At 35.0% G+C, this 81,987-nt stretch carries 77 protein-coding genes, 2 tRNA genes and 1 other annotated feature (2 of these 80 cut by a window edge); of the genes, 42 read left to right on the top strand and 37 right to left on the bottom strand.

The genetic code is table 11. The features are described from left to right. From serS to rsmG, 12 genes are all read right to left on the bottom strand, one after another. A protein-coding gene (gene serS, locus BP17_RS12760) for a serine--tRNA ligase (RefSeq protein ID WP_035054920.1) crosses the window boundary here: on the bottom strand, nucleotides 1–223 show its start. It extends 1,061 nt beyond the left edge of the window; 223 of the gene's 1,284 nt are visible here — the first part of the coding sequence; it begins with the start codon at nucleotides 221–223; its stop codon lies off the left edge, out of view. Nucleotides 224–289: 66 nt separating this feature from the next. Beyond that, nucleotides 290–527: a binding site (T-box leader), on the bottom strand. A 144-nt stretch (nucleotides 528–671) separates the two neighbouring features. Then, entirely contained in the window at nucleotides 672–1,994 is a 1,323-nt protein-coding gene (locus BP17_RS12750; protein WP_035054916.1) for a serine hydrolase, read from the bottom strand. Nucleotides 1,995–2,171: 177 nt separating this feature from the next. Then, a complete protein-coding gene (locus tag BP17_RS12745) occupies nucleotides 2,172–3,320 on the bottom strand; it encodes a sensor histidine kinase (RefSeq protein WP_035054914.1) in 1,149 nt (382 codons plus the stop codon). A 36-nt stretch (nucleotides 3,321–3,356) separates the two neighbouring features. Next, on the bottom strand, nucleotides 3,357–4,046 hold the full coding sequence (locus BP17_RS12740; protein WP_035054912.1) for a response regulator transcription factor: 690 nt from the start codon (nucleotides 4,044–4,046) through the stop codon (nucleotides 3,357–3,359). A 128-nt stretch (nucleotides 4,047–4,174) separates the two neighbouring features. Then, the gene (gene guaB / locus BP17_RS12735) at nucleotides 4,175–5,656 is read right to left on the bottom strand and encodes an IMP dehydrogenase (RefSeq protein WP_035054910.1); all 1,482 of its coding nucleotides are present in this window, start codon (nucleotides 5,654–5,656) and stop codon (nucleotides 4,175–4,177) included. Between the two features lie 230 nt (nucleotides 5,657–5,886). After that, nucleotides 5,887–6,573: a DUF1129 domain-containing protein gene (locus tag BP17_RS12730; protein WP_035054908.1), complete on the bottom strand. Its 687-nt coding sequence runs from the start codon at nucleotides 6,571–6,573 to the stop codon at nucleotides 5,887–5,889. A gap of 53 nt (nucleotides 6,574–6,626) precedes the next feature. After that, on the bottom strand, nucleotides 6,627–7,727 hold the full coding sequence (gene ychF, locus BP17_RS12725) for a redox-regulated ATPase YchF (RefSeq protein WP_035054906.1): 1,101 nt from the start codon (nucleotides 7,725–7,727) through the stop codon (nucleotides 6,627–6,629). Nucleotides 7,728–7,760: 33 nt separating this feature from the next. Continuing rightward, nucleotides 7,761–7,961, bottom strand: coding sequence for a DUF951 domain-containing protein (locus tag BP17_RS12720; protein WP_035054904.1), 201 nt, complete (start codon nucleotides 7,959–7,961; stop codon nucleotides 7,761–7,763). A 21-nt stretch (nucleotides 7,962–7,982) separates the two neighbouring features. Next, entirely contained in the window at nucleotides 7,983–8,873 is an 891-nt protein-coding gene (locus BP17_RS12715; protein ID WP_035054902.1) for a ParB/RepB/Spo0J family partition protein, read from the bottom strand. Continuing rightward, on the bottom strand, nucleotides 8,866–9,627 hold the full coding sequence (locus BP17_RS12710) for a ParA family protein (protein WP_035054900.1): 762 nt from the start codon (nucleotides 9,625–9,627) through the stop codon (nucleotides 8,866–8,868). The genes BP17_RS12715 and BP17_RS12710 overlap by 8 nt, the downstream gene beginning before the upstream one ends. 150 nt (nucleotides 9,628–9,777) lie before the next feature. Next, on the bottom strand, nucleotides 9,778–10,647 hold the full coding sequence (gene noc / locus BP17_RS12705) for a nucleoid occlusion protein (protein ID WP_035054898.1): 870 nt from the start codon (nucleotides 10,645–10,647) through the stop codon (nucleotides 9,778–9,780). 110 nt (nucleotides 10,648–10,757) lie between these two features. Further along, the gene (gene rsmG, locus BP17_RS12700; protein ID WP_035054897.1) at nucleotides 10,758–11,474 is read right to left on the bottom strand and encodes a 16S rRNA (guanine(527)-N(7))-methyltransferase RsmG; all 717 of its coding nucleotides are present in this window, start codon (nucleotides 11,472–11,474) and stop codon (nucleotides 10,758–10,760) included. Nucleotides 11,475–11,990: 516 nt separating this feature from the next. Between rsmG and BP17_RS12695 the strand changes: the two genes are divergently transcribed. Beyond that, nucleotides 11,991–13,007, top strand: a complete 1,017-nt coding sequence (locus BP17_RS12695; RefSeq protein WP_035054896.1) for a PTS transporter subunit IIC — start codon at nucleotides 11,991–11,993, stop codon at nucleotides 13,005–13,007. Between the two features lie 94 nt (nucleotides 13,008–13,101). On the opposite strand, the gene BP17_RS12690 is transcribed toward BP17_RS12695, so the two are convergent. Beyond that, nucleotides 13,102–13,174, bottom strand: a tRNA-Val gene (locus tag BP17_RS12690). Between the two features lie 160 nt (nucleotides 13,175–13,334). Here BP17_RS12690 and BP17_RS12685 point away from each other — a divergent pair. Then, nucleotides 13,335–14,870: a ClC family H(+)/Cl(-) exchange transporter gene (locus BP17_RS12685; protein ID WP_035054895.1), complete on the top strand. Its 1,536-nt coding sequence runs from the start codon at nucleotides 13,335–13,337 to the stop codon at nucleotides 14,868–14,870. 69 nt (nucleotides 14,871–14,939) lie between these two features. Here the strand turns inward: BP17_RS12685 and mnmG are convergent, their stop codons facing one another. From mnmG to BP17_RS13165, 5 genes are all read right to left on the bottom strand, one after another. Then, nucleotides 14,940–16,835, bottom strand: coding sequence for a tRNA uridine-5-carboxymethylaminomethyl(34) synthesis enzyme MnmG (gene mnmG, locus BP17_RS12680; RefSeq protein ID WP_035054894.1), 1,896 nt, complete (start codon nucleotides 16,833–16,835; stop codon nucleotides 14,940–14,942). Between the two features lie 333 nt (nucleotides 16,836–17,168). Continuing rightward, nucleotides 17,169–18,557: a tRNA uridine-5-carboxymethylaminomethyl(34) synthesis GTPase MnmE gene (gene mnmE, locus BP17_RS12675; protein ID WP_035054893.1), complete on the bottom strand. Its 1,389-nt coding sequence runs from the start codon at nucleotides 18,555–18,557 to the stop codon at nucleotides 17,169–17,171. Between the two features lie 233 nt (nucleotides 18,558–18,790). Beyond that, nucleotides 18,791–19,561, bottom strand: a complete 771-nt coding sequence (locus BP17_RS12670) for a DUF3891 family protein (RefSeq protein ID WP_035054892.1) — start codon at nucleotides 19,559–19,561, stop codon at nucleotides 18,791–18,793. Between the two features lie 76 nt (nucleotides 19,562–19,637). Further along, on the bottom strand, nucleotides 19,638–20,078 hold the full coding sequence (locus tag BP17_RS12665; RefSeq protein WP_035054891.1) for an ASCH domain-containing protein: 441 nt from the start codon (nucleotides 20,076–20,078) through the stop codon (nucleotides 19,638–19,640). Between the two features lie 15 nt (nucleotides 20,079–20,093). Continuing rightward, on the bottom strand, nucleotides 20,094–20,693 hold the full coding sequence (locus BP17_RS13165; RefSeq protein WP_051910539.1) for a TraX family protein: 600 nt from the start codon (nucleotides 20,691–20,693) through the stop codon (nucleotides 20,094–20,096). 408 nt (nucleotides 20,694–21,101) lie between these two features. Between BP17_RS13165 and BP17_RS12655 the strand changes: the two genes are divergently transcribed. Then, nucleotides 21,102–21,893 (top strand): 3D domain-containing protein, encoded by a 792-nt coding sequence (locus BP17_RS12655; RefSeq protein ID WP_035055516.1) that lies wholly within the window; start codon nucleotides 21,102–21,104, stop codon nucleotides 21,891–21,893. Between the two features lie 96 nt (nucleotides 21,894–21,989). Here the strand turns inward: BP17_RS12655 and ade are convergent, their stop codons facing one another. Next, nucleotides 21,990–23,750, bottom strand: coding sequence for an adenine deaminase (gene ade, locus BP17_RS12650; RefSeq protein ID WP_035054889.1), 1,761 nt, complete (start codon nucleotides 23,748–23,750; stop codon nucleotides 21,990–21,992). A gap of 150 nt (nucleotides 23,751–23,900) precedes the next feature. Between ade and treR the strand changes: the two genes are divergently transcribed. Next, on the top strand, nucleotides 23,901–24,617 hold the full coding sequence (treR, locus tag BP17_RS12645; RefSeq protein WP_035054887.1) for a trehalose operon repressor: 717 nt from the start codon (nucleotides 23,901–23,903) through the stop codon (nucleotides 24,615–24,617). A 287-nt stretch (nucleotides 24,618–24,904) separates the two neighbouring features. Here treR and BP17_RS12640 read toward each other — a convergent pair whose 3' ends face one another. The 11 genes from BP17_RS12640 to rpmH all read right to left on the bottom strand — a co-directional run bounded on the left by BP17_RS12640 (nucleotide 24,905) and on the right by rpmH (nucleotide 36,013). Next, on the bottom strand, nucleotides 24,905–25,405 hold the full coding sequence (locus BP17_RS12640; protein WP_232219627.1) for a GyrI-like domain-containing protein: 501 nt from the start codon (nucleotides 25,403–25,405) through the stop codon (nucleotides 24,905–24,907). Nucleotides 25,406–25,408: 3 nt separating this feature from the next. Further along, a complete protein-coding gene (gene treC / locus BP17_RS12635) occupies nucleotides 25,409–27,082 on the bottom strand; it encodes an alpha,alpha-phosphotrehalase (RefSeq protein WP_035054883.1) in 1,674 nt (557 codons plus the stop codon). Nucleotides 27,083–27,103: 21 nt separating this feature from the next. Beyond that, the gene (gene treP / locus BP17_RS12630; protein WP_035054881.1) at nucleotides 27,104–28,612 is read right to left on the bottom strand and encodes a PTS system trehalose-specific EIIBC component; all 1,509 of its coding nucleotides are present in this window, start codon (nucleotides 28,610–28,612) and stop codon (nucleotides 27,104–27,106) included. Nucleotides 28,613–28,819: 207 nt separating this feature from the next. Then, on the bottom strand, nucleotides 28,820–30,769 hold the full coding sequence (locus tag BP17_RS12625; RefSeq protein ID WP_035054878.1) for an FtsX-like permease family protein: 1,950 nt from the start codon (nucleotides 30,767–30,769) through the stop codon (nucleotides 28,820–28,822). Beyond that, complete coding sequence (locus BP17_RS12620) at nucleotides 30,762–31,529, bottom strand: ABC transporter ATP-binding protein (RefSeq protein WP_035054876.1); 768 nt, start codon at nucleotides 31,527–31,529, stop codon at nucleotides 30,762–30,764. The genes BP17_RS12625 and BP17_RS12620 overlap by 8 nt, the downstream gene beginning before the upstream one ends. A gap of 120 nt (nucleotides 31,530–31,649) precedes the next feature. After that, nucleotides 31,650–32,699 (bottom strand): sensor histidine kinase, encoded by a 1,050-nt coding sequence (locus tag BP17_RS12615; protein ID WP_232219626.1) that lies wholly within the window; start codon nucleotides 32,697–32,699, stop codon nucleotides 31,650–31,652. After that, nucleotides 32,662–33,354 carry a response regulator transcription factor gene (locus BP17_RS12610; RefSeq protein ID WP_198022537.1) on the bottom strand — a complete coding sequence of 231 codons (693 nt, stop codon included), beginning with the start codon at nucleotides 33,352–33,354 and terminating at the stop codon, nucleotides 32,662–32,664. The genes BP17_RS12615 and BP17_RS12610 overlap by 38 nt, the downstream gene beginning before the upstream one ends. Nucleotides 33,355–33,695: 341 nt before the next feature. Continuing rightward, on the bottom strand, nucleotides 33,696–34,484 hold the full coding sequence (jag, locus tag BP17_RS12605; RefSeq protein ID WP_035054872.1) for an RNA-binding cell elongation regulator Jag/EloR: 789 nt from the start codon (nucleotides 34,482–34,484) through the stop codon (nucleotides 33,696–33,698). Between the two features lie 44 nt (nucleotides 34,485–34,528). After that, nucleotides 34,529–35,356: a YidC/Oxa1 family membrane protein insertase gene (locus BP17_RS12600; RefSeq protein WP_035054871.1), complete on the bottom strand. Its 828-nt coding sequence runs from the start codon at nucleotides 35,354–35,356 to the stop codon at nucleotides 34,529–34,531. A 28-nt stretch (nucleotides 35,357–35,384) separates the two neighbouring features. Beyond that, complete coding sequence (gene rnpA / locus BP17_RS12595) at nucleotides 35,385–35,723, bottom strand: ribonuclease P protein component (RefSeq protein ID WP_035054870.1); 339 nt, start codon at nucleotides 35,721–35,723, stop codon at nucleotides 35,385–35,387. Between the two features lie 155 nt (nucleotides 35,724–35,878). Further along, complete coding sequence (rpmH, locus tag BP17_RS12590; RefSeq protein WP_034547059.1) at nucleotides 35,879–36,013, bottom strand: 50S ribosomal protein L34; 135 nt, start codon at nucleotides 36,011–36,013, stop codon at nucleotides 35,879–35,881. Nucleotides 36,014–36,637: 624 nt separating this feature from the next. Here rpmH and dnaA point away from each other — a divergent pair. The 15 genes from dnaA to BP17_RS12515 all read left to right on the top strand — a co-directional run bounded on the left by dnaA (nucleotide 36,638) and on the right by BP17_RS12515 (nucleotide 54,391). Beyond that, a complete protein-coding gene (dnaA, locus tag BP17_RS12585; RefSeq protein ID WP_035054869.1) occupies nucleotides 36,638–37,975 on the top strand; it encodes a chromosomal replication initiator protein DnaA in 1,338 nt (445 codons plus the stop codon). A gap of 182 nt (nucleotides 37,976–38,157) precedes the next feature. Then, a complete protein-coding gene (gene dnaN / locus BP17_RS12580) occupies nucleotides 38,158–39,300 on the top strand; it encodes a DNA polymerase III subunit beta (RefSeq protein ID WP_035054868.1) in 1,143 nt (380 codons plus the stop codon). Between the two features lie 264 nt (nucleotides 39,301–39,564). Beyond that, nucleotides 39,565–39,816 (top strand): S4 domain-containing protein YaaA, encoded by a 252-nt coding sequence (yaaA, locus tag BP17_RS12575; RefSeq protein WP_035054867.1) that lies wholly within the window; start codon nucleotides 39,565–39,567, stop codon nucleotides 39,814–39,816. Further along, on the top strand, nucleotides 39,816–40,937 hold the full coding sequence (gene recF / locus BP17_RS12570; protein WP_035054866.1) for a DNA replication/repair protein RecF: 1,122 nt from the start codon (nucleotides 39,816–39,818) through the stop codon (nucleotides 40,935–40,937). Before yaaA ends, recF begins: the two co-directional genes overlap by 1 nt. Before the next feature lie 2 nt (nucleotides 40,938–40,939). Next, nucleotides 40,940–42,877 carry a DNA topoisomerase (ATP-hydrolyzing) subunit B gene (gene gyrB / locus BP17_RS12565; protein WP_035055514.1) on the top strand — a complete coding sequence of 646 codons (1,938 nt, stop codon included), beginning with the start codon at nucleotides 40,940–40,942 and terminating at the stop codon, nucleotides 42,875–42,877. A 23-nt stretch (nucleotides 42,878–42,900) separates the two neighbouring features. Beyond that, nucleotides 42,901–45,471, top strand: coding sequence for a DNA gyrase subunit A (gene gyrA, locus BP17_RS12560; protein WP_035054864.1), 2,571 nt, complete (start codon nucleotides 42,901–42,903; stop codon nucleotides 45,469–45,471). 216 nt (nucleotides 45,472–45,687) lie between these two features. Continuing rightward, entirely contained in the window at nucleotides 45,688–45,987 is a 300-nt protein-coding gene (rpsF, locus tag BP17_RS12555; protein WP_035054862.1) for a 30S ribosomal protein S6, read from the top strand. A gap of 49 nt (nucleotides 45,988–46,036) precedes the next feature. Further along, nucleotides 46,037–46,555, top strand: a complete 519-nt coding sequence (gene ssb, locus BP17_RS12550) for a single-stranded DNA-binding protein (protein ID WP_035054860.1) — start codon at nucleotides 46,037–46,039, stop codon at nucleotides 46,553–46,555. 30 nt (nucleotides 46,556–46,585) lie between these two features. Beyond that, on the top strand, nucleotides 46,586–46,825 hold the full coding sequence (rpsR, locus tag BP17_RS12545) for a 30S ribosomal protein S18 (protein ID WP_007724031.1): 240 nt from the start codon (nucleotides 46,586–46,588) through the stop codon (nucleotides 46,823–46,825). A gap of 427 nt (nucleotides 46,826–47,252) precedes the next feature. Further along, nucleotides 47,253–49,253: a DHH family phosphoesterase gene (locus BP17_RS12540; RefSeq protein WP_035054858.1), complete on the top strand. Its 2,001-nt coding sequence runs from the start codon at nucleotides 47,253–47,255 to the stop codon at nucleotides 49,251–49,253. 4 nt (nucleotides 49,254–49,257) lie between these two features. Further along, complete coding sequence (gene rplI, locus BP17_RS12535; RefSeq protein WP_035054856.1) at nucleotides 49,258–49,713, top strand: 50S ribosomal protein L9; 456 nt, start codon at nucleotides 49,258–49,260, stop codon at nucleotides 49,711–49,713. A gap of 192 nt (nucleotides 49,714–49,905) precedes the next feature. After that, entirely contained in the window at nucleotides 49,906–51,291 is a 1,386-nt protein-coding gene (dnaB, locus tag BP17_RS12530; RefSeq protein WP_035054854.1) for a replicative DNA helicase, read from the top strand. A gap of 244 nt (nucleotides 51,292–51,535) precedes the next feature. After that, a complete protein-coding gene (locus BP17_RS12525; protein ID WP_035054852.1) occupies nucleotides 51,536–52,828 on the top strand; it encodes an adenylosuccinate synthase in 1,293 nt (430 codons plus the stop codon). A 142-nt stretch (nucleotides 52,829–52,970) separates the two neighbouring features. Further along, nucleotides 52,971–53,043: transfer RNA gene (locus BP17_RS12520), tRNA-Lys, on the top strand. Nucleotides 53,044–53,578: 535 nt separating this feature from the next. Beyond that, entirely contained in the window at nucleotides 53,579–54,391 is an 813-nt protein-coding gene (locus BP17_RS12515; RefSeq protein WP_198022568.1) for a ZIP family metal transporter, read from the top strand. Between the two features lie 74 nt (nucleotides 54,392–54,465). Here the strand turns inward: BP17_RS12515 and BP17_RS12510 are convergent, their stop codons facing one another. Further along, nucleotides 54,466–54,678, bottom strand: a complete 213-nt coding sequence (locus BP17_RS12510; protein ID WP_035054848.1) for a DUF378 domain-containing protein — start codon at nucleotides 54,676–54,678, stop codon at nucleotides 54,466–54,468. A gap of 210 nt (nucleotides 54,679–54,888) precedes the next feature. Between BP17_RS12510 and BP17_RS12505 the strand changes: the two genes are divergently transcribed. Beyond that, complete coding sequence (locus BP17_RS12505) at nucleotides 54,889–56,349, top strand: alpha-amylase (protein ID WP_035054846.1); 1,461 nt, start codon at nucleotides 54,889–54,891, stop codon at nucleotides 56,347–56,349. A 282-nt stretch (nucleotides 56,350–56,631) separates the two neighbouring features. Here the strand turns inward: BP17_RS12505 and BP17_RS12500 are convergent, their stop codons facing one another. Both BP17_RS12500 and BP17_RS12495 read right to left on the bottom strand, forming a co-directional pair. Next, nucleotides 56,632–57,021: a YtxH domain-containing protein gene (locus BP17_RS12500; RefSeq protein ID WP_035054844.1), complete on the bottom strand. Its 390-nt coding sequence runs from the start codon at nucleotides 57,019–57,021 to the stop codon at nucleotides 56,632–56,634. Nucleotides 57,022–57,053: 32 nt separating this feature from the next. Further along, the gene (locus BP17_RS12495; protein ID WP_035054842.1) at nucleotides 57,054–57,509 is read right to left on the bottom strand and encodes a DUF948 domain-containing protein; all 456 of its coding nucleotides are present in this window, start codon (nucleotides 57,507–57,509) and stop codon (nucleotides 57,054–57,056) included. Between the two features lie 342 nt (nucleotides 57,510–57,851). Here BP17_RS12495 and BP17_RS12490 point away from each other — a divergent pair, with 342 nt between their 5' ends. From BP17_RS12490 to rlmH, 10 genes are all read left to right on the top strand, one after another. Next, on the top strand, nucleotides 57,852–58,370 hold the full coding sequence (locus tag BP17_RS12490) for a PTS sugar transporter subunit IIA (protein ID WP_035054840.1): 519 nt from the start codon (nucleotides 57,852–57,854) through the stop codon (nucleotides 58,368–58,370). A 452-nt stretch (nucleotides 58,371–58,822) separates the two neighbouring features. After that, nucleotides 58,823–59,530 carry a response regulator YycF gene (gene yycF / locus BP17_RS12485; RefSeq protein WP_198022536.1) on the top strand — a complete coding sequence of 236 codons (708 nt, stop codon included), beginning with the start codon at nucleotides 58,823–58,825 and terminating at the stop codon, nucleotides 59,528–59,530. A gap of 6 nt (nucleotides 59,531–59,536) precedes the next feature. Continuing rightward, on the top strand, nucleotides 59,537–61,381 hold the full coding sequence (gene walK, locus BP17_RS12480) for a cell wall metabolism sensor histidine kinase WalK (protein WP_035054836.1): 1,845 nt from the start codon (nucleotides 59,537–59,539) through the stop codon (nucleotides 61,379–61,381). Then, the gene (locus BP17_RS12475; RefSeq protein WP_035054835.1) at nucleotides 61,378–62,682 is read left to right on the top strand and encodes a YycH family regulatory protein; all 1,305 of its coding nucleotides are present in this window, start codon (nucleotides 61,378–61,380) and stop codon (nucleotides 62,680–62,682) included. Before walK ends, BP17_RS12475 begins: the two co-directional genes overlap by 4 nt. 1 nt (nucleotide 62,683) lies before the next feature. Next, a complete protein-coding gene (locus BP17_RS12470) occupies nucleotides 62,684–63,541 on the top strand; it encodes a two-component system regulatory protein YycI (protein ID WP_035054834.1) in 858 nt (285 codons plus the stop codon). Between the two features lie 177 nt (nucleotides 63,542–63,718). Continuing rightward, nucleotides 63,719–64,528, top strand: a complete 810-nt coding sequence (locus tag BP17_RS12465; protein WP_408605798.1) for an MBL fold metallo-hydrolase — start codon at nucleotides 63,719–63,721, stop codon at nucleotides 64,526–64,528. Nucleotides 64,529–64,721: 193 nt separating this feature from the next. Then, the gene (locus BP17_RS13460) at nucleotides 64,722–64,859 is read left to right on the top strand and encodes a hypothetical protein (RefSeq protein WP_156956044.1); all 138 of its coding nucleotides are present in this window, start codon (nucleotides 64,722–64,724) and stop codon (nucleotides 64,857–64,859) included. A gap of 32 nt (nucleotides 64,860–64,891) precedes the next feature. Next, a complete protein-coding gene (locus BP17_RS12460; RefSeq protein ID WP_269544553.1) occupies nucleotides 64,892–66,043 on the top strand; it encodes a S1C family serine protease in 1,152 nt (383 codons plus the stop codon). Between the two features lie 185 nt (nucleotides 66,044–66,228). Next, nucleotides 66,229–66,411 (top strand): CxxH/CxxC protein, encoded by a 183-nt coding sequence (locus BP17_RS12455; RefSeq protein WP_035055510.1) that lies wholly within the window; start codon nucleotides 66,229–66,231, stop codon nucleotides 66,409–66,411. Between the two features lie 67 nt (nucleotides 66,412–66,478). After that, nucleotides 66,479–66,958 carry a 23S rRNA (pseudouridine(1915)-N(3))-methyltransferase RlmH gene (gene rlmH, locus BP17_RS12450; protein ID WP_035054832.1) on the top strand — a complete coding sequence of 160 codons (480 nt, stop codon included), beginning with the start codon at nucleotides 66,479–66,481 and terminating at the stop codon, nucleotides 66,956–66,958. 161 nt (nucleotides 66,959–67,119) lie between these two features. Here the strand turns inward: rlmH and gloA are convergent, their stop codons facing one another. Then, nucleotides 67,120–67,500: a lactoylglutathione lyase gene (gloA, locus tag BP17_RS12445; RefSeq protein ID WP_035054831.1), complete on the bottom strand. Its 381-nt coding sequence runs from the start codon at nucleotides 67,498–67,500 to the stop codon at nucleotides 67,120–67,122. Nucleotides 67,501–67,753: 253 nt separating this feature from the next. On the opposite strand from gloA, the gene yghU reads away from it, so the two are divergent. The 4 genes from yghU (at nucleotide 67,754) to BP17_RS12425 (ending at nucleotide 71,331) form a co-directional block, all read left to right on the top strand. Continuing rightward, on the top strand, nucleotides 67,754–68,542 hold the full coding sequence (gene yghU / locus BP17_RS12440; RefSeq protein WP_035054830.1) for a glutathione-dependent disulfide-bond oxidoreductase: 789 nt from the start codon (nucleotides 67,754–67,756) through the stop codon (nucleotides 68,540–68,542). 186 nt (nucleotides 68,543–68,728) lie between these two features. Beyond that, complete coding sequence (locus BP17_RS12435) at nucleotides 68,729–69,448, top strand: DNA alkylation repair protein (RefSeq protein WP_035054829.1); 720 nt, start codon at nucleotides 68,729–68,731, stop codon at nucleotides 69,446–69,448. A 459-nt stretch (nucleotides 69,449–69,907) separates the two neighbouring features. Continuing rightward, entirely contained in the window at nucleotides 69,908–70,300 is a 393-nt protein-coding gene (arr, locus tag BP17_RS13860; protein WP_232219656.1) for an NAD(+)--rifampin ADP-ribosyltransferase, read from the top strand. Nucleotides 70,301–70,419: 119 nt separating this feature from the next. Then, nucleotides 70,420–71,331, top strand: a complete 912-nt coding sequence (locus BP17_RS12425; RefSeq protein WP_035054825.1) for an EamA family transporter — start codon at nucleotides 70,420–70,422, stop codon at nucleotides 71,329–71,331. A 277-nt stretch (nucleotides 71,332–71,608) separates the two neighbouring features. Here BP17_RS12425 and fabV read toward each other — a convergent pair whose 3' ends face one another. Next, nucleotides 71,609–72,802 carry an enoyl-ACP reductase FabV gene (gene fabV, locus BP17_RS12420; RefSeq protein ID WP_035055507.1) on the bottom strand — a complete coding sequence of 398 codons (1,194 nt, stop codon included), beginning with the start codon at nucleotides 72,800–72,802 and terminating at the stop codon, nucleotides 71,609–71,611. A gap of 277 nt (nucleotides 72,803–73,079) precedes the next feature. Between fabV and gloB the strand changes: the two genes are divergently transcribed. From gloB to BP17_RS12405, 3 genes are read left to right on the top strand one after another with little or no spacing between them, the layout of a single operon-like run. Beyond that, a complete protein-coding gene (gene gloB, locus BP17_RS12415) occupies nucleotides 73,080–73,781 on the top strand; it encodes a hydroxyacylglutathione hydrolase (protein WP_035054823.1) in 702 nt (233 codons plus the stop codon). Nucleotides 73,782–73,841: 60 nt separating this feature from the next. Continuing rightward, on the top strand, nucleotides 73,842–74,549 hold the full coding sequence (locus BP17_RS12410; protein WP_035054821.1) for a DNA alkylation repair protein: 708 nt from the start codon (nucleotides 73,842–73,844) through the stop codon (nucleotides 74,547–74,549). A 30-nt stretch (nucleotides 74,550–74,579) separates the two neighbouring features. Continuing rightward, nucleotides 74,580–75,443, top strand: a complete 864-nt coding sequence (locus tag BP17_RS12405; protein ID WP_035054819.1) for an alpha/beta fold hydrolase — start codon at nucleotides 74,580–74,582, stop codon at nucleotides 75,441–75,443. 78 nt (nucleotides 75,444–75,521) lie between these two features. On the opposite strand, the gene BP17_RS12400 is transcribed toward BP17_RS12405, so the two are convergent. Next, nucleotides 75,522–76,121 (bottom strand): acetate uptake transporter, encoded by a 600-nt coding sequence (locus BP17_RS12400; protein WP_035054817.1) that lies wholly within the window; start codon nucleotides 76,119–76,121, stop codon nucleotides 75,522–75,524. 203 nt (nucleotides 76,122–76,324) lie between these two features. Here BP17_RS12400 and BP17_RS12395 point away from each other — a divergent pair, with 203 nt between their 5' ends. Then, on the top strand, nucleotides 76,325–76,897 hold the full coding sequence (locus tag BP17_RS12395) for an NUDIX hydrolase (protein WP_035054815.1): 573 nt from the start codon (nucleotides 76,325–76,327) through the stop codon (nucleotides 76,895–76,897). A 70-nt stretch (nucleotides 76,898–76,967) separates the two neighbouring features. Here the strand turns inward: BP17_RS12395 and uraA are convergent, their stop codons facing one another. Next, on the bottom strand, nucleotides 76,968–78,242 hold the full coding sequence (uraA, locus tag BP17_RS12390) for a uracil permease (protein ID WP_035054813.1): 1,275 nt from the start codon (nucleotides 78,240–78,242) through the stop codon (nucleotides 76,968–76,970). Between the two features lie 386 nt (nucleotides 78,243–78,628). Here uraA and BP17_RS12385 point away from each other — a divergent pair, with 386 nt between their 5' ends. The 4 genes from BP17_RS12385 to BP17_RS12370 form a co-directional block, all read left to right on the top strand. Beyond that, nucleotides 78,629–79,873 (top strand): MFS transporter, encoded by a 1,245-nt coding sequence (locus BP17_RS12385; RefSeq protein ID WP_232219625.1) that lies wholly within the window; start codon nucleotides 78,629–78,631, stop codon nucleotides 79,871–79,873. A 116-nt stretch (nucleotides 79,874–79,989) separates the two neighbouring features. Then, on the top strand, nucleotides 79,990–80,514 hold the full coding sequence (locus BP17_RS12380) for a YehS family protein (protein WP_035054811.1): 525 nt from the start codon (nucleotides 79,990–79,992) through the stop codon (nucleotides 80,512–80,514). 85 nt (nucleotides 80,515–80,599) lie between these two features. After that, nucleotides 80,600–81,694, top strand: coding sequence for a winged helix DNA-binding domain-containing protein (locus tag BP17_RS12375; RefSeq protein WP_035054808.1), 1,095 nt, complete (start codon nucleotides 80,600–80,602; stop codon nucleotides 81,692–81,694). A 217-nt stretch (nucleotides 81,695–81,911) separates the two neighbouring features. Next, nucleotides 81,912–81,987, top strand: the beginning of a protein-coding gene (locus BP17_RS12370; RefSeq protein ID WP_035054806.1) for a DUF1846 domain-containing protein. The gene runs 1,433 nt beyond the window's last position; the window shows 76 of its 1,509 coding nt (coding positions 1–76); it begins with the start codon at nucleotides 81,912–81,914; its stop codon lies off the right edge, out of view.

The following is an 81,987-nucleotide window of genomic DNA, read 5'->3' as shown; positions in this document are numbered from 1 at the left end:
CTTTTATCTTTTCATCTGCATTTTCTTTACTGCGCTTTAATGTTGCTATAGCGCCAGATACTTCGTTACGGTAACTTTTCAATTCTTCAGTTCTTACTATTAAAGAACGTCTTTCTCCATCAAATGTAATAAAATCTTCTAACAACTCACTTTTAACCCCACGTATTTCTAACTGTTTTGCAGTAGCATCAAAATCTGTTCTTAAACGCTTGATATCTATCATTTCAATCTTCCTTTCTTATGGTTATTCCTAATAAATTGTACAAAAAAAGCCATTCCGACCCCTTGTTTATGGGACGAAATGGCCTCAACGTTCGCGGTACCACCCAAATTTAGAAGATTGCCTATGAATCTCCTACACTTTACAATCAGATAACGGTCTGGATCCGAAACAATTTTATCAATAAAATTGAGTTCATTGTTTACTTCATGCGATGGATTCAAAAGATTAAACCATCAGTTTTCACCAACCACTGACTCTCTTTATGTATTCAATACAATTTACTGTTTCGCATTACTAACGTTTTTGTTCATTCAATTGTTTATATTTTACCTAATCTGTTTCCTTAAGTCAACAAAAAAAGGCTAGGGAGATTTCCCAGCCTTTTCCATAAATAGTAGTTAATGAACTAGCGTAAACTTTCTTCTATATCGTAGTTTTATTTGCTTATTTAGAACAAGTCACTTATAAAGGCCTTCACCCAGCGACCTGCTAGCACAAACACATTAGCTTTTTCAATGGTTGAAGCTGCAACAACGCTAATTTCTTCACCTTTATCTCCATTTACATAACCTAATTCGTCACCTTCACTGATAACTTGAGCTGTTCCTACGTCGGCTCCTTTTTCAATAGGAGCCGTTAAATGATCAGATTCATTTAATAAATCTTCTTGCAATTGAACCGTTACTGAAATATTTTCCATATCTGTATTTTTAGGAACTAAAAGCGAAACGTCCGATTTCACAGCTAATTCAATAGCATCTTTTTTACCCTCGTCTACAACTACGGGATCTATATTTTCAATTAGTTGGTTTTCTTCAAATGCAGGAACCATGTCCCAATTTTCAAATGCCCAATCCATCATTTTATCTGTCTCAACAAATCGTTTACCTAAATCTTGTTGCCCGTTAGTTGCATTCATTACAATTGTAATAATGCGCATGTCATCTTCTTTGGCTGTACCCGTCATTGAAGCTCCAGCAAAATCAGTTGTTCCTGTTTTTAGTCCATCAACATTTTCTCGTTCATAAATCAATCCTGGTAACATCCAATTAAAGTTTTGCATTTTAATTTGATCATCAGTACCTTCTCTAAAGGTTTTTTCACTAATACTAGATGTTTCTAATACTTCAGGGAAATCAGTGATCAACCGTTGAGCTACAATCGCCATTTCTCTAGCCGTCATTGCGTTTTCACTAGTTTCTGTGCTACCTGGGTAAATGTTGCCTTGTAGATCGGCATTAGATAAGCCTGTGGTGTTGTACAATTCATAGTTAGTGACGCCCCATGATTCAACTTTTTCATGCATCATGTCGACAAAACTTTTTTCATCTCCTGCGATGTGTTCAGCAAGTGCAATAGTAGCACCATTTGCTGAATAAATAGCCATTGCTTGGTAAAGTTCTTCTACTGAATAAGTTTCGTCTACTCGCAAAGGAACGTTTGACAATTCGTAATTTTGGCTGATGTTATGAGCGTACTCACTGATTTCCACTTGATCATCCCAAGCTAAATCGCCATTTTTAATAGTCTCTAATAATAGATATTCCGTAACCATCTTAGTCATTGATGCAATGCCTAACTTCTCGTCACCATTTTGATTCAATAAGACTTTCCCCGTCGTTGGTTCAATAATAAAAGCAGCGGCTCCTTCTATTTCAGGTTGCTCAATTGTTGCTGCTGATACAGTTGTGCTAGTAGCACCTAATGGAGAAAAAGTTCCTAATAATAGCGTTGTGACAAAAAGTGTACTAATTTTTTTGAATTTATTCATGTTTTTATTGTCTCCTCAGTTCGTTTGATTTTCAGTTTTATTATTTAATAAATTATTTCGCAGTAAAATACTGCACACTTTTTCTATGTTAGCGAACTACAGCAAAAAAAACAACCTTCTTTTAGTTAAATTTAATATAAGACGGTTGTTTTATATCAATTTCGTTTGAAAGCACCTTTATTGTTCTTTTTCAGCTAACTGCTTCAATGGTAGATGCATCACAAAACGAGTTAGATGAGCATCCGAAGAAGCATAGATATATCCGCCATGTAAGGCTACGATGCTTTGGGCAATTGCTAATCCCAAACCTGTACCTCCTGTTTCTTGCGACCGAGATTCCTCTACGCGATAGAAACGATCAAATAATTGATTCAATGATTCTTGTGGAATTGGTAGTCCATCATTATTAACTGAAATAATAACTTCTTTTCCAGCTTTTTGAACTTCGATAACTATTTTTTTACCATTTTTTCCATACTTCAAAGCATTTGAAATTAGATTATTGAATACACGAACCAATTTTTCAGTATCAGCTTCCATTTGAACAGCTTCATAAGAAGTGACCACTTCAATCTCCATGTGTCTTTTTCCAGCTTCCAATTCAAAGTCTGCTGCTAGCTGCTCTAGTAATTGCACCATGTCAAACTCAGATAAATTCAAAGGTGTAGTCGTTTGACGGACTTTTGTGTATTCAAATAAATCTTCTACAAGAACCTTCATCTGTTTCGCTTTTGTGTAGGCCGTATGAGTGTATTTCAATAATTCTTCTTCATTCTGGTAACGTCTTTCTTCAATCAATCCTAAGTAACCGATAATAGAAGTCAACGGTGTTCGTATGTCGTGGCTTACATTTGTAATCAACTCGTCTTTAGATTGTTCGATTCGACGTTCTTCCTCCATTGCTCGCACTGTACTATCTACTAAAACATGAATGCTTTCTACTACTTTTTCCATATCTCCACCAAAGTCTGTTGTGATTCGGTGTTCATAATGACCTTCTGCGATATAATGCAACTCACTAATAATGTGATTTAATTGCATCAACTTATACCGTCTTTTTAAGCGCCAATGAATGGTCGCAATTGCCACAATGGTTAAAACAATAATAAAAAATGGCGTGAGTGAAATAATCTGATTGCCTCGAATGCTAATAATAGCATCGCCAAAGAACCAAAACCCTCGGATGATTCCCGGAAAATCAACAAGCATACGATTGAGAATAACAAAAGCAGCATAGTACAAAATCAAAATTAATCCAATAGTAATAAACCCTTCAACGATCAATTTACTTTTTTCTTTTCTTGTCAGTTTCAAATAACTAGTCAACTCCTACTCTTCAATCTTCAATGGACTTAGAAGATTTTACCGTTCCCCGATTTTATATCCCACTCCCCAAACGGTTTGAATTACTTTTTCCCCGCCAGTCGCTTCTTCAATTTTATCTCTTAAGTGGCTGACATGAACCATCACAGTTTTAGCGGATACAAGACTTTCCTGTTGCCATACACGTTCAAATATTTCATCTGCACTAAAAACACGATTTGGGTTACTAGCTAATAAGTATAAAATACCAAATTCTAAGGCTGTCAGTTGGATAAATTCTCCATTGATCGTTCGAACTTCATGCGATTCTTTTTCAATCAATAATGGACCAACCTCTAATTTATTTAATTCTTGCGAGTTAGTCGCATAACTACTTCTACGCAATAAAGATTTGATTCGAGCCATTACTTCTAAAGGGTTAAACGGTTTAGCTACGTAATCATCCGCTCCTGTTACTAGACCTTTAATTTTATCAATATCTGTCGTTTTAGCACTGAGCATCAGAATTGGCAATTGCAGCTCTTTACGTACTTCTTTGACAACTTGATTACCATCCATGTTGGGCATCATGACATCTAATACCATTAGATCGATATTTTTGATCGTTTTAATTTTTGTTAAAGCTTCTTTCCCATTGTAAGCTTTTTCTACTTCATATCCTTCATTCTGGATATAGATACTCAACAGTTCTACAATTTCTTTATCGTCATCGACTACTAAAATTTTCATATGATTTCCCTCATTTTAGACGTATTTTTCCGATTTTACTTATCATAGCAGAAAATACTAAAGAATTTGTTAAAAATAAGCTCAATACTGTTCGATATGAACGGTATTGAGCTTGTTTTTTATGCTATTTATTGAACAGAGTAATTTGGTGCTTCATTTGTAATTTGTACATCATGTGGATGGGATTCGCGTAAACCTGCTCCACTCATTTGAACAAATTGTGTATCTTCACGCAGTTGTTCTAGATTTCCTGCTCCAACATATCCCATACCTGAGCGTAATCCTCCAAGCATTTGGAAGACGATATCTGTAACTGCTCCTTTATAGGCGACACGTCCTTCGATACCTTCTGGAACTAATTTGTTTGCTTCATTCACGGTACCTTGGAAGTAACGGTCGCTTGAACCTTGCTCCATTGCAGCTAAGCTACCCATTCCACGGTATGTTTTAAAACGACGACCTTGGAAAAGTTCAAATTCTCCTGGAGACTCATCTGTTCCGGCTAACATGCTGCCTAACATAACCGCATGTCCTCCAGCTGCTAATGCTTTTACAATATCTCCTGAATATTTAATTCCGCCATCAGCAATGATTGCACGGCCATATTCACGAGCTACCTCTGCTGCATCATAAATAGCAGTTATTTGTGGTACCCCAACTCCAGCTACTACACGTGTTGTACAAATTGATCCAGGACCAATCCCTACTTTTACTACATCAACTCCAACTTCATATAAAGCACGAGTCCCTTCGCCTGTTGCTACATTTCCAGCGATTAGCGTAATGTTTGGGAATTTTTCACGAATTTCTTTAATTTTACGAATCACACCCGCACTATGACCATGAGCAGTATCTACTACGATTGCATCAACCTCTGAATCAATCAAAGCTTGTGTTCTTTCAAAAGTGTCATTCGTTATACCAACTGCTGCTGCAACCAATAAACGTCCATGAGAATCTTTTGCAGCGTTAGGAAATTCAAGTATCTTTTCAATATCTTTAATTGTTATCAAGCCACTTAAACGACCATTTTTATCAACAATTGGTAATTTTTCAATTTTATGTTGTTGTAAAATATGTTCTGCTTCTTTCAAAGAAGTTCCTGTTGGACCAGTAACTAACTGTTCTTTTGTCATCACTTCATCGATTGGAATAGAATAATCTGCTACAAAACGTAAGTCACGATTCGTTAAGATTCCTACTAATATACGTTCTTCCATAGTGTTTACGATTGGCACACCACTGATACGGTAACGGTTCATCAAATGTTCTGCTTCTGAAACTGAATGGGTGGGAGTTAAAAAGAAAGGATCCAGAATAACGCCGCTCTCAGAACGTTTTACCTGTCTAACTTCATCTGCTTGTTGTTGGATACTCATATTTTTATGAATAACTCCTAGACCACCCTGACGAGCCATTGCAATAGCCATCCTTGAGTCTGTTACAGTATCCATGCTAGCACTCATGATTGGAATATTTAGTTTTATATTATTAGCTAGTTGAATACTTAAATCCACTTCATTTGGTAGGACATGGCTTTCAGCAGGTACTAACAATACATCATCAAATGTAAACCCTTTTTTCGCAAATTTCGTTTCCCAATTAGACATTACAACCATCCGCTCCTTTTTTCGCTTTGTTCAATAATTTTATCTACAAAAATAACAGAGATAACTAGGTTAGTCAAGAGCAGATGTTTAAATTAATCCTTAAAGGTCTTTTTCTACCCATTCGCTCGTAGTTAAACGCTCTATAATGAAAAAAAAATGAGAAAAATCCCAAACAACTAAACGAATTCAGTTGATTGGAATTTTTTATTTGCTTAGTTATTTTCTGGAATCTAGAATAGTCCACCGCGAATATTTAATTTTCTTTTTGCAAAGTATTTTGCAACAAAAGCTAAAATACCTATTACTACATTACCAATAGTGTTTATTGGTATATTAATAGTAGCTGGAATAATCATCATTGAACCGGTCATTACAAACATTAACGTCAACATACCCAAAGTTGAAACAAGGATATAGCGAAGCATTCCACCTTTTTTAGGTTGTTTTCTATCCGGCATATTTTTAGCAATCAAAAGAATGACTACTCCTCCTATAACGAAGTTCAATAAAGTAGTTATCAATCCTAGTGAAGAAGATCCTTCCACATTACTGAATAAGCTCGAAAGACCGGTTATTAGAGAGAACAATCCACCTAACATCAAACCACCATCTAAAGCAATTTTCCAGTTCTCAGAGGTGCCCGTTTGAGACTGCTCAGGTTTAGCAACTAACTGGTTAGCACATTCAGTGACTGTACCATATAATTGACGAGCTGTTTCGCCGGATTTTTGACGTTCGACTAAATTGTGGAGCATATCATTAAATATTTCCTCTTTTTTTGCTTCAGGCATATTTTTTTCAGCTAAAGCTTTATTCAAACTCATCATGTATTGTTCATTTCGTTTAGTTAATTTTTGAAGCAAAGCACTATTTTCTTCTTTTTTCGCTTGAGTTGTATTTACTTGTGTTTCTTCCACGGATCAACTGCCCCTTTCTAGGCCTTGCTAGACTTTTTTTAGTCAACTGTTATTTATACATTAAATCTAAACAATAGTACGTCTCCATCATTAACAACGTACTCTTTTCCTTCAGAACGCATACGACCAGCTTCTTTTGCGGCTTGTTCACTTCCATATTTATCAAAGTCTTCATAAGCGATTGTTTCTGCTCGAATGAATCCTCGTTCAAAATCACTATGGATAACTCCAGCCGCTTGAGGAGCCTTCATCCCTTTTTTAAAAGTCCATGCGCGAACTTCTTGAACACCCGCAGTAAAGTACGTCCCTAATCCTAAAAGGTTATACGCTGATCGGATCAATTGATCTAAACCAGATTCTTGAATACCTAACTCTTCTAAAAATAATTCTTTTTCTTCATCTTCAAGTTCGGCGATTTCTTCTTCGATCCTTGCACAAATCACATTTACTTCTGCATTTTCTTCAGCTGCAAATTTTCGTACTTGATTAACAAGATCATCGTTTTCAGTATCCGCTACTTGATCTTCAGAAACATTTGCTACATACAAAACTGGTTTTGCCGTTAATAAAAATAAGCTTCTAACGATTTTTTCTTCATCTTCATTGAATTTGATTGAACGAGCTGATTTTCCCTCTTCTAAAACCGGTTTGATCATATCCAATACGGCTAATTCAGCAACAGCATCTTTATCTTTTGTACGTGCAACTTTTGCAACGCGAGCATAGCGTTTTTCAACTGATTCTAAGTCAGCTAGTACCAATTCTAAATTAATTGTTTCAATATCTGAGATCGGATCGACTTTACCTTCAACATGAATAATATTATCATCTTCAAAACAACGAACAACATGACAAATAGCATCCACTTGACGAATATTAGCTAAAAACTTATTTCCAAGCCCTTCACCTTTACTTGCCCCTTTTACAATTCCAGCAATATCGGTAAATTCAAATGTAGTTGGAAGAGTTCTCTTTGGTACAACTAATTCTTCTAGACGCTTTAAGCGATGATCAGGTACTTCGACAACTCCTACGTTGGGGTCAATTGTTGCAAAAGGATAATTAGCAGCTTCTGCTCCTGCTTTTGTAATTGCGTTAAATAAAGTTGATTTACCTACGTTTGGTAAACCTACGATTCCTGCTGTTAATGCCATAGTTAAATTCACTCTTTCTTGTTTAATAGTTTTTTATTCGTTCTTTTCGGCTGGTTCTAAAACTTTTTTCATTTTCTTTTCAAAATCTCTTCTTGGCATCATAACCATATGGCCGCATTGCGTACATTTGATTCGTATATCCATACCCATTCTAATGATTTGCCAACGGTTTGCCCCACAAGGATGAGGTTTTTTCATTTCAACAATGTCATTTAAATCGTATTTTTTTTCCATCACTAATCTCCCTATCGGCGCTTATTCATCATCAAATTGAATATTTAGAATATCTAAAATGCGTGTTAAGTCATCTGTAGAAAGGTATTCAATTTCAATTTTTCCTTTTTGATTTTTTTCGTTGATAGACACACTTGTACCGAATTTATCCATTAGTCGTTCTTCACTCTCACGAATATAATAAGGTTTTTTTTCATTTTTGTTTGGTTGTTCTGCTACTTCTTTAGGTTGGTTCATTTTATTCACTAATTGCTCTAATTGACGAACGGTCAAATGATCTCGAACTACCCGTTTAGCTAATTTTGTGATTTGTTTTTTTTCTTTTAATCCCAACAGTGTTCTTGCTTGACCCATTGAAATATCTTCATTTTGTAGCATTTCCTTAACAGCATCCGGCAATCCTAATAATCGCAAATAATTAGCGATATATGGTCGACTTTTACCTAAACGTGTTGCTACTTCCTCTTGCGTTAATTTCAGTTTTTTCATCATCATTTCATACGCTTCTGCTTCTTCAAGTGATGTTAGGTCTTCTCTTTGTAAATTTTCTAACACAGCGACTTCCATCATCTTTTCTTCGTCAAATTCGCGGATAATGGCAGGTATTGTTTCTTTTCCGGCTAATTTAGAAGCTCTAAATCGGCGTTCCCCAGCTATGATCTCATATCCTTTGATTTTTGACTCACGAAGAATGATCGGTTGAAATACACCAGATAATTTGATTGATTCTGCTAATTCATTTAGGGCTGCTTCATCAAATGTTTTTCTTGGTTGGTAAGGATTAGGTCGGATATCCGTCAACAAAATTTGTTGGACTTGTTCATTATCTGCATTGATATTTGACAGCTCAGCATAGTCTCCAAAAAGAGCATCGATTCCTCTTCCTAACCCTTTACTATTTTTATTAACCATTTGCTAGCACTTCCTTTGCTAATTCAAGATAGACTTCTGCTCCTCTAGAACGCGCATCGTAATCAATAATTGACAGTCCATGACTTGGGGCTTCAGATAAACGAATATTCCGTGGAATAATCGTTTTATAAACTCTTTCGCGGAAGTATTTTTTCACTTCATCAACTACTTCATAGCCTAGATTTGTACGTGCATCTAACATCGTCAACAAAACACCCTCAATTTTCAAATCAGGATTAAAATGTTTTTGGACTAGTCGAACTGTATTCAGCAATTGACTCAATCCCTCTAGAGCATAATATTCACATTGAACAGGGATCAAAATAGAGTCGCTTGCAGTAAAAGCATTTATCGTCAAATGACCTAAAGATGGGGGACAGTCGATTAAAATATAATCATAGTCATCTTTTACTTTTTCTAGCGCTTGTTTCAATCTAGATTCTCTAGCCATTTGTGAAGTTAACTCAATTTCTGCACCTGCCAATTGAATCGTAGCGGGTACGACCCACAGGTTTTCTCTTGAAGAAGGCAAAACGACCTCTTTAACAAGCGTTTCGTTTACTAAAATATCGTAAATATCTTTTTCAACATCTGACTTTTTTACGCCTAAACCACTTGTAGCATTTCCTTGTGCATCAATATCAACTAATAAGATCTTCTTTCCAAAATATGCTAGGCAAGCACCTAAGTTGACGGTAGTCGTTGTTTTACCAACTCCGCCTTTTTGGTTTGCGACTGATATAATTCGTGCCATCCTTTTTCCTCCATCTGTGTTTAATACTCGCTAGTAACTTTCTAACACTGATTTAACTGCATCGTACAAAAATAGGAGAAAAATTATATTACGCGTATTTTTCTCCTACGCATTTGTTTAAAATGAATTTCTTCATTTATCGCTCTTTATTCACTTATCTTTTTTGATCTCAATCGTAATTCGATAGACCTCTTCTAAATTTTCCTCATTTGCTTCTATAAGCATCCCAGTTTCTTTAATTAAATCAACCGATTTATGGATCGTATTTACTGCTAAGCGAAAATCTTTAGAAACGCTTTTAATTCGATTCTTTGGTTGATCCAAATTTTCACCTTTTTGAGATTGCTTTAGCTTAACTAACCGCTCTGTTTCTTTAACAGTTAGTTTCTTTTCAAGAATCACCGTTAATAATTCAGTTTGTTCTTCAGAAGATAACGCCAACAGACTGCGGCCATGTCTTTCTGTAACTTTCTTATTCAACAATGCCTGCTTTATAGGTTCTGCTAATTTTAATAACCTTAATTTATTTGCAACAAAAGATTGGCTCTTTCCAATGCGTTGCGCTAATGCTTCTTGCGTCAAATTATTTAATACCATTAACCTTTTGTAGGCTTCAGCTTCTTCAATAGCCGTTAATTCTTCCCTTTGCAAATTTTCAATTAACGCTACAGAAGCCGTTTCGTTATCTGACATCTCTTGAACGATGGCTGGTACTTCTTGCCATTCCAAAAGCTGCATAGCACGAAAGCGACGTTCCCCCGCAATAATTTCATATTTATCTTCTTCATATTTTCTAAGAATAATAGGTTGGATCAACCCGTGAGTATTTATTGTACGGGCTAACTCATCCAATTTTTCTTCATTGAATACTTTTCTCGGCTGAAAATGATTGGGGACAATCTGTTGGACAGCAATTTGTTGGACCTGTTTTGGGCTTATCAATTCCTTTAACAGAAAATTCTCTTCATCTTCGATTTTCTTTTTAGATTTTCCTGAACCAAATAAATCAGACAACGCCATTCTTTTTCTCTCCCTCAGTACCTTAAGTTCTCTGGTTCTATTATATCAAAAAACAGTCTCATTAAGTAGTTGAATCGAAATCGAAATAGTTTGATAAGTCGCAGTTCCTACTATAGCGGATTCTTATTTGGCGTTCCTGGTTTTCTCGGGAATTTCTTTGGTGTTTCTTTCTTTTTATCAATCAAAACAATGTGTCGTTCTCCAGCTTCATGAGGAAGTTCAAAAACAAACTCTTCACGGAATTTTCCACCTAGCATAGCAATCGCTTGTTGTCCTTCAGCCATTTCTTCTTTTGTATGACTGGCTTTCAAAGCAATAAAAAGACCCTCTTTTTTAACTAATGGCAAACATAATTCTGCTAAAACACTCATACGAGCAACAGCTCTAGCCGTTACAAAATCAAATGATTCACGAAATTTTTTATTTTGACCAAATGTTTCAGCGCGATCATGATAGAAATGAACACCTTTTAATTCTAACGTTTGTGCTAATAATGTTAGAAATTGAATTCTTTTATTTAATGAATCTACTATTGTTACTTCCAATTGCGGAAAAATAATTTTTAGGGGGATGCTTGGAAACCCGGCACCTGCACCTACATCACATAGGCTTTGGACCCCTTTGTTAAAATCCACGTATAAACCAGCTGTAATAGAATCATAAAAATGTTTTAAGTATACTTCTTCTTTCTGGGTGATTGCTGTTAAATTAATTTTTTCATTCCATTCTTGTAACAGTTTAAGGTATTGATCAAATTGTTCCATTTGCTTTTCAGTTACCTTTATTCCCTTGCCTTCAAGGGCCTTTTTAAACTCTTCTGGATTCATAAACTCAACTCCTTTTTACTAACGTGAAACACTTTTTGTTTCACAAATCCGTCTTTTTCAACTGTATAACAAATTGACTGGAAGTGCAATGCTTTAAAGCTTTTTTTCCATTTTATAAATGGATTAAATTTTTATAATATTTAACGTTAAATGAGATTTAGATAAAATAGATTAAAAATAAATGATAAAATTCATTGACATTGCTTTGTGAGCTTGTTAGAATATTGAAAATAGTCAGAAAACAGTTAATGAAAAGGAGATGTTCAACATGAAAACTACAGTCGAATCGTTTAGCTCACATTCTCATTTGAATGTATCTTTAATCATTATTAATTTATTAATTTAGCCCAGGATTCGAACTATTCATTTAGTTGAGTCCTAGTTTGCGTACCTAGGGCTCAATCATCGGCATGATGAGGCAAGCCTTTATACAAAGGCTTGCCTCTTTTTGTTTGAGAATTTGAAGGTGTACATGGATTGATGGTTGATATATAAAAATACGGAGGAGATAAAAAAATGAAAACATACCTAACAGATAGAATGTTCAAAGCATCATCAGGAATCGCAAATGCTATTTTTGTAACGATTGGGATTGGCTTATTATTAGAAACAATTGGCAATCTGACTGGTCTTACTATCTTAGTTATTATCGGAACGACTGTTAAAATGCTAATGGCTCCTGCTATTGGGGCCGGTATTGCTATTATGTTAGGTGGAAATACGTTGACGATTTTTAGTGCTATGGCTGCTGGAACAATTGGTGCTGGAGCTATTCAAACTACGGCAGATGGCGTGATCACGATTGCTACCGGTGAACCGATTGGTTGCCTGATTGCAGCTACGATTGCTATTTTTGTTGGTAAGCGTATTTCAGGGAAAACACCCTTAGATATGATGGCTATCCCCATTGCAGCAATCTTAGTTGGTGGCATAGCAGGCTATTACTTAAATCTTGTTATTGCTCCATTCTTAAGTGTAGTCAGTGCTCTTATTTCTGCCTCAGTTGCTGATTCACCGGTTATTGGTGCAGTTGTTATCTCAGTCGTGGGAGGGCTTGTATTGATGTCTCCAGCCTCATCAGCAGCGATTGCGATTGCACTGAATCTGGATCCTGTTTCAAGTGGTGCTATGTTAGTTGGAACAACTAGTATGTATATCGCGTTTTCATTTGTCTCTATTCGTCAAAATAATCTTGGTGGTTTCTTAGCACAATTTGTTTGTACTCCAAAAGTTCAATTACCAAATATTATTAAAAATCCTCGCATTTTAATTGGGCCTACTATTGCTGCAGCAGTAGCTGCCCCCATTTCAACTGTGGCACTTGGTTTTACAGCTCCAAGCGCTATAGCCGGAATAGGCTTTTGTTCATTAATTGCCCCACTAAATATTTTTGTATCTCAAGGTATTGGATCTTTTGTTGTTTACATCATTACTGCTTGCCTAGTCCCTATTGCCGTTACATTAATAGTGAACAAACTATTAGAAAAAGCTAGCTGGTTGCGTAAAGGAGATATGGCTTTAGTAGTAGAATAATCTGATGGTTACTATTAGCCCTTAAATCATTTGAATTCTTATGCAAACGAAAAAGAGACATAGATCCTTAACGGATTTATGTCTCTTTTTTTGATGGTCTCTACTGGGCTCGAACCAGCGACCCCTACCTTGTCGAGGTAGTGCTCTCCCAACTGAGCTAAGAAACCTATTTATATCAGTGCAACTGCTATTTAGTATAATCTACTTCTGCTATTAAAGTAAAGTGTTTTCTGTTGTTTTAAAAATTGTCCTGTATCCGTACCGTTAAAAAGAGTAGTATAGAAGATAGACGCTGAAAATATGTTTTAAAAAAAGGAAGATTACAGTATGAACAAATTATTAACTAAACTTAATGATCGACAAATCCGGTACATCACTAAAGGAGTATTAGTAGGGGCGTTAGCTGGGGTAATTGTCAGCTTATTTCGTTTAGGTGTAGAAATTATTCTAGAAAATATTGTTCACCTGTACAAATTCTTCCACTCAGAACCATTGTGGTTGATTCCATGGGTATTTGTGTCTATTGGTGTTGCTATTATTATTGGGTTATTTATCAAAAGCGAACCGAATATTAAAGGAAGTGGTATTCCTCAAGTAGAAGGTCAAGTTCAAGGGGTTATTTATACTTCTTGGTGGTCTATTCTATGGAAAAAATTCATTAGTGGATTGTTAGCTATTGGATTTGGACTTTTCCTTGGCCGAGAAGGTCCTTCTATTCAATTAGGAGCTTCAATCGGAGCAGGTGTCAGCAAACTAACAAAAGGCGATGAAATAGAAGAAAATGTTTTATTATCTAGTGGAGCAGGTGCAGGTTTAGCAGCTGCTTTTAATGCGCCTATAGCAGGGTTATTGTTTGTTTTAGAAGAAGTCCACCACAATTTCTCTCCTTTAGTTGCTATCACGACATTTGCTTCTGCTATTACTGCCAATTTCGTTTCTTTGACCATTTTTGGTTTGACTCCGGTATTGGATATCGGAGCCGTGACGTCTCTTCCCATTCAGCATTATATCTACTTGCCATTATTAGGGATTTTTTTAGGGATAGGGGGCTGGCTTTACAATAAAGTTTTATTGGATGTCCTTCCGAAATTTTATCAATTGTTTTCTTTTATTCCGGTACACTTTAATTCAGTTATTCCGCTTCTATTAGTGATTCCAATTGGCTATTATCTACCGGAAATAATTGGTGGTGGAAGTGGGATCGTCGTGCGGTTTACTGAATGGAATTTATCGCTAGCTGTTTTAGTTGGATTATTTATTTTCCGCTTTATTTTCTCTATGGTATCTTATGGTGCCAGTGTTCCAGGAGGTATTTTCTTACCTATTCTATCTTTAGGTGCCATACTTGGTGCTTTATTTGCCCAGTTCATGATCAACTATTTCCAAATGGATGCTCAATATTTGCCCCATTTTATTCTCTTTGCTATGGCTGGTTACTTTACTGCCATCGGAAAAGCACCCTTGACCGCTATTTTATTAGTGACAGAGATGGTTGGCGGGTTGAATCAATTAATGCCCTTAGCCGTTGTTTCTTTGACAGCCTATATAACAGCAGACTTTTTAGATGTTAAACCAATCTATGAAAGTTTATTGGAAAGGCTGCTTCCTGCTGATAACAATGTCATTATTAGCAAGCCGCATTCCTTTGTGCATGCTATTGAACCAAATAGTCTGTTATCTGGAAAGTCGATAAATGAAATAGATTGGCCTGAAGAAGTCATCATATCTTCCATGCGTAGAGGAAATGAACATATCGTTCCTCATGGACAGACTTTTATTCATGTTGGAGATCATTTGATCATTACTTGTGATTTAAGGAAAGCTAATGCCGTTCGAAACCTATTAAACAAACACCAAATTTAATAACGTATGCAAAAAGACCGTAAACCTAAGCAACAGCTTAAGTGTACGGTCTTTTTATGACTATTATTCTTATACGTGTACTTTTGCAATCTTTCCTTGTTCTACATAAACCATCAAAATTGAAATATCTGCTGGGTTCACACCACTAATACGGCTAGCTTGGGCAATTGTTTCAGGTTGAATTTTAATCAACTTTTCTTTAGCCTCAGTAGCGATTCCATTAATAGAAGCATAATCGATATTTTCCGGTATACGTTTGTTTTCCATGCGTTTTAACTTATCAACTTTTTGAGAAGCTTTAGCGATGTATCCTTCGTATTTCACTTGAATTTCCACCTGTTCTTCGACAGTTGCTGGAAGTTCATAATCACGTGGGACAAAAGCTGAAAGTTCTTGATAAGAAACTTCTGGTCGGCGTAAGAAGTCTTTAGCCAAAATACCATCTTTTAATGGTGATTGATTTTTTTCAGCTAAATAAGCTTGAATTTCTACGGTAGGCTTCAAACGGATAGAACCTAAGCGTTCTAATTCTTTTTCAACTTGAGCTTTTTTGATTAAAAATGCCTCATGGCGCTCATTTGAAATCAATCCTATTTGATGGCCTATTTTAGTCAGTCTAAAATCGGCATTATCATGACGTAATAATAAGCGGTATTCTGCACGAGATGTCAATAAACGGTAAGGTTCATTAGTCCCTTTAGTCACTAAATCATCAATCATAACTCCGATATAACCTTCACTGCGTTTCATAATAAAGGGTTCTCTTCCTTGGACTTTAAGCGCTGCATTGATACCAGCCATAATCCCTTGTCCTGCTGCTTCTTCATAACCGGAAGTTCCGTTCATTTGACCAGCAGTGAATAGATTTTCAACTACTTTTGTCTCTAAAGAAGGGCGCAATTGATGCGGTGTGACCACATCGTACTCAATTGCATAACCGGTACGCATCATTTCTGCTTTTTCTAACCCTTCGATTGAGTGTATAATATCTTGTTGAACATCTTCTGGAAGCGATGTTGATAAGCCTTGGACGTATACTTCTTCAGTGTTGCGTCCTTCTGGTTCCAAAAATAATTGATGTCTAGGTTTATCGCTAAAACGAACAACTTTATCTTCAATTGATGGGCAATAACGCGCACCAACTCCTTCAACGATTCCCGTAAACATTGGTGCACGGTGTAAGTTATCTTGAATTTTTTGATGAGTATCTTCATTCGTATACGTTAACCAACAAGATAATTGATCTTTTAGATAAGCACTATTTGGTGTTTCGTAACTAAAATGATTCGCTTTTTCATCCCCCGGTTGTTCTTCTGTCAATCTATAATCAATGGTTGATGATTTAACTCTAGGGGGCGTTCCTGTTTTAAAACGTTTCAATTCAAATCCGTTTTCTAGTAAACTTTCTGATAATTTAATAGACGGTTGTGAATTGTTTGGACCTGAAGAATATTTTAATTCTCCAATAATGATTTGACCACGAGAAGACGTTCCCGCTGTTAAAACAACTGCTTTAGAACGGTATATAGCACCCGTATTTGTAATAATCCCTTTGCATATACCATCTTCGATAATTAATTCTTCAGCAATACCTTGTCTTAAAACAAGATTTTTGGTTTCTTCAATTGTTCTTTTCATTTCATTTGCATACATAAACTTATCTGCTTGCGCACGTAAAGCTCTAACTGCCGGGCCTTTACCAGTATTCAACATTCTCATTTGTATATATGTTTTATCAATATTGCGACCCATTTCACCACCAAGAGCATCAATTTCTCGGACTACGACCCCTTTAGCTGGTCCCCCAATTGACGGATTACACGGCATGAAAGCAACCATATCTAAATTAATGGTGATTAAAAGTGTTTGGCTTCCCATTCTTGCTGCTGCTAATGCAGCTTCTGATCCAGCATGTCCTGCACCAACAACGATTACATCAAAATCTCCAGCTTCATAATGATTCATTTAAACAATCCCTTCTTTCCAGCATTTCAGTTTTTTTAAACTTCTAATTTTCTCATATACTAATAGTTGAACCTAAACGTCGAACTTCGCATCCCTTAGTTGAGTTTCACTTCCCAGACACTGGGCTATTTTCAAAATTTGACGCAATGCGCGGGATGCTCTTGCTTTCAATTCTTGAAAATTGCTGTGTGTCTAGATGGGAATTTCAACATCCTGTAGTTGAGTTTCGCATACCAGACTTTCGGAAAAAACGTAATTCTTACAGGGATGAAACATCCCTTACAGAATTCCTTGTTTTTCTGTCAAGTCTAAGCGGTATGCTACACATCCTTCCTATTTTCCTAGGCAGAATTGGCTGAATAGTTGGGTCAGTAGTTCGTCTTGGACGCTGTCTCCAGTTATTTCGCCTAATAGATCCCAACAACGGGTCATATCGATTTGAACAAGATCAACTGGCATACCAACTTCTACTCCGCTGATAACTTCGTCTAATGCAGCTTCTGCATCATTTAACAACGCGATATGACGTACATTAGATACATAAGTTGCATCTCGTTCGCCTGTTTGACCAGTGAAAAAAAGATCTGCTATTTTCTTTTCTAAAATATCTATACCAGATTTAGACAAAATAGATGTCTTCACGATACTTTCTGGGTCTACTAATGTTTCTAGTTCAATTAAATCTAATTTATTTGGCAAATCCATTTTATTTAAAATCACAATGCGACGTTGTTGCTTTGTTGCTTCAATTAAAGCAACATCTTCTAGTGTCAAGGTTTCGCTTTGATTAAATACTAACAACACTAAGTCAGCATCACTTAAGGCTTGGCGGCTTCTTTCTACACCAATACGCTCAATAATATCTTCTGTTTCGCGAATACCGGCTGTATCGATCAGTTTCAACGGTACTCCACGAACGCTGATGTACTCTTCAATAACATCTCGCGTAGTCCCAGCGATATCTGTAACGATAGCTTTTTCTTCGTCTAACAGATAATTCAACAAGCTCGATTTCCCAACATTTGGCCGACCAATGATTGCTGTCGCTAAACCTTCTCTTAAAATTTTCCCTTGGCTTGCCGTTGCAAGCAATTGTTGAAGGGAAGCTTTAACTAGTTTAGCTTTTTCAATTAACAATTTTGAAGTCATTTCTTCAACATCATCGTATTCAGGATAATCAATGTTTACTTCTACTAAAGCTAATGTATCCAGTATATCCATCCGTAAATTACGAATTAAATGAGACAAATTTCCATCCAATTGCTTTAATGCAACATGCATAGCTCTATCCGTTTTAGCACGTATCAGATCCATTACGGCTTCTGCTTGAGACAAATCAATTCGTCCATTCAAAAAGGCCCGTTTGGTAAATTCACCGGGTTCAGCTAAGCGAGCTCCATTTTGTAAAACACATTGCAAGACTTGATTGACTGAAGTAATGCCGCCATGACAATTGATTTCAACAACATCTTCTCTAGTAAACGTTTTGGGTTCACGCATAACGGATATCATGACTTCATCAATTACTTCATTTGTTTTAGGATTTTCAATATGACCATAGTGAATAGTATGACTCTTTTGTTCAGCTAGTGCTTTTGAACCAGATTTATACACGCGATCTGCAATTTCAATCGCTTGTTCCCCGCTTAACCTAACAATTCCTATTGCCCCTTCACCAGGAGGCGTCGAAATAGCTGCAATTGTTTCAAATTCTAATGACAAGCTCACTCACTCCTTACTATTTTTTTGCACGAAAAAAGTGCCCACTCCACCCCTTTGTTAGCTACAAAAGGAATGGAAAGCACTTTGACTACTTTATCATTCAGATAAGATTATTTTATTTTTAGTGGTTTTATTAGTCTTTTTGTTGTTCCGTTAAGACTATACAAGTTCTCTAACTATTTGTCAACAACTTCAGCTGATTTTATTTAATAAAAACTTTCAGCTGTTTCAACTTAACTTTCTTTCGATTTAACGCTGATGCTTACTTCCTCGTATTCAGTTTCTTTGTAACTATCTAATAGACCTTTTTCTTGGATAGCTGCTTTCGGAACGACTTTTTGGATTACTTTACTATTAACTGTTTTTTCAAAAGGGAAGACATCTAATACGATTGTGTGCTCATCACTCCAGCTTGCCATCATTGTTAGTTCTTTCAATCCAAGTTCAGAAGATAAAGAAAGTCCTTTTTTAAAGAACGGATGAAGGGTTTCTTTGGTAGCTCCTGGTTCGTTCACACAGGCGAATACAGATAAGGTATCTCCAAGCGCCAACAAAGCATAGTGAAAATCAAATAACTTTTCATCGAATTCATCCAAAGCAGAAATAATCCGTTTTTTTCTTTCTTCTTCTTGTTTAAGAAAAGCTTTTGATTCTTTTGATGTATCTTTAAAAAAGAACTGAATGTAATGTCTGCTGCAAAGCAATGCTGCATAAGCATCAACTTTCTCAACTTCATCAATACCATGTGTATAAAATATAATTTTTGGCGCTTTTGGAAAATCAAAAAGCGAATAGGGAGCTTGTTTTTTATCATTCAAAAAAGGACTTTTATCAAGATTTTCCCAGCCATAATCATGCATAAGAATAGCATAGTCGACCGACTTTCTTAACTGTTCTCCTTGGAATAAAGTTGTTTTCCATTGAGCCATCACGTCTCCAGCAAATTGAGCATGGTTCTTTTGTTCAATCATTACAAAATCAGCTTCACGTTCTCTAATAATCATAACTATGCACCCTTTCAACTTGTTCCTATTAATAACTATTCCGCTTTTAAGTATACCACTAATTTCAAAGTCAAATTCATTTATAAATGACTTCGAATTCTTCACAGACTACCGGAATATTATCATGAAAAGTTAAACCTTTTCTTGTATAAGAATCTTTGAAAAAAGCATTGTGGACTTCTCTCCAGTAATGCAACGAACGATCTCCTTCTCCTTCTTTATAGGCATGTTCCTCGGAAACTTCCAAAAAAGAAACCACAGATACTCTAATTGTTTTTGTGACGCATACTGCTTCTTCATTAGCATCTAGTATAATGTTTAACTCACCTTCTTTAGGTAAAGCTTCATTTTCTAAAGCATACTCTTCAAAGGCTGAAGCTGTAGTTGTCTTTACCTTTTCAAAAGTTAATCGCGCTAATTCATCTGGTTCGACTCCATAACTCCAAGCCTGGTAAGTCTTATCCTGATACTCCGGGAAGGTTAAACAAAATTTTTGCCACATTTCTTGTTCTTTCATGATTTCACTCCTTAGTTATAAATTAAATCGAATAGCCAATAAAAGGACTTGATGCAGTGGATAATAGAGATAGCCAAAAATTTTGGGTATTTTTTTTGTGTGACTATAGGTGCTATTTAGTAGTAGGAAAATAGCTAAAACAGCAAAAATTTGTATTATCGATCCTGCGAGAAACTGCACTCCCAAAAAGAGAAAGACGCCAAATCCTTGATGAAAAGAGACCATATAATAAATAGCCCATCCTAGTAAAAAACCATATATCCCATACTCACAAAAGTAGCTTAGCACTAGCGATAGTACAAAAAAACGTTTATCTTTCACAGAAATAGCCAACAAGGCCAGCGTAAACAAGATATTAAATGTTGTTCCAGAATATTGGGTGATAGGAATGGTTAAAATTCCCGTTACTATCAATTGAGAAAGGTATTTTTTGAAATTCCTTGTATGTTCAACACCTTGAATAGTCGTGTAAAGGAAGCAAGGAAATGCAATTCTTCCTATAATACGCAACCAAATCATTTGAGGAAACAAGTAATAACCCACATGGTCAATTGTCATTGTAATAATTCCAATCCATTTAATGGCATTGATTTTATCGTAACTCTCTTTTGTCATACGACCCTCCAATCGCCTTAAAACCGCTGTTTCAAGCATTTTACCATTTTAAAAATAGAACCTACAGATTTTTTTTTGCTTTCCGAGATAAGATCCATTCAATATAAATTACAAATTAAGTCATATTTTACGACAAAACTTGCTTTTTGTATTCTTTTAGTAAAGAAACTCTTCAATTAATACAGAATCAATAAGAACTCATGACGAATGGCTAAAAGGACTTTTCTTTTTTTTTTACCGTGGTAGGATAGCATTTGTTGAAGGAGAAATACCTTCATTTGTATAGAGCTTATAGCTCAAAATAAACAATGTCGCTCAGAATCCACAGTCAACTTCTCTTACCTTAAGTAATTTGTAGGCGAAACACTATTCTTGGCAAAATACAAAACAAAAGGAGAACAAAAAAAAATGAAAAACTTTAAATCGAAATTTTTTATAGCAAGTGCAACTTTAGCTTTAACAGGGGTTATAGCTGTTTCAAATCCAGCAGAAGCATCAGCTGCTGAATATACTGCAAGTACTTGGGAAGCTCGTACTGCAAATGAAATTAAACAAGATCTTAAAAGTACTGAAGACGGCAGCACAGAATACACGATTCAATGGGGCGATACATTATCATCTGTAGCCTTAGCAACTGATTTATCTATTGATTCTTTAGTAGATGTAAATGATATCAATAATGCCAATGCTATTTATAGTGGCAATACTATTTCTTTATCTGCTGATCACTCAACTGTTACTATTGAAACAGCTGAAGATACTAAAAGCTACAACGTTAGTGAACCTAAAGAAGTTGTAGAAGTTAAAGAACCTGTCGTTGAAGAAGCACCTGTCGTTGAAGAACCTGTCGCTGTTGAAGAACCTGCAGCAACCACACCAGAAGCACCTAAAGCTGAAACACCATCTGAAAGTTCTGGTCAAACCGTTACTGTTGAAGCAACAGCTTACTCAACGAACCAACCAGAATTAAGTGATACTACTGCAACTGGAATCAACTTAAATCAAAATCCAAATGTTATCGCTGTTGACCCAAGTGTCATTCCTTTAGGATCAACTGTTTACGTTCCAGGATACGGTACTTTTACTGCTGGAGACACTGGTAGTGCTATTAATGGCAATCGTATCGACGTCCACATCACTGATTTAACAACAGCTACAAATTTTGGTAGACAAACAATTGACGTTCAAATTTTAAACTAATAAATTTGAATTAAACCTAACTTATTCATTTCCCCCGATTTCGAATAGTTAATAAAAAAATCCACCTAAAAGATAATAATCTTTCAGGTGGATTTTTTATTGCTCTTTTATAGCTTGAATCGGTATATGAGAAAAACTTTCAAAATCAAATAATCCTAAGTCTGTTAGTTTTAATTTTGGAATGACTGGAAGAGTCAAAAAGGATAAGGTCAAAAATGGATTAAAGTTGACAGATTCCCCAATCATTGTGACAGCTTCATTTAATTTTTTTAAAGTTTGATTGACTTCTATATACCCAGATTCTGTCATCAAACCTGCTACAGGTAGCGCTAGCGAAGCTAAAACTTGCTCTCCTGAAACAACCGCTAAACCTCCATTAGTTTTGATTACTTGTTCAACTGCTTTTAATATCTCTTGATCAGAAGTGCCTACTGCTACTATGTTGTGTGAATCATGAGCCACAGTTGTGGCAATTGCGCCATTTTTCAAGCGAAAACCTTTTACAATGCCCAACCCAATATGATTCAATCCTTTATGCCGTTCAATAACCGCGATTTTTAACTGATCTTTTTTAGTTGAAGGTACAAAAAGACCTTTTTCAACGTTAACTGTTTCTTTTAAATGATCGGTAACCAAACTATTTGGAATAATTCCGATAACATTACAAGTGGAATCCGTTAAAGGAATCGCTAATGCGTCCATTATCAGTTCTTGCGTATTTATTTTTGCTAGGTCAGCGCCGCTAAGCTTTGTCTTAAGACTCGTTTCAAATAAGGAACTGTTTAACTTTCCATTATCTGAGATACAAATACCTTTTTTATATACTTGATCAATAGCAATCGTTTCTAAATCATCCAAAATCAAGAAATCAGCTTGATAACCTGAAGCAATTGCACCTAGGTGTTTAAGATTAAAACATTCCGCTGTATTTAAAGTGCCCATTTGGATAGCCGTTATAGGATCTAGTCCCTTTTGGATGGCCAATCGGATAATATGATCAATACTACCCTCTTCTATTAAATCATCAATCAATTTATCGTCTGTTACAAATAAACATCTTCTAGCATTTTTGACCGTTACAGCAGGTAATAAGGCAGTTAAATCTTTAGCTACAGTACCCTCTCGGATCATTAAATACATTCCCAAGTCTAAACGATCTTTTGCTTCTTGAGCATTGATACCTTCATGATCAGTTCGAATTCCAGCTGCTAAATAAATATTCAATTCCTCTCTTGTCAAACCGGCAGCATGCCCATCGATAAACCCGTTCATTTCTTGAACCATTGCAAGCTTATCCATCATGACACGATCGCCTTTTTTAACAGACACAAAATCCATCACTTCTGCTAAACCTAATACTTTCGGTTCGGATAAGAACGGTTTAAGTTGTTCAGCAGTTAATACTGCTCCATTATTTTCAAACGCTGTTGCTGGGACACTAGAAGATAACATGACATAAATGTCCATTGGCAATTTCCCAGCTTCTTCTAACATAAATTGAATACCATCCGCTCCAGCGACATTCGCAATTTCATGCGGGTCTGTAATGACACTTGTTACACCATGCTGCAAGACCACTTTTGAAAATTCTTTTGGGGTCAACAATGAGCTTTCAATATGTACATGTCCATCAATAAACCCTGGAACAATGATTTTATTTTGCGCATCAATGATTTCAACTCCATCATACGAACCGATTCCTACAATCATACCTTCTGTAATAGCGATATCTCCACACATAAGTTCTCCCGTAAATACGTTTACGATCGTTCCATTTTTAACGACTAAATCAGCTGGTATCTTTTTAGCTGCCGCTTTTATTCTTTTTTCTAATGCTGAAGTTTTTACATTTTCCAAATTAAATACCTCCTCATTTTTTATAGAATTTTCGTTTTTATATTCTTACAATACTACACTAGCTAATTTTAAAAACAACTCTTTATTGTAAGTTTTTCGTACTAGATTATGCTAGAATATAAGTTAAGGATAAGAATGTGAGGAATATATATGAGTAAGTTTAACGAAATTTTTTTAGATCTTGAAGCGGATATTTTAAATCAACGCTTTATTTCCGGTGATCTTTTGCCTAGTGAGAATGAACTAGTAAAAACATACAATGTTTCCCGTGAAACAATCCGAAAGGCCTTAAATTTACTTTTAGAAAAAGGGTATATTCAAAAGCTGCAGGGGAAAGGCTCTGTTGTTTTAGACGTTAAACGCTTTGATTTCCCTGTCTCTGGCTTAACAAGCTACAAGGAACTTCAAGATGCACAACAAATGAATAGTCAAACTATCGTGGTTCACAATGACTTACAACCGATTTCTGAATACTTAGCTGATCATTTAAAGCTTCCATTAGATACTTCTATTTTGTATCTTGAACGATTGAGAAAAGTAAACAACGAAGTAGTTATCATAGATAAAGACTACTTGCTCACTTCTATCATTCCAACTATTCCAACTGATGCCGCTGAACATTCATTGTACTATTATATTGAACACACACTTGGATTAACCATCAGTTATGCTCAAAAAGAGATAACGGTAGATCCTATCACAGAAGAAGATAAACGCTTGATGGATTTACAAGATGATACCCATGTTGTGGTTGTACGAAGTGATGTTTATTTAGAAAACACGACTCTCTTTCAGCATACCGAGTCTCGTCACCGCTTGGATCGCTTTCGTTTTGTCGATTTTGCCAGACGTAGAAACTCACTTTAAAAAAATTCGGTTTATAATTTTAGTGTTGCTAAATTTAATCCAGTCACTTACCAAATTTCAATCAATCGCTATAAAACAAAAAAAGGTCTATTTATCAGTTTCCTGATAAACAGACCTTTTTTCTTATTCTCAGTTAATTACGTCCCAAAATACAGGCAAAATTAAATCTTAGTCACTTTAAATCGCAAAACCGTCTTTAATTTTTCTGGTGCCGTTTTTCTCGCATCTGAAAGATAAATTTCTTTATGGGTTTTTTCTGCTCTTTTAAGATTATTTTGCGAACAAAATTATTCCATTAATTCGAATGTTTCTGGTTCTCCCTCATAACTTCCAATGTGCAAGGCTTGCACACATAGGCCTTCTGTTATCGATTCGAATCGGACACCTTCTAAATCAATAGCTTTCTTTTTTCCATTGACGTTATCCATGGCATAATGAAATACATCCTCGGTCACAAAATCAGGTTGTCTGATCATTAACTTGTATACTAAATGATCCTTATTTAGATAATCTAACTTCCTACCTTTTTCATCCAAATCCCAATAGCCTTCTAAAGGAAAAACGGTATAGTCAAAATAGCCTTCTGGAGTCATTCCTTTTTTTGACATCATTTTTACTGCATATGACAAGGAATAAAGAGTTTCAATATTCTTTTTAAATGGTTCACTATTCGGATTACCCTTGCCTTCTATTGTAAAAAATTTCATTTCTGGAACTTCAATAATAGCTGGCTTTTGTTTTGGTAAATAAAGTTCCTTTGAGTGTTTTTTCCATTCAAATTTATTCATAAATTACCCCTTCTTTTTTTCATCTGCTTCAAAATAGAAAGCCATCGTTTCATAAGGACCTAATTCCATTTTTGCTGTCAATACTCTCTTTTCCCCATTACCAATAAGATAACAACTAGCTCTAGTTAAAAATTCTTGCGGAATTTCAACCGTTACAGCTTCTGCATAGAAATGACTAAGAACTAATAATTGTTCACCTTCATACTCTCTTACATAACCATAGATGCTCGGATGATCCATTAAGACTCCACGGTAATCTCCTTCAGCAATGATTGGCATCTTTTTTCTAAGTTGAATTAATTTTTTATAAAAGGTGAAAATCGTTCCTTCTTTTCGCTCTTTTTCTACATTGATTTCAGGATAGTTTCCAGCTACTTTTATCCATGGTTCTCCAGTTGTAAAACCAGCATTTTTTTCATCTGTCCAATGCATTGGGGTTCGGCTGTTATCTCGCGATTTTTCTTTGATGATTTCCATGATTTCTTCAGGTAACAAACCATTATCTTGCAGTTCTTTATAAGCATTGTGCGTTTCTACATCTGCATAATCGGTAATTTCTTGAAATTCTGGATTCGTCATACCAAGTTCTTCCCCTTGATACACATAAGGAGTTCCACGCAGCAAATGAATCGTCTGAGCTAAAAGCTTAGCAGATGCCTCAAAATGATGAATAGGGTCTCCAAAGCGGCTTATTGCTCGTGGTTGGTCATGGTTATTCCAGAACAATGCATTCCAACCATTTCCTTTAGACATTCCCTCTTGCCAATCATTGAGTAATTTTTTTAATTTCATAAAATCAAATGGCATCTTACTCCATTTTTCTCCATCTAAATAGTCGACTTTCAAATGATGGAAACTAAAAACCATAGAAAGCTCTTGTTTATCAGGATTAGAATAAGCGATCCCATTTTCAATCGTCGTTGAAGACATTTCTCCAACAGTCATTATATTGGATTGTTTTCCAAAAGTTTTTTGATTCATTTCATGAATAAATTCATGCGCTATTGGTCGATCAGTATACAAAGATTTTCCTACGCCATCTTCTGCATCAATAAGGACTTCCTCTTTACCAATAACGTTGATTACATCAAATCGGAATCCTTTTACGCCTTTTTCTAACCAAAAATTGACTACATTGAATACTTCTTCTCTTACTTCAGGATTACGCCAATCTAAGTCCGCTTGCGACACATCATATAAATGCAAGTACTCTTTTCCAGTATCCGCAAAAGGAGCCCAAGCTGGGCCTCCAAATTTTGAGACCCAGTTTGTAGGGTGGCTTCCATCTGCTTTGGGGTCACGTAAGATATAGTAATCTTGGTATTTTTTTTCTCCCTTTAAAGCTCGTTGAAACCATTCATGTTCAATAGATGTATGATTTAAAACCATATCCAACATAATTTCCAGTTTGTATTCAACAGTTACAGCAATGAGTTCCTCAAAATCTTCCATCGTTCCAAATAATGGATCGATTTCTACATAATCAGCGATATCATAGCCATTGTCTTTTTGAGGAGAAATGAAAAATGGATTGATCCATAATACATCAACACCTAAGTCAGCTAGATAGGGTATTTTTTCAATAATCCCTTTTAAATCCCCTACTCCATCTCCATTTGAATCCTTAAAAGATTTTGGGTAAATCTGATACACAACTTTCTCATGAAAGGTACTCATTTTATTCCTACTCTCTAAAAATTATTTTCCTAATTCTGGTTCTGTAACAACGACTTGATCTGATTTATTTAAAATATTGTATTTACGGAATACAACTGTCAAGACAAACGGTACCACAATTGAGATTGCCATACAAACTAAGAAGATGCCCCAGTATTCATTTTGAATAGATAAAATTCCTGGAAGTCCACCAACACCAATTGAATTGGCTGTTACATTAAAAATAGTTGCTATCAACCCTGCAAGACCCGAACCAATCATAGCTGCTACAAATGGGTAGATATACTTAATATTTATCCCGAACATAGCTGGTTCTGTTACACCTAAATAACAAGAGATCGCTGCTGGGATAGACACTTGTTCTTCTTTTTCATTTCCACGGTGTAAGAAAATAATAGCTAATACTGCTGAACCTTGAGCAATATTTGACAAAGCAATCATTGGCCATAAATTGGTTCCGTCGAAATCAGCAATCAATTGTAGATCGATTGCATTTGTCATGTGGTGCAATCCAGTAATCACTAATGGTGCATATAAGAAGCCAAACAATGCTCCAAATAACCAGTTAAACGAACTTCCTAATCCTGCATAAACGACACTTGAGACCCAGTTCCCTATAACCCAACCAATTGGACCTAAAACTGTATGTGCAAGTAAAACGGTTGGAACTAAAGCAAAGAATGGTACAAAAATCATTGAAATAGCTTGTGGGATAACTTTACGTAACCACAATTCTAGATAAGCAAGTAAAAATCCAGCTAACATAGCAGGAATAACTTGTGCTTGGTACCCGATCATATCAATCGTAAAGTACCCAAAATCCCATACAGGAACTTCTGCTGCTGCTGTTCCAGCAACTGCATACGCATTCAATAATTGAGGTGATACTAATGTGATCCCTAAAACGATTCCTAGAATTTGAGTCGTTCCCATTTTCTTAGCAACGCTCCAAGTGATACCGACTGGTAAGAAGTGGAAAATAGCTTCACCAATCAGCCATAAGAACGAGTTAACACCACTCCAAAACTGACTAACATTAACAATTGTATTATAAACTGGTTCTCCAGCATTATTGACTTGTGCTACACCATCTACCATCAATTGACCAAGCGATTCCATAGGGATAGCTTCTAAGATGTTACGGAACCCTAAAATCAGCCCACCTACTACGATTGCCGGAATAATTGGAGTGAAAATTTCTGCTAAAACAGACATCGCACGTTGTATCGGATTTTGATTCTGCTTACTTGCTGCTTTTACTTCGTCCTTTGATACGCCTTCTTTACCGGAAATTTTTGAAAATTCATTATAAAATGTGGCAACATCGTTACCAATAATAACTTGGTACTGACCGGCTTGAGTAAAAGTACCTTTAACTGCAGGAATATCCTCGATTTTTTTGCTGTCTGCTTTTGCAGGATCATTTAATACGAAACGCATACGAGTGGCACAGTGACTGACTGCAGAAATATTATCGGGACCTCCGATATCTTCTAAAAGCTGCTTTGCATCTTGTGTGTAATCTGCCATTTTCTTTCCTCCTAAAAATAATTTTATAATTGCAACTTGTATATACAAGTACAATGTAACCTTTTTCATTAGGGAATGCAAGCGTTTTATCTTTCTTTTTCTAAACTTTTGAAAACTTACCGTATAACAAAAACGACTTTTTGAGCAGTAAAAAGCTGGTATAAGAATCTTAACATTCTTACACCAGCCCTTTATTTAGCAATTTAATTATTCAACAATACTATAATAAACTTTTGACGTTACTTGATAAATAATCCAATAAATTAAACTAAAGCCAACTATTACGCCGATAAAACACCAAAAGATTAATGCTGTATTGACCACACTAAAAATAAGCAATAATTTTTGAATAATTGGAAAAGCAAATATCACATGAATTACAGCAATAATTAATGGTAAAAGGAACATCCAAATAATTTGTAGGCGTGTAGTTTTACGAATCATCTGTTTATCTAACCCAACTTTTTGCATAATTTGAAATTTTTCTCGGTCATCATAGCCTTCTGAGACTTGTTTGAAATACGTAATCAACGCTGCACCAAACGTAAACAATAAACCAAGAAAAATACCTAAGAACAAAAATCCACCATTCATACTGTACCATTCTTCACGCAGAAGTTCTTTTGAGTCAAAATATGAGTTATCGCTATCACTAGCTGCTATTTTGTTGGAATAGTCTTTTTTTTGCTCTTGCGTTCCAGTCGTGTTCCAAGATAAGACTGCATCGGAAACAATCGGAATTTCAATCCCTCTTACTTCAAGATCAGTAGCTATTATGGATTCTACAACCTCTTTAGAATCTACTACTACAATCATATTTGGACTCTGTGATTCGTCCATTTTCAAAGGATTTTCGATTTTTGATTTAATTTGATACGTTGTGTCTCCAATTAGCAATGTTGAAAAATCAAATGTATTGTTTAAATCAAATAACAATACTTCATTAGATTTTAACTCGATCGCTTGATCAGCTATCCTCTCATAATCTTCTCTGACAAGTAATTGGACAGTATCCGGTATTCTTTTGGAAAAATCAGTTTCTCCAATAACCATTTCATTTTTTTCAATTAGTGGAAACAGATTATAGTACGTATACATCTCTGTCTCTGTAACTTTTAATCCACTCGTTACTGTTTCCTTTTTGATTGCATCAAGTTGTTCTTCTAAATCGACCGTTTTATAATAAGTTCTTTGATTTTCATATGGAAAACGAACCTCTAAAGTATCTTGAGTTCCAATAAAAATAGCCGCGGTTGTTGATACCGCAATGATGACCATCGTTGCTAAAATAGTAATATTCGCTAATCCTACTGCATTTTGTTTCATCCGATAAAGCATACCGGAGATTGAAATAAATGGACTTGGACGATAATACAACGCCTTATTTTTCTTTAGTGCTTTCAGAATGAAAATAGATCCAGCAATAAATAAAAAATACGTACCAGCAATAACTAACACTACGGCAAGAAAAAAATAAAGGATAGCATCAAGTGGATTGTCGATAGCTACCGACATCCAGTATCCTGATCCAATCAATAATAAAGAAAGAATAAAAAGTAAAATCGAGCTTTTTGGTTCTCGTTCTCCTGTTTGTTTGCCTTTAATCAATTGGATAGGATTAGAAAATGTTACTTGCGTGATATTGTAAATTAACGTTATTAAAAAGATTAGCACAAATAATCCAATCGTAATCGCCGTTGCCATTATTGTAAAAGGAAACGACATTTTGATTCCAAATTTTAAAGCATAGTTTAAAATAAGAAAAGTAAGCTCTCCCAATAGGTGTCCAACGATCAAACCGATCACAATACTAAAAAAACTTGTTGTGATTGATTCAATCGTCAATATCTTAGAGACATGGCTCTTCTTCATTCCCAATATCGCATACAGCCCAATTTCTTTTTTTCGACGTTTGATCAGAAAACTATTGGTATACAAAATAAATATAAACGAAAAGGCCCCAACGACTACAGCTCCTAAAGTAAAAAGTGTAGACAACGTATCTGATCTAGTTTGAATAAATTCATTCCCCATTAAAGCAACCATCATATAAAACATCGCTACTGTTGCAATTGATGCAAAAATATAAGGAAAATAAATTTGCTTATTGGATTTAAGGTTACGTAAGGCTAACTTTGAAAAAAAAAATTTATTCATGTTGCTCACCTCTATTTGCTAAAACAACCAACGCTTGAGAAATTTTATCCATAAACTGATCGGGTGTTTGTTCGCCACGATAAATCTCGTGATACACTTCGCCATCTTGAATAAACAAAACGCGGTTCGAGTAGGCTGCTGCTCTTGTACTATGGGTAACCATAATAATCGTTTGACCAGCATTATTAATGGATTCAAAGGTTTCTAACAGACTCTGGCTAGATTTTGAATCCAGTGCTCCAGTGGGTTCATCTGCAAGTAATAATTTTGGATTTGTAATCAAGGCTCGAGCTACTGCAGCTCGCTGTTTCTGTCCCCCAGAAACTTCATACGGATAATGATTGATCACTCCATCAATTTTTAATTTTTTAATGATAGGCATCAAGCGATTCTCCATTTCAGTTATTGGCGTATTAGATAGCACAAGCGGCAATAAAATATTGTCTTTGATTGAAAAATTATCCAATAAGTTAAAATCTTGGAAAACAAATCCTAGGTAATCTCTACGGAAATTAGAAATCTCTCTATCTTTAATCTCTGTTAGGTCTCTTCCTTCCAGCATTACTTCACCAGTAGTAGCTGTATCGAGTGTTGCTAGGATGTTCAATAAGCTTGTTTTTCCTGAACCCGATTCTCCCATAATTGAAACAAATTCTCCTTTTTCAACTGAAAAATTTATGTCTTTTAAGGCTTGGACTCCCTGCGATGAAAATCTTCCCGTATAGGTTTTTTTTAAATGATTCACTTCTAATAATGTCATGATTGTTTCCTCCTGTTCACTTCTTTATCGCTATTACTAGTTTAATAAAAATGAACATCGGCTGCTTTTATCTTTTCTTACATTTGGTTGTTTAACCTTACAGTTTTGTAAGTTTACCTATCAATAGTCTTTTATTAACGGCTCTCTGGCTAAATCAATCATCACTTTGGTACCTTTTCCTAAAATTGACTCGATCAACAGGTTATGCCCAAGTCGTTTTGTAATTTCTTGGCTAAGAAATAACCCAAGTCCAGTTGATTTTTCATGTATTCTTCCATTAAATCCTGAATACCCGCGTTCAAATATGCGCGGCAAATCTTCAGAGCGGATGCCAATACCGGTATCTTCAATAATGAGCTGTTGCTTTTGTGTTGGACTCATATAAATCTTGATAGTGCCACCTTCTGGCGTATATTTTAAACTATTGGAAAGAATCTGTTCAACTAATACCCGCAACCACTTTTCATCTGACAAAGTAATGACTGCTGTCTCTTGGTAGTCTAATTGGATACGATTGTAAATAAATAAAATAGAAAATTTTTTAACCGTCTCTTTGATTACACGATCAAGTGCAACTTCTACAAAATCCAAATCTGAACCACTGTTTTCAATTTTCAAATAATTTAATGCCATATGTGTATAGTTTTCAATCCGTAATAGCTCTTGTTCCATTTGGTGGCTAGATTCCGTTTGACTGTTTCGTTGCACCAATAAGCTGATAGCTGAAATAGGTGTTTTAATTTGATGAAGCCACAAAGTAAAATAATCCATCTGAGAATTGCTTCTCTGCAAATTTTTTCTTTCAATTTGTTGAATTTCTTTCATTAAATCTTCAATTTTAAGCCGCAGAAAGACTTCACTAGGGTCTTGACTAACCGATAATTGTTTCAACGTATAGACCGGGTCCTTATCTAACTGTTCAAGCAATCGAAATCGCTTATAATACCTTGAAAACTGAAATACAAAAAAACAACTACCTATAAATAAAGAAAGTTCAATACTAAATAGTAAAAAATAAAGTGGCAATCGTCCTAATAGGTAGATGAGACTAAAGACTAAAATGTTAAGTATATATACGATCAGCAAAGATTGATTGGCTTTAATAAAAGCAATAAAAATAGCTATCCATTTCTTAGTTGGTTTCATCATGATCATCCTTTTGAAGTCCATAGCCATATCCTTTTTTGGTTACAATAAAGTTAGACAAGTTTAATTCCGTTAACTTTTTGCGCAAACGATTGATATTAACGGCTAATGTGTTGTCATCGATAAATGAATCATTTTCCCATAATTTCATCATAATAGCCTCTCGTGAAACAAAAGCTCCTTTTTGTAGAAAGAGTACTTCTAAAATTTTTATTTCATTTTTGGTCAATTCCACTTCTTGATCCTGGTATTGAACCTTCAATTCGCTTGTTTTTAGATAGACCTGCTGATAACTCAGGTAAGCATCATTACCAGTAAAATCATACGTTCTCCGCAACAATGCTTGTATTTTGGCTAAAGCAACTGTTAAATCAAATGGCTTACTAATGAAATCATCTGCTCCCATTTGAATTGCCATTACAATGTCCATTCGCTCACTTTGAGAAGAAACAAAAATAATGGGTACTTGAGAAATTTTACGAATCTCCGTACACCAATAATAGCCATTAAAATACGGAAGTTTGATATCTATTAAGACTAATTGTGGTACTTCTTGCGTAAATCTAGTCATTACGTCATTAAAATCTGTGACATAGAAGGCACTGTATTGCCATTTCATCAACTCTTCTTTCAAACTTGAAGCAATTACTAAATCATCTTCAATAATCATAATTTTCATCAACCTATCCACCTACTCATCCTTAATTCGTTACTTCTACTATACAGGATTCTTTCCCATCAACCTACTAGACTTTTGGCTTAGAAATTTTTCAACTCTTTCTAGTGAAATAGGGCTGCTTCCATGGCTCTTCACAAGCAAACCCGTCCATTACAGAAGAAATTTATTTAAAACACTAACACCATTTATTAAACAATCAATATAGAACAAAAAAAGGGTCTGTTTATCAGTTTCCTAATAAACAGACCCTTTTCTTATTCACAGCTAGTTTATGCCTCAGCCTCTTTTTTTACTTAATCACGCAATTCATTTAACTAGTAATTAAATTCTACTAAATACTTTCACTTTAATTCAACTACTAAATAGCGATGAGGTTCATTACCTTCAGAGTGAGTGACAACACCATCATCTTTACTCAAATAGAAATGGATTTGTTTTCTTTCCGAAGCAGGCATTGGTTCTAAGTATACAGGTTGCTGTGTGCGACGGACTTTCGCAGCAGTCCGCTCTGCTACTTCTCTCAAAGCATTTTCTCTACGCTCACGATAGTCTCCAACATTTACAACCGCATCAAGTTTTGTTTTAGCATGATGATGCAACAACACTTGAGCTAATGATTGTAAAGCATTTAGTACTTTACCATGTTTGCCAATGACCAAACCCGCTTTTTCTGTTTCAATATGAAAAACGACTTGTTTTCTAGTTTCTTCTATTCTTACCGTACTAGAAATACCCATTTTTTGGACAATCTCTTGCAGGTAATCTGCCACCATCTTAATAGCCTCTTCATCATTTCTTTTGTTATCCGCTTGCCTAGAAAGCTCTTCTTCGTCCGAAATAATCATTTCTGTCAAAATCGGAGCCTCTTCTACTTCACGTTCACTTGAGTCTGATGCTGTTTTTCCTATTTCAGTTTTACTGGAAGATTTGTCAAAGAAATTATTAACATCATTTTCAGCTGCAATTTTTGTGACTGTTACGATTGCATCTTTTTTCCCAATCTTAAAAATACCTTTTCTGCCTTGTTCTATTACTTCAATAGAGGCTTCTTTTTTCGTAATCCCAAGTTCTTTCAATGCCTTTTGGATAGCTTCATCTATCGTTTCAGCTTGAGCTGTATACTTATTCATTTGCCTACCTCCATTCTAACTAAATCTAATTGTTCAAGTTTGTTTTATTTTCTTCTTTTTTTAGGTTTTAAAGCTTTTTCAAGAGCACGTTGGCGATCACGTTCAGCTTTATTTTTTTCTTCACGTGCCTTCTTTATTTTAAAAGGATTATTCAATAATAATGTTTGACCAACAGAAAAAGCATTTCCTACAACCCAATATAATGATAATGCACTTGGTAATGTGATCCCCATGAATAAAATCAATGCTGGCATCATATACATCATAGCTGTTGTTGTTGGATTAGACTCTAATTGACTCATAGTTGATAGCTTAGTTGTTGCATACGTCAATATAGCAGCTAGTACAGCTAAAATGAAATATGGATCTGGTGCTCCCAGATTCATCCATAAAAAATCTCCTGTTTTCAAAGCTTCTGTACGGCTAATGGCTTGATACATAGCAATCAGCACTGGCATTTGAATAATCAATGGCAAGCACCCTGCTACAGGATTAACCCCTGCTTCTGCATATAACTTAGACGTTTCTTCTTTTAATTTATTTTGAGTATCCGGATCTTTAGTAGCATATTTTTCTTGCAATTTTTTTAATTGCGGTTGCATTTCTGACATTTTTTGAGTACTTTTTGTTTGATGGTGCATGACAGGTAAAAGAACCAATCGAATGATCAATGTGAAAATAATGATTCCAATACCAAAACTCCCACCAAATAAATCAGCTAACCAAATGATGATACGGGAGAAGTTAAAAACAATGTATTTATCCCAAATCCCTGTACTTTGTTCTGTAATGGGTGAAGTGCCACAACCCACCAAAACAACTGCTAAAAAAACGGTCCCTAATAAAAGAAGTAATCGCTTACGTTTGTTCACGTTATGTCCTCCACTCTAATAAGTAAATCTATCTTAGTAATTTTGCAAGCTTTAAGACATGCGTCAAGCTTTTTTTTGTTTCCTTCATTGTCATATCTGCTATTGGTTTACGAGCAATCACAATAAAATCATTTTCTGCTTTTAGCTGCGGTTTTAGCTCAGTTAAACTTTGTCGAATCCTTCTTTTGACATCATTCCGCATAACAGCATTGCCTATTTTTTTACCAACAGATATTCCTACACGAAAATGTGGTTGGTCCTTTTTATCTAGCACATAGATGACAAATTGGCGATTCGCTGTTGATTTGCCATGGTGAAAAACTTTTTGAAATTCTGCTTCTTTTTTGACACGATAGGTTTTTCTCATTCAAATAACCTCTCATCTCTATTTAAGTTAATAAAAATTTTATTTTATTTAATTGGATAAGAATTAAATTACCCAGTAATCATATAAAGAAAAACGATTACTGAGTAATTTTTATTCATATCCTAAAAAAAAAAACCACTGAAACGTTCAGTGATCTATGCAGACAATACTTTTCTTCCTTTACGGCGTCTACTTTGTAATACATTACGCCCACTTTTAGTACTCATGCGTTTACGGAAGCCATGTACTTTTTGACGTTTACGTTTTTTAGGTTGGTAAGTTCTTTTCATGCGTGATACACCTCCTGTAAAAACTATCTCTCATTATTGTTTTTTACATTATCCCAAAGACAGTCTAGAATTATTATAACGAAGAAAAAATAGTCTTGTCAAACATATTTGCCCTATTTTTATTCATTCACCTATGTATGATAGCATATTTCCGCTTATTATGAAACAAACTTTTGCAAATTCTTTTGATACTCCTTCATTTTCTACTCTTTTATTAAGACTTACTAAGAATTTCCATACCTTTTTCATTCAAAAAAAAGTTATCCACAAGGGTATAAAGTTACCCACAAGGGTGGGGAATACTTTTTTTACGCTTTTGTTATCCTCAAGTTATCACCCGGTTATCCACAAACGAACAAGGTGTGTAAAAACGTTATCCACTCCTCCTTTAAAATTGTGTATAACTCAAATTAAGGTTACTGTAGCAATTAAAAAAGTTATATAGTTATCCACATTTTTTTGCTTTTTGTTGTTATTAAATAAAGTTATCCACTATCGTTTTTCTCCTGTGCATAACTTTATTGACAGCACGTGTATAATTTTTCTTTTAAAAAAACTACTTGTGGAAAACTTTTTATAAAAGTGCTAAACTAACCTAGACACATTTTATAAGGAGGTTCTCTTTTGGACGATCTACAAACACTATGGAATTTTTTGAAAGAAAAATTTAAAGAATCGCTATCCAAAGTTAGCTATGATACGTGGATAGAAAGTGCTAGTCCAATCCGTATCACAGATAACAACATTATTATTGAAGTCCCCTCTTCTTTGCATAAAGAGTATTGGGAAAATAACTTAGCTACCCGAATCGTTGAAAATATTTATGAATACTCCAGCCGTGAAATTTCGCCATTATTTGTTATCAAAAATGAACAAGAAACTACTAACCTTGCCAATAATAATCATCGTAATGAAGTTCCTAAAAAAAACTGGTTTAAAAAAGATATTCAATTAAATACAAAGTATACTTTTGATACCTTCGTTATAGGTAAAGGAAATCAGATGGCTCATGCCGCAGCATTAGTCGTTGCGGAAGAACCTGGAACAATTTACAATCCGTTATTTTTCTATGGCGGAGTTGGACTTGGCAAAACACATTTGATGCATGCTATAGGTCACCAAATGTTACTACTTAACCCTGATGCACGTGTCAAGTATGTGAGTAGTGAAACATTTGCGAATGATTTTATAAATTCCATCCAAAATAAAACACAAGAAAAATTTAGAAACGAATACCGTAGTGTTGATCTTCTTTTAGTAGATGATATTCAATTTTTTGCAGATAAAGAAGGAACGCAAGAGGAATTTTTCCATACTTTTAATGCTCTGTACGATGATCGTAAACAAATCGTATTGACTAGTGATCGTTTGCCGAATGAAATTCCTAAATTACAAGAACGTCTAGTATCAAGATTTGCATGGGGGTTATCCGTAGATATCACTCCTCCAGATCTGGAAACGCGAATTGCTATTTTAAGAAAGAAGGCAAATGCTGAACGTTTAGAAATTCCAGGCGACACTTTAAGTTATATCGCTGGTCAAATTGATTCAAATATTAGAGAATTAGAGGGTGCATTAGTTCGTGTCCAAGCTTACGCAGCAATCGAAAGTCGTGATATTACCACGAGTTTAGCTGCTGATGCATTAAAAAGTATGCTTCCTTCAGCAAAACCAACGACCCTTACCATTCTAGATGTTCAACAAGTTGTCAGTAAATATTATCAACTGTCGATTGCTGATCTTAAAGGTAAAAAGCGGATTAAATCTATTGTTTTACCCAGACAAATCGCTATGTATCTATCTCGTGAACTTACGTCAAATTCATTACCTAAAATCGGTGCTGAATTTGGTGGGAAAGATCATACAACTGTTATTCATGCTTATGAAAAAATCGTACATGCTTTAACAAATGATGAACAGTTAAAACAAGAAATAACCGATTTAAAGAAAAAATTAACATAGCTTTTTATTTTACACATGTGTATAACTAATAGAGTTATCCTTTTTTTATCAACAAGTTATCCACATGTGTAAAACCTTTTAAATAAAAAGCTTATCCTTGTTTTCCACAGTATCCACAGGCCCTACTACTATTACTAAAAGAACTTATAACATAAATTAAACTATCCCTGGAGGTAAAATTAATGAAATTTACAATTAAACGAAGTGCCTTTTTAAAAAGCCTAGCTGATGTTCAGCGTGCCATTTCTTCTAGAACAACTATTCCAATATTGACTGGATTAAAAATCATTGCAAATGATGAAGGACTAACTTTAACTGGTAGTGACTCAGACATTTCAATCGAAGCTTTTATCCCTATCTCAGAAGAAGAAAATTTGTTAACGATTGAAAAAACTGGAGGAATTGTTTTACAAGCCCGCTTTTTTAGTGAGATTGTTAAAAAACTACCTGAAGAAACGATGACAATTGAAATACTTGATCATTTTCAAGCATTGATCACGTCAGCAACAGCTTCTTTTACCATTAATGGCTTAGATCCTAATAACTACCCTCACTTGCCAATCATTGATACATCAGAATCCTTTACTTTACCGGTAAATTTATTTAAACAAGTGATTGGACAAACGGTTATTGCTATTTCGACACATGAAAGCCGTCCGATATTGACCGGTGTAAACATTGTTATTGAAAACGGCAAATTTTTAGCAGTTGCTACAGATAGTCACCGTTTGAGTCAACGTGTGATTCCGATTGAAATGAATGATGAACAAGCATCAAAAAAATACAATATTATTATTCCTGGTAAGAGTTTAGTTGAATTATCTCGTACACTAGATGAAACAACGGACACTATTGAAATGATGATTACTGAAAATCAAGTTTTATTTAAATCAGAAAATATGTATTTTTATTCCCGTCTACTTGAAGGCTATTATCCTGATACAAAACGATTGATCCCAGAAAATTCTTCAACAGAAATCAGTTTCAGTGCTAGTGCATTATTGGGTTCGATTGAACGTGCTTCTTTGCTCTCACATGAAGGAAAAAATAACGTTGTAAAAATTACCATCAATCCAGATTTAATTGAAATCTCAGGTAATTCACCTGAAGTTGGTAACGTTAAAGAAGAATTAAATTACTTATCTGTTGAAGGCGAACCAATCGAACTTTCATTTAATCCGGATTATATGAAAGACGCATTAAGAACTTTTGGGCAAACAGATATAAAAATTAAATTTACTTCTCCAGTCCGTCCTTTTATCTTGGTTCCAAGTGAAAATGGCCAAGATTTTATTCAGTTGATTACACCTGTTCGAACTTTTTAAAAATCAAATAAAAAAAACTACTTTTCATACAATTTGAAAAGTAGTTTTTTTTATTGTGCTTCAAATAACCATGTTATTTTCGTTTTAAGCAATTTTGGCAGATTTAAGGTCTTTTTTTATCTTTTAGCTAAAATCGATAATAGTAGGGTTATTTTTAGATTCAGTTGTAATATTGGTTAAAAAATAGTATAATAGGAAGAATAAGAGAAAGTGTGATGCGTGGATTATGTCCACGCATATTTTAATGAAAAGTAGGTGAAAAATATGAAAAAAACAATTAAAATCAATCGTGAATTTATTACATTAGGACAACTTTTAAAACATGTAAATATTATTAGCAGCGGTGGCATGGCTAAATGGTACTTGGCTGAACATACAGTACTTGTTGATGCTGAAAATGAAAATCGTAGAGGAAAAAAACTTTATCCTGGTTCTGTTGTTGAAATACCAAGTGAAGGAACTTACTTTATCCAATCAGAAGGTACAGCTACTGAAACAATTGAGGAAAAAAAATAATGCTATTGAAAGAGATCCATCTTTCTAATTATCGTAACTATGAACATGCTGAAGTTATTTTTTCTAAGGGGATCAATGTTTTCTTAGGGGAGAATGCCCAAGGAAAAACTAGTCTGATGGAAGCTATTTACGTATTAGCAATGGCAAGAAGCCATAGGACTGCAAATGATAAAGAAACTATTCGTTGGGACCAAGATTTTGCACGGGTAAGTGGAAGAATACAAAAGAAAAATACAAGTTTCCCACTTGAAATTTCTATTTCCAAAAAAGGCAAAAAGGCAAAATTCAATCATTTGGAGCAAAAGAAACTAAGTGAATACATTGGAAATTTAAATGTCATCTTATTTGCGCCAGAAGATTTATCTTTGGTAAAAGGTTCACCTTCTATCAGAAGAAAATTTTTAGATATGGAAATGGGGCAAATGAGCCCTATTTATTTACACCATCTTGTGCAATATCAGCATCTTTTAAAACAAAGAAATAGTTATCTTAAGCAATTAAGTTTTAAAAAAGAGAAAGATCTAACTTTTTTAGATATTTTAACTGAGCAGGTAGCAGAGTATGGAGCAGCTATTTTATTAGAGCGTTTTTCGTTTGTAAAAAAATTGGAAAATTGGGCTAAACCGATCCATGGTGAAATTTCTAAACAAAAAGAACAACTTGAAATTGGCTATACTTGTAGTTTGAAAATTACAAATGAGACAAGTAAAGAACAAATTTATTTAGATTTAATGGATGCTTATACTCAAGGCAAGCAACGAGAATTAGAGCAACGGACAACTCTTTTTGGTCCTCATAGAGATGACTTGAAATTTAGTGTGAATGGAAGAAATGTCCAAACCTATGGCTCTCAAGGCCAGCAAAGAACAACGGCATTGAGTGTTAAATTGGCTGAAATCGATTTGATGAAAGAAATGACGGGTGAGTATCCTGTCTTATTGTTAGATGATGTTCTATCAGAATTGGATGATGAACGGCAAACTCATTTGTTGAAAGCTATTCAAAACAAAGTCCAAACGTTCTTAACGACAACTAGTTTAGATGGAATAAAGAAAAATATGCTGGAAGCTCCAAAAATTTTTCTGATTGATAATGGCCAAGTAGAAATGGAGAGTGAATGAGTGTGTCTGAAGAAATGAAAAGTAAACAAGATTTAGCAAATGAATATGATGCGAGTCAAATACAAGTTCTAGAAGGTTTAGAAGCCGTTCGTAAACGTCCAGGGATGTACATTGGTTCAACAAGCAGTGAAGGATTACACCATTTAGTATGGGAAATCGTAGATAATTCAATTGATGAAGCTCTAGCAGGTTTTTCTGATGAAATTAACCTTAGTATTGAAAAAGATGAAAGTATCATTGTTACGGATAATGGACGTGGAATCCCAGTTGATATTCAAGCTAAAACGGGCCGTCCAGCAGTAGAAACTGTTTTCACGATTCTGCATGCAGGTGGTAAATTTGGTGGTGGAGGCTATAAAGTTTCAGGTGGCTTACATGGGGTAGGATCTTCAGTGGTTAATGCTCTTTCAACTACGTTAGATGTTTATGTATATAAAAATGGAAAAATCTATCATCAACAATATGCTCAAGGAAAAGTTGTCCATGACGTAGAAGTGCTTGGTGAAACAGATAAACACGGAACAAAGGTCCATTTTGTACCAGATCCTGAAATATTTAAAGAAACGGTTGAATTTCACTTTGATAAATTAGCTACGCGTGTACGTGAATTAGCTTTCTTAAACAAAGGATTAAAAATTACAGTTGAAGATAAACGTGTTGGTAAAGAACAATTTTTAGAATACCACTATGAAGGTGGTATTCAGAGTTATGTAGCCTTTTTAAATGAAAATAAAACGGTTTTATATGATGAACCTATTTTCCTAGAAGGTGAACAACTTGGTGTCACTGTTGAAGTAGCTATGCAACATACAGATGGTTACCATAACAACTTAATGAGTTTTGCTAATAACATCCATACTTATGAAGGTGGAACACATGAATTTGGATTCAAAACAGCCTTGACACGTGTCATAAATGATTACGCTAAAAAGAATAAATTGATCAAAGAAAATGAAGAAAACTTAACGGGTGAAGATGTTCGTGAAGGATTAACGATCGTATTATCTATTAAACATCCAGATCCTCAATTCGAAGGACAAACAAAGACAAAATTAGGAAACTCTGAAGCACGTACTATTACGGATCGCTTGTTTTCTGCGCATTTTGAAAAATTCTTACTGGAAAACCCACAAGTAGCTCGTCAAGTTGTTGAAAAAGGCTTGCTTGCCGCTAGAGCGCGTTTAGCTGCAAAAAGAGCCCGTGAAGTTACTCGTAAAAAAAGTGGACTAGAGATCAGCAACCTCCCAGGTAAATTAGCTGATTGCTCAAGTAAAGATCCATCTGTCAGTGAATTATTTATCGTTGAGGGAGATTCTGCCGGAGGTTCTGCTAAGCAAGGACGTTCAAGACTATTCCAAGCTATTTTGCCGATTCGTGGAAAAATTTTAAATGTCGAAAAAGCAACACTAGATAGAATCTTAGCAAATGAAGAAATCCGATCATTGTTTACCGCTATGGGAACCGGATTTGGAAACGACTTTGATGTTTCTAAAGCCCGTTACCACAAATTAGTGATCATGACCGATGCGGACGTTGATGGAGCACATATTCGCACACTTTTATTAACGTTGTTTTATCGCTACATGCGTCCAATAGTTGAAGCGGGTTATGTCTACATCGCTCAGCCGCCTTTGTATCAAGTACGCCAAGGTAAAAAAATGGTTTATTTGGATTCCGAAGTTGAATTGGAAAATTATTTGAAAGAAATTCCGCTCTCACCAAAACCGGTGATCCAACGTTACAAAGGACTTGGAGAGATGGATGCTGAACAATTATGGGAAACAACCATGAATCCAGAAAATAGACGGATGCTACAAGTTACGGTTGACGATGCCATTGAAGCGGATAAAAGCTGTGATATGTTAATGGGTGACCGTGTTGAACCGAGACGTCAATTTATTGAAGAAAATGCACGCTATGTACAGAATTTAGATATTTAATCCAATTAGGAGGACAATAAAAAATGGCTGAAGAATCAAATGAAAATATAACAAATATTGAATTAAGCCATGAAATGCGTACGTCATTCCTTGATTATGCAATGAGTGTTATCGTAGCGCGCGCATTGCCTGATGTACGAGATGGTTTGAAACCAGTACATCGCCGCATTTTATATGGTATGAGCGAATTGGGTGTAACGCCGGATAAATCTCACAAAAAGTCAGCACGTATCGTTGGGGATGTTATGGGTAAATACCATCCTCATGGAGATAGTGCAATCTATGAATCAATGGTTCGGATGGCCCAAACTTGGAGTTACCGCTATCCTTTAGTCGATGGTCATGGAAACTTTGGGTCAGTGGATGGCGATGGAGCTGCAGCGATGCGGTATACTGAAGCTCGAATGACAAAAATGGCATTAGAAATGCTGCGTGATATCAATAAAGACACGATTGATTACCATGATAACTACGATGGATCAGAACGTGAACCGGATGTTTTGCCAGCTCGCTTTCCTAATCTACTTGTAAACGGAGTAACGGGTATTGCTGTTGGTATGGCTACTAATATCCCACCCCATAACTTATCTGAGGTTATCTCAGCATTGCACATTTTGATGAATGATCCTGAGGCAACAACAGCTGATTTAATGGAAGCTATTCCTGGTCCTGATTTCCCAACTGGGGGATTAGTAATGGGTAAATCTGGTATTAGAAAAGCTTATGAAACCGGTAAAGGATCGATTATGGTCCGTGCTAAAGTTGACATCGAAATATTAAAAAATGGCAAAGAACGCATTATTGTTCATGAATTGCCTTACATGGTAAATAAAGCAAGATTAGTGGAACGAATTGCTGACTTAGCTAGAGACAAACGAATTGAAGGTATCACCGATCTAGCTGATGAATCCGATCGAGACGGTATGCGCGTTGTAATCGACGTGAGACGCGATGTTAGCGCAAGCGTAGTCTTGAATAATTTGTATAAATTAACATCTCTTCAAACATCCTTTGGCTTCAACATGCTAGCTATTGTTAATGGTGTTCCTAAGGTACTAAGTTTGAAATCCATTCTTGAAGAATATTTAAAACATCAAGAAGTTGTCATTCGTAGAAGAACGGCTTACGATAAACGTAAAGCTGAGGCACGTGCACACATCTTAGAAGGTCTAAGAATTGCTTTAGATCATATTGATGAAATTATTCGCATTATCCGTGGATCAAAAACGGGAGATATTGCTAAAACATCTTTGATTGAAACATATGGTTTATCAGAAAAACAAGCACAAGCGATTTTAGATATGCGAATGGTTCGATTAACGGGTCTAGAGCGCGATAAAATCGAAGCGGAATATACTGAATTGATGGCATTGATTGCAGATATGGCTGATATATTGGCTAAACCGGAACGGATACACAAGATAATTGAAGTAGAGCTTCTTGAAGTACAAGAAAAATTTGGGGATGCTCGACGGACAGAGTTATTAGTTGGAGAAGTTTTAAGTCTTGAAGACGAAGATTTAATCGAAGAAGAAGATATTGTTATTACTTTGACAAATAAAGGGTATATCAAACGCCTTCCAAGTTCTGAATTTAAATCGCAAAGACGTGGTGGACGTGGCATTCAAGGAATGGGAGTCCATGATGATGATTTCATTGAAACCCTGGTTTCTTGTTCAACGCATGACACTTTGTTATTCTTTACGAATAATGGGAAAGTTTACCGTTCGAAAGGATACGAAATTCCTGAATATGGCCGTACAGCTAAAGGAATCCCAGTCATTAACTTATTAGGTATTGACTCTGGAGAAACCGTTCAAGCCGTCATAAATATTAGAGAAGAAACTGAAGAAGGTCTATATCTCTTCTTTACAACGCTTCTTGGTACAGTTAAACGAACGGATGTAAAAGCATTTTCTAACATCCGAAGCAACGGTCTAAAAGCTATCGTGTTAAAAGATAATGACGAATTGATGTCTGTTTCTGTAACCAATGGAGATCAAAACATCATTATTGGAACACATTTAGGCTATGCTGTAAGCTTCCATGAAGATGATGTTCGAAATATGGGTAGAACCGCTGGTGGTGTTCGTGGTATCCGATTAAGAGAAAATGATTACGTCATCGGAGTAGATCTGTTAACAGAAGATTCTGAAGTACTGATCATTACAGAAAAAGGGTATGGTAAACGAACTAAAGCAAGTGAGTATGCTATTAAAGGCCGTGGCGGAAAAGGAATCAAAACTGCTAATATCACAAGTAAAAATGGTGATTTAGCTGGTTTAACAACCGTCAGAGGTGACGAAGATATTATGTTAATAACAAATACAGGTGTTATTATTCGCTTTAGTGTTTCAGCGGTATCGCAAACAGGCCGTGCAACATTAGGAGTACGCGTTATTCGAGTAGCTGAAGATGTAAAAGTTTCAACTATGGCAAAAGTAGATGCAAAAGTTATAGATGAGGAAATAGATGAAGCAGGAATTGTTTCTGAATTAGCGTCTACAGAATTAAATGAATCAATCGAAGAAGTTGATAGTTTAAACGACTCTGAGAATGATACAGAAGAAAATACTGATACAACAGAAGAATAAAAAAAATCAAAAGGAGTGGGACTAATATCTCACTCTTTTTGACTTTATAATCATAACTAAACTAAAAAAATTAATGTTTAAAAACCAATTCAGGTATTGATGTTCGAAATAAAACATGATATACTGAACAAACGTGAGTAATCTAATGAAAGTTCAAAAGATTACTCTCCTTGCTCTTTAAAAAGAGCCAAAGTCCATAAGGAGGTGACAGTCAAGATGAGTAAAGTAGCAAAATACGAAATATTATACATTATCCGTCCAAACATCGATGAAGCTGAAAAAACAGCTTTAGTTGAACGCTTTGACACTATTTTAAAAGATAATGGTGCTGAAATCACTGAATCTAAAGACTGGTCGAAACGTCGTTTTGCTTACGAAATTAAAGATTTCCACGAAGGAATCTATCATATCGTAAAACTTACTGCTAATGATGCAGCTGCAATTAACGAATTCGATCGTTTGTCTAAGATCAGTCCTGATATTCTGCGTCATATGACAACTAGAGAACAAGACTAAGCAAAAGAATGTTTCACATGAAACATTTTTATCGGAAGGAGTGGGCAATGTGATTAACAATGTTGTTTTAGTTGGAAGATTAACAAAAGATGCTGACTTAAGATACACTTCAACTGGCACAGCAGTCGCAACTTTTTCATTGGCTGTAAACAGACAGTTTACAAACCAAAAAGGTGAAAGAGATGCTGATTTTATTAACTGTGTTATTTGGAGAAAAAGTGCTGAATCATTTGCAAATTTCACTAGAAAAGGTGCATTAGTAGGTGTAGAAGGCCGTATCCAAACACGTTCTTATGATAATCAACAAGGGCAACGTGTGTATGTTACAGAAATAGTTGTTGAAACGTTCTCATTATTAGAATCAAAAGCTAAGAATGATCAACGTAAAGATCAAAGTGATTCTCAACCGGGATCTAATGGTTCTCAACAAAAAACCTATGACAAAACACAAAGTAATTCACAAGACGCTGCTCCCCGTAACCAACAATATCAAAATTTTGGAAACTCTGATCCTTTCGAAAAGAGTGGACAACCGATTGATATTTCAGATGATGATTTACCATTCTAAAACGAGTGGGAAATAAAGGAGGAAAATGAAATGGCTCAACAACGTAGAGGCGGAAAAAAACGTCGTAAAGTTGATTTCTTTGCAGCAAACCATATTGAACATGTGGACTATAAAGATGTTGATCTTTTAAAACGTTTTATCTCTGAACGAGGTAGAATTTTACCACGCCGTGTTACTGGAACATACGCAAAAAACCAACGTAAATTAACTAAAGCAATTAAACGTGCTCGTATTATGGGATTATTACCTTTCGTAACTGACGAACAATAAAAAACAAACAAAGGAGTTGAGGCATATGTCTCAGCTCTTTTTTGTTTTATCTATTGAAAGATCATGCTAGAGGAGAGTACTCCAAAAATGGCTATGACAAATGTGTTTGAACATACTCCTTCTTAAAGATATATTCCTAGTTTTTTTGGTGAGTCATTTAACTCATTTATTTATCCACATCAAAAATTATTCAACTAAAAGTTAACCATATAATAAGGTGAAGTTATGTTTAACAAAAAATCGAAATAATTTTAATGAAGACTTTAATATATGATTTCTTGTTAGGAAAAGACATCGATATAAAAGTTTCACGTGGAACTTTTTGTAGGCAATTTGTTTCATGTGAAACAAGTTGTCTACTCAAGGAACAAGTGGTAAAATAGAGAATGAATCTTAAATAGGAAAGAGATGAAAAAAGGAGTCTGCTATGAATAAGAAATTATCTCAAGAAAAACTTCCAGAATTCTTAAATAATAAAAAAATACAAACTAGTATAGCAATTATAGTAGTGATGCAGTTAAGCATGATTATTCTTGGGTTCTTTGCTAATTTTGGAATTGGTTTAGCATTATTGGTTATTTTAATAATATTATTATTTTTGTTGTATAATCTGCTTAAAAAATTAACAATTGAAAATAAGAAGTATATTTCTGATTTAGCCTTTCGAATCAAACGTGGAGAACAAGAAGCGCTTATAAAAATGCCAATTGGGATTTTATTGTTTAATGAAAACTTACAATTGCAGTGGATAAATCCTTACCTTCAATCTCATTTGGGTTATCAAGAAGTTTTAGGTAAACAATTAGAAGATGTTGATAGTGAATTAGCCACATTGGTTAAAGAAAGCCAAGATTCTGGTTTGAAGATAGCTAAATGGGGCGATAAGTTTTTTCAAATCATTATTCAAAAAGATATAAGAGTTGTGTATCTTATGGACATTACGGAATATGCTATTATCCAATCAAAATATGAAGATGAAAAAATTGTTGTTGGAAATATTTTTGTTGATAATCACGATGAGATTACTCAAGGGATGACCGATCGAAATATATCTAACTTAGATAATTTTATTACCACACAATTATCTAATTGGGCAAAATTGCATCATGTATATTTGAAACGAATCACTGAAGATCGTTTTATTGTTATGATGCATTATAATTCTTTGGAAAAAATGGAAGAAGAAAAATTTAGTATCATCGATCAAATTAGGGAAAGAACCTCAAAACAAAATTCCCCTTTAACGATAAGTATGGGTATTGCTTATGGTTCGGATGATTTAAGTGAACTATCTAAACTAGCTCAAAGTAATCTAGATCTTGCTTTAGGTAGAGGTGGAGATCAGGTTGTTGTTAAGGGGTATGAAATTGAACCCCGGTATTATGGTGGGAAAACGAATCCAATGGAGAAGAGAACGCGTGTTCGCTCTCGAATGATCAGTCAAGCACTTCAAGAACTAATGAAGGCCTCAGACCAAATCTTCATTATGGGACATAAGTATCCTGATTTAGATGCTATTGGTTCTTCTTTAGGAATTAGAAGAATTGCTGAAATGAATAATAAAGAAGCTTGGGTCATTGTCAATCCAGATGAATTTAGTAAGGATATATCTAAGTTAATGAGTGAAGTTGAGAAGGAAAATCAGATTAGTCGCTATGTTATATCTCCATCAGTTGCGGAAAAAATGATTACAGTCAATAGTTTAATTGTATTGGTTGATTTTCATCGTCCTTCTATGGGAATAGCACCGAATTTGATTTCACTGACGAATAAAGTAGTGGTTATTGACCATCATCGTCGTGGAGAAGGATTTCCAAATAATCCTGCTTTAGTTTATATTGAACCATATGCATCATCTTCAGCTGAATTGATTACTGAATTATTTGAATATCAATCTGAAGAAGCAGACCCAATCAATAAAATTGAAGCCACTGCTTTACTAGGTGGGATCATAGTAGATACTAACAGCTTTTCTCTTAGAACTGGATCGCGTACATTTGATGCTGCAAGTTATTTAAGATCTTGTGGTGCAGATGCTGTGCTGATTCAGCGACTATTGAAAGAGGACAAAGAAACGTATCTTCTTCGCAGCCACTTGATCGAAACGATTGAATTTATCACTGAGAATATAGCAGTTGCGATTGGTGAAGAAGGCAGTATTTATGATACAGTAGTAGCAGCCCAAACAGCTGATACGATGCTTTCGATGTCCAATGTAGACGCAGCATTTGTTATAACGAAGCGGTCTGATAAAAAAATTGGCATCAGTGCTCGTAGTTTGGGTGAAATCAACGTACAAGTCATTATGGAACAACTCGGTGGCGGCGGACATCTATCCAATGCAGCTACTCAGTTAGAAGACATGACGATACAAGAAGCAAAAGAATGGCTTCGAGATGTTATTGTAAAGAAAAAAGAGGAGGAATAAAATTATGAAAGTCATATTTTTAGCAGATGTAAAAGGCAAAGGGAAAAAAGGCGATTTAAAAAATGTTGCCGACGGATACGCAAATAACTTTTTATTAAAAAACAATCTAGCAAAAGAAGCTACATCAGCTAGTGTAAGTGAATTAAAAGGAAAAATAAAAGCAGATGAAAAAAAAGAAGAAGAAATTTTACAAGAATCTAAAAAAGTAAAAGAATTTCTTGAAAAAGAAGAAAATGCCATTGAAATCAAATCAAAAGCGGCTGATGATGGACGTTTGTTTGGATCTGTTACAACTAAACAAATAGCTGCAGCAGCTGAAAAACAATTAAATGTAAAACTAGACAAACGTAAAATTGAGTTGCCCGTTCCTATTCGAAGCTTAGCATCAATGAAGATTGATGTGAAAATTCATCCAGAAGTGGTTGCTACTATAACAGTTAAAGTTATACCAGAAAATTAAATTAGTATAAAAGTAAAAACATTTGGCTCATTTGCAATATAAGAGTCAAATGTTTTTTATTTAGCTCTAAAAAATTAAAGCTTCTTTTTAACAGATTGTATTTTCTATATTTTTCAAGTAAAATAATAGAATTGAATCCAAATGGTTTGAAGAAAATAATCGTAGTATTGATAGTGAAAGGAAGAGAATCTATTGGCACAAGAAGCTTTTCAAGACCGCTTACCACCACAAAGTATAGAAGCTGAACAAGCTGTTTTAGGTTCCATATTTTTAGATCCTGATACTGTTGTTGGTGCTTTAGAATTTATCGAGTCAAAAGATTTTTATCGTCGGGGACATCAATTGATTTTCCAATCAATGTTAGAACTAAACGGTCATAATGAAGCCATTGATATTGTTACAGTAACCAATGCCTTAGAATCTAAAAATCAGTTAGAGGACGTTGGTGGAATGGCTTATCTAGCAGAACTGGCTATTTCAGTTCCAACCGCTGCTAATATGGAGTATTATGCAAAAATAGTAGAACAGAAGTCTATTTTAAGAAATTTGATTCATACAGCAACAGATATTGTTACCAGAGGATATGAAGAAGGAGACGACCTTGCAACGATTTTAGATGAAGCGGAGCGCAGTATCCTAGAAGTATCCGAAAGACGTAACAGTAGTGGTTTTTTAGCTATTTCAGATGTGTTGAACAGTTCTATCGCTCAAATAGATCAACTCTATCAAAATAACGAGGAAATTACTGGGTTGCCGACTGGTTACCAAGCACTAGACAAAATAACGGCGGGGCTCCAAAAAGAGGAGTTAATTATTTTAGCTGCTCGTCCTGCAGTAGGGAAAACAGCATTTGCTTTAAATATCGCTCAAAATGTTGGAACTAAAACGGATGAAACGGTTGCTATTTTTAGCTTAGAAATGGGTGCTGAATCGCTTGTCAATCGTATGCTTTGTGCGGAAGGCAGTATTGACGCCGGTCATTTAAGAACTGGAACATTATCGGAGGAAGAATGGCAAAGTTTGATCGTAGCTATGGGTAGTTTGTCAAAAGCTAATATTTATATTGACGATACACCTGGAATACGAGTTGCTGAAATCCGTGCTAAATGTCGTCGATTAAAACAAGAAAAAGGCAATATAGGTTTAATTTTAATTGATTACTTGCAGTTGATCGAAGGAACGGGACGTGAAAGCAGACAGCAAGAAGTTTCTGAAATTTCTCGTCAGCTAAAAAAATTAGCGAAAGAATTAAAAGTACCTGTTATGGCATTGTCTCAATTATCTCGTGGTGTTGAACAACGCCAAGATAAACGCCCAGTATTAAGCGACATTCGTGAATCCGGTTCTATTGAACAAGATGCTGATATAGTAGCTTTTTTGTATCGTGATGATTATTATGATCGTGAGGGTGGAGAAGAGGACGACGACCATGAAGCGCTAGGTGAAGATAATGTGGTAGAAGTTATTATCGAAAAAAATAGAAGTGGTGCAAGGGGTACAGTTAAACTTCTGTTTATAAAAGAGTACAATAAATTCTCTTCGTTAAGCTATTACCCAGATGATATGGTTCAACGTTAAAAAAGACGAATACGAGATATTGATGTAACCTCAAAAGGTTAACGATATAAAGCTAACTTTTGAGAATAACATACTATATAGTTCGTATTCTGTCTTTTTTTTTTGATTTTTTTTAAAAAATGTTCGTTTATATCTGATTTTTTAGTTAAAAAAAAATGAAATATTCGTTTATTTGTTGAAACAATAAACAATTACTGATAGAATTAATAAGTATTTGGGTTAAAAAAAATTAATGAGGTGTTTTATGTCTTCAGTAGTAGTAGTGGGTACACAATGGGGCGATGAAGGAAAAGGTAAAATCACAGATTTTTTAAGTGAAAATGCTGAAGTTATTGCACGTTATCAAGGTGGCGATAATGCCGGACATACGATTCAATTTGATGGCGAAACGTATAAATTACATTTAATTCCATCAGGTATTTTTTATAAAGATAAAATCAGTGTTATCGGAAACGGTGTTGTTGTAAATCCTAAAGCGCTTATCAAAGAGTTAGCTTATTTAAATGAAAGAGGAATAACAACAGATAATTTACGTATATCTGATCGTGCACATGTTATTTTACCGTATCATATTCAATTAGATCAATTGCAAGAAGATTCTAAAGGTGATCAAAAAATCGGAACGACAATTAAAGGTATTGGACCAGCTTATATGGATAAAGCGGCTCGTATCGGAATCCGAATTGCTGATCTATTAGATAAAGAGATTTTTGAAGAACGTTTACGTATCAATTTAGAAGAAAAAAATCGTAGTTTTGTAAAAATGTATGATTCTACAGCAATTGAATTTGAAGATATTTTTGAAGAATATTACCAATATGGACAACAAATCAAACAGTATGTTTGCGATACTTCAGTAGTCTTAAATGATGCTTTAGACGATGGTAAACGGGTATTATTTGAAGGGGCTCAAGGGGTTATGTTGGATATTGACCAAGGTACATATCCATTTGTTACTTCTTCTAACCCAGTGGCTGGTGGAGTGACCATCGGTAGTGGTGTTGGTCCTTCAAAAATCGATAAAGTAGTCGGAGTATGTAAAGCTTATACTTCACGTGTGGGAGATGGTCCATTCCCAACTGAATTATTTGATGAAGTAGGACAACAAATTCGTGAAATCGGTCGTGAATACGGTACAGTTACTGGACGTCCGCGTCGTATTGGTTGGTTTGATACTGTAGTGATGCGTCATTCAAAACGAGTATCTGGTATTACGAATCTTTCTTTGAATTCAATCGACGTTTTAAGTGGATTAGAAACGGTTAAAATTTGTACTGCTTACGAACGCAATGGAGAAGAAATTTTATATTACCCAGCAAGCTTAAAAGAGTTAGCTGAATGTACGCCAATCTATGAAGAATTACCAGGTTGGAGCGAAGATATCACAAAATGCCGTACTTTAGCAGAGCTTCCTGAAAATGCAAGAAATTATGTACACCGTATTTCTGAATTAGTCGGCGTGCGTATTTCAACATTCTCAGTTGGACCTGACCGTGAACAAACAAATATTTTAGAAAGTGTTTGGGCACAAATTTAATACTTTATTGACTAGCCAAATAAAAGGTTTCCTTTTGTTTGGCTAGCTTTTTTTATTTAATAGAGGCAAAAGAGTGATTTAGTTATACTTTTTTTACATTAAAGTATAAAAATGTGTTAAAATGTATTTTGTAGGAAAAAATGGGTTGTTAGCTCAGTTGGTAGAGCAGCTGACTCTTAATCAGCGGGTCGAGGGTTCGAGCCCCCCACAGCCCATTGGGTGCCAAACCCACGAGACGGATAAACGTTGGTGCGAAAGCATTTTGAAAACGTTTATTGCGTCTCTTTTTTTATTTCTTAGAAATATAAGCATAAACATACATAACTGTTTGAAATTGAATGATCTGATCTCTCGTACTGCTTTTAAAGTTGTACTACTCTTAGATAAAAATCTAACTTGAATCAATTGGTATGCAACGCTTTAGAGGTGAGAAAAAGCTAGATAGAGGCTATGTTTTTACAGTTAAACATCAAAACCTTTAGTTTGATTCTAACCGTTAGCTAGAGTTAGTGCGTTATTAAAATTAAAATAAATTTTTAATTAGATAAGGATATGAATTTTTGAATATAGATTCTATTTTTCAACTGGTTCGTTACCTAGGTATAAGTAATGGAAACGTTTGTCGATTTAATTAAAATTAAAAGAAAGATTTTAGCGACTAAAGAGAGCTACGTTTAACCATTTGTCAAAAAAAGAAAAGAGCAGTAGACTAAATAAGAAGAATAAACTACATGAGGAGTGAAATGATTGATTGATTTTTTTAGTTCATTAAGTCCGTTAGTACAAGCGCTACTTGCGTCGTTATTTACTTGGGGAATGACAGCTTTAGGAGCTGCTTTAGTATTTACTACCAAGAAGGTCAACCAAAAATTAATGGATGGCATGCTTGGTTTTGCAGGTGGAGTAATGATCGCTGCAAGTTTTTGGTCACTCTTAGCACCAGCTATTTCAATGGCCGAAAGCGGTCCGGTGCCAGGATGGATACCAGCTTCAGTTGGTTTCATGTTGGGGGGGATCTTTTTATGGAGTGCAGATAATGTTTTGCCCCATTTAAGTCCTAGTATGCCTCCAACAGAAGCTGAAGGGGTTAATCCTCAAAAGAGAAAACGCAGTACTTTATTGGTTTTAGCGATTACGATGCATAATATACCCGAGGGTCTAGCCGTAGGGGTTGCATTTGGATCCGTTGCAACGGGTAATCCTGAAGCCTCTATCGCTGGAGCTCTTGCTTTAGCAATTGGGATGGGAATTCAAAACTTTCCAGAAGGAACAGCTGTTTCGATGCCTTTAAGACGAGATGGTATGTCCAGAGCCAAGAGTTTTTACTATGGTCAACTTTCAGGAGTTGTTGAACCGATTGCTGCTATAATAGGAGTATTAGCTGTTACCGTAATGGAACCATTGCTTCCATACGCTTTAAGCTTTGCAGCCGGAGCTATGATTTTTGTTGTTGCCGAAGAAGTTATACCTGGTTCCCAAGAAAATGGCAACAGAGATTTGGCGTCTATGTGGTTAATGATTGGGTTTACGATCATGATGATATTAGATGTATCTCTTGGATAGAAGAATCAATTGAACACGCAAAAAAGGGACTCAACAGTGAATTGTTGAGCCCCTTTTTTTAGTTAAGTTAGTTTCTATCTGTCTCTGCGATTTGAAGTTAATAAAGGGAAAAATTTCAAGGAATATAGTGCACATAAACCAACGATAATATAAACAATCTTAGATAATAACGAAGTTTGTCCACCAAAAAGTGTAGCAACAAGATCGAATTCAAAGAGTCCTACCAATAGCCAATTTAATCCGCCTACAATAAGCAACCCTAAAGCAACACTATCCAAAGTTTTCATACGATAACCTCCTTTATTTGATAAGATAACTATACTTGTTCCAGAATCAGTTGTCGATTAATGTGTCTTACGAGGAGGCTAATTCTTTTTTATTACTCTTTTTGAACAAAAGATGGTAAAATTACACTAAAAATTTGGTCTCAAAAAGTGGTGAATTGCCGTACTTGAACAGATAAAAATAATAATTACATTTAGAAAGGAAGAATAGATATGCTCAAAAACGGAGTAATGATGCAGTATTTTGAATGGTATGTAGAGGATGATGGAAATCATTGGAAACGGCTAAAAGAAGATGCAAAACACTTGGCTGAAATCGGAGTAACCAGTGTGTGGATACCGCCGTGCTATAAGGGTACAGGTACAACAGACAATGGATATGGAGTTTATGATTTATATGATTTAGGAGAATTTGATCAAAAAGGTGCCGTACGTACTAAGTATGGTACAAAAGAGGAATTGATTGCGGCTATTGATGAGTTGCATAAATATGAAATTCAAGTTTACGCTGATGTCGTTTTAAATCATAAAGCAGGTGCAGATGGAACGGAACGATTTAAAGTGATTGAAGTAGATCCAGATGATCGCAATCAAACAATTAGTGAACCTTATGAAATTGAAGGATGGACAGAGTTCACTTTTCCTGGCAGAAAAGGGAAGTATTCTGATTTTCAATGGCATTGGTATCATTTTTCTGGAACAGATTACAACCAAGAAAATGAAAAAAAAGCTATTTATCGTATTGAAGGTCCAAATAAAGGCTGGGCAGATGACGAAACAGTAGATAATGAATACGGGAACTATGATTACTTAATGTACGCTGATATTGATTATAGCCATCCTGATGTCATTAAAGAAATAAAAAAATGGGCTAATTGGTTTATTGAAGAAACTGGCGTAGATGGATTTAGGTTAGATGCAGTTAAACATATAAATGAAAAATTTATTTACGAGTTGCGTGAAAGCATTGAAGCTAATTTTGGGAAACAGTTTTTTATTGTTGGAGAATATTGGGATCAAAGTTATGATAGTTTGAAAAATTATTTAGAGAGTCAAGACTATAAAATAGATCTCTTTGATGTTGGGTTGCATCATCAACTGGAACGAGCTTCAAAACAAGGAAATAAATTTGATTTACGACAATTATTTGATCAGACATTGATAAAAAATCATCCCATGCAAGCTGTAACGTTTGTGGATAATCATGATTCTCAACCGGATCAATCACTTGAATCATTTGTGGAGGCATGGTTTAAGCCTACAGCTTACGGAATTATCTTACTAAGAAGAGAAGGCTATCCCGTTCTGTTCTATGGTGATTATTATGGTATCAAAGGGGAAAATCCAATTGAACCCCATCGTGAAGTGATCGACAAGTTGCTTTATATAAAAAAACAGTATGCACATGGAGATCAAACAGATTATATTGACCATAGTAATTGCATTGGTTGGACACGTTCGGGAAATGAAGAGTATCCAAAAGGATGTACCATAGTTATTTCAAATAGTGGAGCAGGATTTAAGGATATGTTTGTAGGAAAAGAAAAAAAGGGATTTGTTTATGAAGATTATTTAGGTAATTGCGCGGAGACAGTAACCATTGATGAAACGGGAAATGGTCATTTTCTTGTAGCAGCAGGCTCTTTATCGGTATGGGTGAAAAGAGAAGAATAATCATGTGACTACTAAAAATTCTTATGGAATAGACGGTTTTGCTTGTGAAGCCACGGAGACCACCTGAAGCCTGAGCACGGTCTTAAGGCTTTCAATCCTCAACAGAGCGTAATCGCTGAAGCGTTAACGCGCAGTTATTCGCATTGAATCCAATATATGGCTACAAGCAACCTTATTCCTCCAGAATTTTTAGGTGTTTAATTAAATAAAATCTGGCAACACTAAAGATTATAGTCCCAAAAAAATAGGATCAGGACAATTTGTCCTGATCCTATTAAGTGATTATAATTGTCCTCTTCTATCCTCAACTGATAAGTCAGGGGCATTAGATAGATCTTCAACAGCAGAAGATGATGGAACTTCAACAGAACCGGTAAAATCTGAAGGATCAGCTGGTTCAGAATGTAAATTTAAGTTTAGATCCGTTTCAATATCCTCAATAGTAGCAGCTAATTCAGGATCAGTATAGCTAATTTCTTCTTCAACTTCTTTATAACTTTGTTTTACTTCTTCAGCAAAACTGTTTACTTGGTCCATTGCTTGATCTTTTAAATCATTTGCTTGTATTTTTATATCTTCACGTAATTCTTTTCCAGATTTAGGAGCGAGTAGTAAAGCAGTGATTGCGGCAGCAGCTCCCACAAATAAAGTTTTAGTAAAATTATTAGCCATGATGTAAGTCCTCTTTTCTAATTTGGTTTGGTTTAGTTAAATAAAAAACGTTTTTTGGTCCTCTTAGTTCTATTTTGGTACATCTTTAAAGCTGTCTTTCCTACTTTTGTTATTCGAGGAGGAGTAACAGTTACTTTTCTATTTGAGCTAGAGAAAAGATGTGAAACGACTTTAGTGCTATTTTGTTTTAAATCATTGATAGATTCTCCAAATACAGCTGTTGTTTGAGTAAAGTCAGAAATATTAGCCTGTTTAACAGCTATATTTTTTTTCATATCATCTACTCGAGTTTTCATATGATCTATCTTACTTGTTATAGCATCAGTTTCTTTTGTAAAATGATTTATTTGATCTTGAACAGTCGTTTGAGTGGAATTGATTTCTTTCATCAAACTGCCTACTTTTTTACTAATGAGTATTCCGACAATAATTAAAGCAACCAAGGCCAAAACTGTGATACCGATGGCTATGATAAATTCGATTGACATGTTAGCTTTTACGCTCCTTTCATTAAAATAGATTAAAAAAAAAGATTAACTAAATATGAAAGTAGATAAATGACCTAATTGATTTATCAATGAGTGATTTATTCACTATCATTTTCTATAGAATACCATTAATAATAGGAATATCCAAATGAAATGAAATCGCATTAATACGGAAATTATAACAGCAGATTAAAAAAATGTCTCAGATATGCAACTAAAATTTTTGTTTTTTATAAAAGATAGTCAAAAGGAGTATAATCCGGTACAATTAAAGATAAAACAAAGAGTATATGACTCTTAATGATCAATAAAAGAAGAGTTAACCATTGGAGGATTATAGGAATGAGCGTATCTTCAAAGCAAGAAGTACAAAATGAATTACTAGGGAAGAAAAAAGCACTATTGGTGGCCGTAACAGATGGTAGTATAATACCTGTAGAAGAAGTGCCTGATTTAGTTTTTTCTGAAAAAATGATTGGAGAAGGTTTTGCCATGATCCCAACTTCAAATGTAGTTTATGCACCCATTAGCGGAAAGTTATTTCAAGTAGCAGATGCTTCTCATGCATTTGAGATCCGTACAGAAGACGGATTAGAAGTTTTAATTCATGTTGGGTTAGATACGGTAATGCTAAATGGAGAGGGCTTTAAAACAAATCTCCAAAAAGGTATGTATGTAGAACAAGGAGAAGTTCTTGTAACATTTAATAGAGAATACCTTATCAGCCATAATTGTCGTCTATTTATTCCAGTCATTGTAATAAATGGAGAAAATGAAAATTACCAGTATGTTTTAAAACCAGATAATGAAGTTGAAGCTATAGCTGGAAAAACAGTTGCTTTAACTATTGAGGGATATTAAAAGATACACTTGTATTTTTTTAATAAATTGGCTCTACGTCAAACGGTGTGAATGATTACAAAAAAATCATTCGGAATAGGCATTTTTGCATGTGAAACTCTGAGATCACTTGTAAGTCTATAGTCATATTTATTGCTACTTTAGTAACGTACAAACGAATACAAGTGGGCATTAATTACCCACAGTACTTCCTCTCAAGCCACAAGCAACGCCATTCCTCCAAAAAAAATGGGTGAGTCATTTAATTGATTTAGCAACACTAAAAATTATAGACTTAATAAATTAAAAGACTATAATAACCACTTAATGGTGCTTTTTGCACTCTCATCTTATGTTCGGTATAATGGAACGTAGAGCTATGTAGTAATTTAAAGTAAGTTAGACTAAAAAGTAAATCCTACTAAAAATAAAAACAAGTTAATTTAAAAAAGAAATTTTGAGGAGGTTTCATTTTGAAAAAAATATTGGTAGTTGATGATGAGAAACCAATTTCAGATATCGTGAAATTTAATTTAACAAAAGAAGGATATGAAGTATTCACAGCATATGATGGAGAAGAAGCTTTAGAAAAAGTCGAAGAAGTCTTACCAGATCTTATTATTTTAGATTTGATGCTGCCAAAAAAAGATGGGCTAGAAGTTTGTCGAGAAGTACGTAAAAACCACGATATGCCTATTATCATGGTTACAGCAAAAGATTCAGAAATTGATAAAGTTCTTGGCTTAGAGCTTGGTGCTGATGACTATGTGACAAAACCTTTTTCAAATAGAGAGCTGACAGCACGTGTGAAAGCAAACTTAAGACGGCATGATAATGCAAAAACCGTAGTTGTTGAAGAAGTTGAAACGAATGATATTGAAGTAGGAGCGTTAACGGTTCATCCAGATGCATATATTGTTTCTAAAAGAGGGGCAACAATTGAATTAACACACCGTGAATTTGAATTGCTGCATTATTTGGCTAAACATCTAGGTCAAGTCATGACTAGAGAACATCTGCTGCAAACGGTATGGGGCTATGATTACTTTGGTGATGTAAGGACGGTAGATGTAACCGTTAGAAGATTAAGAGAAAAGATAGAAGATAACCCAAGTCACCCAACATGGCTTGTAACAAGACGTGGAGTGGGCTACTATTTAAGAAATCCTGAACAGGAGTAATATTTCATGAAGAAAAAAATCGCTTTTTTTCAATCTATTGATTTGAAAATAATTTTCGTTTTTATTGTTGTCTTATTAGTTGCATTAGAATTGATTGGAACTTACTTTGTTAGGCAATTAGAAACTCAATTGGTCACTAATTTCCAAGAAGAAAAAAGACTTCAAGTTGGGTTTTTAGATAATACGATCCAACCCATTCTGTTAGATGATGAAACAGAAGAAGATATTCAAGAGATTTCAAGATTAATTGAAGATTTTTCTGGGAATGGTATTTTAGAAGTTCAAGTCATTGATGCTCAGCACTATGTGCTAGGATCAAGTGATAGTACACAACAAAATAGTGTGGGCAGTAAAACCAATGAAAAAGATGTCCACCAAGCTTTATTACTGGGAAATACAGTAACAAGCCAATATAAAGATCAAACAACCAACGACCGAATCTGGAAGTTGGTTTCTCCTATTATTGCAAATGATGGGTCAAATGAAATACTTGGAGTAATAGCGTTAACGACCAATATTGAGAGTGTCTATGAACAAATAATTGAAATAACTTTTATTTTTCTTAATTCTTCTTTAGTAGCAGTCGCATTAACGGTTATTTTAGCGTTGTTTATTTCCCGGGCAATAACAAAACCAATCACTGAAATGACGCTGCAAACAACGCGCATGGCTGACGGAGATTATTCTGGACAAGTTAAAGTGTATAGTAGAGATGAATTGGGCGTTTTGTCTATGGCAATCAACGATTTGTCGACCAAAGTTGAAGAAGCACAAGAAACAACTGAGTCTGAACGAAGACGTTTAAATAGTGTGTTGACTCATATGACAGATGGCGTTATAGCAACAGATCGTAGAGGAATCATTGTTATTATAAATGACAAAGCAATGGAAATGTTGCAAATTTCCCAGGAAATGGCACTAGGCGTTTCAATCTTAAAAGTATTAAAAATAGACAAGGAATATACCTTGCGTAAATTACTGGAAAATGAAGATATTATTTCATTCGACTTTTCTACTGAGGAAATACCAGTCATACTACAGGGTGAATTCACTCTTATTCAAAGAGAGACTGGATTTATTAGTGGAATCGTTTGTGTGCTTCATGATGTAACGAAACAAGAAAAGATAGAAACCGAACGGAAAGAATTTGTTTCTAACGTATCACATGAACTAAGAACACCTCTGACAAGTATGAGAAGTTATTTAGAAGCGTTACTAGATGGTGCCTGGAAAGATCCAGAGATTGCTCCACAATTCTTAAAAGTAACACAAGAAGAAACAGATCGTATGATCCGTATGATCAAAGATCTGTTAGACCTTTCACGGATGGATTCTAATAAGGAAACGTTAGAGCTGGAATATCTTAACGTAAATGAATTATTCGATCATGTCATCAAACGTTTTGAAATGATGATACAGTCTTCTGATAAGTCAAAGAAAAAGTTTTCTATTAAAAGAGAATTTACAGAAAGCAAGTTATGGGTAGAAGTAGATGCAGATAAGATGATCCAAGTTTTAGACAATATTATGAATAACGCTATTAAATATTCCCCAGATGGTGGAACGATCATATGTGGATTAGTTGAAACAAACAATAGTGTGATTTTTAGTATAAGTGATGAAGGTCTTGGTATTCCAAAAAGGGATTTAGCTAATGTATTTGACCGTTTCTTTAGAGTTGATAAAGCTCGGGCTCGTTCTATGGGAGGAACTGGATTAGGTTTAGCAATATCTAAAGAAGTCGTTAAAAAACATAAAGGTAAAATATGGGTAGAAAGTATGGAAGGAAAAGGGACAACCTTTTATATTTCATTACCTTATCTTCCCTATGAGGAGGATGATTGGGAATGAAAAAAGATGTAATGCTAAATATTCTCTTAATATCTCTTATTACATTAAGTCTCTTTCTAACCTTTATTATTTGGACAATGCCTAGTCAATTTAATGAGGAGACGAATACAAGTCAAGGAACGACTTCTTCTGTTTCTATTGAGCGAAAGTTATTACAAGTTTTTGGACCTGTTCAAATTGCTCTTCATAGAAATGAAGAAATAAGTGTATTTACTCAAACAGATGTAGTGGAATCTATAACCAAAGAAATGACTAATTGGGAAGTGGATTCCGTAGAAGAGCCTATTGAATTAACAAATGAAGAATATCAAGAGACATTAAGTCAAATTAATGCAATAGAGATGGTTTTTGCAGAAAATATTTCTTTTGGTATATTCTCAGATAGCTTTAATGATCTTGCAGGTGAGTATCAGGACCGTACAATTAATCGTATATATATTTCACAAGATGATGTTAGTCAAATTTATTTTTATAATACCCATTCAAAATTATTTTATAGTGAATCAATAAAAGGAATAGATCAAGAAATATTGAATGAGGTACTAAATGCGGATAATGCTAAATCTTATTCAGCAACGGTAGCTCTTGAAGAAGGAAAACAAATTTATACGTCAATAGAGGAAATTGATTTGCCCTACTTAAGTTATTTGGTTGAGAGACAAACAAATCAATTATTTATTGAACGTTTATTCGATGATACTTCAGAAGTTAGAGAAAATAGTGATAATTCTGAAAATATTGTTAGTTATAATGATTATGTTAGTGAGTTACAAATTAATGAAAATACGGACATTTTAACTTACTATCGAAACCGAAGTGCTGAAAATAAGTTGTCTATTACAGACACCTTAAAATCAAGCTATAATCAATTGATTCAATATGAAAATTGGGCCTCTACGGTTCATTATTTTGACTTTAATGACTCATCGAAAGAAGTGACGTATCGTCGCTATATTGAAGGATTTCCTGTATTCAGTGAAAGCTCTGAATACGGAACCACAAAAATCACAGTTGTTGAAGATGGATTATCACGATTACAAATTCCTTTAGTCATAGCTCAGACGCCTATTTCTGATGTTGAAGAACAAAAAACACTCCAAAGTGGATCAAGCATCTTAGATTCTTTAGCACAAATTGGTTATAGTAGTGCGGAGATCGACGATATGAAAATTGGTTACAGCTGGACAAATAGTACAGAATCAAATCGTGTTATCAATTTAGAACCGAATTGGTATGTCAATATTGACGGTACTTGGGAAATTGCACAAAGCCTACTTCTAAATGAAGAAGGAGGTCAATAATATGGATTTCAAACGGATTCAAATCATTTTTATCATTACATTCATTTTTTTAAATACATTTTTAATTTTCACGTATTTTGATAAAAATGAAAGTTATTACACCAGTAGTTCAAATCAAGAAATTGATTTTATTGAAGAAATGGAAAATGAAAATATCAATTTACCAGATTTTTCGGAAGCTGAAAATAAAGTTCCTTATGTCCAAGCTGAAACGAATAATTTACTAGAAGATAATGTTGCCCAATTAAAAAATCTTTCTGGAACGGTTGAAAAAGATGGCTCACTTTATAGTAGTTTGCTTTCTAATCCGCTTACTTTATCAGAAGACTTGGAGATAGTAGAGGAAGATATTGAACTATTAAATAAATTTGTACTAAGTGATCAAGTTTTGTATGGTAAAGAGTACCAATACTTTAGTTACAATTCATCTGATCAAAAAATAAAATATACTCAAATTGCAAACAATATCCCAATTGCAGATGGCACATCGGAAATCGTCTTTCATTTAAATGATAAAAGACAAGTTATTTCTTATGATCAAACATTTGCAGGTCCAGTTACGGTTCAAGGTGAAAGTCGAAACTTGATTACAGATAAAAATGCGGTTGAAATTTTATATCAAAATGATGAAATACCAGCAAGTGCGACAGTTAAAAAACCGGTCTTAACTTATTCTAAAACACTCTTGTTACAAAAGTTAAGTATGTATGCGCCGGTATGGTATATTGAAGTCACCAATAGTGGAACGATAGAGTATAAGCGAGTAGATGCTCTCAGTGGGAGTATTATTCGTGCAAATATCAGTGAGGATTCAACTGCTGAAGAAGCTGCCGTAGAGGAAAGTATAAATGCTAACTAAGATGTTCGATTAAGTTAACAATTAAGAATTCTTTTATTCATTAGACTTAAAGTAAAAGGTACAAGTGCGAGCTTGACATTAAACCTTTTGCTTTGGGTCTTTTTGCGTTATGAAAACTTGAATTTAAATAAGTTTGATGTAAAATGATAAGGGTAATAGAGGAGGATTTTTTAGATGATATCCAATAAAGTAAATGGATTAAAGGTTAGCATTCTTGCCAGTGGAAGTTCTGGAAATGTTACTTATATAGAATCCGAAAAAAAGAAACTACTAGTAGATAGCGGATTAAGCGGGAAAAAAATAGCAGAATTACTAAAAAAAATAAATCGTGATATAGCAGACTTAGATGGCATTTTAGTGACACATGAACACCGAGATCATGTCCATGGGATAGGTGTATTAGCTAGAAAATATCATTTAGATATATATGCAAATGAACAAACTTGGGAAGCGATGAACCCTATTGTTGGTGCAATCAAAACGGAGCAAAAATATTTATTTGAAATGGGTAAAACGATGACTATCGGGGATATAGATATTGAAAGCTTTGGTGTTTCTCATGATGCGATTGCTCCTCAGTTTTACAGTTTTCATAAGGACAATAAGAATTTTGTGATGTTAACAGATACAGGCTATGTGAGCGATCGTATGAGAGGTATTGTTTCGAATGCAGATGCGTATCTTTTTGAGAGCAATCATGATCTCGAGATGTTGCGGATGGGCAATTACCCATGGCATTTAAAGCAACGTATCTTGGGAGATAAAGGTCATCTATCAAATGAAGACGGAGCTTTAGCTTTAGCTGAAATTATAGGGGACGCTACTAAAAGAGTGTATCTAGGTCACCTAAGCAAAGATAATAATTTAAAAGAATTGGCACATATGACGGCTGTCAATATTCTAAAAGAAAAAGAAACTGGAGTAGAGGATAAATTTTTAGTGTTTGATACAGATCCTGTAGCACCGACTCCGTTGTTTGTGGTTTAAACAATAAAAAATGAATTTCTTATGAATTTTAACTTTCATGAGCAGTTCATTTTTTTGCTAAGCTTCAATAATCACTTAAAGAGGGTTTAGTGTTAAACTTACATAAGAAATGGTGGAAATATCCCAAAAATTTCATATAAAATTCAAATGTAAAGATTATGCTAGAAGTATAAAAACACGAGGGGTGAATGTAATGAGTGATGAGAATCAAAACAATCAAACAAATTTACCGTTTAAGGGAGAAGAAGAAACAGAAGTAGAAAATCCCAAAAAAAATAGCACTATAAATACGGAATCTTCACCGAAAAAAAGTAAAAAAAGAGCTCTTTAAAAGGTGGTATTATTGGAGGACTGATCGGTGGGTTGATAGTAGCAACTCTAGGTGGAGGTTACTTATTAGCTACCGAAGATGATGGTGGTAATAACGATATAAGTACAGGCATGGTTGATGAAAATACTGGTGAAGTTATTACAACAAATGTTAGTGTAGATGTGACCTCTGATGTGACAGAAGCTGTTGAAAAAGTTGAAGATTCGGTTGTTTCAGTTGTTAACATGCAATCACAGACTTCTCAAGACTTTGGTGATGCATTTGAAACTGAGGAGGGCATGCAAGAAGATAGTAACTTAGAGACAGCTGGTGAAGGTAGTGGCGTTATTTATAAAAAAGATAATGATACTGCCTACGTTGTAACCAATAATCATGTAATTGATGGTTCAGATGCAATTGAAGTTATCTTAAAAGATGGTACAAAAGTTGAAGCTGAACTGATCGGAACAGATATTTGGACAGATTTAGCTGTATTGTCAATTCCAGCTGAAAATGTGACGACAGTGGCTACTTTTGGCGATTCGGAAGTACTAAGAGTCGGTGAACCAGCAATTGCAATTGGTTCTCCACTAGGGACAAATTTTGCTTCTTCAGTAACGCAAGGAATCATTTCCGCTAAAAATCGGAGTGTCGAAACTGATATAACAGGTGACGGGGTTGCTGATTGGGAAGTAACAGCTATTCAAACGGATGCAGCAATCAACCCAGGTAATTCTGGTGGTGCCCTCATCAATATAGCTGGACAAGTCATAGGAATCAACTCAATGAAAATCTCTAGTGATACTGTTGAAGGAATGGGTTTTGCTATTCCTAGTAATGATGTAGTTGATATTATTAATCAATTAGAAGCAGATGGAGAAGTTGTTCGTCCAGTGTTAGGTGTCAGCTTATTGGATCTAACCGAAATATCAGAACAACAACAAGAAGCAGTATTGAACTTACCCGAAGAAGTTACTTCTGGTATTGTAGTATCTGAAGTTCAAGCTGATTCAGCAGCTGAAATTGCCGGCATAGAGCAATATGATGTCATCGTAAAATTCAATGGTGTTGAGGTTACCGATTCAATATCCTTGCGTAAAGAAATTTATGCTTCAGAACTTGGAAAAGAAATTGAAGTCGAATATTATCATGATGGTGAACTGCAAACTACAACTGTTACAATGACTGCTGAAATTGATTTATAATAGAATAGTAAGTAACTTTTTGTCAAAAACACTTTTAAATATACCAATTTAAAAGTGTTTTTTTGTTTGCTGTGGATAATTAGAATGAAAAAGTTTTGAACATTGTGGATAAGTGCTGTAAAATAACAGGAGAAAGGTTTGTGGGAGCAAAAAAAGTTATCCACAAAACGAAGGGGGTACTGTGGATGGATGAAATTATGGCTTGTCAAGAACATGTAGAAGAAGCTTTAGATGACGCGGTTTATGGCGGTTTTGAAATGCCGATTTTAGACCAATTATTGCTTGTTGATAACTCGATAAAAAAATGTAGTTATTGCGATAAGGATGCAATATATGTAGTGTCGAACAAACATTCTACCACTAGATAATGATATAGAGTTGTGGACATGTGGATAACTTTTGTGGATAACCTGTGATTATAGGAGGATAACTTTTTTGAACATTAAAATAATAACTGTGGGTAAATTAAAAGAGAAATATTTAAAAATGGGAATTGCCGAATACGTTAAGAGATTATCAGCATATTGCAAATTAGAATTAATTGAAGTTCCAGATGAAAAGGCACCTGAGAAATTAAGCGAAGCTGAGATGATTCAGGTAAAAGAAAAAGAAGGCGAACGCATTTTAGCAAAGATTCCGGATCAAGCATATGTATTTGCATTAGCTATTGAAGGGAAACAACGCACCTCAGAAGCATTTGCGAAAGAAATTGAACAATTAGGCGTTCAAGGTAAAAGTACAATTGTCTTTGTTATAGGTGGGTCATTAGGTTTAAGCGATGCAGTAATGAAACGAAGCAATACCCCTATCTCGTTTGGGAAAATGACGCTTCCTCATCAATTGATGCGTTTAGTATTAATCGAGCAAATCTATCGTGGATTCAAAATTGTCCGGAATGAACCGTATCATAAGTAAATGAGGTTAAAAAAAAATAATGAATTGACAAGGGATCTTGTGTGATGATAAGCAGTTGTTTATACATGCAAAATAATGAGAAAAAGGAATTAAAAAAGGAATTAAAAAATGTAAGCATATTGGCAATAACCAATATGCTTACATTTAGTATATTCGAAAAATTATTTTGCGCGTTTTACTTCAATCCGATAACCATCAGGGTCCGTCACAAAGAAATAGGTAGGTGTGCCGCCTGAAAGTCCTCTTAAATCACCTGTTTCGTATGCAGAAGCTTTACAAATCTCATGCATTTTTTCTAAGTCACTAACAGTTACACCTAAATGACTGAAGCCGTTTCCTACATCGTATGGCTCAGCATCATAATTGTAAGTAAGTTCAATTTGTACAGAAGAACCAGGAGAATTAAGATAAACTAAATCAAACTTATTTTCAGGGAATTTTCTGTGACTGGCAACTTCAAAATCGAATAGGTTAGTATAAAAGTCTAAAGTAGCCTCAATATTTCTGACACGCAGGCAAATTTCAACGAGTTCTTGGTTCATAATAATATCATCCTCCAATAGTTTCTTATTTTTATTCTAGCATGAATAGGTCATATAGGCACGCCCTTGTTATCTTCTATAGTGCTTTCTAATACCTCAATAGGCAAAAAAATAAAGGGTTTAATCTGTTAATATATCAATTCATTGGCTCACTTTTCCGAAATAATAATATTATAAAGAAGTAGAAATTTGAGAATAGTGGTACATAAGTAGTATGATAGGGTTACTAATAAAAAGTATGAGGAGTGTTATGATGGCGGAATATGAATTACCAAAAGTGTGGCAGTGGGAAGATGAGAATTCAAATAAAGGGGGCAATCGTTCAACAGCTGGCAGTCGTTTTGAACAAAAATTACCAGTAGGAGAGGCTCCATTCCAACTTTACTCATTAGGAACACCGAATGGTATTAAAGTCACGGTTATGTTCGAAGAGCTAAAAGAATTGGGTGTAATGGACGCAGATTATGACTTGTACACTATTAATATTGGGGAAGGCGACCAATTCGGGTCGGATTTTGTTGAGATCAATCCTAACTCTAAAATTCCAGCCCTTGTTGACCAAAGCCAAAGTCCTCGTGTGGAAGTTTTTGAATCCGGCTCTATTCTTCTGTACTTAGCCGAGAAATACAAACAACTGATTCCGACAGATATTCATGGTCGGACCGAAACGCTTAATTGGTTATTCTGGCAAATGGGAGCTGGTCCTTATGTTGGGGGGGGATTTGGTCACTTTTTCGCTTATGCTCCAGAGCCTATGAAATACCCGATTGATCGCTTCACGATGGAGACGAAGCGTCAATTAGATTTACTCGATAAAACTTTAGCACAGCGTCCTTATATAGCTGGTGATACCTATACCATCGCAGATATTGCTATTTGGTCTTGGTATGGTCGTTTAGCTTTAGGAAAATTGTATGAAGGATCTTATGAATTTTTAAATCTGGATGTATACCCTCATCTTTTGAAATGGGCTCACCTTATTGCAGAACGACCAGGTGTTCAAAAAGGCTTGGAAGCGGAGTATCAACCACTTGAAGATTAAGTAGGGTTTATAACATTAACGCATTTATTAAATAAAAGAATAGAATTAGAGAAATGAAAAGCTGTTACTTAAGCTTTTCATTTTTTTACATGTCAAAAAAAGATAATCACAATAGGTTGATTAAATTTACTAGTGTTGAGATAATAATATGTAATGAAAAATAAGAAAAGTTCGAGGGTGTAAGATATGTCTGAAATAATAGACCAGGTAAGGTATGAACTAATCAATAATTCAGATGCAACAACAAAAGAAAGTAGCAAAAGATTTTTTAAGGAAGAGGTAAAACGGTATGGTGTAAAAACTATGGTAGTCTCGAAGATTTCCAAAGAGGCATTTAAAAGTATCGAAAAACTTCCAAAAAAAGAAATAATTGAGCTATGTGAAGAACTGTGGATTTCTGGAATAATGGAGGAATCTTTTGTTGCTTGCAATTGGGCATATGCAATTAAGAAACAGTATACTGAAGAGGATTTTCTTGTGTTTGAAAGGTGGGTAAATGAATATGTGACCAACTGGGCATCTTGTGATACGTTATGTAACCACACCATTGGAACCTTCTTGGAAATGTATCCATTGTCTATTGAAAAATTAAAAGAGTGGACGAAATCCGAAAATAGATGGGTCAGGCGGGCATCAGCGGTATCGCTTATAGTACCAGCTAAGAAGGGTCTTTTTAAAGATGATCTATTTGAAATTGCAGATAGTTTATTGTTGGATACGGATGATTTAGTGCAAAAAGGGTATGGCTGGATGCTGAAGTCTTTATGTACTAACTACGAAGAGGATGTATACCAGTACGTCTTAAGTAAAAGAGATATAATGCCTAGAACTGCACTAAGGTATGCTATCGAAAAAATGCCAAAGCCAATGAAGCAGAAAGCAATGATCAAAGAGAAGAAAAGATGAGTAAGAGTTAATATGCTAGATTTCGCAACTTTTGGAATCAACAGTTAAATGCTCAAAGTGCAGCATTTTTTTGTGGCAAATATTATTACGAGGTGAAATAAGATGGAAATTCAATTCGATCCCACTAGTCCTATCATTAAACTACTTCTTAGTGGTATGGCCATGGAAGATAGCGGCAAACCTGCAGATGCAAGCTTACTATTTCTTGAAGCCTGGAGTGAATCAACAGATGATTTTGAAAGATTTATTACAGCTTATTATGTAGCACAACAACAAAAAAATATATCAGACAAATTAAATTGGTTCGAAACATCTTTGCAGTTTGCGTTAAAATTGGATGATGATGTGGTTAAGAGCAATTTTTCATCGTTATATCTGAACATCGCTAAATGTTATGAGGATTTATCCGAATCTGAGAAGGCAAAAAATAATTATGCATTATCAGATTCTTATAAAGTCATGCCTTTTGATAAAGGCCCCTTTTACCATGGGACAAAAGCAGACTTGCAAGTTGGCGATCTACTGACAGCAAAAGAAGAATCAAATTACAAACCCGAACTTAGGATGAACCACATTTATTTTACAGCCTTGGTTAGTGGTGCGGGACTTGCAGCCTCATTAGCAAAAGGAGCTGGAAATGGACGTATTTATATTATAGAACCAACAGGAGAATTTGAAAATGATCCAAATGTTACAGATAAAAAATTTCCCGGAAATCTGACCCGTTCTTATCGTTCACAAGAACCTTTAAAAATTGTAGGCGAAGTAACAGAATGGTCGCAACAAACGCCTGAAGAACTTCGGCGGTGGCATGAAAAGTTGGCCAAAAATAAAGGAGAAATTATTAACTGAGGACTCAACCTTCGCTCCTGAAAGGATAAGTTAATGGCTTTTGGACGAGGCTCTTAGAAATAATGAATAAAAAATTTGGTTTGATTAAAATATAAACCGTAGTTTGAAAAGGAGCCAGAATGTTTTATTTAACGTTAGCCATTATATGTAGTGCATCGATTGCTCTTATTTTTAAGTACACAGAAAATGCAAAAGCAAACAGATATGTCATAACAAGTGCAAACTACTTTATCGCATTTGTTATTAGTCTTTTTATGATTTTTTCTAGAGGATTGTTATCTGGTGTGACTCGTGAGATATCTTTTGTAAAGGATCTTTCACTACTATCCAGTAATAATGAACATATTTTATCTCCCTATTCAAGTATTATATGGGGACTAATTATCGGAGGAATATTTGGGTCCTTCTTTTTTCTTTCATTTATATACTACCAAAAAAGTATCAAGGAAAATGGTGTAGGAATCTCAGGTACGATTGCCAAATTAGGCATATTGATTCCAATGATTTTTTCAATCGTTATCTGGAAAGAGTTTCCTTCTGTTATTCAATGGGTTGGAATCGCACTATCCTTAGTCTCTATAGTGATTGTAAACCTATCACAGAAGTCTCTCGAAAAATTTGATATTAAGCCTGCTATTATTTTACTATTTATTTTTGGAGGCATGGCAGAGTTTTCAAATAAGTTTTATCAAAAATATGCCTTAAATGACTACAAAGATGTCTTCCTCTTTGCCCTATTCTTCGTGGCGTTCTTAGTAAGTATTTTCTATACGTTTAAAGAAAAAAGTACAATAACAAAAAAAGATATACTAACTGGCTTTGCAGTAGGTATACCCAACTTGTTTTCTTCCTATTTTTTGATCCTTTCACTAGCTACGTTGAAAACTTCTGTAGTGTTTCCAATTTATAGTGCAGCAAGTATAGTGTTGATCAATATAGGTGGATTTTTACTATTCAAAGAAAAAATTGTTAGAAAAAACCAAGTAGCTATTATTTTGACAGTCATCGCTCTTGTGCTGATCAATCTATAAAATGAGCAAACACCTACCGTTCCATTATTTAACTCGCCAACATAAAATAGCCAATACAGCTTTATTTTAATCACTAAAAAAAGAGTTCTATCATTTTTAATATTGATAGATTTAATCCAATTACTAACCCGTAATTCCAAAAGAAATTTTATTTTGAAATATTCACGCCATTTGACATACAACCTAAAAAAGACGGTATTTATCATGGGTACAAACCCATAATAAACGCCGTCTTTTTTTTTTTGAGGCTTATACTAAAACAAGCAGATACTAAAAATTAAAGCGTTAACGCTTGTAATTCTTCTAGTGTAACCTCTTGATCTACATAGCCGTCAACCATGAAGCCACTTAAATTTGAAAATTCTTTATAAAAGATATCATAAGCGGTCATGTCAGAAGTGAAATTTTCTTCATTTAATTTTAAAATAAGTTCTTTCGCTTTGGCTTGAGTGTCGCTGTCTAGTTCCCAACTATCAGGTCTAAGACGGCCGATTTCATCGAACTCACTTTTATTGCCATAAATCATTTCGCGATAAATACGGTCTTGGTGCATAATGGGTGTTTCATGAGTGCCTTTATCTGCCATTACTTTGTAAAGACCAATACAATACACAGGGAAAAAAGGAATAACGGAACTTGCTTTAGTAGTAACGGCAGTAGCCACTACGATACTGGCTTTGCCGTTAATGTCAGCTAGTAACTCATTAATGTTATCGGCTTTTTCATCACAATCTGCTTTAGCAAGGCCAAGAGTACCCCCACCATAGTAAGGATGATTAAGCTCTGTTCCTAGATAAGAGTAATTAGTTGTTAAGACTCCATCAACCAATACGTCTGCTTCTTTAAGTGCTCTTATCCATAGTTCCCAGTCTTCTCCACCCATTACTTTTACTGTATCAGCAATTTCTTGGTCAGTTGCGGGATCTAGCGTTTCAGTATAGAAAGTTTGTTTTTGCATATTGATATTAGGGCCAACAACGGGCTCATTAATAGCTTTTATTGAAGAGTTATAGGTTTCACCAGTATCAGGATCTGTTCTTCGACCACTTGCCAAACTGTAAACAACTAAGTCTATTTTGCCCCCAAATTCGTTCTTAATATAATCGATGACTTCCTGTTTACTTTCATGACTGAAGGCGTCTTGAACAAAGTTTTTAGCAATCAAACCTTCTTTTTCAGCTTCTTCTCGAAAAGCAATATTGTTGTACCAGCCAGCTGTACCTAAGTTTTTTTCGTTCTTTGGTCCTTTTTCAAAAGAAAGACCAATTGTATCTGCTCCAGCACCGAAAGCTAGGCTGATCCGAGTAGCCAAACCGTAGCTTGATGATGCGCCAATGATCAATACTTTTTTTGGACCTTCATAAGTCTCTTTGCTTTTCACATAATTGATTTGATTCAATACTTCTTGTTTACATCCAAGCGGATTTATTCCTAGGGCTACATTTCCCCGTATGTTTTGTTTGAATTCCATCATGATTAATTTTCCTCCATTAAATTGTTATAACAATATAATATCAGAAAAAGCTTCTCAGGAGAAATGACTTATTAAAATTTCAAGTCAAAGTTAATTATCTGTGTCTACCAAACAATAGCTAGAGCCGAAAATTATGAAAATTAAAAAGCTGTTATAGGTTAAAGAAAAATACTTTTTAGTAATGGACTGATAGTATAGTCATTAGATTAATGCGAGGTTCTGTTATAATCAATAGTATATTAAAAAGCATACTTCAAAGTGAGGAGATAGATATATGAAAATTCATCCAATAAAAGCTTTTTCAAATAATTATATTTGGATTATTGAAGAGGGTACAGAGGTAGTGGTAGTTGATCCAGGAGAAGCAGAACGTGTGATAGAGTACCTAGAAGAAAAACAGCTTCATTTAAGCTCGATTCTTTTAACTCATAATCACGACGATCATGTCGGTGGGGTTCAAGAAATTTTAGCAAAATACCCAGGTACTTCAATTTATGGACCAAAAGAAACGGAGCACCTCGCTGATCATATCGTTCAAGAAGGTAACTCCTTTAATTTGTTAGGCCAAAATTTCCAAGTTTTAAAAACCGGTGGACATACCCATGGGCATATCAGCTTCTTAACGGCAGGTGCACTTTTTTGTGGAGACGCCTTATTCTCAGCAGGCTGCGGTCGAGTATTTACAAAAGATTACCGGGCTCAATATAGTGCCTTACAAAAATTCAAACGATTAGACGATGAGATACAAGTCTATGCAGCTCATGAATATACGGAAACCAATTTACGTTTTGCACACTCTGTTCAGCCAGATAACACGATTATTTCTGAGGCTTTAACAGAAGTTAATGAATGGCGTGCAAAAGGACAGCCGACTTTACCTACAACGATTGGTAGGGAGAAAAAAATCAATCTTTTTCTGCAAGCAGAGGAGTTAGCAGAGTTTAAAGAGCTGCGTAACGCTCGTGACGATTTCTAGGGTATCTTTTTTAATCCTGACATTAAAGCATTTACTAAATTAAGTGAGGAGAAAAAAATGATGGATTTCGAAACTGTTATGCAGGAGCTTGAAGCGTTGGGTAAGGAAAGAATGAAGAAAATATACCTATCGAATGGTGCACATGAACCGCTTTTTGGCGTGACTACAGGTTCTATGAAACCTATGTCAAAGCAAATAAAAATCAACCAAACTTTAGCCGAAGAGCTTTATGCTACAGGAAACTATGATGCCATGTATTTTGCAGGTATCATTGCAGAGCCAAAAGCTATGACTGAGTCGGATTTTGATCGCTGGGTGGAGGCGGCTTATTTTTATATGGTATCTGATTTCGTAGTGGCCGTAACATTATCAGAATCAGATATTGCACAAGAAGTTGCTGATAAATGGATTGCAAGTGGGCAGGAGTTAAAAATGTCGGCGGGTTGGAGCTGTTATTGTTGGCTTTTAGGAAATCGCTCAGATACTGAATTTTCTAAAAGTAAGATTCTCAATATGCTTGATACTGTTAAAAAGACGATTCATGATTCACCAGAACGAACCAAATCTTCCATGAATAATTTCTTATCTACTGTAGGAATTTCATTTTCGCCTTTGCATGAAAAGGCAATTGAAATAGCAATGGGAGTCGGTCCAGTAGTGATCAAGCGAGAAAATAAAAAAGATAGTACTTCAAATGCTTATGAAAGTATTCAAAAACAAGTAGAAAAAGGAAGAATAGGTTTTAAACGGAAATATGTCAGGTGTTAAGATCAGCTTAGCAGAGGAGGTTTTTAAGAGATGGAAATACAAGAGCACAAGTTTGTTGAAACAAATGGAATTAAACTGCACGTTGTCCAACAAGGTCCCGAAGATGGGCAATTAGTAATCTTACTGCATGGTTTTCCTGAATTTTGGTATGGTTGGAGCAAGCAAATGACTGAATTGGCAAATAAAGGGTTTCGAGTATGGGCACCAGATCAAAGAGGCTACAATCTAAGTGATAAACCTAAAAAAGTAAGTGATTATCGAATAGATCATTTAGCAGCAGATGTTGCTGGTTTGATCAAAGCGTCCGGAAGAGGAAAAGTGGTATTAGTAGGTCATGACTGGGGAGGAATCGTAGCTTGGCGAGTAGCGAGAGCATATCCTGAGTTGCTGCACAAGTTGATCGTACTCAATGCTCCACATGAACTAGCTATGAGTAGCCAACTCTTAAAACATCCGTTACAAATCCTGAAAAGTTCCTATATTGCGTTTTTCCAACTAAGAGGGATTCCGGAAAAATTATTTGGCATGTCTAATTGGAAAGCTGTAGAAAAGGCATTAGTGAGCACTAGTCGAAAAGGCACATTTAGTGAAGAAGATTTAAGAAAGTATCGGACGGCATGGTCTCAGCCAGGTGCTATGCGATCAATGATCAATTGGTATCGTGCATTGGCGATGAAACCTGTTAATTCAGTTGTTCCTTCTAGTGTTTTAGTCCCAACTTTTTTGATGTGGGGAGCTAAAGATCCATTTTTGGGTCATGAATTGGCCAATAAAAGTCTTGAATTCTGTGAGAAGGGTCAAGGAGTATTGCTTGGAGAAGCGACTCATTGGGTACAACATGAAGAACCTGAACGAGTCAATAAACTGCTCTTTGATTTTATTGATCAAGAGTAACTTCTTTAACTTAGTGTAAACAAAAAAAGCCTAACAGTCATTTTGAATGACTGTCAGGCCTTTATCAGATTAATTTGATTATTTTTTGACCTCACCGATCGGCATAACGGTTTTTTCATAAAGCTCATTCAAAATTTGTGCCATTGCAGCATAAATTGCTGAAAATCCACATATGATCCCTTCATAACCAGCAATTGTTATAATAAGTGCAGAACCAGTAAAATGACCTAAAGCTAATAAAAGGAATAAAATTGCTAATGATCCAAAAACAACTTGTAAAGCTCTATTGATTCTAAGCGTTCCAATAAACATAGCAAATGTAAAAATAGCCCACATAAATAAGTAAGCAGCCATAGATTGACTAGAAGGTGCTTCGCCTAAACCCATTGTAGGTAAAATATTTATTGCAATCAATGATAGCCAAAAGAAACCATATGATGTAAATGCGGTAGCACCAAAAGTATTGTCTTTTTTCCACTCCATAATTCCTGCAATAACTTGTGCAAATCCACCATAAAAAATACCCATTGCAAAAATCATTGAATCCATTGGGAAAAATCCAGCGTTATGAAGATTTAATAATACAGTAGTCATTCCAAATCCTAATAAACCAATTGGAGCAGGGTTTGCAGTTATTTCCTTGAAGGTAACTGTTTTACCTAATTTGTCTTTATCCATTTTGTGAAATCCCCTTTAACCATATAATGTCGTGAAAATTCACGCGATTCTTATTATACAGAAGGCTATCGTTGCAAGTCAAACCAATTATTGATTTAGAGACTTTATACGAGTTCTAATCGTTCATTATTATTTTTAAAAGAACTAACTTCAGCCAGTTATCTGGTATACTATATATAAAAATTTTCCATAGGAGATCAGCTATGAATTTAAAAAATGATATTGAACAATACATCCCTTATGACCTCCAAGAGGCTAAAGAACAAGAAGTGATGTTAAAGTATTTGAGTAATTTTGATAACTTATTGACTCGTGAAAATGAATTTGCGCATCTTACAGCTTCAGCTTGGATCGTTAATCCTGAACGTACAAAGGTCTTGATGGCGTATCATAATATTTATCAATCGTGGTCCTGGATCGGTGGGCATGCAGATGGCAATGAAGACTTATTAGAAGTGGCTCTGAAAGAAACAACAGAAGAAACCGGTTTAGTCGGTATTTTCCCAATTTTGAAAGACATATACTCATTAGAAATATTAGGCGTTCCCAGCCATATAAAAAAAAGCAATCCAATTGCAACACATCTGCATTTGAACGTGACCTATTTGATCGAAGCGAATGAAACTGAAGAAACAACGGTTAAAACGGATGAAAATAGTGCAATAAAATGGATGGATTTAGTTGAAGCAGTTGAAGCATGCTCTGAGCCAGAAATGAAAATTGTCTACGAAAAACTGAATAATAAATTAAAAACTATCGCTAGTGAGCCTAAATAAAAAGCTGAGCACCCATTTCTTCTATTATGATAATAGAAAGAAATGGGTACTCAGCTTTTTTTATTTGTATTTAATCTTCATCTGATTCATTCATTAAGCCGGCTTTTTCAAATAAATAAAAGGCTACACTTAAAACGATTCCGACAACACTTGCAAGAATCATCCCTTTTAGTTCAATTCCCGCAAAGTTAACAGTTAGCCCGCTTAAACCAGAAACTAGCACAATAGAAGTTAAAATCAAATTTTTTGATTTACTGTAATCTACTTTTGATTCAACTAATAGACGCAGTCCGCTTGTCCCGATCATTCCGTAAAGTAAGAAGGTGACTCCTCCGATGACGTTTCCAGGGATCGTAGAAATTAATGCAGCTAAGGGTCCAATAAAAGCTATACAGATTGAGAAGATAGCTGCTCCAGCAATAACGCGAACACTATACACACGCGTAATCGCCATAACGCCAATGTTTTCTCCGTAAGTGGTTGTTGGTACCCCACCGATCAAACCAGATAGAGCAGAGGCAAAATAGTCAGCAAATAGAGAGCGATGTAATCCTGGATCTTTTATCAAATCACGACCGATAACATTTGAAGTGACGACTTGATGTCCAATATGTTCAGAAGTTAAGACAAGAAGAACTGGTAGCATGGTCAATATGGCATTCACATCAAATTTTGCCCATTGAAAATGAGGCATAGTAAACAGTGATGTTTCCATTAAAGGTGTGAAGTCGACCATTCCAAAAGCAGCAGCAGAGATGTAACCAATAACTATTGAAATTAAAATTGGAATCGTAGATAAAAATCCTTTAAACAGTACTGAACCTAAAATAGCTACACCTAAAGTAATGAAAAAGACGATGAAATCCTGTGATGCGGCAGTATCCGTCATTAAGTTTGCGCCGATTGAACCGCCTTGAACGGTGTTGCCAGCTAATTCTAATCCGATTAATGCAACGACAGCGCCCATTGCAGCTGGTGGAAGAACGATATTGATCCATGCTGTACCTACACGTCTGATAAATATGGCTAAAAGACAGCCAATGATCCCTAAGACAACGAAAGCTCCTTGTGCGTATGCAAAACCTTGATTGGCAATAATGATGCTTGTTGGCCCGATAAAGGCAAAACTTGAACCAAGATAAGCTGGCGATTTTCCTTTGGTGATAAAAATAAATAATAAAGTTGAAATTCCGTTCATTAATAACACAATGCTGGGGTCAATGCCGAAGATAATAGGCACTAATACTGAAGCACCAAACATAGCAAATGTATGTTGTAAACTTAATGGAACCAATAATTTTCCTGGGACTTTTTCATCGACTTGAATAATTTTCTTGCTTGACATGTACGATTCCTCCTATTTTTGGGCACAAAAAATGCCCTCTTTGAATGGTATATTCGCAAAAGGACCTCAGGTATCGTATCATAAATTGACTTGTTACCCTTTTTAATCTCTCAGGATTAATTTAAAAGGACTCTGCTTTGCCTTATTCTAGCAGTAAATAATTGAAATTACAACAAATGATTAATAAATAAGTAGATTATCAAGCGCAGTCTATTGGATATTTACTGTTATTTTTTTATTTGATAAATTATCTCTAATTTTATGAATGAGGATAAATTTCAATACCTGTAACTACTGGTTTAATAAAGTCTATTGTATACTATTAATGAATAGAAAAGGGAACCAGAAACGTGTAGTCGAATACACGCTTATTAGGAGGTAATAGTGTGAAACAACCGACAAATCAAATGAATTTAAATTGGCAAAGGATGATTATATTATTTCTGAGTAGTCAAACAATTTCATTGTTGGGGTCTTCACTAGTCCAGTACGCAATTACATGGTACCTCACTTTAAGAGAGCAGTCGGGTGTAATTATGACGTTATCCGTTATTTTTGGATTTTTACCAACTTTCTTCTTGTCACCTTTTGCTGGAGTATGGGCAGATCGTTACGATCGTAAAAAACTCATTATTCTTTCGGATGCGGTCATTGCAGTTTCCACTTTACTTTTGATTTTTTTATTTTTAAGCGGACAAGGCTCAATAGGGGCCTTATTGGTTGCTTCAGCTATTCGAGCTTTAGGCGCAGGAATTCAAATTCCGGCTGTTAGTGCAGTATTGCCTCAAATTGTACCAGAAGATAAATTAACTAAAGTTAATGGATTCAATGGAAGTATCCAAGCTCTTACAATGCTAATTTCACCAATGGCAAGTGGGGCATTATTAAACTTTGCTTCACTCGAGATTATTTTCTTTATTGATGTTTTTACAGCAATAGTGGCTATCATTATCTTAGCCTTTTTCTTGAAAATTCCTTCTCATAATAAAGCTGTGCATGTTCAAGAAAGTTCTTATCTAGCTGACCTTAAATTAGGGTTTATTTACATTAAAAATCGAGCATTTTTAAAGAAGCTATATAGTTATTTCTCGTTAGCCTATTTATTGGCAGCTCCAGTTTCTTTCTTGACACCTTTACAAGTGACACGTACCTTTGGGAATGATGTGTGGAGGCTGACGATGATCGAAGTAGCCTTTTCGACAGGCATGATTGTTGGAGGTCTGATGGTCGCTTTTTGGGGAGGATTTAAGAATCGAATACATTCGATTGCGTTTGCTATTTTAATGATGGGAGTATGCACTGTTCTTTTAGGTATAATTTCTAATTTTTGGTTCTACTCTCTTGTTATGGCTTTATTTGGTTTGGTCATACCGTTATTAAGTGCAACAACGATTGTGTTGCTTCAAGAAAAAGTAGCAGAAGACTATTTAGGAAGAGTATTTGGAGTAGAAACAATGATTGCTACAGCAATGATGCCATTAGGAATGCTTTTTTTTGGCCCACTGGCAGATCTCGTTCGGATTGAATGGCTTCTCTTAGTCTCTGGCCTATTGCTGCTTATTGTGATGTTATTTATGTTTAATGACAACCAACTTTTGAGGGCAGGTGTACCAAAAGAAGAGAATGAATAACTTTTTACTGAAAATAAAATAAATCTTATCTTTGGACAAAGGATGCAATAAGGGCAATAAAGCTTTATACTAATGGGAGATAAAAATTTTAAACAGCTCTTGGAGGGTAAAATAATATGAACAACAACGATCGATTAGTAAGACTACGATATGCTTTAGATATCAAAGATACAGAAATGGTAGAGATTTTTAAATTAGGCGGATTAGATATAGCAAAAGAAGACATCAAGAAAATGTTGGATAAAGCAAAGAAGCAAGATGCCGATAATGCAAAAGAAAATGATTTCCAAGAAAATGAATATATGAAAAAATGCTCTAATCAAACGTTAGAATTTTTTTTAAATGGTTTGATCATATTCAAAAGAGGCAAAAAAGAGTCAGCCGTCAATGAACCAGAAAAAAAAGTACCAATGATGATAACCAATGAAAATGTGAATAATATGTTGCTTAAAAAAATTAAAATAGCTCTTTCCCTTTCAAGTGAAGATATGTTAGGTATTTTAGGAAATGCGGGCGTTCAAATATCAAAAAGTGAATTAAGCGCGGTCTTTAGAAAAGAAGGGCATCGAAATTACAAAGAATGTGGCGATCGATACGCTAGAAACTTTTTGAAAGGTTTAGCTATAGCTTGGCGCGAATAATCCGTTGATCCAAATTACTAGCTCTAATTATTTAGAAGCAAAAAAACTAGGCTCATGATTTAATCGAATCAGGGAGTGTGATGATATGGATGTAACCAGTATTCCTTACCAACGTTTGTATACTCAACGAATTGAAGGAGAACATTTTCAATCAGCTGAAGAAACGGTAGAATGGATGGGTGCCGTTCAAGCACAAGACTATAAGATGGCTTTATGGGCTATTGGACTGAGGACACCGGGGAGCACCATATCAGAAGTGGAGCAAGCTATTTTCGAGAAAAAAATTATTCGAACATGGATCATGCGTCATACCATTCATTTTGTTTCTATTCAGGATGTTTCATGGATGATTGAACTTTCATCTGAAAGCATGATAAACAAACATTTAGGTCATGTAGAAAAAAATACAGGTTTAACGGTACATCAGTTAAATCAAGCTAAAGAAATTCTTTACTTGGCGTTAAAAAAACAACAACAATTAACGAGACCAGAAATACGAACGGTACTTGAAAACGCAGATATTGATACAAGTAATCAACGATTGTACCATATCTTGTGGTACGCAGCTCAAAGTGGCATGATTTTTATTGGACCGATGAAAGGCAAGCAGCAAACCTTTCTATTGATTGAAGACTGGATGCCAAAAGGGAATTTACTCTCTCAAGAAAAAGCCTTAAAAAAATTAGCTATCCGTTATGTAACGAGTCATGGACCCGCTACTGTTCATGATTTTGCTTGGTGGGCCGGTTTAACGATAGCTAAGGCTAAAAAAGGAATGCAGTTAGCAGATAATGAATTGTTTACAGAAAGTAGAAATAAAAAAGAATATTGGTTGCCCATAGATCGACAGGTAATTAAATCCGAGAAAGTTTTAAATCTCACTTTACTTCCCAGTCTTGATGAATACTTAATAGGCTATAAAGACCGAACGGATGTCTTCTCTGCAGAAGTTTATTCAAAAATAGATCCACAAAAAAGTGGTTTCTTTTTCCCTCTAATTGAAAATGGACAGGTAGTCGGCAGTTGGAAACCTGTTCATCAAGCAGCAAGTATCGATCTGACAATCCAATTGGTACCGACGATTTTTATTTCAAAAAATCGGTTGAAACAAGCAGCTGAACATTACTGTTATTTTTTCAAAAAGTCTTTAGGAGTGCTTACTGTTGAAACGATTCTTTAATTGAATAGTAAGAAATAGTATCTTTAAAATTAGAAAACACTGGATTAAACTTTCGCTTTTGATTGCTGAAGTTTAGTTCAGTGTTTTTTAATAGGATTAAAAATTTCATAGAGAAAATATATTGATTATAAAAAATAAACCCCTATAATTGAAAAGGATGTAAAAATAAAGTATTAAATTTAGGCAACATATAAGTAAATATATAGGAGGAAAGCATATTAAAAAAGTAGGGTTCGATCCACAAAAATACATTGAAGAACAGTCAAAATATATTCTTGAACGAGTAAATGATT

This window comes from Carnobacterium pleistocenium FTR1 (genome assembly GCF_000744285.1).
GTDB lineage: Bacteria > Bacillota > Bacilli > Lactobacillales > Carnobacteriaceae > Carnobacterium_B > Carnobacterium_B pleistocenium.
This window is presented reverse-complemented; position numbering and strand designations above follow the sequence as displayed.

Excerpts from the sequence above, each read along its gene's own strand:
- recF (WP_035054866.1), top strand. The coding sequence starts at position 39,816 with ATGCTATTGAAAGAGATCCATCTTTCTAATTATCGTAACTATGAACAT.
- BP17_RS12640 (WP_232219627.1), bottom strand. The coding sequence starts at position 25,405 with ATGAATAAATTTGAATGGAAAAAACACTCAAAGGAACTTTATTTACCA.
- BP17_RS12710 (WP_035054900.1), bottom strand. The coding sequence starts at position 9,627 with ATGGCACGAATTATATCAGTCGCAAACCAAAAAGGCGGAGTTGGTAAA.
- rpmH (WP_034547059.1), bottom strand. The coding sequence starts at position 36,013 with ATGAAAAGAACTTACCAACCTAAAAAACGTAAACGTCAAAAAGTACAT.
- noc (WP_035054898.1), bottom strand. The coding sequence starts at position 10,647 with ATGGCGTTGTCTGATTTATTTGGTTCAGGAAAATCTAAAAAGAAAATC.
- BP17_RS12750 (WP_035054916.1), bottom strand. The coding sequence starts at position 1,994 with ATGAATAAATTCAAAAAAATTAGTACACTTTTTGTCACAACGCTATTA.
- rnpA (WP_035054870.1), bottom strand. The coding sequence starts at position 35,723 with ATGAGAAAAACCTATCGTGTCAAAAAAGAAGCAGAATTTCAAAAAGTT.
- guaB (WP_035054910.1), bottom strand. The coding sequence starts at position 5,656 with ATGTCTAATTGGGAAACGAAATTTGCGAAAAAAGGGTTTACATTTGAT.
- rsmG (WP_035054897.1), bottom strand. The coding sequence starts at position 11,474 with ATGAATCCAGAAGAGTTTAAAAAGGCCCTTGAAGGCAAGGGAATAAAG.
- BP17_RS12670 (WP_035054892.1), bottom strand. The coding sequence starts at position 19,561 with ATGATTATTAGAGAACGTGAAGCTGATTTTGTAATGATTGAACAAAAG.
- BP17_RS12455 (WP_035055510.1), top strand. The coding sequence starts at position 66,229 with ATGGATGAAATTATGGCTTGTCAAGAACATGTAGAAGAAGCTTTAGAT.
- BP17_RS12610 (WP_198022537.1), bottom strand. The coding sequence starts at position 33,354 with ATGAAAATTATGATTATTGAAGATGATTTAGTAATTGCTTCAAGTTTG.
- gyrA (WP_035054864.1), top strand. The coding sequence starts at position 42,901 with ATGGCTGAAGAATCAAATGAAAATATAACAAATATTGAATTAAGCCAT.
- BP17_RS12495 (WP_035054842.1), bottom strand. The coding sequence starts at position 57,509 with ATGTCAATCGAATTTATCATAGCCATCGGTATCACAGTTTTGGCCTTG.
- BP17_RS12410 (WP_035054821.1), top strand. The coding sequence starts at position 73,842 with ATGGATTTCGAAACTGTTATGCAGGAGCTTGAAGCGTTGGGTAAGGAA.
- treP (WP_035054881.1), bottom strand. The coding sequence starts at position 28,612 with ATGGCAGATTACACACAAGATGCAAAGCAGCTTTTAGAAGATATCGGA.
- BP17_RS12620 (WP_035054876.1), bottom strand. The coding sequence starts at position 31,529 with ATGACATTATTAGAAGTGAATCATTTAAAAAAAACCTATACGGGAAGA.
- BP17_RS12615 (WP_232219626.1), bottom strand. The coding sequence starts at position 32,699 with ATGGACTTCAAAAGGATGATCATGATGAAACCAACTAAGAAATGGATA.
- BP17_RS12655 (WP_035055516.1), top strand. The coding sequence starts at position 21,102 with ATGAAAAACTTTAAATCGAAATTTTTTATAGCAAGTGCAACTTTAGCT.
- BP17_RS12490 (WP_035054840.1), top strand. The coding sequence starts at position 57,852 with ATGAGCGTATCTTCAAAGCAAGAAGTACAAAATGAATTACTAGGGAAG.
- gloB (WP_035054823.1), top strand. The coding sequence starts at position 73,080 with ATGAAAATTCATCCAATAAAAGCTTTTTCAAATAATTATATTTGGATT.
- BP17_RS12470 (WP_035054834.1), top strand. The coding sequence starts at position 62,684 with ATGGATTTCAAACGGATTCAAATCATTTTTATCATTACATTCATTTTT.
- BP17_RS12400 (WP_035054817.1), bottom strand. The coding sequence starts at position 76,121 with ATGGATAAAGACAAATTAGGTAAAACAGTTACCTTCAAGGAAATAACT.
- BP17_RS12540 (WP_035054858.1), top strand. The coding sequence starts at position 47,253 with ATGAATAAGAAATTATCTCAAGAAAAACTTCCAGAATTCTTAAATAAT.
- jag (WP_035054872.1), bottom strand. The coding sequence starts at position 34,484 with ATGAATAAGTATACAGCTCAAGCTGAAACGATAGATGAAGCTATCCAA.
- BP17_RS12625 (WP_035054878.1), bottom strand. The coding sequence starts at position 30,769 with ATGAATAAATTTTTTTTTTCAAAGTTAGCCTTACGTAACCTTAAATCC.
- rpsF (WP_035054862.1), top strand. The coding sequence starts at position 45,688 with ATGAGTAAAGTAGCAAAATACGAAATATTATACATTATCCGTCCAAAC.
- treC (WP_035054883.1), bottom strand. The coding sequence starts at position 27,082 with ATGAGTACCTTTCATGAGAAAGTTGTGTATCAGATTTACCCAAAATCT.
- BP17_RS12510 (WP_035054848.1), bottom strand. The coding sequence starts at position 54,678 with ATGAAAACTTTGGATAGTGTTGCTTTAGGGTTGCTTATTGTAGGCGGA.
- yghU (WP_035054830.1), top strand. The coding sequence starts at position 67,754 with ATGGCGGAATATGAATTACCAAAAGTGTGGCAGTGGGAAGATGAGAAT.
- mnmG (WP_035054894.1), bottom strand. The coding sequence starts at position 16,835 with ATGAATCATTATGAAGCTGGAGATTTTGATGTAATCGTTGTTGGTGCA.
- BP17_RS12505 (WP_035054846.1), top strand. The coding sequence starts at position 54,889 with ATGCTCAAAAACGGAGTAATGATGCAGTATTTTGAATGGTATGTAGAG.
- yaaA (WP_035054867.1), top strand. The coding sequence starts at position 39,565 with ATGAAAAAAACAATTAAAATCAATCGTGAATTTATTACATTAGGACAA.
- BP17_RS12685 (WP_035054895.1), top strand. The coding sequence starts at position 13,335 with ATGAACAAATTATTAACTAAACTTAATGATCGACAAATCCGGTACATC.
- BP17_RS12375 (WP_035054808.1), top strand. The coding sequence starts at position 80,600 with ATGGATGTAACCAGTATTCCTTACCAACGTTTGTATACTCAACGAATT.
- dnaN (WP_035054868.1), top strand. The coding sequence starts at position 38,158 with ATGAAATTTACAATTAAACGAAGTGCCTTTTTAAAAAGCCTAGCTGAT.
- BP17_RS12715 (WP_035054902.1), bottom strand. The coding sequence starts at position 8,873 with ATGGTTAATAAAAATAGTAAAGGGTTAGGAAGAGGAATCGATGCTCTT.
- BP17_RS12720 (WP_035054904.1), bottom strand. The coding sequence starts at position 7,961 with ATGGAAAAAAAATACGATTTAAATGACATTGTTGAAATGAAAAAACCT.
- fabV (WP_035055507.1), bottom strand. The coding sequence starts at position 72,802 with ATGGAATTCAAACAAAACATACGGGGAAATGTAGCCCTAGGAATAAAT.
- BP17_RS13165 (WP_051910539.1), bottom strand. The coding sequence starts at position 20,693 with ATGACAAAAGAGAGTTACGATAAAATCAATGCCATTAAATGGATTGGA.
- BP17_RS12405 (WP_035054819.1), top strand. The coding sequence starts at position 74,580 with ATGGAAATACAAGAGCACAAGTTTGTTGAAACAAATGGAATTAAACTG.
- arr (WP_232219656.1), top strand. The coding sequence starts at position 69,908 with ATGCCTTTTGATAAAGGCCCCTTTTACCATGGGACAAAAGCAGACTTG.
- ychF (WP_035054906.1), bottom strand. The coding sequence starts at position 7,727 with ATGGCATTAACAGCAGGAATCGTAGGTTTACCAAACGTAGGTAAATCA.
- BP17_RS12380 (WP_035054811.1), top strand. The coding sequence starts at position 79,990 with ATGAACAACAACGATCGATTAGTAAGACTACGATATGCTTTAGATATC.
- rpsR (WP_007724031.1), top strand. The coding sequence starts at position 46,586 with ATGGCTCAACAACGTAGAGGCGGAAAAAAACGTCGTAAAGTTGATTTC.
- BP17_RS12475 (WP_035054835.1), top strand. The coding sequence starts at position 61,378 with ATGAAAAAAGATGTAATGCTAAATATTCTCTTAATATCTCTTATTACA.
- treR (WP_035054887.1), top strand. The coding sequence starts at position 23,901 with ATGAGTAAGTTTAACGAAATTTTTTTAGATCTTGAAGCGGATATTTTA.
- BP17_RS13460 (WP_156956044.1), top strand. The coding sequence starts at position 64,722 with ATGAGTGATGAGAATCAAAACAATCAAACAAATTTACCGTTTAAGGGA.
- BP17_RS12665 (WP_035054891.1), bottom strand. The coding sequence starts at position 20,078 with ATGAAAGAACAAGAAATGTGGCAAAAATTTTGTTTAACCTTCCCGGAG.
- BP17_RS12425 (WP_035054825.1), top strand. The coding sequence starts at position 70,420 with ATGTTTTATTTAACGTTAGCCATTATATGTAGTGCATCGATTGCTCTT.
- BP17_RS12525 (WP_035054852.1), top strand. The coding sequence starts at position 51,536 with ATGTCTTCAGTAGTAGTAGTGGGTACACAATGGGGCGATGAAGGAAAA.
- BP17_RS12500 (WP_035054844.1), bottom strand. The coding sequence starts at position 57,021 with ATGGCTAATAATTTTACTAAAACTTTATTTGTGGGAGCTGCTGCCGCA.
- rplI (WP_035054856.1), top strand. The coding sequence starts at position 49,258 with ATGAAAGTCATATTTTTAGCAGATGTAAAAGGCAAAGGGAAAAAAGGC.
- BP17_RS12435 (WP_035054829.1), top strand. The coding sequence starts at position 68,729 with ATGTCTGAAATAATAGACCAGGTAAGGTATGAACTAATCAATAATTCA.
- BP17_RS12395 (WP_035054815.1), top strand. The coding sequence starts at position 76,325 with ATGAATTTAAAAAATGATATTGAACAATACATCCCTTATGACCTCCAA.
- gloA (WP_035054831.1), bottom strand. The coding sequence starts at position 67,500 with ATGAACCAAGAACTCGTTGAAATTTGCCTGCGTGTCAGAAATATTGAG.
- BP17_RS12740 (WP_035054912.1), bottom strand. The coding sequence starts at position 4,046 with ATGAAAATTTTAGTAGTCGATGACGATAAAGAAATTGTAGAACTGTTG.
- walK (WP_035054836.1), top strand. The coding sequence starts at position 59,537 with ATGAAGAAAAAAATCGCTTTTTTTCAATCTATTGATTTGAAAATAATT.
- uraA (WP_035054813.1), bottom strand. The coding sequence starts at position 78,242 with ATGTCAAGCAAGAAAATTATTCAAGTCGATGAAAAAGTCCCAGGAAAA.
- BP17_RS12695 (WP_035054896.1), top strand. The coding sequence starts at position 11,991 with ATGAAAACATACCTAACAGATAGAATGTTCAAAGCATCATCAGGAATC.